Source organism: Streptomyces sp. NPDC001985, assembly GCF_040296845.1.
In the GTDB taxonomy this organism is placed as follows: domain Bacteria; phylum Actinomycetota; class Actinomycetes; order Streptomycetales; family Streptomycetaceae; genus Streptomyces.
The window spans coordinates 1-89,733 of sequence record NZ_JBEOYB010000030.1; the positions used below are offsets into that span (position 1 = coordinate 1).

General features: G+C 72.9%; 79 protein-coding genes and 1 tRNA gene. 30 read left to right on the forward strand and 50 right to left on the reverse strand.

The genetic code is table 11. The annotated features are described in order from the left end of the window. Positions 1 to 86: 86 nt before the first annotated feature. Both ABT122_RS15585 and ABT122_RS15590 read right to left on the reverse strand, forming a co-directional pair. A tRNA-Met gene (locus tag ABT122_RS15585) sits at positions 87 to 160 on the reverse strand. Between the two features lie 98 nt (positions 161 to 258). Beyond that, positions 259 to 3,204 carry a UPF0182 family membrane protein gene (locus ABT122_RS15590; RefSeq protein ID WP_351551370.1) on the reverse strand — a complete coding sequence of 982 codons (2,946 nt, stop codon included), beginning with the start codon at positions 3,202 to 3,204 and terminating at the stop codon, positions 259 to 261. 155 nt (positions 3,205 to 3,359) lie between these two features. On the opposite strand from ABT122_RS15590, the gene ABT122_RS15595 reads away from it, so the two are divergent. Next, positions 3,360 to 3,956 (forward strand): PPA1309 family protein, encoded by a 597-nt coding sequence (locus ABT122_RS15595; protein WP_351551167.1) that lies wholly within the window; start codon positions 3,360 to 3,362, stop codon positions 3,954 to 3,956. Between the two features lie 52 nt (positions 3,957 to 4,008). Here the strand turns inward: ABT122_RS15595 and ABT122_RS15600 are convergent, their stop codons facing one another. From ABT122_RS15600 to ABT122_RS15615, 4 genes are all read right to left on the reverse strand, one after another. After that, a complete protein-coding gene (locus tag ABT122_RS15600) occupies positions 4,009 to 5,097 on the reverse strand; it encodes a YlbL family protein (protein ID WP_351551170.1) in 1,089 nt (362 codons plus the stop codon). 118 nt (positions 5,098 to 5,215) lie between these two features. Then, entirely contained in the window at positions 5,216 to 5,389 is a 174-nt protein-coding gene (locus tag ABT122_RS15605) for a hypothetical protein (protein WP_351551172.1), read from the reverse strand. Between the two features lie 298 nt (positions 5,390 to 5,687). Beyond that, positions 5,688 to 6,146 (reverse strand): molybdenum cofactor biosynthesis protein MoaE, encoded by a 459-nt coding sequence (locus ABT122_RS15610; protein ID WP_351551175.1) that lies wholly within the window; start codon positions 6,144 to 6,146, stop codon positions 5,688 to 5,690. Between the two features lie 130 nt (positions 6,147 to 6,276). Beyond that, complete coding sequence (locus tag ABT122_RS15615; RefSeq protein ID WP_351551177.1) at positions 6,277 to 7,404, reverse strand: SDR family oxidoreductase; 1,128 nt, start codon at positions 7,402 to 7,404, stop codon at positions 6,277 to 6,279. A 191-nt stretch (positions 7,405 to 7,595) separates the two neighbouring features. Between ABT122_RS15615 and ABT122_RS15620 the strand changes: the two genes are divergently transcribed. Together ABT122_RS15620 and ABT122_RS15625 are read left to right on the forward strand one after the other, a co-directional pair. Further along, positions 7,596 to 9,089, forward strand: coding sequence for a zinc-dependent metalloprotease (locus ABT122_RS15620; RefSeq protein ID WP_351551180.1), 1,494 nt, complete (start codon positions 7,596 to 7,598; stop codon positions 9,087 to 9,089). Beyond that, the gene (locus ABT122_RS15625) at positions 9,086 to 9,607 is read left to right on the forward strand and encodes an NUDIX hydrolase (protein ID WP_351551183.1); all 522 of its coding nucleotides are present in this window, start codon (positions 9,086 to 9,088) and stop codon (positions 9,605 to 9,607) included. The genes ABT122_RS15620 and ABT122_RS15625 overlap by 4 nt, the downstream gene beginning before the upstream one ends. 85 nt (positions 9,608 to 9,692) lie before the next feature. Here ABT122_RS15625 and ABT122_RS15630 read toward each other — a convergent pair whose 3' ends face one another. From ABT122_RS15630 to ABT122_RS15645, 4 genes are all read right to left on the reverse strand, one after another. Beyond that, positions 9,693 to 10,433 (reverse strand): AIM24 family protein, encoded by a 741-nt coding sequence (locus ABT122_RS15630; protein ID WP_351551186.1) that lies wholly within the window; start codon positions 10,431 to 10,433, stop codon positions 9,693 to 9,695. 18 nt (positions 10,434 to 10,451) lie between these two features. Then, on the reverse strand, positions 10,452 to 11,132 hold the full coding sequence (locus ABT122_RS15635) for an AIM24 family protein (RefSeq protein ID WP_351551188.1): 681 nt from the start codon (positions 11,130 to 11,132) through the stop codon (positions 10,452 to 10,454). 14 nt (positions 11,133 to 11,146) lie between these two features. Beyond that, on the reverse strand, positions 11,147 to 12,682 hold the full coding sequence (locus ABT122_RS15640; RefSeq protein WP_351551191.1) for a TerD family protein: 1,536 nt from the start codon (positions 12,680 to 12,682) through the stop codon (positions 11,147 to 11,149). Positions 12,683 to 12,827: 145 nt separating this feature from the next. Beyond that, complete coding sequence (locus ABT122_RS15645) at positions 12,828 to 13,415, reverse strand: M48 metallopeptidase family protein (protein WP_351551194.1); 588 nt, start codon at positions 13,413 to 13,415, stop codon at positions 12,828 to 12,830. 213 nt (positions 13,416 to 13,628) lie between these two features. Here ABT122_RS15645 and ABT122_RS15650 point away from each other — a divergent pair, with 213 nt between their 5' ends. Both ABT122_RS15650 and ABT122_RS15655 read left to right on the forward strand, forming a co-directional pair. Continuing rightward, positions 13,629 to 14,780 carry a ThiF family adenylyltransferase gene (locus ABT122_RS15650; RefSeq protein ID WP_351551197.1) on the forward strand — a complete coding sequence of 384 codons (1,152 nt, stop codon included), beginning with the start codon at positions 13,629 to 13,631 and terminating at the stop codon, positions 14,778 to 14,780. A gap of 65 nt (positions 14,781 to 14,845) precedes the next feature. Next, the gene (locus ABT122_RS15655; RefSeq protein WP_351551200.1) at positions 14,846 to 16,291 is read left to right on the forward strand and encodes an ABC1 kinase family protein; all 1,446 of its coding nucleotides are present in this window, start codon (positions 14,846 to 14,848) and stop codon (positions 16,289 to 16,291) included. A 42-nt stretch (positions 16,292 to 16,333) separates the two neighbouring features. Here ABT122_RS15655 and ABT122_RS15660 read toward each other — a convergent pair whose 3' ends face one another. The 5 genes from ABT122_RS15660 to ABT122_RS15680 form a co-directional block, all read right to left on the reverse strand. Next, on the reverse strand, positions 16,334 to 16,534 hold the full coding sequence (locus ABT122_RS15660) for a hypothetical protein (protein WP_351551203.1): 201 nt from the start codon (positions 16,532 to 16,534) through the stop codon (positions 16,334 to 16,336). A gap of 97 nt (positions 16,535 to 16,631) precedes the next feature. Next, a complete protein-coding gene (locus ABT122_RS15665) occupies positions 16,632 to 16,955 on the reverse strand; it encodes a putative WhiB-interacting protein (protein ID WP_351551206.1) in 324 nt (107 codons plus the stop codon). Beyond that, positions 16,952 to 17,320, reverse strand: coding sequence for a WhiB family transcriptional regulator (locus tag ABT122_RS15670; protein WP_351551209.1), 369 nt, complete (start codon positions 17,318 to 17,320; stop codon positions 16,952 to 16,954). The genes ABT122_RS15665 and ABT122_RS15670 overlap by 4 nt, the downstream gene beginning before the upstream one ends. 190 nt (positions 17,321 to 17,510) lie before the next feature. After that, a complete protein-coding gene (locus tag ABT122_RS15675; protein WP_351551212.1) occupies positions 17,511 to 17,840 on the reverse strand; it encodes a hypothetical protein in 330 nt (109 codons plus the stop codon). A 164-nt stretch (positions 17,841 to 18,004) separates the two neighbouring features. Beyond that, positions 18,005 to 20,185, reverse strand: a complete 2,181-nt coding sequence (locus tag ABT122_RS15680; protein ID WP_351551215.1) for an ATP-dependent DNA helicase UvrD2 — start codon at positions 20,183 to 20,185, stop codon at positions 18,005 to 18,007. A gap of 243 nt (positions 20,186 to 20,428) precedes the next feature. On the opposite strand from ABT122_RS15680, the gene ABT122_RS15685 reads away from it, so the two are divergent. After that, positions 20,429 to 20,686: a mycoredoxin gene (locus ABT122_RS15685; protein ID WP_351551218.1), complete on the forward strand. Its 258-nt coding sequence runs from the start codon at positions 20,429 to 20,431 to the stop codon at positions 20,684 to 20,686. Between the two features lie 340 nt (positions 20,687 to 21,026). Here the strand turns inward: ABT122_RS15685 and nudC are convergent, their stop codons facing one another. The 5 genes from nudC to ABT122_RS15710 all read right to left on the reverse strand — a co-directional run bounded on the left by nudC (position 21,027) and on the right by ABT122_RS15710 (position 31,454). Then, entirely contained in the window at positions 21,027 to 21,995 is a 969-nt protein-coding gene (gene nudC / locus ABT122_RS15690; protein WP_351551220.1) for an NAD(+) diphosphatase, read from the reverse strand. 51 nt (positions 21,996 to 22,046) lie between these two features. Further along, positions 22,047 to 23,453 carry a dipeptidase gene (locus ABT122_RS15695; protein ID WP_351551222.1) on the reverse strand — a complete coding sequence of 469 codons (1,407 nt, stop codon included), beginning with the start codon at positions 23,451 to 23,453 and terminating at the stop codon, positions 22,047 to 22,049. A gap of 10 nt (positions 23,454 to 23,463) precedes the next feature. Next, complete coding sequence (locus ABT122_RS15700; RefSeq protein ID WP_351551225.1) at positions 23,464 to 27,288, reverse strand: UvrD-helicase domain-containing protein; 3,825 nt, start codon at positions 27,286 to 27,288, stop codon at positions 23,464 to 23,466. 192 nt (positions 27,289 to 27,480) lie between these two features. After that, positions 27,481 to 30,942, reverse strand: a complete 3,462-nt coding sequence (locus ABT122_RS15705; protein WP_351551227.1) for an ATP-dependent helicase — start codon at positions 30,940 to 30,942, stop codon at positions 27,481 to 27,483. Between the two features lie 167 nt (positions 30,943 to 31,109). Further along, a complete protein-coding gene (locus ABT122_RS15710; RefSeq protein WP_451067207.1) occupies positions 31,110 to 31,454 on the reverse strand; it encodes an MGMT family protein in 345 nt (114 codons plus the stop codon). 179 nt (positions 31,455 to 31,633) lie between these two features. On the opposite strand from ABT122_RS15710, the gene ABT122_RS15715 reads away from it, so the two are divergent. The 3 genes from ABT122_RS15715 to ABT122_RS15725 all read left to right on the forward strand — a co-directional run bounded on the left by ABT122_RS15715 (position 31,634) and on the right by ABT122_RS15725 (position 38,026). Next, positions 31,634 to 34,588: a lysylphosphatidylglycerol synthase transmembrane domain-containing protein gene (locus ABT122_RS15715; protein ID WP_502976148.1), complete on the forward strand. Its 2,955-nt coding sequence runs from the start codon at positions 31,634 to 31,636 to the stop codon at positions 34,586 to 34,588. Between the two features lie 109 nt (positions 34,589 to 34,697). Then, complete coding sequence (locus ABT122_RS15720; RefSeq protein WP_351551236.1) at positions 34,698 to 36,296, forward strand: alpha/beta hydrolase; 1,599 nt, start codon at positions 34,698 to 34,700, stop codon at positions 36,294 to 36,296. 137 nt (positions 36,297 to 36,433) lie between these two features. After that, the gene (locus tag ABT122_RS15725; RefSeq protein WP_351551238.1) at positions 36,434 to 38,026 is read left to right on the forward strand and encodes an alpha/beta hydrolase; all 1,593 of its coding nucleotides are present in this window, start codon (positions 36,434 to 36,436) and stop codon (positions 38,024 to 38,026) included. Positions 38,027 to 38,144: 118 nt separating this feature from the next. Here the strand turns inward: ABT122_RS15725 and moeZ are convergent, their stop codons facing one another. From moeZ to ABT122_RS15780, 11 genes are all read right to left on the reverse strand, one after another. After that, positions 38,145 to 39,323, reverse strand: a complete 1,179-nt coding sequence (gene moeZ, locus ABT122_RS15730) for an adenylyltransferase/sulfurtransferase MoeZ (RefSeq protein ID WP_351551241.1) — start codon at positions 39,321 to 39,323, stop codon at positions 38,145 to 38,147. A gap of 218 nt (positions 39,324 to 39,541) precedes the next feature. Beyond that, positions 39,542 to 40,510: an NAD-dependent epimerase/dehydratase family protein gene (locus ABT122_RS15735; RefSeq protein WP_351551244.1), complete on the reverse strand. Its 969-nt coding sequence runs from the start codon at positions 40,508 to 40,510 to the stop codon at positions 39,542 to 39,544. Between the two features lie 97 nt (positions 40,511 to 40,607). Next, positions 40,608 to 41,636 carry a hypothetical protein gene (locus ABT122_RS15740; RefSeq protein WP_351551247.1) on the reverse strand — a complete coding sequence of 343 codons (1,029 nt, stop codon included), beginning with the start codon at positions 41,634 to 41,636 and terminating at the stop codon, positions 40,608 to 40,610. A gap of 1,037 nt (positions 41,637 to 42,673) precedes the next feature. Further along, a complete protein-coding gene (locus ABT122_RS15745) occupies positions 42,674 to 44,299 on the reverse strand; it encodes a glycosyltransferase (protein WP_351551250.1) in 1,626 nt (541 codons plus the stop codon). 191 nt (positions 44,300 to 44,490) lie between these two features. Further along, positions 44,491 to 46,134: a dipeptide ABC transporter ATP-binding protein gene (locus ABT122_RS15750; protein WP_351551253.1), complete on the reverse strand. Its 1,644-nt coding sequence runs from the start codon at positions 46,132 to 46,134 to the stop codon at positions 44,491 to 44,493. Then, positions 46,131 to 47,120 (reverse strand): ABC transporter permease, encoded by a 990-nt coding sequence (locus tag ABT122_RS15755; protein WP_351551256.1) that lies wholly within the window; start codon positions 47,118 to 47,120, stop codon positions 46,131 to 46,133. Before ABT122_RS15755 ends, ABT122_RS15750 begins: the two co-directional genes overlap by 4 nt. Beyond that, complete coding sequence (locus tag ABT122_RS15760; protein ID WP_502976149.1) at positions 47,117 to 48,115, reverse strand: ABC transporter permease; 999 nt, start codon at positions 48,113 to 48,115, stop codon at positions 47,117 to 47,119. The genes ABT122_RS15755 and ABT122_RS15760 overlap by 4 nt, the downstream gene beginning before the upstream one ends. Next, a complete protein-coding gene (locus ABT122_RS15765; protein ID WP_351551259.1) occupies positions 48,112 to 49,833 on the reverse strand; it encodes an ABC transporter substrate-binding protein in 1,722 nt (573 codons plus the stop codon). The genes ABT122_RS15760 and ABT122_RS15765 overlap by 4 nt, the downstream gene beginning before the upstream one ends. Positions 49,834 to 50,100: 267 nt before the next feature. Next, positions 50,101 to 50,196 carry an Ms4533A family Cys-rich leader peptide gene (locus ABT122_RS15770; protein ID WP_351551261.1) on the reverse strand — a complete coding sequence of 32 codons (96 nt, stop codon included), beginning with the start codon at positions 50,194 to 50,196 and terminating at the stop codon, positions 50,101 to 50,103. A 126-nt stretch (positions 50,197 to 50,322) separates the two neighbouring features. Next, on the reverse strand, positions 50,323 to 51,795 hold the full coding sequence (locus tag ABT122_RS15775) for a DUF3152 domain-containing protein (protein ID WP_502976151.1): 1,473 nt from the start codon (positions 51,793 to 51,795) through the stop codon (positions 50,323 to 50,325). A gap of 9 nt (positions 51,796 to 51,804) precedes the next feature. Then, positions 51,805 to 52,773, reverse strand: a complete 969-nt coding sequence (locus ABT122_RS15780; protein WP_351551264.1) for an alpha/beta fold hydrolase — start codon at positions 52,771 to 52,773, stop codon at positions 51,805 to 51,807. 157 nt (positions 52,774 to 52,930) lie between these two features. Between ABT122_RS15780 and ABT122_RS15785 the strand changes: the two genes are divergently transcribed. The 4 genes from ABT122_RS15785 to ABT122_RS15800 all read left to right on the forward strand — a co-directional run bounded on the left by ABT122_RS15785 (position 52,931) and on the right by ABT122_RS15800 (position 54,879). Beyond that, entirely contained in the window at positions 52,931 to 53,254 is a 324-nt protein-coding gene (locus ABT122_RS15785; RefSeq protein ID WP_351551382.1) for an Rv3202a family protein, read from the forward strand. Between the two features lie 145 nt (positions 53,255 to 53,399). Then, the gene (locus ABT122_RS15790) at positions 53,400 to 54,053 is read left to right on the forward strand and encodes a TetR/AcrR family transcriptional regulator (RefSeq protein WP_351551267.1); all 654 of its coding nucleotides are present in this window, start codon (positions 53,400 to 53,402) and stop codon (positions 54,051 to 54,053) included. Between the two features lie 128 nt (positions 54,054 to 54,181). After that, a complete protein-coding gene (locus ABT122_RS15795; protein WP_351551270.1) occupies positions 54,182 to 54,409 on the forward strand; it encodes a DUF3107 domain-containing protein in 228 nt (75 codons plus the stop codon). Positions 54,410 to 54,609: 200 nt separating this feature from the next. Then, positions 54,610 to 54,879, forward strand: a complete 270-nt coding sequence (locus ABT122_RS15800) for a hypothetical protein (protein WP_351551273.1) — start codon at positions 54,610 to 54,612, stop codon at positions 54,877 to 54,879. An 87-nt stretch (positions 54,880 to 54,966) separates the two neighbouring features. Here the strand turns inward: ABT122_RS15800 and ABT122_RS15805 are convergent, their stop codons facing one another. After that, on the reverse strand, positions 54,967 to 55,710 hold the full coding sequence (locus ABT122_RS15805; protein WP_351551276.1) for a ferritin-like fold-containing protein: 744 nt from the start codon (positions 55,708 to 55,710) through the stop codon (positions 54,967 to 54,969). Between the two features lie 523 nt (positions 55,711 to 56,233). Here ABT122_RS15805 and ABT122_RS15810 point away from each other — a divergent pair. The 4 genes from ABT122_RS15810 to ABT122_RS15825 all read left to right on the forward strand — a co-directional run bounded on the left by ABT122_RS15810 (position 56,234) and on the right by ABT122_RS15825 (position 60,992). Continuing rightward, positions 56,234 to 57,922: a DEAD/DEAH box helicase gene (locus tag ABT122_RS15810; RefSeq protein WP_351551277.1), complete on the forward strand. Its 1,689-nt coding sequence runs from the start codon at positions 56,234 to 56,236 to the stop codon at positions 57,920 to 57,922. A 376-nt stretch (positions 57,923 to 58,298) separates the two neighbouring features. Continuing rightward, positions 58,299 to 59,144 (forward strand): alpha/beta fold hydrolase, encoded by an 846-nt coding sequence (locus tag ABT122_RS15815; RefSeq protein WP_351551280.1) that lies wholly within the window; start codon positions 58,299 to 58,301, stop codon positions 59,142 to 59,144. 31 nt (positions 59,145 to 59,175) lie between these two features. Beyond that, complete coding sequence (locus ABT122_RS15820) at positions 59,176 to 59,841, forward strand: CGNR zinc finger domain-containing protein (protein ID WP_351551283.1); 666 nt, start codon at positions 59,176 to 59,178, stop codon at positions 59,839 to 59,841. A 242-nt stretch (positions 59,842 to 60,083) separates the two neighbouring features. Continuing rightward, a complete protein-coding gene (locus tag ABT122_RS15825) occupies positions 60,084 to 60,992 on the forward strand; it encodes a LysR family transcriptional regulator (protein ID WP_351551286.1) in 909 nt (302 codons plus the stop codon). A gap of 59 nt (positions 60,993 to 61,051) precedes the next feature. Here the strand turns inward: ABT122_RS15825 and ABT122_RS15830 are convergent, their stop codons facing one another. Then, positions 61,052 to 61,987, reverse strand: a complete 936-nt coding sequence (locus ABT122_RS15830; protein WP_351551288.1) for an NYN domain-containing protein — start codon at positions 61,985 to 61,987, stop codon at positions 61,052 to 61,054. A 150-nt stretch (positions 61,988 to 62,137) separates the two neighbouring features. On the opposite strand from ABT122_RS15830, the gene ABT122_RS15835 reads away from it, so the two are divergent. Continuing rightward, positions 62,138 to 62,290 carry a DUF8834 family protein gene (locus tag ABT122_RS15835; protein ID WP_351551291.1) on the forward strand — a complete coding sequence of 51 codons (153 nt, stop codon included), beginning with the start codon at positions 62,138 to 62,140 and terminating at the stop codon, positions 62,288 to 62,290. 135 nt (positions 62,291 to 62,425) lie between these two features. Here the strand turns inward: ABT122_RS15835 and ABT122_RS15840 are convergent, their stop codons facing one another. From ABT122_RS15840 to ABT122_RS15855, 4 genes are all read right to left on the reverse strand, one after another. Continuing rightward, a complete protein-coding gene (locus tag ABT122_RS15840) occupies positions 62,426 to 63,031 on the reverse strand; it encodes a MarC family protein (protein WP_351551294.1) in 606 nt (201 codons plus the stop codon). A gap of 47 nt (positions 63,032 to 63,078) precedes the next feature. Beyond that, entirely contained in the window at positions 63,079 to 63,942 is an 864-nt protein-coding gene (locus ABT122_RS15845) for a PHP domain-containing protein (protein WP_351551297.1), read from the reverse strand. Positions 63,943 to 64,053: 111 nt separating this feature from the next. Continuing rightward, positions 64,054 to 64,692 (reverse strand): DUF6758 family protein, encoded by a 639-nt coding sequence (locus ABT122_RS15850; protein ID WP_351551300.1) that lies wholly within the window; start codon positions 64,690 to 64,692, stop codon positions 64,054 to 64,056. Positions 64,693 to 64,875: 183 nt separating this feature from the next. Next, entirely contained in the window at positions 64,876 to 65,466 is a 591-nt protein-coding gene (locus ABT122_RS15855; RefSeq protein ID WP_351551303.1) for a suppressor of fused domain protein, read from the reverse strand. Positions 65,467 to 65,963: 497 nt separating this feature from the next. Here ABT122_RS15855 and ABT122_RS15860 point away from each other — a divergent pair, with 497 nt between their 5' ends. After that, a complete protein-coding gene (locus ABT122_RS15860) occupies positions 65,964 to 67,079 on the forward strand; it encodes a magnesium and cobalt transport protein CorA (protein WP_351551306.1) in 1,116 nt (371 codons plus the stop codon). Positions 67,080 to 67,181: 102 nt separating this feature from the next. Continuing rightward, positions 67,182 to 67,727: a hypothetical protein gene (locus ABT122_RS15865; RefSeq protein WP_351551308.1), complete on the forward strand. Its 546-nt coding sequence runs from the start codon at positions 67,182 to 67,184 to the stop codon at positions 67,725 to 67,727. A gap of 83 nt (positions 67,728 to 67,810) precedes the next feature. Here the strand turns inward: ABT122_RS15865 and ABT122_RS15870 are convergent, their stop codons facing one another. Beyond that, the gene (locus ABT122_RS15870; RefSeq protein WP_351551311.1) at positions 67,811 to 68,662 is read right to left on the reverse strand and encodes a hypothetical protein; all 852 of its coding nucleotides are present in this window, start codon (positions 68,660 to 68,662) and stop codon (positions 67,811 to 67,813) included. A gap of 231 nt (positions 68,663 to 68,893) precedes the next feature. On the opposite strand from ABT122_RS15870, the gene ABT122_RS15875 reads away from it, so the two are divergent. The 3 genes from ABT122_RS15875 to ABT122_RS15885 all read left to right on the forward strand — a co-directional run bounded on the left by ABT122_RS15875 (position 68,894) and on the right by ABT122_RS15885 (position 72,126). Beyond that, positions 68,894 to 70,156: a magnesium transporter MgtE N-terminal domain-containing protein gene (locus tag ABT122_RS15875; RefSeq protein ID WP_351551314.1), complete on the forward strand. Its 1,263-nt coding sequence runs from the start codon at positions 68,894 to 68,896 to the stop codon at positions 70,154 to 70,156. A 206-nt stretch (positions 70,157 to 70,362) separates the two neighbouring features. Then, on the forward strand, positions 70,363 to 70,950 hold the full coding sequence (locus tag ABT122_RS15880) for a DUF1003 domain-containing protein (RefSeq protein ID WP_351551316.1): 588 nt from the start codon (positions 70,363 to 70,365) through the stop codon (positions 70,948 to 70,950). Positions 70,951 to 70,992: 42 nt separating this feature from the next. Continuing rightward, positions 70,993 to 72,126 (forward strand): Mrp/NBP35 family ATP-binding protein, encoded by a 1,134-nt coding sequence (locus ABT122_RS15885; RefSeq protein WP_351551318.1) that lies wholly within the window; start codon positions 70,993 to 70,995, stop codon positions 72,124 to 72,126. A gap of 134 nt (positions 72,127 to 72,260) precedes the next feature. Here ABT122_RS15885 and ABT122_RS15890 read toward each other — a convergent pair whose 3' ends face one another. From ABT122_RS15890 to sigE, 5 genes are all read right to left on the reverse strand, one after another. Next, positions 72,261 to 72,914, reverse strand: coding sequence for a hypothetical protein (locus ABT122_RS15890; protein WP_351551320.1), 654 nt, complete (start codon positions 72,912 to 72,914; stop codon positions 72,261 to 72,263). Between the two features lie 178 nt (positions 72,915 to 73,092). Next, on the reverse strand, positions 73,093 to 73,539 hold the full coding sequence (locus tag ABT122_RS15895) for a sec-independent translocase (RefSeq protein ID WP_351551323.1): 447 nt from the start codon (positions 73,537 to 73,539) through the stop codon (positions 73,093 to 73,095). Positions 73,540 to 73,723: 184 nt separating this feature from the next. Then, complete coding sequence (locus ABT122_RS15900; RefSeq protein ID WP_351551325.1) at positions 73,724 to 75,523, reverse strand: trypsin-like peptidase domain-containing protein; 1,800 nt, start codon at positions 75,521 to 75,523, stop codon at positions 73,724 to 73,726. A 106-nt stretch (positions 75,524 to 75,629) separates the two neighbouring features. Next, positions 75,630 to 76,583, reverse strand: a complete 954-nt coding sequence (locus ABT122_RS15905) for a zf-HC2 domain-containing protein (protein ID WP_351551327.1) — start codon at positions 76,581 to 76,583, stop codon at positions 75,630 to 75,632. Further along, positions 76,580 to 77,347 (reverse strand): RNA polymerase sigma factor SigE, encoded by a 768-nt coding sequence (gene sigE, locus ABT122_RS15910; protein ID WP_351551329.1) that lies wholly within the window; start codon positions 77,345 to 77,347, stop codon positions 76,580 to 76,582. Before sigE ends, ABT122_RS15905 begins: the two co-directional genes overlap by 4 nt. Positions 77,348 to 77,454: 107 nt before the next feature. Between sigE and ABT122_RS15915 the strand changes: the two genes are divergently transcribed. After that, complete coding sequence (locus ABT122_RS15915) at positions 77,455 to 78,156, forward strand: O-methyltransferase (protein WP_351551379.1); 702 nt, start codon at positions 77,455 to 77,457, stop codon at positions 78,154 to 78,156. A gap of 146 nt (positions 78,157 to 78,302) precedes the next feature. Here ABT122_RS15915 and ABT122_RS15920 read toward each other — a convergent pair whose 3' ends face one another. Further along, positions 78,303 to 78,470, reverse strand: a complete 168-nt coding sequence (locus tag ABT122_RS15920) for a DUF3117 domain-containing protein (RefSeq protein WP_351551332.1) — start codon at positions 78,468 to 78,470, stop codon at positions 78,303 to 78,305. Between the two features lie 320 nt (positions 78,471 to 78,790). Here ABT122_RS15920 and chcB point away from each other — a divergent pair, with 320 nt between their 5' ends. Beyond that, a complete protein-coding gene (gene chcB, locus ABT122_RS15925; protein ID WP_351551335.1) occupies positions 78,791 to 79,591 on the forward strand; it encodes a 2-cyclohexenylcarbonyl CoA isomerase in 801 nt (266 codons plus the stop codon). Positions 79,592 to 79,692: 101 nt separating this feature from the next. Here the strand turns inward: chcB and ABT122_RS15930 are convergent, their stop codons facing one another. After that, positions 79,693 to 80,289 carry a DNA-3-methyladenine glycosylase I gene (locus ABT122_RS15930; protein ID WP_351551338.1) on the reverse strand — a complete coding sequence of 199 codons (597 nt, stop codon included), beginning with the start codon at positions 80,287 to 80,289 and terminating at the stop codon, positions 79,693 to 79,695. Then, positions 80,286 to 80,639 carry a DivIVA domain-containing protein gene (locus ABT122_RS15935; protein ID WP_351551341.1) on the reverse strand — a complete coding sequence of 118 codons (354 nt, stop codon included), beginning with the start codon at positions 80,637 to 80,639 and terminating at the stop codon, positions 80,286 to 80,288. Before ABT122_RS15935 ends, ABT122_RS15930 begins: the two co-directional genes overlap by 4 nt. Before the next feature lie 118 nt (positions 80,640 to 80,757). Here ABT122_RS15935 and folP point away from each other — a divergent pair, with 118 nt between their 5' ends. Then, positions 80,758 to 81,618: a dihydropteroate synthase gene (gene folP / locus ABT122_RS15940; protein WP_351551344.1), complete on the forward strand. Its 861-nt coding sequence runs from the start codon at positions 80,758 to 80,760 to the stop codon at positions 81,616 to 81,618. Between the two features lie 98 nt (positions 81,619 to 81,716). Here the strand turns inward: folP and ABT122_RS15945 are convergent, their stop codons facing one another. Then, positions 81,717 to 82,466 (reverse strand): LOG family protein, encoded by a 750-nt coding sequence (locus ABT122_RS15945; RefSeq protein ID WP_351551347.1) that lies wholly within the window; start codon positions 82,464 to 82,466, stop codon positions 81,717 to 81,719. 80 nt (positions 82,467 to 82,546) lie between these two features. Beyond that, the gene (dapE, locus tag ABT122_RS15950) at positions 82,547 to 83,626 is read right to left on the reverse strand and encodes a succinyl-diaminopimelate desuccinylase (RefSeq protein ID WP_351551350.1); all 1,080 of its coding nucleotides are present in this window, start codon (positions 83,624 to 83,626) and stop codon (positions 82,547 to 82,549) included. A gap of 220 nt (positions 83,627 to 83,846) precedes the next feature. Here dapE and ABT122_RS15955 point away from each other — a divergent pair, with 220 nt between their 5' ends. Next, entirely contained in the window at positions 83,847 to 84,785 is a 939-nt protein-coding gene (locus ABT122_RS15955) for a hypothetical protein (RefSeq protein ID WP_351551353.1), read from the forward strand. A 729-nt stretch (positions 84,786 to 85,514) separates the two neighbouring features. Further along, on the forward strand, positions 85,515 to 85,949 hold the full coding sequence (locus ABT122_RS15960; protein ID WP_351551355.1) for an ATP-binding protein: 435 nt from the start codon (positions 85,515 to 85,517) through the stop codon (positions 85,947 to 85,949). 98 nt (positions 85,950 to 86,047) lie between these two features. Here the strand turns inward: ABT122_RS15960 and dapC are convergent, their stop codons facing one another. Both dapC and fdxA read right to left on the reverse strand, forming a co-directional pair. Beyond that, the gene (dapC, locus tag ABT122_RS15965; protein WP_351551358.1) at positions 86,048 to 87,145 is read right to left on the reverse strand and encodes a succinyldiaminopimelate transaminase; all 1,098 of its coding nucleotides are present in this window, start codon (positions 87,143 to 87,145) and stop codon (positions 86,048 to 86,050) included. A gap of 124 nt (positions 87,146 to 87,269) precedes the next feature. Continuing rightward, complete coding sequence (fdxA, locus tag ABT122_RS15970; protein ID WP_351551361.1) at positions 87,270 to 87,587, reverse strand: ferredoxin; 318 nt, start codon at positions 87,585 to 87,587, stop codon at positions 87,270 to 87,272. Positions 87,588 to 87,701: 114 nt separating this feature from the next. On the opposite strand from fdxA, the gene ABT122_RS15975 reads away from it, so the two are divergent. Both ABT122_RS15975 and ABT122_RS15980 read left to right on the forward strand, forming a co-directional pair. Continuing rightward, a complete protein-coding gene (locus ABT122_RS15975; protein ID WP_351551364.1) occupies positions 87,702 to 88,697 on the forward strand; it encodes a GNAT family N-acetyltransferase in 996 nt (331 codons plus the stop codon). A 4-nt stretch (positions 88,698 to 88,701) separates the two neighbouring features. Beyond that, complete coding sequence (locus ABT122_RS15980) at positions 88,702 to 89,571, forward strand: transglutaminase-like and tetratricopeptide repeat-containing protein (RefSeq protein WP_351551367.1); 870 nt, start codon at positions 88,702 to 88,704, stop codon at positions 89,569 to 89,571. Positions 89,572 to 89,733 lie beyond the last annotated feature (162 nt).

Sequence of the window (89,733 nt, forward strand, 5' to 3'; positions counted from 1 at the left end):
GGGTCCGTCGTGGTCGCGCGGACGAGCGCGTCGGCGGCGAACGTCGTGACGCTCCAGGACGTCCGCTGGGCCCTCTTCGATTTCAGTAGCGGGGACAGGATTTGAACCTGCGACCTCTGGGTTATGAGCCCAGCGAGCTACCGAGCTGCTCCACCCCGCGTCGTTGTGTTCACACACTATCACGACGCGGGATGTTGCCTGCTCAGAGGCGTTGCCACGAGGGCTTCGCCCGCTGCCCGCACCAGCCCCCGTACGGCGTTAGGACGACTTGGACGGGGAGGGCGAAGGGCTCTGTCTGCCCTCGGCCTCCGCGAGCCGCTTCAGCGCGGCGTCCAGGTCCTCCTGGGCCCTGCCGTAGGCGCCCCAGTCCTTCGGGTTCTCGGAGAGCGCCGCGTCGGCGTCCTCGTGAGCCTTCAGGACGTCGTTGATGGCGCCCTCCAGCGAGGTGTCACCCTCGGCCGGCGGCTTCGGCGGCGGATTGGTGGTGCCCTCGTCCTCGGACGGTGGCGGCGGCGATGTGCCCTCCTGCTCGAAGGCCGCGTCCAGCGCCTCCGACAGACTGTCCTTGAAGACCGGCTTCCCGCCGCCGTAGGCGACGGCCACCTTCTTCAGCAGCGGATAGTTGGCACTGCCACCCCGGGCGTAGACCGGTTCGACGTACAGGAACCCGCCGTCCAGGGGGATCGTCAGCAGATTTCCGTACTCGATGTCCGAGTCGGTGCCTCTGAGGTCGCGCACGAAGGTGGCGACTTCCGGGACACCGTTCAGCTCGGACTGCACCTGCGACGGGCCCTGGACCGTCTCCGTGACTCTCAGCAGCCTTATCGAGCCGTAGCTCTTGCTGTTGGCATCGGCGTCCACCGCCATGAAGGCGCCCAGATTGGGGCGTCCGGCGGGGGTGAAGGTGGTCGTCAGCGAGAACTTCTGCTCCTTCTCGCCGGGCATCTTCAGGCTCAGGTAGTACGGCGGGACCGCACTGGTGTCCTTCTTGTTCGTCGGGTCGTCCGGGACCTGCCAGGCGTCACTGCCGCTGTAGAACTGCTCGGGCTCGGTGACGTGGTACCGGGTGAGCAGCTCGCGCTGCACCTTGAACATGTCCTGCGGGTAGCGCAGGTGGGACCGGAGCTCGTCGGAGATCTCGCCCTTGGCCTTGACGGTGCCGGGGAAGGCCTTCATCCAGGTCTTCAGGACGGGGTCCTGGGTGTCCCACTGGTAGAGCTTCACCGAGCCGTCGTACGCGTCGACGGTCGCCTTCACCGAGTTGCGGATGTAGTTGACCTGGTTCTGCTGGGCGACGACCGCGCGCTGGTTGGTGGTCAGCGAGTCGGTCGTGGTGTCGCCGAGCGTGGTGCGCGAGGCGTAGGGGTATCCGTTGCTCGTGGTGTAGGCGTCCACGATCCACTGGATGCGTCCGTCGACCACGGCCGGGTAGGCGTCGCCGTCGATGGTCAGCCAGGGCGCGACGGCCTCCAGGCGCTCCTTGGGCGTGCGGTTGTAGAGAATCCGCGAGCCCTCGCCGACGGCGCCCGAGTACAGGATCTGCGGCTCGCCGAAGGCCACCGCGTAGGCGGCGCGGTTCAGCGTGTTGGAGATGCTGACGCCGCTCTTGCCCTGGTAGCTGGTGTACTTCGTGGGCCCGGTGCTGGCCTCGTAGTCCAGCTCCTTCTGCGGGCCGCCGACGATCGAGTACTGCTCGGTCTTCTCGCCGTAGTAGATCCGCTGCTCGTACTTCTTGTCCGGATTGTCCTCGCTGAGCTGCCCCTTGGTGGGCATGCCCGACTCGGTGAAGTCCGGCGAGCCCACGGTGCCCTCGGTCGGGTCGGTGACCGCGCTGGTGCCCTTGGCCGCGATGGCGCCGTAGCCATGGGTGTAGGTGAAGTGGTCGTTGATCCAGTTCCGCTTCGGGATACCCGTGATGTCCAGCTCACGCAGACCGATGACCGTGTCCTGCGGCTTTCCGTCGGGGCCGGTGTACCGGTCGACGTCCAGCGTCTTCGGGAACTGGTAGTACTTCCGCTCCTGCTGGAGCTGCTGGAAGGCCGGCGAGACGACATTCGAGTCGACCACGCGGTAGCTGGCCGCCGTGTTGGCGTCCTCGCGCTGCTTGGCCTTCTGCCCGGGATCGGCCTTGCCCGCGTAGTCCTCGGGCTTGGCGCCGTCGATGCCGTACGCCTTGCGGGTGGCATCGATGTTCTTCTGGATGTACGGGCTCTCCTTGGCCTGCTCGTTCGGCTGGACCTGGAACTTCTGGACGATGGCCGGGTAGAGGCCGCCGATCAGGATGGCCGAGAGCACCATCAGTCCGAAGCCGATCATCGGCAGCTGCCAGGTGCGGCGCCACAGGGTCGCGAAGAAGAGCACGGCGCAGATGACCGCGATGCAGAAGAGGATCGTCTTCGCCGGGAGATAGGCGTTGGCGTCCACATACCGCAGGCCGGTCCAGTTTCCGGTGGCCTTGAAGTCGCTGGACTTCACCGCCAGGCCGTACCGGTCCAGCCAGTACGCCACCGCCTTCAGCGACACGAAGAGGCCGAGCAGCACCGACAGGTGTCCGGTGGCCGCGCCGGTCGCCCGCGCGCCGGGGCTGGTGATCCGCAGCCCGCCGTACAGATAGTGGGTGAGCGCGGCGGCGATCAGCGAGAGGACGGCCGCGGCGAAACCGAAGCCGAGGAGGAAGCGGTACCAGGGCAGATCGAACGCGTAGAACGCCACGTCCATCTGGAACTGGGGGTCCTTCTGACCGAAGGGCACCCCGTTGACCCACATCAGCCAGGTACGCCACTGGCCGGTGGCGGAGGCTCCGGCGATCAGCCCGACGAGAGCGGTGATCGCGAGGAGCACCCACTTCTTGTACGGGGCGATGCCCATCCGGTAGCGGTCCAGGCTCTGCTGCTCCAGCGACATCGCGCTCAGCGGCGGGCGCAGCCGGTGCGCGAGCCAGATGTTCACCCCGACGGCAGCCGCCATCAGGAGACCGAAGACGGCGAAGAGGCCGATCTTGGTCCACAGGGTGGTGGTGAACACCGATGAGTAGTTGACGGAGCGGTACCAGAGCCAGTCGGTCCAGAACCCGGCAAACATGACAAATGCCATGGCCAGGACCGCCAGCACGCCCAGTGTCATCAGCAGGGTGCGGACACGCCGGGACGGCCGGCCCACTCTGATCCGTGGCCCGGTCGGGGGGCCTCCGCCGCGGTCCGGCATCTGGAAAGCCAACGTGCGCACCTCGAAGTTCGCGGTTGTGGAGATATTTCGCGGTCTGTCAGACGGGCCCCGCGATCCTAGAGCCCCACTGATGCAACTTACCGAGGCTTTACCTAGTTCCCATATCGGGGCCGGAAGGAGGCAGGATATTGGGCATGTCCAATGTTTCCCCTTCCACCCCCTCCTCCGGGGGCTCCGGCCAGACACCCTCCGGTCCGGGCCCCATCGCCGCCAGCCCGCTCACCCGTGCCGTACTGGAGATCGACGAGTACGCGTCGGGGCTCGGCTGGGACCAGCCCGCCCGGCTCTTCGCGCTGGTCGACACCGCCCGGCTGCGCACCCAGGAGCCCGGCCTCGCCACTCAGCTCGGCCTCGACAGCGATGAAGCGGGGTCGCCGCTGACCCCCATCGAGCAGGACGAGATCCCCGCGGGTGCCGCGCTCGACGAATTCCTCGCCACCATCGCCTGGCCGGACGCGGTGGTCGGCTGCGCGCTCACGGTGGAGCGCCAGATGCTGCCCGCCTCGGCGGAGGCGTCCGTGCCCAAGGGGCTCGACGACGCCTCGCTGACCGACTGGGTGGCGAGCCACCCGGACCGTCAGGAGGTCCGGATGACCGTGGCGGTGCTGCGCGACGGCGCCCGTGAGTCGGCGCTGCGACTGCGCGAGAAGGACTCCCCCAAGGAGGTCCTGACGGGCTCGGACCTGGTGCCGGGGCTGGCGGAGGCGCTCTCGGCGACCTTCGCGGGCTGACCACGGGCGGGGGCCCGGGGCCCCGGGTCCCCCGCGGGGCCCGGGCTCCGGCTCACCGGGCCGAGCAGCTCGGCAGCCCCGCCGTCTCGCCCGACCTGATTTTCTCCATCGAAGTGACCGCGTCGGCCATGGTGTCGACCTTCACCAGGGTCAGACCCCGGGGAATGTCCGACACCGCCGTCGCGCAGTTGTCGCTCGGCGTGAGAAAGAACTCGGCCCCGGCCTTCCGCGCGCCGACGAGCTTCATCTCGATGCCGCCGATCGGACCCACCTCACCCTGGTCGTCGATCGTGCCGGTGCCCGCCACGAACTCGCCGCCGGTGAGATTCCCCGGGGTCAGCTTGTCGACCAGACCCAGCGCGAACATCAGACCCGCGCTCGGACCGCCCACATCGGCGAGATTGATGTCGATGGTGAACGGGAACGTGTGATCGGTCCCGGCCTGGATACCCACGATCGCCCGGTCGCCGCTCTCCGACTTCGCGGTGGTGATCGTGACCTTCTCGGTCCCGGTGGGCCGCTTGCCCGCCTTCTCCGCGGCGGTGGCCTCCTTCGCCGGGACGACGGTGAACACCACGTCCTCACCGGGCTTGTGCCGGGTCACCAGCTTGGCCACGTCCTCCGGCTCCTCGACCGCGGTGCCGTCGACGGCCCGGATCACATCGCCCGCGTGCAGCCGGCCCTCGGCGGGGGTGTCCTTGACCACCGTCGACACCACCGTCTGCGTCCGCACCGGGATCTTCAGCTGCCTGAGCGCCGCCACCTTCGCGCTCTCCTGCGACTGGGTGAACTCCTCGGCGTTCTCCTGCGTCGACTGCTGCTCCGTCTTCCCGTCCGGGTAGAGCGTCTCGTGCGGGACGACGACATTGTCATGAGCCAGCCAACCGTAGACCGACTCGACGAGATTCATCCGGTACTCCGCACCGGTGACCCGGACCGTCGTCATATTGAGATGACCGGTCGTCGGGTAGGTCTTGCGCCCGGAGACCCGCAGAACCGGCTCGTCGTCGACATCGCCGAGCGTGTTGACCGTCGGCCCGGGAGACATTTCGGAGTACGGCACGGGGATGAGCACCCCGGCACAGAGCAACGCGATGAAGATCAGAGTGGAGGCGAGCATCGTCGCGGTGCGGCGTGGCATGGAACGACAGTACGGGACATGTCTGTCAATGCACTGTCGGGGCCGGTCCGTCCGGGGGGCTGGTCAACAGCGCCTCACAACGGGCGGCGGGAGGGCCGGAGCGGCGTGCGCGGCGAAGCTACTTCGCGGGGCTGTTGCCGGAGTCCGCCTTCTCCATCGCGTCGCGGAACCGCGCGTATCCGGCCAGCTCGGCCACGTCCCCGGTGGTCCGGTTCCGTGAGGCCCAGCCTCCCCATATCGCTGCACCGACAACAGCGAAAAGCGGAATCAACAACCAGGCGAGTGCTGCCATCGCGACCTCCCTACCCCACAAGCGGAACCCAACTGAGTGATCAGCAGATTAGCCATCTGCCAGTTCAACGCTCATGGCAGGGGGGCGGTTACGCAAATCGGGGCGCTTGGGTGCGCTTCGGGTTTCAACCGCGCCCCGTCCCCCGAACGACGGCGCCGAGCGACCAGGCAGGGGCTTCCTTGCACGGGGGTGCCGCGCGCCCGCCCGACCACACCGTCACCCGACCACCGCCCCTTTACGAGGCGCTACGCGCCCACCCGCCCACACCGTCACCCGACCACCACCCCTTTACGAGGCGCTACGCGCCCACCCACTCTTCTGTGCCGTCGCTGAATGTCTGGTGTTTCCAGATCGGGGCCTCGGTCTTGAGGTCGTCGATCAGTTGGCGGCAGGCCTCGAAGGCCTCCCCCCGATGGGCGCAGGCCACCGCCACGACGACGGCCAGATCCCCGACCCGCAGATCCCCCACCCGGTGGACGGCCGCCAGGGCCCGCACCGGGAACTTCGCCGCGACCCGCTCGGCTATTCGGCGGATCTCGGCCTCGGCGGTCGGATGGCTGGAGTACCCGAGGGTGTCGACGCCCGCACCGCCGTCGTGATCGCGGACGGTCCCGACGAAGAGCGCGGTGCCGCCCGCCGAGTCGTCGCCGACCGCCGCGAAGACCTCATCGAGCGAGAGAGGGGTGTCACGGACCGCGAGCAGCCGGATCGGGTCGGGCGCGGCCTGCTCACCCGGGTGGTCGTATCTGTTGCCCATGGGTCCATCGTGCCGCACGCCACTGACAGCGCGGAAAGCACGCAGGTCAGAGGCGTTCCCGATGGACGGCCCGCCCGGACCGGCGCCCGCCGGGGTGCGGCCCGGGGACGGCGGGCGCGGCCCGGGTCGGCTACAGCCGGCGCCGCGCCTTGCGGGCCCGGCGCACCAGGGCGGCCGTGCCGAGCAGCGCGACCGTGGCGCCCGCGGCTCCCGCCGCGGTGGCGTCCTTGCGGCCGAGGCGGCGGCCCGCGAGGGTGTGCCGGCCCTCCACCTCCTCCAGAAGGGCGGTGAGGACCTCCTCATTGGTCCACCGGGGACGCCAGCCCGCGTCATGGAGCCGGCTCACACTGACCACCCAGGGATGCATGGTGTAGGCCAGGTCGCCCGCGGGCGACGGGGTGAGCCCGATGCGGTGGAGCCGCGCGGCGGCGCCCAGGGCGACCGCCGAGGGCAGTTCCATGCGCCGGATACCGCTCAGCTCCTCGACCTCCCCCTGTTCGAGCCAGCCGTCGCAGCCGACGGCCAGCTCGCCCTCGACCTTCTCCAGGGCCGCGTACTCCAGCGCGCTCACCAGGTCGTCGACATGGCAGAACTGCCAGGCGGGACGGGAACCGGCGACCACCAGCAGGCGCGGTGACTCGAAGTAGCGGGTCAGGGCGGTGTCGGTGCCGCCGACCAGGACGGCGGGTCTCACCACCGTCACATTGAGCCCGGGGTGGGCGCGCGGGGCCCGGCGGCCGAGCCGCTCGATCTCCAGGAGGTCGCCGACTCCGGTGGCCTCGGCCGTGGCCCGCAGCTCGGCGTCCTCCGACAGCGGGAGGTCGTTGTCGGGCAGGGCTCCGTAGACCATGGCCGAGGTGCAGAGCACCACACGGTGCACCCCGGCCGCCGCGGCGGCGGTCAGCACCGTCTGCGTACCGCGTACGTTGTACGCGGTACGGGCGGCGGCGTCCGCCTCCAGATCGAGGTCGAGCGCCAGGTGCACCACCACATCCGCGCCGCGCAGCTTCTCGGCGATGGCCGGGTCGCGTACGTCGAGGATGTGCCACCGCGCCTCGGAGACCTCCCCTCGGCGCTCGTCGATGGCGATGACCTGCTTGACCTCGCCGGAATCGGCCAGCTGCCGGACGAGCAGCTCTCCGATGCCGGTGGCGGCGCCGGTGACCGCGATGACGGGGCCCCGGCCTGCGGGACCGTCGCCGGGGGGCGGGGTTGAGCGGTTTCGCGCTCCGCGAACCTGCGGATCTGGGGAACTCACCAGGCGTCTCCAGCGGTTGTCTTCAGTACGTGAGCGTATGACGCGTACGTACCAGGTGGCGTCCATCCTGCCCCAGGCCACGAGTCGGCGGAGCACCGAGCCCGGATGCGGGCCCGGGTGTCTACGCTGGGAGTGTTGTCGGGCATTCGCCGCCGGCCCGGAGCCGGCGGCCCTACGAGCCGAGGAAACCCGTGAGTGACACCCCATTCGGATTCGGCCTTCCGCCGGAGGAGCCGGAGAACGGCGACGAGGGCAAGAAGAAAGATCCCGCCGGCGGTGGCCACGGCGCCGGTGGCTCCTCCCCGCAGAATCCCTTCGGGTTCGGTGGCGGGGACAGCGGCGGGGACAATCCCTTCGCCGCCATGTTCGGCTCCCTGAACCCCAATGACCTGGGCGCCGCCTTCCAGCAGCTCGGCCAGATGCTGAGCTACGAGGGCGGCCCGGTGAACTGGGACATGGCCAAGCAGATCGCCCGCCAGACGGTCTCCCAGGGCACGGCGGACGGCAGCAAGGACGAGAGCGTGGGCCCGGCCGAGCGCACCGCGGTCGAGGAGGCCCTGCGCCTGGCCGACCTCTGGCTGGACGGCGCGACCTCGCTGCCCTCCGGCGCGAGCACCGCCGTCGCCTGGAGCCGGGCCGAGTGGGTCGAGCAGACCCTGCCCGCCTGGCAGCAGCTCGCCGATCCGGTCGCCGAGCGGGTCGGCATGGCGATGGGCGGTGTGCTGCCCGAGGAGATGCAGGCCATGGCGGGCCCGCTGATCGGCATGATGCGCTCCATGGGCGGCGCGATGTTCGGCCAGCAGATCGGACAGGCCGTGGGCGTGCTCGCGGGCGAGGTGGTGGGGTCGACCGATATCGGTCTGCCGCTCGGCCCGGCCGGCAAGGCAGCGCTCCTCCCGCTGAACGTGGAGCTGCTCGGCAAGGACCTCGGTGTGCCGAAGGAGGAGGTCCGGCTCTATCTGGCGCTGCGCGAGGCGGCCCATCAGCGGCTCTTCGCCCATGTCCCGTGGCTGCGGTCCCATCTCTTCGGCGCGGTCGAGGGGTATGCCCGGGGGATCGAGGTCGACACGACCAAGCTGGAGGATGTCGTCGGGCAGTTCGACCCGGCCCATCCCGAGCAGCTCCAGGAAGCTCTTCAGCAGGGCATGTTCCAGCCCGAGGACACGCCTCAGCAGAAGGCGGCGCTCGCCCGGCTCGAAACGGCCCTGGCGCTGGTCGAGGGCTGGGTGGACGCGGTGGTGCACGAGGCCGCCTCGACCCGGCTGACGGCCGCCGGGGCGCTGCGGGAGACCCTGCGCAGGCGCCGCGCCTCCGGTGGCCCCGCCGAGCAGACCTTCGCGACGCTGATCGGTCTCCAGTTGCGTCCGCGCCGGCTGCGGGACGCCTCCCGGCTGTGGGCCTCGCTCACCGACGCCCGCGGCGTCGACGGGCGGGACGCCCTGTGGGAGCACCCCGACATGCTGCCGACGGCCACGGACCTGGACGACCCCGACGGCTTCGTCCACCGCGAGCACCTCGACTTCTCCGAGCTGGACAAGATGCTCGGCGAGGCCGCGTCGAAGCGCTCCGGAGCCTCCGGGAAGACGGACGGCGGCAAGGACTCCGGCGCCCCGGAGGGCGACGAGGGCACGGGCGGGGACGACGGCCGCGATGACAAGGACGGCAAGGACGGCCCCGGCCGGTGAGCCTGCGCGACGACGCCGTACGGACCCTGAGGGGCTACGGCGCCCAGCCGGAGCTGCGGCAGCGGTATCTGGACCACCTGGCCGCCCACGCCGACGGGATGTGGAAGGCCTGCGGGGCCGGCCACCTCACCGCCAGCGCGCTGGTGATCGACCCGGAGCGCGGTCAGGTGCTGCTGACACTGCACCGGAAGCTCGGTATGTGGCTCCAGATGGGCGGCCACTGCGAGCCCGGCGACCCCACCGTGGCGGGCGCCGCGCTGCGCGAGGCCACGGAGGAGTCCGGTATCCCCGGGCTGACGCTGCTGGCGGGCGGCCCGGTGCGGCTGGACCGGCATCCGATCCCGGCCCCGTGCCACTGGCACCTGGATGTGCAGTACGCGGCGCTGGCCCCGGCCGGCTCGGTCGCGGCGATCAGTGACGAGTCGCTGGATCTGAAGTGGTACGGCTATGACGAGGTGGCCGAGGTGGCCGACGACTCGGTCGTCCAGTTGCTGAAGCGCACGCTCGCCCGGCTGTAGCGCACCGGCCGGAACGACCCGGCCCACCCAGCACGGGTAAGGGGCGGCCTCCAGGGAGGCCGCCCCTTACCCGTGCTGTCGCGGGTCAGTTCCAGGAGTTGTCCCGGTTCTGGCCGTCGTTGCCGAACTGGCCGCGCAGCCCCTCGCCGATCTGCGCGTTCTGCGGCGGCATGACCTCGCTGGGCTGCACCAGCGCGAAGCCCTGGCCGAGGAAGTTCAGCTCCCAGCCCTCTCCGGTGCTGCCGCGCCGCCGCACCACGCTGGAGGAGTGGGTCTGGGACTGCATCTGCACCCGCAGCGGGGTGGACCAGGCGACGATCGCGTCGGCGTCGACATTGACGTACTTGTCCGGTGTGATCTGCATCATCAACGGCTGGCCCGAGGTCATCAGCGCGACCTTGCCCTGTCCGCTGATGTTCAGCTGGTACTTCCCCGATCCGGAGATCCCGTACTGGCTGTCCACGGCGATGACCTCCGTGTGCAGCGCGGAGTCCAGCGCCAGGACGTAGTCGCTGTCGACGGTGATGCCCTCCCGGTCCACCTCCACGACATGGACGTACTGGGCGAGGTTGGCGAAGTAGACGGTGCCCTGCCCGGAGCAGCGCATCAGATCCAGGCCCTCGCCGGTCTTCGCACGGCTCCGGCGGCGGCCCGCCGACTCGTACTCACCGTCGAAGTCGATCAGCCCCTGGTAGGCGACCATCGCGCCCTTGCGGGCGAGGACGTCGTCGTGGCCGGTGAGCGAGACGCGCAGAAGCTGCGGGTTCTGGAGCACATAGCGCTCCTGGGACTGCTGTTCCCCGTGGTTGAAAAGTGGGCTCTGCATGGTGTTCTCCGCTCCCCCTCAGCCCCGGACGCGCAGACGGTCGGTGCTGTCCTCGCTCGGCTGTACGACGACGATGCCCTGGCCCGAGAAGGCCATCTGGAAGGCCTCGCCGCTGCCCCGCCCCATCAGGGAGGAGGCCTTGAAACTGCGCTTGCCCTTGACCTTCAGATTCGGCGACCAGGCGACCAGAGCGTCCGGGTCGACATAGGTCTCGTCGTCGCCCCGGCCGCAGTCGACGACGATGGGGGTGCCGCGCGAGGTCAGGGCGACCCAGCCGGTGCCCGCTATCTCCACGTTCCACAGCCCCTGGCCGGCGAGCTTGGCGAGGCCCTTGACCTTCTCGACGCCCCACTGGAGGTGGGCGTCGAAGGCGAGCAGATTGGTGCCGTTGACCGATATCGACTCGTTGTTGAGGCTGACGACGACCACATCGGCGCCGTAGTCGGCGAGATAGAGCAGTCCGTCTCCGGAGCACTTCATGACGGGCGAGCCCTCGCCGGTCACCCACTGGGCCGCGGCCTGGCGGGCGGCGGGCGGATTGGGCTCGTACTGGATGAAGCCCTCGTACGAGACGATCGATCCGGTGCGGGCGAACAGGTCCTGGCCGGTGGCCATGGCGACCTTGAGCATGGTGCGGCCGTGGCTCTCCATCCGGGCCACGACGGGGGTCGGGGCATAGCCCACGAGTTGCTGGTTCATTTCTTCGGGCTCCCTCAGACCTCGTAGGGCTGGACGACGATGAAGTTGCCGGGGGCTCCCCGGAACTGGAGGTTGACCGTCTCGCCGCTGTGCCCCGGGTAGGAGTGGCGGCGCAGTCTGACCTGGCTGGAGAGGATCACCTGGGAGGCGGACGACCAGGCGACGACCGCGTTGGCGTCGGCGAAGGTGGTCGGTGTGACCGGGAGCACCACGGGGGTGCCGTGGGTCTTGACGACCACGGTGCCGGTGCCGGTGAACTGCATGGTGAACAGCGCGCCGCCGGGGATGCCGTGGCCCTCGATGCGGCGGATCTCGTACTGGAGGTCCTCGTCGAAGGCGAGGACGTTCTCCGCGGAGACACAGATGCCGTCGCCCTGGAGTTCGATGGGGTGCAGATGCGCGGCGTCCTCCGCGAGGAAGACCTGCCCCCGGCCGGTGCAGCGCATCAGCTGCATCTCCTGGCCGGTGGCGTTGCCGATCCTGCGGCCGACGAACCCGGCACCCTTGTGGCTGAAGTCCACCTTGCCCTGGTACATCACCATGCTGCCGTGGCGGGCGAGGACGGCCGAGCCGCCCATGGCCATCTCCACGCGCATGAGGTGCTGGCTCTGGAGGGTCCAGCGCTGACCGGTGGGGCTCTCCCGGTACGGCTGGAGCGCCGCCTGGAGCCCGGGGCCGGCCGCCGGAAGGGCCTGGGCGGTTCCCTGCGGGGCGCCCGGGGGCTGCGCGTAGGGAGCGGGGGCCTGCCCGCCGAACGGCGCGGGCGGGCCCGGCGGTGCCACCGCCGGGCCGGGCACCTGGCCGAACGGCGGGGGCGGGGCCATGGCGCCGGGCGGGGCCGGTGGGACGACGACGGTGGGCGCGGGCGGGACCGGCGGCACGGGAGCGGGCACCACGGGCGGCGGGACGGGCGCGCCGAAGGAGGGCGCGGGCGGCGGGACGGGGGCGGCCGGAGCGGCCGGGGGCGGGGCGAAGGCGGGCGCGGCCCCCGGCGGGGGCGGGGGCTGGGCGGCCGGTTCCTCCTCGGCGACCTCGCCGCCGAAGTTCTTCAGCAGCGCCTCAAGGCCGCCGTCGAAGCCCTGACCGATGGCGGCGAAGCGCCAGACGTCCTTGAGGTAGAAGTCGCCCAGCATCACCGCGCGCTCGGTCGTGAACTCCGAGCCGTCGAAGGGGTAGCGGACGACCTCCTCGCCGCCGGCGACGATCCGGATGTATCCGGGGCCGATCCGCGACATCTGGCCGTCGCCGTCGAGGGTGGCGGTGAAGGAGAGCTTGTGGATGTGCGCCGGAATGGCGTCGAGCGTGACACGGAAGGACTCGGTGTCACCGGCCTGCGCGCCCAGGAGCTGAATGGACTCCTCGGGGGACTTCGGCTGGTTGAAGAAGATGAAGTAGCGGTCGTCCGACAACTGCTCATGGGCGTCGAGACCGAAACAGCTGATGTCGAAGGTCAGTCCCGGAGATGAGATCTGGACACCGACGTACAGATCCGTTCCCGCCGTGAGATCACTGATCCTGGCCTTGTGGCCGCGCTGGAATTCCCTGGCCATACGTAACGACCGTCCCCCATCCCTGAATGCGAATACGTCGCGACAGGCTAACCGTTGACCACTACATTGAGCCAAGCCCCGGAAGCCGATGGGACACATTCGGTACACGCGGCGGGAGAGCGCTGACGCCTCCGTTCCGTCGCGGTCACTCTCCGTCCGCGACGGGTGGGTGGCGCAGCCGGTCGGCGGCGATGATCCCTTCGAGATAGCCCCGGGCGCGCTCGGTGCGCGGATAGGCCTCCAGCAGGCGCCAGAAGCGCGGGCCGTGGCCGGGGACGAGCAGATGGGCCAGTTCGTGGACGAGCACATAGTCCACGACGTACTCGGGCATGCCCTGGAGGCGGTGCGAGAGGCGGATGCTGCCCTCCGCGGGGGTGCAGGAGCCCCAGCGGGTGTTCTGATTGGTCACCCAGCGCACGGACGCGGGTCTCGCCCGGCTGTCGAAGTACTGGGCGGAGAGCCGTTCCGCGCGCTCGGCCAGTTCGCTGTCGCCGAGAATCCGCTTGCTCTCCTGGGCGGCGAGCTTGTCGAGCATGACACCGACCCAGCGCTGCTCCTCCGCCTCGGACATCCTGGCGGGGATCAGCACGATGGTCCGGTCTCCTTCCCGATAGGCGGAGACCGTTCGGCGGCGGCGCGCACTTCTGCGGACCTCGACCGCGCTCGTCCGCGATCCGCGGGACGGGCGGGGCGGGGTCTCCCCAGCGACGCTGGGGGACGGGTCGACGGACACGCCCCGACGTTACCCGCTGACCACGGGGGAAGTCCCGCCTCCGGAACGGTTCAGACATGATCCACTTCATGACTGCACCATTTGAACGACTAATACCCAGGACCTGTGGACAACTTTTCACCCGCTTCGGCGCGGGCGTGCATTCTGACAGCGGATCGACGGGGAGATCCGGGAGCACTCTTCTGTACACGCACAAACGGGGGAAGTGGATATATGCATCCGATGCTGAAACCCGCCTTGCGGCGGGCCTGGCGTGAGCGGCAGACCGTCCAGTTCGGGGTGACGCCCGCGCACGCGGTGACCGTCGGGCCGGTGGACACGGCGACCGGCGCGCTGCTCGAACTGTTCGACGGGACACGCGGGCTGCCGCTGCTGCGCGAGGAGGCCCGGGCGATGGGCCTGCCCGACGGACATGTGGACGCGCTGGTGAGCCGGTTCTCGGCGGCGGGCCTGCTGGACGATCCGACGGCCGGCGGCCCGGCCGCCGAGGCGCTGCGCGGCCGGTCGGCCGCCGCCGACCGGCTGCGCCCCGATCTCGCGGCGCTCTCCGTGGTCCACCGGGAACCGGGCGGCGGGATACGGCGGCTGGCGGCCCGGCGCGCCATGGGCGTCCAGGTCCGGGGCGCGGGTCGGGTGGGCGCGGCGGTCGCGGCACTGCTGTCGGCCGCCGGGGTGGGGCGGGTCGAGGTGGTGGACGGAGGCCGCGCGGAGCCGTGGGACGTGGCGCCCGGCGGGCTGCCGCCCGATGCGGTCGGCGAGCGCCGCGATGCGGCGGCCGGACGGCTGGTGCGGGAGAGCGCGCCGCTGCCGCCGCCGAGGCGGCCCGCCGGAGGCGGTGCGGGGGACGGGCGGGGCGGGGCCGGTCTGTCCCTGGTGGTCGTCTGCCCGCGCGACGGGCTGGCGGCCCACGCACCCGATCCCGCGCTCGCCGCCGGGTGGATCGCCACCGGCACTCCCCATCTCTACGCGGGGGTCGTCGAGGGTACGGGGGTGGTGGGCCCGCTGGTGCTGCCCGGCGGCACGGGGTGCGCCGGGTGTCTGGAGCTGGCCCGGGCCGAGCGCGATCCGGGGTGGCCCCGGCTGCTGGCGCAGTGGCGCTCGGGAGGGCGCCGGGCCCCCGCCCCCTCGTGCGAGCTCTCCCTCGCGACGGCGGTCGCGGGCACGGCGGCGGCCCACGCGCTGTCGTTTCTCGACGGGGAGCTGCCCGCGAGCACCGGCGCCCGCTGGGAGACCTCGCTGCCGCTGCTGGACTGGCGGTCCGGGCCGGTTCCCCCGCACGCGGGCTGTGCGTGTGGTGCCTCGGGGAGAAGTGAGGGGCAGGGGACCTCGGGCTTCGGACCGTCGCACGACACAATGGCCGGGTAACCGCCGTCGTCGAGCCGCGGGTGCGGTAGGCCCTCGGCGCGGCTGGCTGGGAATTGGAGGGGCATATGTCTGATCTTCCCCGGAAAGCGGTCACCAGGACCGCCAAGCTGGCCGCCCTGCCACTGGGGTTCGCCGGCCGCGCCACCTGGGGGCTCGGCAAGCGGATCGGTGGCAAGTCCGCGGAGATCGTCGCCCGCGAGCTACAGCAGCGCACGGCCGACCAGCTCTTCAAGGTGCTGGGCGAGCTGAAGGGCGGCGCGATGAAGTTCGGGCAGGCCCTGTCCGTCTTCGAGTCGGCGCTCCCGGAGGAGGTCGCGGGCCCCTACCGGGCCGCGCTCACCAAACTCCAGGAAGCGGCTCCCCCGATGCCGACGCGCACCGTGCACGCGGTGATGGTGGAGCGGCTCGGCGAGGAGTGGCGGGAGCTGTTCCTGAATTTCGAGGACAAGCCGTCGGCAGCCGCTTCGATCGGCCAGGTGCACCGGGCGGTGTGGCACGACGGCCGCGAGGTCGCGGTGAAGGTGCAGTACCCGGGGGCCGGTGAGGCGCTGCTCTCCGATCTCACACAGCTCAGCCGGTTCGCCAAGCTGCTGGGACCGCTGATCCCGGGCATGGACATCAAGCCGCTGATCACCGAGTTGCGCGACCGGGTCTCGGAGGAGCTGGACTACGGGCTGGAGGCCCAGGCACAGCGTGAGCACGCCGCGGAGTTCGCGGAGGACCCCGATGTGCTGGTCCCGGATGTGGTCTTCCAGTCCGAGCAGGTGCTGGTGACGGAGTGGATCGACGGGATACCGCTGGCCGAGGTGATCTCCGACGGCACGGACGAGCAGCGCGACCGGGCCGGTCAGCTGCTGGCCCGCTTCCTCTTCTCCGGCCCGGCGCGCACCGGGCTGCTCCACGCCGACCCCCACCCGGGGAACTTCCGGCTGCTCCCCGAGGAGGACGGTCCGGGGTGGCGCCTCGGGGTGCTGGACTTCGGCACCGTGGACCGGCTGCCCGGCGGGCTGCCGGAGCCCATCGGTGACTGTCTGCGGATGACTCTGGAGGGCCAGGCCGACGCGGTGTACGAGGTGCTGCGCGAGGAGGGCTTCGTCAAGGAGGAGATAGAGCTCGATCCGGACGCGGTGCTGGAGTATCTGCTCCCGATCATCGAACCCATGGAGGTGGAGGAGTTCACCTTCACCCGGAGCTGGATGCGCGCCCAGGCCGCCCGGATCGCCGACATCCGCTCCCCCGCCCACCAGCTCGGCAAGCAGCTCAATCTGCCGCCGGCCTATCTGCTGATACACCGGGTGACGCTGAGCACCATCGGGGTGCTCTGCCAGCTCAACGCCACGGTGCGGCTGCGGGATGAGCTGGAGGACTGGCTGCCCGGGTTCCTGCTGGAGTACGAGGAGGAGGGCTTCGGCGAGGAGTCCGACAGCGCGGCTCCCGGGGTGGCGGAGGCCCAGGGCCCGGACGCGGTGGAGGGCGCGGCCGATGGCACGGCCGTGGAGGCCCCGGCCTAGCGGGCGGGGCCGGGCCGGTGGGGCCGGTGACCCGGCCCAGGGTCACCACCAGGCCGAGTCGAGGCGGCTCTCGATCGCGCGGAGATTGGCGCGTGCGCAGCCGTCGCAGAAGTAGTGACGGGTGTGGTTCTCCACGGAGCAGGTCCAGGTGGGCGGGGTGCCCTCCGCGACCTTGCCGCAGCGGGAACACACGGTGCTCTCGGCGCCCGGCTGCGCCGGGCGGGGAGTCTGCTGCTGGTCCACCCGGTGACGATATCCCTCCGGGCGGTCCCTGGCGGGTACAACGCACCGCGGGGGCCGGTCCGTTCGGACCGGCCCCCGCGGGGACATCGTGGCGGCGTCAGTTCATGACGGCCATGGCGAGGGCGCGGCGGGCGCGCAGCGAGACGATCTCGGCGCGGCGCTGCATCCTCCGGGCGGCGACCAGGCGCGTGGCCCGGCGTTCCGCGTCGGCTTCCCTCAGGCGTTCGCGCATATGCGCACGAGCGAGGGCTTCTGGGATGAGTTGCATCTCACGGGTCCTGTTCTGGCGCGAGGCGTTCGCGCCAATGGTGGTGACATCCGGGGTGGCAGAGCCCTGGGGCTCGCTCGTGGAAGTGGGCATGGGGGCCTGCTTCTTGGGATCGTGCGTAAAGGGGCGGTCGATGGTCCCGATGGCGTTCATGCCGAGACCGGGTTCTTGCGCGGACGGCCGCGGGGCCGCTTCCGGGCGACGACGACACCCTGGACGAAAAGCTCTCCGCCCCAGACACCCCACGGCTCGCGACGCTCCTTGGCGCCGGCGAGGCATGCCTCCATCAGCGGGCAGGTGCGGCAGAGGGACTTGGCGTACTCGACGTCCGCGGGCGACTCGGCGAAGAAGACCTCGGGGTCGTAGGAACGGCAGGGAACGGGTACGCCGAGGTTCTCGATGGCGTCATCGAGCGCGGTCAGCGCGGTGAGCGGGGTCACGGTGGAGTCCTCCGTGGGAACGGGCGGGGGAACGGTCTCGGAATGCGGTACGGACGGGGCGTGCGCTTCGAGTTGCACGGTGGTGTCGTTCCTCGTCTTGTCGGTCCGGCCTGTTGGCCGGTGGTGGGTCCCCCGGACGGACCGGGGGGCTGGTACCGGGTGCTGCTGTCCCGAGGCCCTTCGCTCTGGCTTCCCGGGTCGGGGAAAACAGAAGGGCCGCGGAACCCGAGTGGGGTTCCGCGGCCCTGAAGGCGCCGGCCTGATCAGGTCAGGCTGGATCACTCCAGGGTTCGAGCCCACGGAAGGCCCACTTCTTCGTCGTGTGGTGCTGGATCTGCTTCGCTTCTTCGGCACTGGCCGCCGCAAAGGCATAGGCCTTGGCCTCCGCCGCTGCTACTCCTGCTTCCAGTGCCTTGGTCGGTCGCTCATTGCCGGTCCGGGCGGACAGACCGCCCAGAGGGAGCTGCGGCATCGCTGCCGGGGCGCCGGACACACGGGTGCCGTGGAGCGACACGGTGAAGCCGAGCACGCAGGCGGAAGCGACGACCGAGCGATCGGTCACGTTGGTGGAGTTGAAGCTGATGGTGTTCCTGATCACTGGACTCGCCTCCTCTCGGCGTCTCGGGACCGGCCGGGGCCGGTCGCTGCTATTCGGATAAGTACAACACGAGCACAGGGCTTCGGAGAAGCCGCTGTTTCCGTGGTTAAGAACCTATGGGGAGTATCGGGGCGTGCGCAAACTATTTTTCCGACGAGTTTGCCTCAGTCGTCGACAGCGGCCTCCCCGGACCCTTCATCCGGCTCCTGACCTGCACAGATGGCCAGCACATCGGCCCCGAACCGCTCCAGCTTGCGCCCTCCGACCCCGGAGATACCGGAGAGCTCGCCCTCGTCGGCCGGGACCCGCTCGGCGATGGCCATCAGCGTCTTGTCGGTGAACACGCAGTAGGCCGGCTGACCCAGCTGCTTCGCCTGGTCGGAGCGCCACTCCCGGAGGCGTTCGAACAGCCCCTCGTCCATGTCGGACGGGCAGTCCTCGCAGCGGGTCAGCTTCATCTCGCCCGCGTCGGTGAGCGTCCTGCCGCAGACCCGGCAGAGCACCGGGCCGCGCCGCTTGCGCCGGCTGCCGCGCTCGGTCCCGCCGGCGCCGCCCGCGCCCCGCGCGCCGGGGGCGGCGGAGCCGGGGCGCATCCCGTTGAGGAAGCGCGTGGGGCGGCGGGAGGCACGGCCTCCGGGGGAGCGGGAGAGCGCCCAGGAGAGGAAGAGATGGAACCGTGCCCGGGTGACCCCGACATAGAGGAGCCGGCGCTCCTCCTCGACCTGCTCATCGGTTTTGGCATAGGTGATCGGCATCATGCCCTCGGTGAGGCCGACGAGGAAGACCGCGTCCCACTCCAGGCCCTTCGCGGCGTGCAGGGAGGCGAGGGTGACGCCCTGGACGGTGGGGGCGTGCTGGGCGGCGGCCCGCTCGTCCAGCTCGGTCACCAGATCGGCGAGCCCGGCGCCGGGCCTGGCCCGGACGAAGTCCTCGGCGAGGCGCACCAGGGCCGCGAGGGACTCCCAGCGGTCGCGCACCGCTCCGGAGCCGGCGGGCGGCTCGCTCGTCCAGCCCTTGGTCGAGAGCACCGCGCGGACCTGCGAGGGGAGGTCCTCCGCGTCGTCGAGAAGGGAGTCGTTGCCGCCGGCGCGGGCGGCTCCGCGCAGGGCGATCCCCGCCTCCCGCACCTCCTGGCGCTCGAAGAAGCGCTCGGCGCCGCGCAGCTGGTAGGGGACCCCGGCGTCCGCGAGGGCCTGCTCGTAGACCTCCGACTGGGCGTTGATGCGGTAGAGCACGGCGATCTCCCCGGCGGGGACACCGTCGTCGATCAGCTCCCGAATCCGGCGGGCGGTGCCCTCGGCCTCGGCGGGCTCGTCCGCGTACTCCACATAGGAGGGGTCGGCGCCGGGGTCGCGCTGCGAGATCAGTTCGAGCCGGTGCTCGGCGGCCCGGCCCCGGGCCTGGTTCAGCAGGCCGTTGGCGAGCTGGACGACCTGGGGGGTGGAGCGGTAGTCGCGGACCAGTTTGACGACGGTCGCGGAGGGGTGGCGGGTGCGGAAGTTCAGCAGGTGGTCGGGGGTGGCGCCGGTGAAGGAGTAGATCGTCTGGCTGGCGTCGCCCACCACGCAGAGGCTGTCCCGGTCGCCGAGCCAGAGATCGAGCAGCCGCTGCTGGAGCGGGCTGACGTCCTGGTACTCGTCCACCACGAAGTGCTGGTACTGGCGGCGGATCTGGTCGGCGATGTCGTGGCGGTCCTGGAGGATGCCGACGGTCAGCAGCAGGACATCCTCGAAGTCAATCACCGCGCGATCCCGCTTGAGCTGCTCGTACATCCCATAGATCTGGCTGATTTCAGCAGGGTCGCGCGGGGCGTCGCGGTGGGATTTGGCGACGGCGGCGGGGTAGTCGGCGGGCACCGTCTGGGTGACCTTGGCCCACTCGATCTCGCTGGTCACATCGCGCAGTTCATTGCGGTCGAGCCGGATTCGGCAGCGGGCCGCGGACTCGGCGACCAGCTGGATCTTGCGCTCCAGCAGCCGGGGCACATCGCCACCGACCACTTTCGGCCAGAAGTACTGGAGCTGACGCAGGGCGGCGGAGTGGAAGGTGCGGGCCTGGACGCCGCCGGCGCCGAGCTGGCGCAGCCGCCCCCGCATCTCGCCCGCCGCACGGTTGGTGAAGGTGACGGCCAGCACGCTGGCGGGCTGGAGTATCCCCGCGCGGACGCCGTAGGCGATGCGGTGGGTGATCGCCCGGGTCTTGCCCGTGCCGGCGCCCGCCAGCACACAGACGGGGCCGTGCAGGGCGGTGGCGACTTCGCGCTGCTCGGGGTCGAGCCCGTCGAGCACCGCGTCCGCCGACTCGGGGACCTGCGGGAAATGCGAGGAGTGCGTTGCTGCTGTCACCCCGCCATGCTGCCAGGTCCGCGGGGGCGGATGCGGCGGCTTGTCCACAGCGGGGCGGACGTGGTCGTACTAATGGCCGGGGCTGCCCCCGGGAACCCCGGGCGGGCCGGAAGGGGGCCGGTGGGGTGGGCCGCCCCCGGCGGACGGGAATGACCGCGGGTCGACGTATGTTCTCCCCATGCGTGGACACACCGCGTGAACGGCGATGACGCATCAGCGAGCCAGATTGAGGAGCCGGAGACGATGTCGGGGACTGTGACGATGTACAGCACCACCTGGTGCGGATACTGCCGTCGGCTGAAGAGCCAGATGGACCGCGAGGGCATCGCGTACACCGAGATCAACATCGAGCAGGACCCGGAGTCCGCGGCCTTCGTGGAGAAGGCCAATGGCGGGAACCAGACCGTGCCGACCGTTCTGGTGGTTCCGCCGAGCGGTGCTCAGGATGTCGTGATGACGAACCCGAGTCTCGCCCAGGTGAAGCAGGCTCTGGCGAGCTGAGGCCCGCCCGGCAGTACCGCGCATCGGCCGCGTTTCCGCCCCGTCGCCGGGGAGGGGGCGCGGCTGAGCGCTGTCCGCGGGCGGGGGGGGGCGGGGTCGGGGTCGGGTGGCCGGGCTCACGGTGGGCCCGGGGCCCTCGCACTGCCGCGCGGCTGTGCCTCGGGGTCCGTCCTCGGACTCCCCCGGAGCCGCCTCTGGGAGGTGCCCCGGACGGGCCGGGATGGCCCGGGGCCGGCAGGCGGGCCGGGATCGCCCGGGGCCAGTAGGCGGGCCGGAATCGCCCGGGCCGACGGACGAGGTGGGATCGCCCGGGCCGACGGACGGGCCGGGACGGTGTGGGTCAGGACCGGGGGCCGGGCTTGGGAAGCGGGTTGCCGTACCAGCGCTCGATCAGCCGGGCCGCGATCGAGATGCCGTACGGCGGCAGCACCTCCCCGGACGCGAAGGCGGCCCTCAGGTCGTCCCGGGAGAACCAGCGCGCCTCGTGCAGCTCCTCCCCGTCCACCGTGATCAGGGACGTGGTGGCGCGGGCGGTGAAGCCGAGCATCAGGCTGGACGGGAAGGGCCAGGGCTGGCTGGCGATGTACTCGACGTCGCCCACCGTCACCCCCGCCTCCTCCCAGACCTCGCGGCGCACCGTCTGCTCGATCGACTCGCCCGGCTCCACGAAGCCCGCGAGCGTGGAGAAGCGGCCCTCCGGCCAGTGCACCTGGCGGCCCAGCAGCGCCCGGTCCTCCTCATCGGTGACCAGCATGATCACCGCCGGGTCCGTTCGCGGGTAGTGCTCGGCCCCGCACGCCTGGCAGCGGCGGACATGGCCCGCCGCCGCGATCACGGTGCGCTCCCCGCACCGGGAGCAGAAGCGGTGCAGCCGCTGCCAGTTCTCCAGGGCGACCGCGTGGACCAGCAGCCCCGCGTCCCGGGGGGAGAGCAGCAGCCCGGCCTCGCGCAGCCCGGCCGCGCGGGCCGACTGGTCGATCCGGCCCGGCAGGCTGTCCTTCTGGAGCGCGAAGTAGCGCACCCCGTTCTCGTCGGTGCCCAGGAAGTAGCGGTGGGTCTCGGTGACCGGGGCCTCGAAGGCCGGCGTCATCACCAGTTCCGTACGGCCGTCCGGGGTGTCGTCGATCAGGGCCTGGCCGCCGCAGACCACGAAGACCCGGGTGGTGGGATGGCTCCACGCGGCCGCGAGCCACGCCTCGTCCAGCCGGTGGTGCGCCTCGCGGTCGATCCCACTGGGCGCGGTCAGGCTGACCGGCGGTTCGGTGAGGCCGGTGGCACGGTCCTCGGTGACATGGCCGTTGGTGCTCACGTACTTCCAACTCCCCCGTGGATCGGGTGTGACGTCGGGCGGATCAGCGGGTCAGCGGGTCGGGCCGAGGGCGGTGGCGAGGTCGTCCCAGAGGTGCGCGGCGGCCTCCACCCCCCGGAACAGCAGATCCACCTCGACCTTCTCGTTGGGGGCGTGCCAGCCGTCGGACGGCACGGAAATACCGAGGAAGAGCACCGGCGCGCTCAGCACGTCCTGGAGGTCGGCGGCCGGCCCCGAGCCGCCCTCCCGGGTGAACCGGATCTTCTCCCCGTCGAAGGCGCGGCCCATGGCCCGTACGACCGACTGGAGCGCCGGGTGGTCCAGCGGGGTCAGACAGGGGCGGGTGGAGGAGCCGAAGGCGAGGTTGTAGCGGATGCCCGCCGGGACGCGCTCGGCGACCCACCGGCTCACCGCGACCTCGATCGCGTCCGGGTCCTGCCCGGCGACCAGCCGGAACGACAGCTTCAGCATCGCCGACGCCGGGATGATCGTCTTGCCGCCGGGGCCCTGGTAGCCGCCGCCGATGCCGTTGACCTCGACCGTGGGGCGGGCCCAGATCCGCTCCAGCGTGGAGTACCCGCTCTCGCCGAGAGTGCCGTGCGACCTGGCCGTGCTCAGCCAGACGTCCTCGTCGAAGGGAAGCTCGGCGAAGAGCGCCCGCTCGGTGTCGGTGAGCGGCAGCACACCGTCGTAGAAACCGGGGATGGTGACCCGCTCGTCGGCGTCGTGCAGCCCGGCGACCAGCCGGGCGGCGACGGTCGCCGGATTGGGGACCGCGCCGCCGAAGGAACCGGAGTGGATGTCCTGGTCGGGGCCGTACAGCTCGATCTCGCAGTCCGCGAGGCCGCGCATGCCGGTGCAGACGGTGGGGGTGGTCTCCGACCACATCCCGGTGTCCGAGACGATCACGACATCGGCCGCCAGCCGCTCCGCGTTGGCCTCGGCCAGCGCGCGGAAGTGGGGCGAGCCCGACTCCTCCTCGCCCTCGATCAGCAGCTTCAGCCGGACGGCGGGGGCGGTGCGCCCGCCGGCGGCGAGATGCGCCCGCACGCCGAGGGTGTGGAGGAAGACCTGGCCCTTGTCGTCGGCCGCGCCCCGGGCGTAGAGCCGGCCGCCGACCGTCTCCGGCTCGAAGGGGTCGGTGTTCCAGCCGTCCTCACGGGCGGCGGGCTGCACATCGTGGTGGCCGTAGACCAGGACCGTGGGCGCGTCCGGATCGTCGGATGGCCACTCGGCGAACACGGCGGGCGCCCCGGCCGTCGGCCACACCTCGGCGACCGGGAACCCGGTCTCCCCGAGCTTGGCGGCGAGCCATTCGGCGCTGCGCCGCACATCCGCGGCGTGTTCCGGCTGGGCCGAGACCGAGGGGATGCGGAGCCAGTCCGTGAGATCTTCCAGGAAGGCGGCACGGTGCTGCCGGATGTACGTACGGACGGCGCTGTCCGGGGTGTCGCTCATGTGTCTGAGCCTAACGGGCGCCGGGGACCGGGTCGTCCGCCGTCTCGCCCAGCAGGATGTGCTCCAGGGCCGCGCGGCCGGGCAGCGACCGGGGGCGGACGACTTCCCCGCTGCGGATGAAGACGAACGCCGTGTCCACCTCCTCCGGGGCGAGGCCGTGCTGCTCGGCCCAGGCGAGGCGGTAGACGGCGAGCTGGACGGGGTCGGCGGCGAGGTTGCGGCCGGTCTTCCAGTCGACGATCTCGTAGGTGTGGGAGACGGTGCCGTCCGCGCCCGTGGCGGTGGTGCGGTAGACGGCGTCGATACGGCCCCGGATCACCCGGCCCGCCAGGGTGATCTGGAACGGGGTCTCGACGCGGTACGGGGTGCGGCGGGCGTACGGGGTGCGCTCGAAGGCCTCCTTGAGCGCGGCCAGGTCCTGCTCGTCGGTGATCTCCGCGGGGTCGCCGCCGGGGCCGGGGGAGCCGGGCAGTTCGTCCGGGCCGAGCAAGGGGAGCGGCAGCTCCTCGAACCGGGACTCCACCCAGGCGTGGAAGCGGGTGCCCCGGCGGGCCGCGGGCTGCGGGGGCCGGGGCATGGGCCGGGCCAGCTCCTGGGCGAAGCCGTCCGGGTCGGCGGCGAGGCGCATGAGCTGGGAGGCGGTGAGGGAGGGCGGGAGGGGGACCTCGCGGGTGGTGGCGCGGCTGTGGCGCAGCTCACGGGTGAGGGCGCGCAGATCGCGATCCCAGGAGGCGATGGCGCGCTCCTCCTCGGGAGTGGGGGGGGCGGCGTCCGCCGGGGTGTCCCCGAGGGACGGCTGGGTGTCCCCGAGGGACAGCGGGGTGTCCCCCAGGGACAGCGGGGCGCCGGGGCCCGCCTTCTGGTGCGGGAGCAGCCCGGCGGCGGACACGGGCGGGCCCCCGGCGGCGCGGGAGGCCGGAAGGCCGGGGGCGCCGGGCCCGCCGGGGGTGTCCGGGAGCGGAGAGGCGGGGGCGCCGTGCGCGCCGGGGGACGGAAGGCCGGGGCCGCCCCGCGCGGCGTCCGGGTTCGCGGAGCCCGCGCCGTCCGGCGCGTCCGGAGCGAAGAGGTCCCGGCCTTCCGGCGGGAGGTCCTCGGGCACGTCCGGAGCGTCCGGAGCGAAGAGATCCCGGCCGTGCGGCGGGAGGTCCCCGGGCACGTCCGGAGCGTCCGGAGCGAAGAGGTCCCGGCCGTCCGACCGGAAGTCCCCGGGCATGTCCGGCGGGAAGAGCTCCGGGTCGTCGGGATCGTCCTCGGGGTCGGCCGGGTCGCCCCAGAACAGCTCCCCCGTGTCCGGGGCGCCGGTCGCCGGGGGCGGGGGCGGGGGCTCCGCGCTTCCGTCCGCCGCCGCCGCCGCGTGCAGATGGGCCAGGACCGTGTCCCGTGCCGCGCGGCGGCGGCGGAGCGAGACCGGGTCCAGCGGGAGCGGCCAGGCCCGGTCCGGGAGGGACTCCAGGAGCTGTGGGTTCTCCGCGTCGGCGGCCGGCTCGTCCGCCCACGCCTCGATCTCGCCCAGGCCCGCCGCGCAGTGGTCGTACAGCGCCGTCAGGAAAGAGGACGGCCCCCGGCGGCGCTTCTGGGTGGGGCCCCACCAGTGGGCCGAGCCCAGCAGCAGGGAGCGCGGCCGGGTGAAGGTCACATAGCCGAGACGCAGCTCCTCGGTGTGCTGGTGGGCCTTCATGGCGTCCTTGAACGCCTTCAGGCCCTTCGCGTCCCACGAGGGGACGTCCGGGAGCGTCCCGGCGTCCCCGCGCAGGGTGTGCGGGAGGACCCTGGCGTGCGAGGTCCACGCCTCGCGCGGCTGCTCGCTCGGGAAGCTCCTGCCGATCAGGCCGGGGACCGCGACCACATCCCACTCCAGGCCCTTGGACTTGTGCGCGGTCAGCACCTTGACCGTGTTCTCCCCGCCGGGCAGGGCGTTGTCCAGGCCCTTCTCGTACTGCGCCGCCGTCCGCAGAAAGGCGAGGAAGGCGAGGAGCGACGCCTCGCCGTCCAGCGCCGCGAACCCGGCCGCCGTGTCCAGGAAGTTGCCCAGGGTCTCGCGGCGGCGGGCGGCCAGGGCGTGCGGGGACGCCGCCAGCTCGACATCGAGGCCGGTGGTGGCCAGGACCCGGTGCAGCACGTCCATCAGCGGATCGGACAGGGAGCGGCGCAGCTCGCGCAGCTCCCGGGCGAGGTGGGCGAAGCGGACCCGGGCCTCGGCGGAGAACGGGAGGCCGTCGTCGGCGCCGCCCGCCTCGATGAAGGTGTCCAGGGCGTCGGCGAGCGAGATGACCTCGGCCGGGTCGGTGCCCTCGACGGCCGCCGCGAGCCGCTCGTCGTCGTCGCCGTCCCCGGGGGACGCGCGGTGGACCAGCAGCCGGGCGCGGCGGCCCAGCAGCGCGAGATCCCTCGGTCCGATCCGCCAGCGGGGGCCGGTGAGCAGCCGGACGAGGGAGGCGTTGGCCCCCGGGTCCTGGAGCACTTCGCAGACCGCGACCAGGTCGGCGACCTCGGGGAGGTGGAGCAGCCCGGAGAGGCCGACGACCTCCACGGGAACGTCCCGTGCGACCAGCGCGCCCTGGATCTCGGGGAAGTCCCCGGCGGTGCGGCAGAGCACGGCGATCTCGCCGGGGGCCTTGCCGGTGCGCACCAGGTGCGCGATGGAGTCGGCGAGCCAGGCGATCTCCTCGGCATGGGTGGGCAGCAGGGCGACGCGGACCGAGCCGTCCCGCTCGGCCCCCGGGGCGGGGCGCAGTGCCTCGACGCCTTCGTGGAGGGCGCGGAGAGGGGCCGCGAGACCGTTGGCGAGCTGGAGCAGCCGGCCGCCGCTGCGGCGGTTCTCGCTGAGCGAGAAGCGGGTGGCGGGGGTGCCGTCGGCGTGGGCGAAGTGCTCGGGGAAGTCGTCGAGGTTGGCGACGGAGGCCCCGCGCCAGCCGTAGATGGCCTGGCAGGGGTCGCCGACGGCGGTGACGGCGTGGCCGGTGCGCTCGCCGAAGAGCCCGGAGAGCAGCAGCCGCTGGGCGACGGAGGTGTCCTGGTACTCGTCGAGGAGGACGACGCGGAACTCGTCGCGGAGGATCGTCCCGACCGCGGGGCGGGTGAGCGCCAGCTCCGCCGAGAGCGCGATCTGGTCGCCGAAGTCGAGCAGCTCGCGGGAGCGCTTGGCCTCGCGGTAGCGGAGGGTGAGGTCGAGCAGCTCACGGCGGGCGGCGGCGGCCTCGGGGGCCTTGCGCAGCTCCGCGTTGGAGAGGCGGACGTTCTCCAGGGCGGCGAGGAGCGCGGTGTCGTGGGCGCTGAGCCGCTCGGGCGGCACGAGGTGCTCGGACAGCTCGGCGTCGAGTGCCAGCAGATCGCTGACCAGGGTGGAGAAGGAGCGGGTCAGTGAGGGATACGGCCCGGGGGCCTCGCGCAGGACCCGGGCGGCGAGCTGGTAGCGGGTGGCGTCGGCGAGGAGCCGGGCGGTGGGTTCGAGCCCGATCCGCAGACCGTGGTCGGCGAGGAGCCGGCCGGCGAAGGCGTGGTACGTGGAGATGCGGGGCTCGCCCGGGGGGTGGTCCGGGTCGATGACATCCGGATCGGTGACACCTGCCCGCACCAGGGCCTTGCGGACCCGCTCGGCCAGCTCGCCGGCGGCCTTGTTGGTGAAGGTGAGCCCGAGGACCTGCTCGGGGGCGACCTGCCCGGTGCCCACGAGCCACACCACGCGGGCGGCCATGACCGTCGTCTTCCCCGAGCCGGCTCCGGCCACGATGACCTGCGGGGCGGGCGGCGCGGTGATGCAGGCCGTCTGCTCCGGGGTGAAGGGGATGCCGAGCAGCTCCTTGAGCTGCTCGGGATCGCTGATGCGCGCGGTCACATCGAAAAGGCTAACGGCGGCCACTGACAGTCCGGCCCGCCTCCCGCACGCGGGCAGCCGGGGCGGCACAGGCCCGGCGGGGTGAACAGGCACGGCGGGGCGGCACAGGCCCGGCGGGACGGATGGCACGGCCGGGACAGGTGGGCACGGCCAGGACCAGCGGGCACAGCCAGGACCCGCGGGCACAGCCGCTCACTCCACGATGTGCCGCCCCTCCGGCTGCGCGCTGCACGCGGCGCGGAAGGAGCAGGCCACGCAGTGCGTGCCCGTGGAGGGGGTGAAGCGCTCCTCCAGGACACGGCCCGCGGCGGTGGCGAGCAGCTCGCCGACCCACTCCCCCGCGAGGGGCTCCTGCGCCTGCACCCTGGGCAGCGCGTCGCCGCCCTCCTTCTTGAGGGCGCCCTGGCGCAGATGGACCAGCTCGGCGCCGCCGGGCCGGAGCCGGGGGCCGTCGCCGCCGGGACCGGGCTCCGGGTCGAGGGCGCCCTCGCGCACGGCGAGCTGATAGACCGCGAGCTGCGGATGGCGGGCGACCTCCTCGCCCGTGGGGGCCTGTTTCCCGGTCTTGAAGTCGACGACGTAGGCGCGGCCCTCGGCGTCCTGTTCGACCCGGTCCATGGAGCCCCGGATGCGCACCTCGTACTCCCCCGCCTCCAGGGTGACGTCGAATCCGTGCTCGGTCGCGGTGGGGGTACGGCCGCCTCGGTCCATCACATGCCAGCGCAGAAAGCGTTCGAGTGCGGCACGCGCGTGCTCTTTCTCCTGCTCGGACTTCCAGGGGGCGTCGAAGACGAGCGCGTCCCAGACGGAGTCCAGCCGCTCCATGAGGACGGCCAGATCGGCGGGGGTGCGGCCGGACGCCACCTCGTCGGCGAGTACGTGGATGACATTGCCGAAGCCCTGGGCACTGGTGGCGGGGGCGTCGGCCTTGACCTCGCGGCCGAGGAACCACTGGAGGGCGCAGGCGTTGGCGAGCTGGTCCAGGGCGCTGCCGGAGAGGACGACGGGCTCGTCGCGGTCGCGCAACGGGATCTCGCTGTGGGTGGGCTCGTGCAGACCCCACCAGCGGTCGGGGTGCGCGGACGGCACGAGGGGCAGATCCTCGTCGTCGGTGAGCGCGGCGAGGTGGGCCAGCCGGCGGGCGGCGGCGTCGCGCAGGGCCGGGGAGGCGTCCGGGTCGACGGTGGTGGCGCGCAGTTCGGCGACGAGCGCGGGGACGGCGAGGGGGCGGCGGGGGCGGCCGGTGATGTCCTTCGGCTCGGTGCCGAGTTCGGTGAGGAAGCGGGAGGGCTGGTCACCGTCGTCGGCGGGGGCCTTGACGGCGGTGACGACGAGCCGGTCCCGGGCGCGGGTGGCCGCGACGTAGAAGAGCCGGCGCTCCTCGGCGAGGAGGGCGCCGGTGCCGAGCGGCTCGGCGAGGCCGTCGCGGCCGATGCGGTCGGCCTCCAGGAGGGAGCCCCGGCGGCGGAGGTCGGGCCACAAGCCCTCCTGGACGCCCGCGACGACGACCAGGCCCCATTCGAGGCCCTTGGAGCGGTGGGCGGTCATCAGCCGGACGGCGTCGGGGCGGGACTCGCGGGTGAAGAGGGTGTCGGCGGCGATGTCCTGGGCCTCGATCTCCTCGATGAAGTTGAGGGCGCCCCGGCCGCCGGTGCGCTGCTCGGCCCGGGTGGCGGTGTCGAAGAGCGCGCACACGGCGTCCAGGTCCCGGTCGGCGTTGCGCCCGGCGGCGCCGCCCCGGAGCGCGGCCCGCTCCAGCCGGGCGGGCCAGCCGGTGCCGTTCCACAGCCCCCAGAGGGCCTCCTCGGCGGTGCCGTCGCGTTCGAGCAGTTCGCGCGCGTCGTGGAGCAGCCTGCCCAGGCGCTGGGCGCCGAAGGCGTACGAGGGGTCGTGGGCGACCAGCCGTCCCGGCTCGGCGAGGGCGCGGGCGATGAGGACGTCGGACGGCGGCGGCACCCTGTTCCCCGCGGCCCGCTCCTCGTCGCGGAGCGCCCGGCCGAGGCGGCGCAGATCGGCGGTGTCCATGCCGGCGAGCGGGGAGGCGAGCAGGGTGAGCGCGGTCTCCGTGTCGAGCCAGGGCCCGCTCTCCGGGGCCGGTGAGCCGTCACCGGTGGCCTCCCCGGACCCTGTGGCGGCGGACGCCCCGGGCCCCGTCGCGGCGGGCTCCTCGGGCCCTGTGGCGGCGGACGCCCCCGGCCCCGTCGCGGCGGTCCCCCGGGAGCCACCGGCCGTCGCGGCGGTCCCCCGGGAGGCGCGCGCCGCGGTGGCCGCGGTCGCCACCGCGCGCAGGGCGGTCAGGAGCGGGGCCACCGCCGGTTCGTGCCGCAGGGCCAGATCCGCGCCGTCGACCTCCAGCGGGACACCGGCCGAGGTCAGGGCGCGGCGGATCGAGGGGAGGGTGCGGGAGCCCGCGCGGGCGAGGATGGCCATGTCGTGCCAGGGGACGCCGTCCTCCAGATGGGCGCGGCGGACGATGTCGGCGATGTTCTCCAGCTCGGTGGAGGGGGTCGGGAAGGTGTACGTCTCGACCGCGCCGCCCGGGCGCACCGCGGCCAGTTCGCGGTGGGCCCGCGCCTTCTCCGACGGCAGCCTGGTCAGCGGCATCCGGCGGGTCAGCAGCCGGGTCGCCGCCAGGAGCCGCTCGCCGCTGCGGCGGGACGTGGTCAGGACGGCCACCTCGGCCGGGGTTCCGTCCGCCCGGGGGAAGGTGTCGGGGAAGTCGAGGATGCCGTTCACATCGGCGCCCCGGAAGGTGTAGATCGACTGGTCCGGGTCGCCGAAGGCGACCAGGGTCCGGCCGCCGCCCGCGAGCGCGCGCAGCAGCCGCACCTGGGACGGATCGGTGTCCTGGTACTCGTCGACGAAGACCGCGTCGTAGGAGAAGGCGCGGGGGGACGGTCCGCTCTCGGCCAGCAGCACCGCCCGGTGCACCAGCTCCGCGTAGTCCAGGACGCCCTGCATGTCCAGCACGTCCAGATACTCCGCCAGGAAGCCCGCCGCCGCCCGCCAGTCCGGCCGGCCGGTGCGCACCGCGAAACGGCGCAGGGCCTCCGGCCCGAGCCCCAGCTCCCGGCTGCGGGCCAGCACCGCCCGCACCTCGTCGGCGAAGCCCCGGGTGGTGAGGCAGGCCCGCAGCTCGTCGGGCCACGGGTCGCGCGCCGCGCCGCGCGCCTCCAGCTCGATCTGGCCGGTGAGCAGCTCCCGCACCGTGACGTCCTGCTCGGGCCCGGAGAGCAGCCGCAGCGGCTCGGCGAACAGCTCGGCGTCCTGGTGGGCGCGGACCAGGGCGTAGCAGTACGAGTGGAAGGTGGTCGCCTGCGGACCGCGCGCGCCGCCGAGCCGCAGCGCCATCCGGTCCCGCAGCTCGACGGCGGCCTTGCGGCTGAAGGTGAGGACGAGAATCCGCTCGGGGTCCGCGCCCGCGGCCACCCGGGAGGCCACCGCCTCGACCAGGGTGGTGGTCTTGCCCGTGCCCGGTCCCGCGAGGACGAGCAGCGGCCCGGTCCGGTGGTCAACCACCGCGCGCTGTGCCGCGTCCAGCACAGGGGGGGCCGTGGCGCCCGGTGGCGTACGCACCAGCCGGTACGCGCCCGGAGCCCGCCGCCGTACCTGTCGCCGGTACGGCGGATGCCCTGTGGTGGAGGAGGAGCTCACGTGGATCGCCGGTCCTGATGGGTCTGCTGGTGCCGAGGGAGCGGCGCGTGCCGCGTGCGGACGACGCTACGCCAGCGCGCGGGGTGAACGCGGCGCGGAGGGCGCGGACCGCGGGTACTCCGTACGGTCCTGTGGGTGCCCGCACGGCCGCCGCTTGGCCGAAGCTGTCATATGTGAGCGCCCTCACCGTCCCACCGGGCCCGCTTCATGTCGACGCGGGGCACATGCCCCTCGGCGCCGCGCGGTGCCGGGCGCAGCGGGGTGCCCTCCGCCCGGTACTCGGCGAGGGCGCTCGGCTCGTGGCCGGGCAGCAGGGTGCCGTCCGAGCGCACCACGCGCCACCACGGCACGCCCCCGCCGTAGAGCGCCATGACACGGCCGACCTGGCGCGGCCCGCCCTCGCCGAGCCACTCGGCGACGTCTCCGTAGGTCATCACACGGCCCGGCGGGATCAGCTCGGTGACTTCGAGCACCCGCTCCGCGTACTCCGGAAGCTCTTCCATCCGGCCCATACTGCCGCACCTCACCGACAGCACCCCGGCAGCCTGTGGACAGCCGCGCGGGGTGCAGAATGGACCCCACCGGGCGAGTCCCGGGGCGCGGGGGATGCGGCACCGGTCACACCCCGGCGGCACCCATCGATCCCCCCGCCCGTCGTACGGTCGTGCCACCATCGTGCGGGCGGTGACGGGTGATACGAGATCAAGAAGAGACCGAGACGGCGAAGGAGCGGGGCGTGCAGCCTGGCAGGGCGGCGAGCACCCCTGGGTCCGGCCCGGGCCCGGACGCGCCCGCCCCGGCGGCCGGCCGCTCCGGTGAGCCGGACGGCCCGGAGCGCGAGCGCCCCGGTGCCGGCGGGCCGGCCGCGGGCCGCGAGCCCCTCGGCGCGGACAAGAGACCATCCTTGACGAAACAGCCCGCGGCGCCGCCGCGCACCGGCACGGGGAGCGACGGCGGCGACACCGGCGCCGGAAGCGAGTCCGGCGCCGGGGACTGTCCCGCCGGCCCCGATGTGACCGGCGCCGACCGGGTCTCGGGCGACGAGCCGCTGCTCGCGGCCCGGGTGCACCGCCCGTCCGATCTGATGCGGCTGCTCAGCGGCATCCTCGCCATCGCCGTGGTGCTCGGCGTCGCCGCCTTCGCGCAGGGCACCGCCACCGGTCTCGCGTCCGACATCAGCAAGGGCACCGGCCAGGCGCCGGACCTGCTGGTCAAGATGGCCGGTCTGGTGTCCTCCATCGCCGTCCTGCTGGTCCCGGTCGCCTTCGCGATCGAACGGCTGGTCAAACGGGACGGGCTGCGGATCGCCGACGGGGTCCTCGCCGCGGTGCTCGCCCACGGCATCACCCTGGCGACCGATCTCTGGGTCGCCAAGGCCGCCCCCGGGAGCATCCAGGAGGCCCTCACCCGGCATCACAACGGGGAGCTGACCGACCCCGTCCACGGCTATCTGGCCCCCGTCATCGCCTATATGACGGCGGTCGGGATGGCTCGCAGACCCCGCTGGCGGGTGGTTCTGTGGGTGGTGCTGCTGCTCGACGCCTTCGCGATGCTGGTCGCCGGCTACACCACCCCGTTCTCGATCCTGCTCACCGTGCTCCTCGGCTGGACCGTCGCGTACGGAACGCTGTACGCGGTGGGCTCGCCGAATGTCCGTCCCACCGGGCAGACCCTGCTGGCGGGTCTGCGCCATGTGGGTTTCCACCCGGTCACCGCGATGCGCGCGGAGGATGTGCTCGCCGCCGCGAACGGAACCGAGGGCGAGCGGGCCGCGGACGGGCAGGGCGACCGGGGGCGCCGCTATCTGGTCACCCTGGAGGACGGCCCGCCGCTCGATGTCACCGTCGTGGACCGGGAACAGCAGGCCCAGGGCTTCTTCTACCGGGTGTGGCGGCGGCTCACCCTGCGCTCCATCACCACCCGGCGCTCCCTCCAGACCCTGCGCCAGGCCCTCGAACAGGAGGCCCTGCTCGCCTACGCGGCCATCGCCGCCGGCGCCAACGCCCCCAAACTGATCGCCACCTCCGAGCTGGGCCCCGACGCCGTGATGCTGGTGTACGAGCACCTGGGCGGGCGCTCCCTGGACGCCATGGGCGACGAGGAGATCACCGACGAGGTCATCCACGGGGCCTGGCGCCAGGTCAAGGCGCTCCAGTCGCGCCGTATCGCCCACCGCAGGCTCAACGGGGACGCGATCCTGGTGGACCGCTCCGGCGAGGTGATCCTCACCGATCTGCGCGGCGGCGAGATCGCGGCCGGCGATGTGGTGCTGCGGATGGACATCGCCCAGCTCCTCACCACCATCGGGCTGCGGGTGGGTGCCGAGCGGGCGGTGGCCACCGCCGTGGATGTGCTCGGACCGGACACCGTCGCCGACTGTCTGCCGCTGCTCCAGCCGCTCGCGCTGACCCGCTCCGCGCGCGGGACCCTGCGCAAGCTGGCCCGGGAGCGCGCGCAGCGCGAGCGGGAGGCGGTGCTGGAGCGGTCCGCCGAGGCGAAGCGGGCCCGCGCGGAGGCGGCCCGGGAGGCGACCGCGGACCCGGCCGGCGACGGGCGCAAGTCCGTGCGGAAGTCGGAGCGGGCCGAGAAGCAGGCCGACAAGCGCGCCCTGGACGAGGCCATGGACGAGGCGCGCGAGGAGGACCTGCTCTCCCAGATCCGCCATCAGGTGCTGCTGATCCGGCCGCAGGCGCCGGTGGAGCCGGTGCGGCTGGAGCGCATCAGACCGAAGACGCTCTTCAGTCTGATCGCGGGCGCCATCGCCGCGTACTTCCTGCTCACCCAGATCGCGGGCAATGACTTCGTCGCCGACTTCAGCCACGCCCACTGGGGCTGGGTGGCCGCCGCGGCCGCGTTCTCCGCGCTCAGCTATGTCGCCGCGGCGATGAGCCTGCTGGGCTTCGTGCCCGAGCGGGTGCCGTTCCCGAGGACCGTGGCCGCGCAGGTCGCGGGGTCCTTTGTGAAGATCGTCGCCCCGGCGGCGGTGGGCGGTGTGGCGCTGAACACCCGGTTCCTCCAGCGCGCGGGGGTGCGTCCGGGGCTCGCGGTGGCGAGTGTGGGCGCGTCGCAGCTCTTCGGCCTCGGCGCGCACATCCTGCTGCTGCTGACCTTCGGCTATCTCACCGGCACGGAGAAGACCCCGTCCCTCAACCCGTCCAGGACGGTGATCGCGGGGCTGCTCACGGTCGCCGTGCTGGTGCTGGTGGTGGCGGCGATCCCGTTCCTGCGCAAGTTCGTGGTCACCCGGCTGCGGTCGCTGTTCGCCGGGGTCGTGCCGCGCATGCTGGATGTGCTCCAGCGGCCGGTGAAGCTGCTCACCGGCATCGGCGGGATGCTGATGCTGACCGGGGTGTTCGTGATGTGTCTGGACGCCTCGGTCCGGGCCTTCGGGGACGGCACCCAGCCGCTGAGCTACGCCACCCTCGCCGTCGTCTTCCTCGCCGGCAACGCCCTGGGGTCGGCGGCGCCCACGCCCGGCGGTGTCGGCGCGGTCGAGGGCGCGCTCATCATCGGTCTGGTCGCCGCGGGGGTGCCCAAGGAGGTCGCCACCCCGGCGGTGCTGCTCTACCGGACGCTGACGCTGTGGCTGCCGGTGCTCCCGGGCTGGCTCGTCTTCAACCATCTGACCCGCAAGGGCGCGCTGTGACCGTGTGACCGGCCGCCGGCGTGCGGCCGGGGCGGTGGGGCGCGGGGCCGGACACCCGCATGGGCCCCTCGCACGGGCACCCGGTGCCGGCGCGGCGCAGGATGGTTCCATGCGGACCACTTCCACGGCCCTGCGGGCCGTAGCTCTCGCCGCCTCGCTCACCGTGCTGCTGGCCGGGGGCTGCTCCGGCGGCGGGGACGGGGAGGGGTCCGGAGCGGGACGCCCGAGCGAGGCGTCGGGGACGGCCCGCGGCGGGCTGGAGGGCCTCGCGGCGCAGGAGCTGAGCTGGCGGAAGTGTCCGGCCCCCTCGGAGGCGGAGGGCGGCGGGCCGACGCCCTCACCGCTGCCCGGCGGCACACCCTGGGAGTGCTCCTTCATGGATGTGCCGCTGGACTACGCGGAGCCCGACGGCGAGACCATCGAGCTGGCGCTGATCCGCGCCCGGTCGGTGGACCAGCAGAAACGCATCGGCTCACTGATCTTCAACTTCGGCGGCCCCGGCGGCTCCGGGGTGGCCTCACTGCCCGGCTTCGGCGAGGACTACGCCGATCTGCGCACCCGCTACGATCTCGTGAGCTTCGACCCCCGCGGGGTGGGCCGCAGCGTGGCCGTGGAGTGCGAGGGCGACAAACAGCTCGACGCCTACTACGCGAAGGACACGTCACCCGACGACGCGGCCGAGGAGAAGGCGTACCAGCGCGGCCAGAGGTCGTACACCGAGGCCTGCGAACGGAACTCCGGCCCCGAACTCCCCCATGTCGGCACCACCAACGCCGCCCGCGACCTGGACCTGATGCGCCGGGTCCTCGGCGACAGCAGGCTGCACTACTTCGGCATCTCGTACGGCACCGAACTCGGGGGCGTCTACGCCCACCTCTTCCCGAAGAACGTGGGCCGCGCGGTGCTCGACGCCTCCATCGACCCGACCAAGACGGCCGAGCAGGCGTCCCTGGGCCAGGCGAAGGGGTTCCAACTGGCCTTCGAGAACTTCGCGAAGGACTGTGTGCGGCGCGGCGACGAGTGCCTGCTGCCGGGCACCTCGGCCGAGGAGATCCAGGACTGGGTCGTCGCCCTGCTCGACCGGCTGGACGAGAAGCCGATCCCGGGCATCGGCGAACGGGATCTGACCCAGTCGCTGGCCACCACGGGCATCGCGCAGACGCTGTACTCCAAGGAGCTGTGGCAGTACCTGGAGCAGGGGCTCGACGAGGCCGACGGCGGCAACGGCGGGCTGCTGCTCACCTTCGCCGACCTGATGAACGGCCGGGGCGAGGGCGGCCACTACGACAACAGCATGGCCGCCAACACGGCCATCAGCTGCGCCGACTTCACGAGCCGCTACACCCTGGAGCAGACGAAGGAGAAGCTGCCGGGGTTCCGGGCGGCCTCGCCCGTCTTCGGCGACTTCCTCGGCTGGGGGCTGATGGGCTGCGACGGCTGGCCGGTGGCCGGGGCCTGGACCCACCCCGATGTCTCCGCGCCCGGTTCGGCCCCGATCGTCGTCATCGGCGCCACGGGCGACCCGGCGACCCCGTACGAGGGCGCGAGGGCGATGGCGAGGGCGCTCGGCGAGGGTGTCGGGATCGAACTCACCTACAAGGGCGAGGGCCACGGGGCGTACAACGGCGGCAACACCTGCGTCCGGGACGCCGTGAACGACTATCTGCTGGAGGGCCGGGCACCCGCGCCGGGAACCGTCTGCGCCTGAGGCGGGGGCCGGCGAGGACGCGGCGGGACGGGGCGGGACGAGGCGGCGCCGTGGTCGCCGGCCGGACGACGGCCGCCGGAGGGGCTGTCAGTGCCGGTGCTTAGGATGACGGGACATTGAACATCTCTGGGGGCGAAATGACCATGAGGGTACGGGCGGGCGCCCTGGCAGCCGCGGCGGTGCTGCTGGCGACGGCCGTGGGCTGCAGCTCCGAGGAGGGCGCGGACGGCAAGGGCGAGCCGGAGGCCGGGCGCACGAAGAGTTCCGTACCCGCCACCCCGGGCCAGGAGACCGGCGGGCCCGCCGGACAGGCGCTGCCCGCCGCGCTCACCGGCCAGAAGCCCGACTGGAAGGGCTGCGAGGCCCCCGCCAAGGCGTTCGGCAGCCATGCCAAGCGGCCCGGGAAGCAGTGGCAGTGCGCCACCGTCACGGCCCCGCTCGACTACGCCGAGCCCTCCGGGGAGACGATCGACATCGCCCTGGTCCGGGCCAGGGCCAAGGACCCGGACCGGCGCATCGGCTCCCTGCTCTTCAACTTCGGCGGTCCCGGCGGCTCGGGGGTCGCCATGCTGCCCAGCGGCGGCGACCAGTTCAAGACCCTCCAGAGCCGTTACGACCTGGTCAGCTTCGATCCGCGCGGGGTGGCCGAGAGCGCGGCGGTGGTCTGCCGGACCAGCGCGCAGACCGAGGCCGCCCACCGGCTGGACAGCACCCCGGACACGGCGGCCGAGGAGAAGGCGTTCCTCACCAGCTCCGCCGCCTTCGGCGCGGGGTGCGCCGAGAGGTCGGGCAAGGTGCTGCCGCATGTGGGCACCGAGAGCGCCGCCCGGGACATGGATCTGATCCGCCGCATCCTCGGTGACGACAAGCTCCACTACCTGGGCTTCTCCTACGGCACCGAGCTGGGCGCCGTCTACGCCCACCACTTCCCCTCCCGGGTCGGCCGTCTGGTCCTGGACGCGGTGGTCGACCCCACCGCGGACTTCGCCGGCGGAGCGCGCAATCAGGCCCTCGGCTTCCAGCGGGCCCTGGAGAACTACTTCAAGAGCCGGGGCATCGGCGCCGAGACCGGCACCGCACAGGTGAAGCGGCTCCTGGAGAAGGTGGACCGCGAGCCGCTGACCACCGAATCGGGCCGCGAGCTGACCGAGACCCTCGCGCTCACCGGCATCATCCTCCCGCTGTACGCGGAGAGCCAGTGGCCCTATCTGACCGACGCGCTGAAGGCCGCGGAGAGCGGCGACGGCACCCAGTTGCTGGCGCTCGCCGACTCCTACAACAGCCGTGACGAGAACGGCGAGTACGCCACCCAGGACCACTCGCAGCGCGCCATATCCTGCGCCGACAGCAAGGACCGGATAACGCCCGCCGAGGTCAAGTCCCGCCATCTGGCCGAGTTCACCGAGGTCTCGCCGGTCTTCGGCCCCTATCTGGCGTGGGACCTGGCCGGCTGGTGCGCCGACTGGCCGGTGGACGGCCAGTGGGAGAACCCGGACGTCTCCGCCAAGGGCGCGGCCCCGATCCTGGTCGTCGGCACCACCGGTGATTCGGCGACGCCGTACGAGGGCGCGAAGAAGATGGCGGACGAACTGGGCGAGGGCGTCGGGGTGCTGCTCACCAACAAGGGGGACACCCATGGCGCGTACGGCGACTCGCCGTGTGCGACCAGGACGATCGACGACTATCTGCTGAAGGGCCGGGTCCCGCCGAACGGCAAGACCTGCTCCTAGGACGGGATTCGCCGGACACGGCCCGGGGCAGAACGCCCGGTGCCCCGGACCTGTTCAGGTCCGGGGCACCGGGCGGCACGCGGATTCCGGCGGAGCCGGATGATCCGGCCGCGGTGGCTCAGTAGACGGGCTTGTCCGGCTCGATCTGGTGGACCCAGCCGATGACGCCGCCGCCGACATGCACCGCGTCGGCGAAGCCGGCCGACTTCAGCACCGCGAGGACCTCCGCACTGCGGACACCCGTCTTGCAGTGCAGGACGATCTTCTTGTCCTGCGGCAGGCCGCCCAGCGCGGTGCCCATCAGGAACTCGTTCTTCGGGATCAGCTTGGCGCCCGGGATCGAGACGATCTCGTACTCGTTGACCTCGCGGACATCGATGATCTCGATGTTCTCGCCCTCGTCGATCCACTCCTTGAGCTGCTTGGGAGTGATCGTGGAACCGGCCGCCGCCTCCTGTGCCTCCTCGGACACGACACCGCAGAAGGCCTCGTAGTCGATCAGCTCGGTGACGGTGGGGTTCTCGCCGCAGACCGCGCAGTCGGGGTCCTTGCGCACCTTGACCTGGCGGTACTGCATCTCCAGGGCGTCGTAGATCATCAGCCGGCCGACCAGCGGGTCGCCGACCCCGGTCAGGACCTTGATCGCCTCGGTGACCTGGATGGAGCCGATGGAGGCGCAGAGGACACCGAGCACACCGCCCTCGGCGCAGCTCGGGACCATGCCCGGCGGCGGGGGCTCCGGGTAGAGGCAGCGGTAGCAGGGGCCGTGCTCGGACCAGAAGACCGAGGCCTGGCCGTCGAAGCGGTAGATGGAGCCCCAGACGTACGGCTTGTTCAGCAGCACACAGGCGTCGTTGACCAGATAGCGGGTGGCGAAGTTGTCCGTGCCGTCGACGATCAGGTCGTACTGGCTGAAGATGTCCATCACGTTCTCGGCCTCGAGCCGCTCTTCGTGGAGGACGACCTTCACATACGGGTTGATCCCGAGGACCGAGTCCTTCGCGGACGCGGCCTTGGAGCGGCCGATGTCGGACTGACTGTGGATGATCTGGCGCTGCAGATTCGACTCGTCCACCTCGTCGAACTCCACGATGCCGAGCGTGCCGACACCCGCCGCGGCGAGGTACATCAGGGCCGGGGACCCGAGGCCCCCGGCGCCCACACACAGCACCTTGGCGTTCTTCAGCCGCTTCTGCCCGTCCATCCCGACATCCGGGATGATCAGGTGGCGGGAGTACCTGCGAACCTCGTCAACGGTGAGCTCATCAGCTGGCTCGACCAGGGGTGGCAGCGACACGGGGACTCCGTTGCGTCGATAAGTCAGTACGGTTGTTCTCCCGTAACACTGCCACGCGTCTCCTCATTCCGAGACACCCGGTCCGATCTGCGAGACGATTTCGTCCCAGTGGACGGGCAGTGCGCTGTATGGGCTGATTTCTCACTTCTGCCCGTACGGCGGCCCCATGGCCCGGCCCGGCCGATCGGCCCGGGCGCGGCGGAGGGTGGCGGCCGAGGTCAGATCCGGCACGCCGCCTCCATCCAGATGTCGGCGAGGGACTCCTCCAGATTGATCCGGGGGCGCCAGCCGAGCCGGTCGCGGGCGGTGCGGACATCCGCCTGCTGCCAGTTGCCGCAGCCGTCGGGGTACGGGACCGGGGTGGCGGCCAGATGCTCCAGCACGGTCTCGGAGCGCGGCGCCCCGATACCGGGGCCCACGGGCCGGCCGGGCAGGGTGTCCAGTTCGTGGAGGGCGCCCGCGTAACCGGCGACCCTGGCCAGGATGGCGGCGGTGTCCCGGAGCCGCACGGCCCGGCCCGTACCGATGTTGACCACCCCCTGCGCGGCCGAGAGCGAGGCGGCGTGCACCGCACGGGCGACATCGCGCACATCGACGAAGTCGCGCTGGACGCCGAGTCCGCTGAGCTTCAGCTCGCCGTCGCCCGACTGCATCGCGCGGCGCATGGCCTCGGCGAGCCGCCCGAGCGGGGAGCCGGCCGGTGTCCCGGGACCCACGGGCGAGAAGACCCGCAGGACCACGGCGTCCAGACCGGAGCCGAGAACCAGTTCGGTGGCGGCGAGCTTGCTGACGCCATAGGGCCCCCCGGGCCTCGGAACGGCGTCCTCCGCGGTGGAGGAGCCCTGGGGGGACGGCCCGTACTCGGAGGCGCAGCCGAGCTGGACGAGCCGGGCGCCGCAGCCGCTGCGGCGCAGGGCCTCGCAGACGGTGGCCACCGCGACGGTGTTGTGGCGCACCAGGTCACGGGCTCCGCCCCGGGTGGCCCCGGCGCAGTTGATGACGACACCGGGGTGGACGGCGCTCAGAAAGCGGGTGAGCGCCCCCGGGCTGCCGCCGGCGAGGTCGAACCGGACATCGGCGTCGTCGCCGCGCCCGAGCGCGGTGAGGTGGACGGCGGGGTCGGCGAGCAGCCGGTCGGCGACGAAGCGGCCGAGGAATCCATTGGCTCCGAGCAGCAGCACCCTCATCGTGCGGCCCCTCTGAACCGTCGGGCCGTGGCGGGGGGTTGGGGGGTCATGTCGGTTTCTCCTTAGGGATGCCCGCCGGCGCCGTTGCCGGGGCAGGTCATACGGAGTGGGCCGAGGCCCGGGACAGGGTGAGCGTCGCGTGGACGAGGAGGCCGGCACCCGCGCAGGCGCAGGCGACGGCGGATACGGCTCCGGTTCCCCAGGCGCCGAGCACCGACTGGGCCGGTCCGGCGAGAGGGCCGCAGCCGGGAAGCCGTGCGGCGAGCGGCAGTGCGAGGACGAGGGCTTCGGCGGCACAGGCGGCGGCGAGCCCGCGGGCCGCCGCGCGGGCGGAGCCGTGGACGGTGAGCAGCCGCGCCGGGAAGAGGAGGGCGCCGAGGGCGAGAGCGGCGGGGGTGAGGGAGGGGGAGGAGGTGAGGAGGGAGGTGAGGGCGAGCAGGGCGGTGAGGCCGCAGAGGAACATTCCGGTGGTGGTGAGCACCAGGGGGCGGACGGCGGCGGTGAAGTCCGCGAGGCCACGGCCGCGGTGCAGCTCGCGCCGGGCCCGCCGGGCGAAGAGGTGCGCGCACCAGGCGGCGGGGACGACCGCGAGGGCGAGCCCGGTGAGGGGGCCGGGCGCGGGGGTGGGCGGGCCGCCCGGCCCGCCGGGGGTGATCCGGGCGAGGAGGTCCGCGCCGTACACCAGGAAGGCGAGCAGCCAGAGGGTGCACAGGGAGAGGACGAGGGCGGGGGTGGCGGTGCGGCCCGGGGCGCGGAGGGGGCCGTGCCGCAGGGCGAGGAGCAGGGCGGCGGTGACGGCGAGGGCGCCCGCGGCGGTGAGGGCGGCCCGCGGGGGGCCGTCGGTGACGCCGCGCCCCGCGAGCGTCAGGGCGCACAGGACACCGGGGAGCGCGGCGACCAGGGCGCCCCGGAGGGAGCCCCTCGCCGGCTGGGGGGGGTGGTGGCCGGGGGCGGCGGCGGGGCGGTCCGCCGGGGGGACCCGTGCGTACAGCTCCTCGGCGAGCGAGAAGACATCCCGGTGCCGGAAGCGCGCGGCCGTGCGGTCAGTGATGCCGCGCGCCTCCAGCCCGGCGGCGATCTCCAGGGGGTCGGCGGCCCGCCCGCACAGCTCCCGGTGCTGACGCATCAGCTCCCTGACGGGGTCGGCCGGGGGTGGTGCCTCCGGCGGGGCGGGGGGGTGGGCTCGGCCCGGGTGCGGACCCGGGGCGCCGGGCGCGGCGGCCTCCGGCACCGGGGGGTCCCATCCGGGAGGCGCCTCCGGGAGGGCGCCGCCGAGGGGGTGGGCTCCGCCCACGGCCGCCCCCGGGTACGAGCCCGAGCAGCCTGCGGGCGCTCCCGGGGGCCGGCCCCCGAACCCCCGCGCCTCAAACGCCGGCGAGGCTGGGTTTGGGCTCCGCGAGCCCGGGTCCGGACTCGGCGAGGCTGGGTTCGTGCCCGGCGAGGCTGGGTTCGTGCTCCGCGAGACCAGGTTCGTGTCCGGCGAGTCGGGGTTGGTGTCCGGCCACACCGGATCGGGAACGACCCGCGCCGGCGAACTCTCCCACCCCGGTGAGCCCAGGCTCGTGCCCCGCGAACCCAGGCGCGTCTCCCACGAGCCCGGGGTCGAACCCGGCGAGCCCGGGCTCGGGCCCGTGCCCGGCAAGCCCAGGTCCGTGCCCGGCAAATCCGGGGCCGTATCCGGCCACACCGGATCAGACACACCCCGCGTCGGCGAACCCTCCCACCCCGGTGAGCCCAGGCTCGTGCCCCGCGAACCCAGGCGCGTCTCCCACGAGCCCGGGTCCGTGCCCAGCGAGCCTGGGCTCGGGCTCGGCAAGCCCAGGTCCGACCCCCGCGAACCCAGGTCCATGCCCCGTGAGCCCGGGCTCGTGCCCGGCATGTCCGGGTTCGTGTCCCGCCACACCGGGTGAGGAGTCACCCGCGCCCGCGAGCACTCACCCGTGGCCGGCGCCACCCCGTGGTCCGAGTCCGGCGGGCACTCCCGCCCCCGCCGTCCCGGGGGTGCCTCCGGCCACGCCACGCGCCGAGGCCGCCCCGCGTCAGGAAAGCCCGGCTCACCGGCAGGCGGCACAGGCCGGACCACGGGCGCGGGGGGCTCCGGCAGGGGGGCGGGGTCGGAGGGGGCCTCGGGCTCCGGCCAGGGCGCGGGGTCGGGAGGAGGGGTCATCGCAGGGGCTCCTTCTCGCGGGGGAGCGGGGCCGGAGGGGCCGGAGGGGCGGGAGGGGCGGGTGGGCGGCGGCCCAGGCGGAGGGGGACGTGCGCCTCCGGCGGGTGGCTGAACGGGAGGGGGGCACCCGCCTCGTCCACCGCCTCCCTCCGCACCGGGGAGTGCGAGATCAGCTCCAGATAGATGCCGCGAAATGCCATGAGATTCCGCTCGGCCGTGAACAGCTCCAGCGCCCGCGCACGCGCCGCCGCGCCCAGGCGGCGGGCCCGCCAGGGGTCGCGCAGCAGGGCGAGGCAGGCATCGGCGAGGGCACGCGGGTCGCCCGGGGGGACGACGAGACCGGTGGGGCCGACGACCTCGGCGACCGCGCCGACATCCGTGGAGACGGTCGCCCGCCCGCAGAGCATCGCCTCCACCAGGCCGGACGGAAAGCCCTCGTCCAGGCTCGACAGCACGGCGATCCCGCCCACCGCGTAGGCGTCGGCGCTCCCCCGGGGCCGCTCCTCGAAGTACACGGGCCCGTCCCCGGCGGGCCCGGCCGGGACGATCCGGGCGGCGAGCTGCTCGCAGTGGGCCAGCCGGGCGGCCGTGTCGCGGTCGCGCACCGGCGTGGCGAAGAGCCGGAGTCTGGCCCGGGGCTCCTCGGCGCGCAGGCGCGCGAAGGCCCGCAGCAGGGTGCCGAGGTCCTTGGCGGGTACGAGGTCACCGGTCCAGACGAGGGTGTACGGGTCACCGATGTGCCCGCCCTCCCCCACCGCGGCGAACTCCTCCTCCGGGGCCCCCGGGTGGACCGTGCGCAGAACACCGGGCGCCGCGCCGCCGCGCTGCTGCCAGCGCCGCCCGTGGCTGCCGCACGAGGTGATCAGCGCGGCCTGTGCGTACACCTCCGCGGCGAGCCGCCCCTGGAAGGCCGCCGACAGGGCGCGCAGGGGCGCGCCGGGCACGCCCGCCCCGGCCGCCGCTCCCCCGCCGCCGTCACCACCGCCGCCCCCGGAGGCGGAAGCGGCGGCCAGATGGTGCGCCCGCAGATGCACGCCGTACTCCGTGACCAGCAGCGGAACCCCGAAGAAGCGTTTGGCCAACAGGCCGGGCAGGGCCGTGCCCGCGCCGGAGACCGCATGGCACAGATCGACCGCGCCGAGGCCCTCCTCGTCGTACCAGGGAAGGGAGAGCGGACGCAGCGCGCGCTCCAGCCGCCCGGCGAAGGCGAGGATGTCGGGCACGGTGGCGCGGTGCAGACCACGGCGGGCGCCGGGGGCGCGGCAGGCGGACTCCAGCAGCCGCAGAACGGATTCGGAGCGCAGGGCTCCGCCGAGCGCGCCCCCGTGCTCCCTGGCGGTCTCGGCGAGTCCGTAGAGACCGGAGGCGAAGGCAGCGCCCTCCGCCGGGTCGCAGATCGCCGTGACGAGGTCGCGGGCGTGCCCGGTGAGACGTCCGCGCGCCCGGCGCCCGCCGGAGCCGCCCCGCGCCTGCCCCGGTACGGCTCCGGTGCGGTGCGCGCCGATGTCGTAGCGGTCGAACCGGTGCTGGGCGGCGAGCCCTTCCACGAGCCGGTCGCACCACCCCCCGGAACCGTCCGGCACGGCGGGGGAGCCACTGTCCGTGAGCAGTCCGATCCGCACCCGCGCACACCCCCGATCTCCCTGGCGAAGGGCCGCCGTTGCCCGGCGACTCACAGCGCAAAGACCGTATGCCGGTACCCCGGCGGTGCGATGGACGGTTGTCCGTCGCACCACCGGAAGGGGTGAAAACACGTAACTTTCCACCCCCGGTAGCGTTCTGTCGCGCTACGGGGACACTCCGTTACGGGAGATCAGGCCGCGGCCGGCTCCCCGCGCGCGGAGCGCCGGGCGCGGGCCAGATCCGGGTCGAGCACGGGCACGGCGGCGAGGAGCCGCCGGGTGTACGGGTCCCGGGGCGCGCCGTACAGCCGCTCCACGGGCCCCTGTTCGACGATGCGGCCGTGGCGCATCACGGCGACCCGGTCGCTGATCTGCCGGACGACGGCGAGGTCGTGCGCGATGAAGACCAGCGCGAGGCCGAGTTCCCGCTGGAGTTCCCGCAGCAACCCGGTCACCTGGGCCTGGGTGGTGACGTCGAGCGCGGAGACGGGCTCGTCGCAGACGATGAGCCTCGGCTCGGCGATCAGGGCACGGGCGATCCCGACCCGCTGGCGCTGCCCGCCGCTGAACTCGTGTGGATAGCCCCGGTATCTGTCGGGGTCGAGACCGACCCGTTCCAGGGCCTCCGCCACCCGGCGCCGGATCTCCCGTTCGTCGCGCAGCCCCGAGGCGCGCAACGGGTCGGCGATGGACTCCCCGATGGAGCGGCGGGGGTTGAGGGAGGCGACGAGGTCCTGGAACACCATCTGGAGTTCCCGCCGGTGGGGCCGCAGGGCCCTCTCGGAGAGCGCCCCGATCTCCGTACCGGCGTAGTGGATGCGGCCGGCGGTGGGGTCGAGCAGCCGGACCAGGAGACGGCCGAGGGTGGTCTTCCCGCTGCCGGACTCCCCGACGACACCGAGGGTCTCCCCGGCGTGGACGGTGAGGTCGACGCCGTCGACGGCGACGACCCGGTCCCTGCCGCGCCCGAAGGAGCGCCCCAGCCCGCTGGCGTCGAGCAGCGGCTCACCGGTCGGCGGGGTCCGCGCGAGGGCCCCCGGAACCTCGCCCGGGAGCCGGGGCACCGCGGCGAGCAGTGCCGTGGTGTACGGCTCCCGGGGGGCCTTCAGCACCGTGCCCACCGGCCCCCGCTCCACCTCCCGCCCCTCCTTCATCACCAGCACCTCGTCCACGCTCTCCGCCGCCACCCCCACGTCATGGGTGACGAGCAGCAGCCCCATCCCCGTCTCCTCGCGCAGCCCGTGCAGCAGATCCAGGATCTGCGCCTGCACGGTCACATCGAGCGCGGTCGTCGGCTCGTCGGCGATCAGCAGCCGGGGTTCGCAGGCCAGCGCCATCGCGATCAGGGCCCGCTGGCGCATCCCGCCGCTGAACTCGTGCGGGCGGGAGCGGGCCCGCCGGGCCGCGTCGGGAATGCCGACCCGGTCGAGGACCTCGGCGGCCCTGGCCCGCGCCGCGCGCCGGGAGACGCGGGTGTGCACCCGGTACACCTCGGCGATCTGGTCGCCGACGGAGTAGTACGGATCGAGGGAGGAGAGCGGGTCCTGGAAGACCATCGCCGCCACCGAGCCGCGCAGGGCGCGCAGCTCGGACGGGCTCGCCGTGCCCACATCCGTACCGCCGACGCGCACGCTCCCCGAGGTCAGCGCGCCGGTCCCCCGGTGCAGGCCCAGGAGTGCGCCGGCGACCGTGCTCTTGCCGCTGCCCGACTCGCCGACCAGGCCGAGGGCGCGGCCGGGGGCCAGGGCGAACGAGAGGCCGTCGACCGCCCGCGCCCCACCGGAGCCGGGGAACTCCACCACGAGGTCCGTGACCCCCACCAGTGCCGCCGTCATGACAGGACCACCCTTCGGTCGGCGGCGGCGTACAGCAGATCCGCGACCACGTTCGCCAGCACCACAGCGGTGCCGATCACCAGCACCACCCCCACCACCACGGGCAGGTCGATCACCCGCACCCCGTCGATCAGCGTCTTGCCGAGGCCGGGGAGGCCGAACAGCGACTCGGTGAGCACCGCGCCGCCGAACATCGTGCCGACGTCGAGTGCGCTCAGCGCGATCACCGGCGGTACGGCTCCCCGGAGCGCGTGGCGCCCGACGATGGCCCGCTCCCCCACGCCGTACGCCCGGAAGGTACGGATATGGTCCTCGGCCAGCGTCTCCAGGGTGGCGCCGCGGGTGAGCCGGGCGTACTTCGCCGACTCGAAGAGACCGAGGGTCAGCCAGGGAAGCAGCATGTTCCACGCCCACTGCTCGGGGTCGTCGCCCAGGGGCACATAGGCCGGATAGGGCAGCCACTGGAGGTAGGCGCAGACCACCATGAGCAGCAGCAGCCCCAGGATGAAAACGGGGGTGCCGGTGGCGGCGAGGGTGAGCACGGTCAGGGCCCGCTCGGTGGCGCCGCCGCGCCGGAGCGCCGAGAGCAGCCCGGTGCCGACGCCGACGACCAGCCAGACGGCCATCGCGCCGAGGGCGAGCGAGGCGGTGGCGGGCAGCCGGTCCAGGAGGAGCGCGGTCACCTGCTGGTCGCTCTGGTACGAGAGGCCGAGGCAGGGCGCGTCGCAGCGCAGCACCGAGGTGCCGGTGCTGTAGTCGCGCCCGGCGACGACGCCCCGGAGGAAGTCGGTGTACTGCGTGAGAACCGGCTCGTGGAGCCCGAGCTGCTCGCGGACCTGGGCGATCTGCGCGGGTGAGCAGCGCTCCCCGCACGCGAGGCGGGCGGGGTCGCCGGGGGCCAGATAGAACAGGCCGTGGACCAGTGCCGAGAGCACCAGCAGCACGAACACCGCGCCGCCGAGCCGTTTGAGGACGAAGCGCGTCATGCGGCGCCCCTCTCCTTCCGGGACACCCGGCGCTCCGCGCGGGTGCCGACCCGCAGCCGGCTCGCCTCCCTGGGGTCCAGCGCGGCGCGCACCGCGTCGCCGAGGACGGTGAACGCGAGGACCGTCACGAAGAGCAGGCCGGAGGGGAGCAGGACGTACATGGGGTCGGCGCGGAACCAGGTCTGCGCGCTGGAGAGCATCTGCCCCCAGGACGGTGTGGGCGGCTTCACGCCGACACCGAGGAAGGACAGGGACGCCTCGACCACGATGTTCACCGGCAGCAGGATCGCCGCGTAGGTGATCACGGGTGCGGCCAGCGACGGCAGCAGCTCGCGCCGGGCCACCCGCCAGGGGCCGTTGCCGCCGAGCCGGGCGGCGGCGACGAAGTCCAGCCGCTTCAGGGAGAGGGTCTGCGCCCGCACGATTCTGGCCGTACCGCCCCACCCCAGGGCGCCGATGAGCAGGATCAGCAGCAGCGGGCGGGGGAAGTCGGGGGGTACGACGGCGGTGAGCGCGATCCCGAGCACCAGCATCGGCAGCGCCACCATCACATCGGTGACCCGGCTGAGCACCGCGTCCACCCAGCGGTTGCCGAGCGCCGCCGCGAGGCCGACGACGATGCCGATCGCCACCTGCACCAGGGTCGCGCCGACGGCGACCAGCAGCGAGACCCGGGCCCCGTACAGCAGCCGCGCGAAGAGATCGCGCCCGGTGCCGGGCTCGACGCCGAGCCAGTGGTCGGCGCTCACCCCGCCGAACGAGCCGATGGGCACGCCGCCGCGCGCCGAGTCGACGAGCGAGTCGTGGTACGTGTGGGGGTCCTGGCCCTCCAGGGCGGTCAGCAGCGGGGCGGCGAGCGCGAGCAGCACCAGCAGGGCGAGGACGCCCGCGGAGATCAGCGCGGAGGGCCGGGCGGCGAGGCGTGTGATGGCGCTCCCGGCCGCGGGCGCCCGGTGGGCGGCGTCCGCGGCCGGGAGATCGAGTGCGGTGCTCACTTGACGGCGACCTGCGAGATGTCGAGGACCCCGGTCCAGTCGCTGATCACGATGTTCTTGACGTTCTTGCCGTAAAGCCGCTTGTAGACGGGGTGGAACAGCGGGACGTCCAGCGCCCGCTCACCGATCCTCCGGTCGAGCGCGCCCCAGCGCTCGGCGGCGGCGTCCAGGTCGGTCAGCTTGTTGATCTCGTCGATCTCCTTGTTGACGGCGGGGTCGTTCAGCTGGGCGTGGTTGTAGTTGGAGCCGTCCTTGACGATCTGCCGGCCGTCGAAGATCGGGGCGAGGAAGGGGGCTCCGGAGGGCCAGTCGGCGCCCCAGCGGGAGAGGAAGAACCCGGGGGCCTTCGCGGCGCTCCAGCGGGCCTCGTTGAAGGCGTTGTTCTCCAGGCCCTGGAGTTCGACCGTGATCCCGGCCTTCTTCAGCGCCTCCTGGACGGCGGTGGCGACCTCGGGGCTGGTCTGGCGGTTCTGCTCGGTGGAGTGGGTCAGGGTGATGCGGAGGTTCTCGTGCCCGGCCTCCTTCAGCAGCCGCCCGGCCTTGCCGGGGTCGCCCGTCTTCCCGGCGGGGAAGTGGTCGTAGGGAGTGTGGCCGAACGCCTTGGTCTCGGGCAGGAAGGTCGTCGCGGGCTCGGCGAGCGCGGAGCCGCCCGCCGCGTTGATGACGCTGGTGCGGTTGATGGCGTACGAGATCGCCTGGCGGACCCTGATGTCGTCGAAGGGCTTCACCTTCGGATTGAACGCGAGGTAGTTCACATAGCCGAAGCGGCCGGTGCCGACCCGGCCGGCGAGTTCCTTGTCGTCGGCGACCCGGGCGAGTTCGGCGGGGCCGAGATTGGTGTCGGTGGTGACGGCGGAGGCGTCCGCTCCGGAGCCGGTGGAGAGCCGCTGGTTGATGACGGCCGAGTCGAGCCCGGAGACCACGTCGACGGTGTCGGGGTACGCCTTGCGCTCGGGGTCGGTCTTCTGCGACCAGTGCGGATTGCGCTCCAGTACCAGCCGCTCGCCGTCGCCCTCGTTCCTCACCACCCGGTACGGGCCGGAGGAGAGGGGCCGCTCCTCGTACTTGGTGCCGGTGTCCTTGGCCCGGGGGACGGGGGTGAACTGGGTCTGGGTCGCGAGATAGGGGAACTCGCCCTCGGGCTTGCGGAGCTTGAAGACGATCGTCCGCTCGTCCGGGGTGACGATCGAGGCCAGGCCCTTCTTGTCCTTGTAGGGGCCCTGGTAGGTGTCACCGCCGATGAGCCAGTCCCGCAGATAGGGCGCGCCGCCGGAGAGCTCGGCGGCGAAGGAGCGCTCGATGCCGTACTTGATGTCGGCGGTGGTGATCGGGGAGCCGTCCTCGTATCTGAGCCCCTCCTTGAGGGTGTACGTCCACTCCGTGGCGTCCTTGTTGGGCCGGCCGAGGTCGGTGGCGAGGTCGGGCACGACCTCGGTGCCGGCCTGGCCGTCCTCGCGGTTGCGGGTGGTCAGCGTGCGGAAGACCAGCGAGGGGACATTGCCGCCGCCGGACGTGTAGAGCCGGGCGGGGTCGAAATCGGTCTGCGGCTCGGAGTTGAGCACGGTGAGGATGCCGCCCCGCCGGGGCTTGTCGCCGCCCGCGGCGCTGTCCTCGGCGCCGTCGTCCTGCGGTCCGGCGCAGGCGGCGGCGCCCGACACCACGGCGAGACCGAGGGCAGCCGCTGCCACGCGGCGGGATATGACGGACAGTTGACGCATGGGAAGGAGACCTCTCGTTGAGCCCGGCAGGGAAGGGGATGTCCGTGCAGGCGCCGACGAGTGGCCGTGCGAGCGAGACGGCGCACGGGAGGAGGGGATGCCGCGCCTGCGGACGTGGGGCACGCCCAGGCGCGGCCTTCAGGGGAATCCGGCTTCACCGGACGCGGAGAGACCTCGCGGGATTCCGCGGGGGCGCCGTCACGGGAAGGGGGAGGCCGACTGAGGGAACCGGACCGGCACATCGGCCGGTACGCGCTCGGGCAGGCGTCAGCGACAGTGGATGTCGGCCACGCTGTGCCCGGTCACGCCGATGAGCGCCAGCTCAATGGCGGCGCGTTCGGAGGCGGCGTGACGGTGCGACATGCCGAGAAATATGGAGGACCCGGCCGCCGATGTCAAAGCCCTCACGGCCGGGCGTGAGACACTCGTCTCACATCCCGGACATGATCCCCGCCGGGGAACAGGGTCCGGCGGAGCGGGGCCCGGGGCTCAACTCCCGGGGTTGGGCCAGGGGTTGGGGCGGCATTTCACCCCGCCGATGTTCAGGGACTTCGTCTGCTGCTGCATCACGGGCGCGAGCGCTCCCGGAGTGCCACAGTTCACATGCCCGTGACCGAGCCGGTGCCCCACCTCGTGGTTGATGAGCATCTGGCGGTAGGCGTGCATCGCCTCGGGGCCATAGGTGTCCGACCCCTGGCCCCAGCGGAAGGCATTGATCATCACTCGGTCGGTGGAGGCGGAATCACAGCTCACCTTGTCGATGGAGGTGTTCAGCCCCGATTTGGCGCACCACTTGTCCGTGGTTCCCGGACTGGCGAGTGTGACGACGAATTCCGGTTCGCCGGAGGAAATGCGCTCGAATGTTCTGACACCGTTGTGGGCCCAGCTCCGGCTGTCGTTCAGGGTGCGCTGGATGGCCTGGGCGAAGAGCCTGCCGTCCATTTCGAGCCCCTTCTCGATATCGACGCGGTAGCGGATCTTCCGGCCGTTGCCCGGCGCCCGGTCGAAACCGGGAACCGCTTCGAAGTCGCCCTTCGCGGTCGATTCCGGCTCGATGGAGAACTGCCGGGCCATCTGCTCCGCGTAGGTGGGGGGCTGCGCCGTCGGCGCTCCGCCCGAGAGGGCCGGGCGCTTCTCCGAGGGGGCTGAGCGGTTCTCCGAGCGGGAGGAGGAGTCCTCGTCGGTGCGGTCGGGTCCGGTGGTGGACGTCCCCGGGCCGCCGGTGTTCTCCTCGGCGACCTGGCCGGCCACCACGACGGCGAGCACGGTGGTCACGGCGGCGGCGGCGATCCCGGTGAAGGTGCGGCCCTTGCCGCCCCCGCCGGACCGGCCGGCCCGGCCGCCCCGGCCACCGCCACCGCCGTCGCCGTCCCCGGACGCTCCCGCGCCGCCACCCGCTCCCGTGCCGCCGCCGGGGCGGGGGGCGGGCACCGCGGGCGCGCCCCGGGCCGGTGCGGCGGTGCCGCCGGAGGGCTCGTCGGGCCAGGTGGTGACAGAGGCGTAGAGGTCGGCCGCGACCGGTGTCCGGGAGCCGTCGAAGGCGTCGACGAACTCCCGCCGCGGGCCCGGTATGCGGGCGCCCTGCGGCCGGCGCGGGCCGGGGCCGGAAGGCCGGCCCGGGTCTCCCCAGGCGCCGCCGGCCTCATGCTGCTCGGGGTGCCCGCCCCGTGTCACCGGCGCGCCGTGACCGGCGGCCGGGTGTCCGGCGGCGGAGGAACCGGGTGCCGGGTGGACGGGGTCCGGACGGCCCTGGCCCGGGTGTGCTCCGGCGGCAGCGGAACGCCTGCGCCGCCCGATGCCCGGGTCGGGTGCGGCCGGTGCCGCGGGTGCGACGGCCTCCCGCTCGGCGGCGCCGTACCGCTCGCCGCCGCCCCGGGGAGGGGTCGCGCCGTCGCGGGGGGCGGACGGGGGGTCCGTCCGGTCGCCCTTGGGTGCGGGGCCTTTGCGGCTGTGTCGTCCCACGGGCTCCGATCAGCTCCTACCGGTGTCGTCGAGCAGTTCCCGGACGGCCCGCGCGACCGTCTCGGGATACTCCATCATCGCCACATGCCCGGCGTCCGGCAGGGTCAGCAGCCGCGAGTCACGGAAGGCCACCGCCGCCCTGCGCGCCATACGGTACGCGACCAGCCGGTCCCGTCCTCCGTACACCAGCAGCGTCGGCGCGAGGACCCGCTCCGCCTGCCGCCACAGACCGTGCTGGCCCCCGAGCGTGTAGGCGTTGACGATACCGCGCGCCGAGCGGCCCATCGCATCCCAGAAATAGGGGAGTTGGGAGCGGCGCTCCATCTCCTCCACAGCATGGCCCACGGCCTCGTCGCTGACCCGGGAGGGGTCCCCGTGACAGAGCGCCATCACCCCCCGGACCCGCTGCTCGGCCGGCCAGTCCCGGGAGACACGGGCGAAGAGCCGGGGGACGCCGGGGAGCGCGAGCAGCGCGGTGGGCACCGCCGAGCGCTGGACCCGCAGCTCGGGCAGGGCCGGCGACACCAGGGTGAGCGTCCGTACGAGATCGGGGCGGACGGCCGCGAGCCGGGTCGCGACGGCGCCGCCCAGGGAGTTGCCGAAGAGGTGGACGGGGCCGCGGTCCGCGGCGTCGAGATAGCGGATCACCGCGCGGGTGTGGGCGGTGACCGAGTAGTTGCCGTCGTCCGGTGGCGGGGAGTCGCCGAAGCCGGGGAGATCGACGGCCTCGCCGTCCACCACGTCCGCGAGCAGCGGCATCAGCGCCGACCAGTTCTGCGAGGACCCGCCGAGCCCGTGGACGTACAGGGCGGGCGGCAGCCCGGTGCGGGCGGGCGGGCGCGACCGTACGGTGAGGGAGAGACCCGGGAGGGCGACGGAGCGCAGCTCCTCCCCCTCGGCGACCCGGACGGCGGCGACCCGGGGGACCGCCGCGGCGGTGACGGCGGCCTGGACACCGGGCAGCTCGGTCGAAGACATGCGGCAATGTTACGAGACGATCACACCGGCCATCGTGTGTTCGGCGTCACACGCCGCCCGCCACCGCGTAGCGCCCCGCCCCCGCAGCTTCTAGGCTCGAAGGAGGCCCCAGGCCACGGAAGGGATGAGTCCCCCGTTTCAGGGAAAGCGGTGCCGCATGGCTGTCGATCCCACTCACCCGGACACCTTCGACTCCGACGACTCGAACGACTCCAACCACCCCGACAGCAGGGACGAACGCGAGACAGCAGCGGGCGGCGCGCGCGGCGGGAACGCCGGGCACGGCCCCGGGCAGGAGGCGGCGGACGGGAACGGAGCGCTCGGCGCCGAGGTCCCCGAGGCCGACGCCGTGGAGCAGCGGAGGGAGGTGAATCCCCAGGGCGACGAACCCCTGACGGACATCGACCGGGACGCGGCGAACGAGGCGGACGCCTTGGAGCAGGCGCGCGTCGTGGGCCAGGACGAGGACGACTACCGATGACCTGACCCTCTTTGCCCCCGAATAGGAAGCTACCGCGACTGTCCGGTCCGTGAAATTCTGCGTCCGCGACGCGCAAGCCCGGGTTACCCAAAAGTACGATGGCGGCGCGGCGCACAGCGCGCACGGAACAAATTTGGGAGGCGGCGTGACAGCCATCGAGCAGACAGAGGCGGCGCGCCCGCGGGGCACACGTCTGCCACGCCGAGCCCGCAGAAACCAGCTTCTGGGCGCCGCCCAGGAAGTTTTTGTGGCACAGGGTTACCACTCGGCCGCCATGGATGACATCGCCGAGCGGGCGGGTGTCAGCAAGCCCGTGCTCTATCAGCACTTCCCCGGGAAGCTGGACCTCTATCTGGCCCTGCTCGACCAGCACTGCGAGGCGCTGCTCCAGGGCGTCCGCACGGCGCTGGCGTCCACCACCGACAACAAGCAGCGGGTCGCGGCCACCATGGACGCCTACTTCGCCTATGTGGAGGACGAGGGCGGGGCCTTCCGGCTGGTCTTCGAGTCGGATCTCACCAATGAGCCCGCGGTGCGGGAGCGGGTGGACCGGGTCTCCCTCCAGTGCGCGGAGGCGATCTCGGATGTGATCGCCGGCGACACGGGTCTCTCCAAGGAGGAGTCGATGCTCCTCGCCGTGGGACTGGGCGGGGTGTCCCAGGTGGTGGCCAGGTACTGGCTCTCCAGTGAGTCCGCCATCCCCCGGGACCGGGCGGTGGAACTGCTCACCTCGCTCGCCTGGCGCGGGATCGCCGGCTTCCCGCTGTACGGCACCGATCCGGCGGGCGAGCAGCACTGACGCTCCGGCGGCGGTGTTCGCTCTTGGCGTTCCCCGGGGCGGCCGGGCGCCGCTCCGGCCCGGCTAGTGTGTGCGGGGTACGGCGCGGCTGACCGCGCAACGCACTGACCGTTCGGAGGGACATAGCCGTGGAGGTCAAGATCGGCGTGCAGCACGCGCCCCGGGAGATCGTTCTGGAGAGCGGGCAGTCCGCCGAGGAGGTCGAGCGCGCGGTGGGAGAGGCGCTGGCCGGCAAGGCGCAGCTGCTCAGCCTCGCGGACGACAAGGGCCGCAGGGTTCTGGTCCCCTCGGACCGGATCGCCTATGTGGAGATCGGTGAGCCCGCGGCACGGCGCGTGGGCTTCGGCGCGCTGTAGGGCGCGGCACCGGAACAGGCAGGGCCGAGGGGCCCGTACGGGACTTCCCGTACGGGCCCCTCGGCATGTCCGGCCGCGCCGGTCGGGGTGTCCCTGAAATGGATCTGCCGCGGGCGCGGCGGAGGGTTGCTTTCCGAGGTCAGCGGGTAGTACGGGCTGTGACCGCCCCATCCCGACTCGTGTCCGCGAGGTGATCAGCAGTGCTGCTGGAAGCGCTCGGTTCGGTTCTGCTCGGACTCGCCCTCGCGTGGGCGGCCGACCGCCATCTCTCGGGCCGGCTCCCGGCCCGCCGCGTGGTGTATCTCACGGGTGGGCTCGGTGCCGCCTTCGGTGCCTGGGTGACGTACTCGGCGCTCGGCCCCGGCCACCGGGCCGGGACCGTGCTGGGCGCGGTGCTGATCGGGGCGGTGCTGCTGTCGCTGCTGGTACGGCCCTCCGGGCGGCGGCTGCGCAGGGCCCTGCCCTTCTGAGCGGTCCCGTCTCCCCCGCCGTCCCCGATGCCGCTTCCCGCCGCCGGACCTGCCGCCGCCACCGCGAGCCGCTCTCCCCGAGTGGGCTCAGGCGGCGAGGCCCAGGGCCGCCATCCGCCGGGTGTGGGCCTTGGTGATCCGGGCGAACATCTCGCCGACCGCCGCCAGGTCGAAGCCGTCGGCCACCCCGCCGACCAGCATGGTGGAGAGCGCGTCGCGCTCCGCCACGACCCGCTGGGCCTGGGAGAGGGCCTCGCCCATCAGCCGGCGCGCCCACAGGGCGAGCCGGCCGCCGAGGCGGGGGTCGGCCTCGATCGCGGCGCGCACCTTCTCGACGGCGAAGTTCCCGTGGCCGGTGTCGTCGAGCACGGCGAGCACCAGGGCCCGGGTGTCCGAGTCGAGGCGGGCGGCGACCTCGCGATAGAAGTCGCTGGCGATCGAGTCGCCGACATATGCCTTGACGAGTCCCTCCAGCCAGTCGGACGGCGCGGTCTGGCGGTGGAAGTCGTCCAGCGCCTGGGCGAAGGGCTCCATCGCGCCGGTGGGCTCGGTGTCAATGGCGGTGAGCCGGTCGCGGAGCCGCTCGAAGTGATGGAATTCGGCGGAGGCCATCTTTGCCAGCTCCGCCTTGTCACCGAGGGTGGGCGCGAGTTTGGCGTCCTCGGCGAGTCGCTCGAAAGCGGCCAGTTCCCCATAGGCCAGTGCGCCGAGAAGATCCACGACGGCGGCCCGGTACTGGGGCTCGGCGGAGGCCTCGGCCCAGTTCTGGGCGGCGATACCGGTGTGTTCAGTGGGTTCGGTGGGTTCAGCGGCGTTGTCAGGCGTCTCCATGAAGCGCACAATAGCCCGCCGGCACCGGCGCGTAAGGGGCTGGTCAGCCGGGCCAGGGGCTCTCCCGTACCCCTTCGCCACCACGGTTCCTACGAAATCGCCCAACACACATGCGCGAATCCGGGGTACAGTGGTATTGCGCCCGCTGAGCGTTTTTCTGATTCTCGGTGGGCGATCACAGTGTTTGACCAGAAGGATTCATTTCTTCTGATCACCATGAGGATGCCCGGTCGGTGGCACGATCGGCTCCGACCCGACCGCCCTCCACGCGGGCCGTGCGCCTTCGCGCACGACCGTGGATGAGGGGCCCCCTCAGCGGCGAGAGCGCTCGAGCGACGGCAGTGGTCCCGCACCATCCGGCCAACCCACGGCCGGCCCGCTCACCCGGGTGCGGTACGACCCCCATCGTTCGCCTCGCGCCGCGTCTCACAGAAGAGGCAACACCCTGACTACGCAGGCAACCACGTTCCGGGATCTCGGAATCCTGGCCGAGACCGCCGAGGCCCTCGAGGCCGTCGGCATCGTGAACCCTTTCCCCATCCAGGAGATGACGCTCCCCGTCGCGCTCTCCGGCTCCGACGTGATCGGCCAGGCCAAGACCGGCACCGGCAAGACGCTCGGTTTCGGTCTGCCGCTGCTGGAGCGCGTCACCGTCCCCGCGGACGTCGAGGCGGGCCGGGCAAGGCCCGAGCAGCTCACCGACGCCCCTCAGGCGCTCGTGGTCGTCCCCACCCGCGAGCTGTGCACCCAGGTCACCAATGATCTGCTGACCGCCGGCAAGGTCCGCAATGTGCGGGTGCTGGCGATCTACGGCGGCCGGGCGTACGAGCCCCAGGTCGAGGCGCTGCGGAAGGGTGTCGATGTGATCGTCGGCACTCCGGGGCGGCTGCTCGACCTGGCGGGCCAGAAGAAGCTCGACCTCTCCAAGGTCAGGGCGCTGGTGCTCGACGAGGCCGACGAGATGCTCGACCTGGGCTTCCTCCCGGACGTCGAGAAGATCATCCAGTTCCTGCCGCCCAAGCGGCAGACGATGCTCTTCTCGGCGACCATGCCCGGTGCGGTCATCGGACTGGCCCGTCGCTACATGTCGCAGCCCACGCACATCCGCGCCGCGGCGCCGGACGACCAGGGCGCGACCGTCGCGAACATCACGCAGCGGGTCTACCGCGCGCACTCCATGGACAAGCCCGAGCTGGTCTCGCGGATTCTCCAGGCGAACGGGCGCGGGCTCGCGATGATCTTCTGCCGTACGAAGCGCACGGCGGCGGACATCGCCGACCAGCTCGCCCAGCGCGGGTTCGCCTCCGGGGCCGTCCACGGCGACCTCGGACAGGGCGCGCGCGAGCAGGCGCTGCGGGCGTTCCGCAACGGCAAGGTGGATGTGCTGGTGTGCACCGATGTCGCCGCGCGCGGGATCGATGTGGAGGGCGTGACGCACGTCATCAACTACCAGTCGCCCGAGGACGAGAAGACCTATCTCCACCGGGTCGGCCGCACCGGCCGGGCCGGGGCGTCCGGGATCGCGGTCACGCTGGTGGACTGGGACGACATCCCGCGCTGGCAGCTGATCAACAAGGCGCTGGACCTGGGGTTCAGCGACCCCGTCGAGACGTACTCGACCTCCGCGCACCTCTTCGAGGAGCTGGACATCCCGGCGGGCACCAAGGGTGTGCTGCCGCGTGCCGGGCGCACTCGGGCCGGGCTCGCGGCGGAGGCGGTGGAGGATCTGGGCGAGACCGGGTCCCGTGGCCGGAGCAAGTCGTCGGCTTCCGCGCCGGTGCAGGAGGAGCGGCCCGCGCGCACCAGGACGCCGCGGCAGCGCCGCCGCACCCGGGCGGGCACGCCGACGGCCGAGGTCGCGGTGGAGGCCGCAGCGCCGGAGCAGGTCGCGGCGGAGGCCGTGGAGGCTGTCGAGGCCGTGGAGCCCCGCGCCCCGAGGCGGCGCCGCCGCACCCGGGTGGGGGCCGCGGAGCCGGTGGTGGCTGCTGCTGCCGCCGCCGAGGCGGAGGTCGCGCCGCGCCGGCGCACGGTGAAGGCTGAGGTTGCGGCTGTGGCCGCGGCCCCGGTCGCGGAGGGCGAGGCCGAGGTCAAGCCGCGCCGGCGGACGCGGAAGGCGGCGGTGCCGGTGGAGGGTGCGGTGGTGGAGGCTGAGGCGAAGCCGAGGCGCCGCACGCGCACGGTGAAGGCCGCGGCCACCCAGCCCGACGCCTGACCCTCCCCTTCCCCCTCAATGGCCCGGCCCCTCTCCGAGGAGCCGGGCCATCACCATCCCCCGCACCAGCCCGCCCCGCCCGGCGCTCAAGGACGGACCCCGGGCCACAGGCCCCCGCACCCTGCGGGCCACCGTCGGGGACCAGCCCCCGAACCCCCGCGCCTCAAACGCCGGCGAGGCTGGATGTACCCAGCCCGCCCGCGAGGCTGAGCTTGACCAACCCGCCCGCACGGCTGGACTTGCCGGCCCGCCCGCACGGCTGGATGTACCCAGCCCGTCTGGGGGGACCTCCCGGAGGCAGCTCTGGGGGAGAGGGAGGACGGGCCCCGGACCGTGGGGAGCGGTGTCCCGGGAGGGGCGGGGGTAGTGTCGGGGGATGAGCCGGCCGCCCACCTTTCAGCCTCCCGCGTGCGCGCGCGCGAGCGCGCTCCCCACTGCCCGGGGAGACTTCGCCGTGCTCGACGCCCACCCCACCCCCGGCCCCCCGAAAGCCACCGCCCTCCTCGTCCCCGGCTTCACCGGGAGCAAGGAGGACTTCATCGCGATGCTGGAGCCGCTCACCGAGGCGGGCTACCGCGCCGTCGCCGTCGACGGGCGCGGCCAGTACGAGACCCCCGGCCCCGACGATCCGGGCGCCTTCACCCAGCGCGAGCTGGCCCTCGATGTGCTCGCCCAGGCCGAGGCCCTCGGCGGCGGCCCCGTCCATCTGCTCGGGCACTCCCTCGGCGGGCAGATCTCCCGCGCCGCCGTCCTCCTCGACCCCGCCCCCTTCCGCACCCTCACCGTCATGTCCTCCGGCCCCGCCCGGGTCACCCCCGCCCAGCGGGAGCGGCTCGCACTGCTGGGCCAGGCGCTCACCGTCATGGACATGGCCGAGGTCTGGGAGGCCATGAAGGCGTTCGAACCGCCGGAGGACGCGGACACCGACGGCAGCGGCCTGCGCGACCGCTGGCTGCGCCACAACCCCGTACAGCTGACCGTCACCGGCCGACAGCTCACCGTCGAACCCGACCGGGTCGACGAGCTCGCCGCCGTGCGGCCCCTCCCCAAGCATGTGATCAGCGGTGAGCGCGACGACACCTGGCCCGTGGAGCAGCTCGACGCGATGGCCGAGCGGCTCGGCGCCCTCCGCACCGTGATCACCGGAGCCGAGCACTCCCCCAACACCGACCGCCCCCGGGAAACCGCCGGCGCCGTCGCCGGGTTCTGGGACCGGCACTGACACGCGCCCACCGGCGCGGCAAGATGGGCTCATGAGCGGCACACCACCCCGGCACCCGGACGATCCAGGGACGCGGCAGCTCCCCCTGGCCGGGGAGCCGCTGCCGCTGGAGCTGATCAACACCACCTACATCAAGGGCGGTGTGCGCGGCCGTCTCATCGACGCCCTGGACACCCCCGTCGGACCGGACAGCGGGCTGGCACGGTGGCTCGCGGACCACCGCGAGGAGTTCAGCGCCGTGCTGCGCCCCGCGCTCGACGGCGCCGTCCCCTCCCCGGCGCACACCTCCCGTTTCCTGGAGCTGCGCGGCGCCCTGCGCGACCTCGCCGCCGCCCGTGCCTCCGGCGGCACCCCCGGGCCCGGGGACATCGCCGTGGTCAACGCGGCGGCCCGGCTGGCCTCGCCCTGGCAGGAGCTGGCCCCGGGGCCCGGCTTCACCGCCGTGCCGCGCTGGCCCGGGACCGACCCGCTGCTGACCGCCCTCGGCGAGATCGCCCTGGCCGCCGTGGGGCTCTTCACCGGTGACCGCGCGGACCTGGTCCGGGCCTGCCCCGCACCGGGGTGTGTCCTGTACTTCGTGAAGGCCCACCCCCGCCGTGAGTGGTGCACGCCGGGCTGCGGGAACCGGGTGCGGGTCGCCCGGCACAGCCGCCGCGAGAAGGCCGCGCGCCCGCAGCTCCCCGTACCGCACCCCTGAGCCAACCCTCCCCGCCGCACCGCGCCGCGCTCCCCGCGCCATCGGAGAACCCGATACCCCGTCCAGCATTCCGCTCCGGTTTCACAGACATGAACCAAAGCGTCGCGGACGTACGTGGACCGTGATTGGGCCGGTGGCATTCCCACGGAAGGAGGAGCGAGAATGAACACACACCCCTGGACTGCACGGACGCTGCGTTGGTTCTTCTGCGACTGGGGCGATTTGTGAACTATGACCTGTCGATGTATCAGCTCAGAACCTTCAGGGAGGTAGCGCGTCTGGGGAGCTTCACCAAAGCGGCACGGAGTCTCGGGTACGCCCAGTCGAGCATCAGCGCGCACATCCGCGCGCTGGAGTCCCGCATCGGCTTCCAGCTGATACAGCGCCTGCCGCACGGGGTGCGGCTCACCGCCGCGGGGGAGATCTTCAACGACCACGCGGTACGGATCTTCCAGGTGATGGAGGAGATGGCCAGCGCCCTGAATCCGTCCGGAGGGACCGCAGGACGGGTGTCGGTGGGTGCCTCGGCGCTGCTGCTGGAGTCCCGGGTCAGCTCGCTGGTCCGGGAGTGCCGCTACCGCTACCCCAATGTCCGGCTCTCCCCGCGCCAGCTCGCGATCGGCTGCACGGCGGAGGCGGTACGGGCCGGCCAGGTGGACATGGCACTCGTCCACGGCGACTACGGGGAACGGACACCGCTGCCCGGCGGGGTGACGGTACGGGAGCTGCCGCCGCTGGACGTGGTGCCCGTGGGTCCCGCCACGTTCGCCACGGAGGCGCGGGAGAAGGGCGCGGGCCGTGCCCTCGCCACCGCGCGCGTCCTGGTGGTGGACCCGGACTGCGCCTCCCACCGGGTGCTGGTGTCGGCGGTGCGGGAGCTGTACGGCGTCGATCCGCCGACGGTCGAGGCCGGCTCGGTGGGCGGTGCGCGGGAGCTGGCCCGCAGCGGCTACGGCATCGCGATGCTGCCCGCCGAGACCATGTGCCGGGGCGATGAGTGCTACGGGCTCACGGTGCTCGCGGGACTGCCGCGCGTCCGGCTCGGCGTCCGCGCGCTCTGGGCGGGCCAGGATCTGGCGCTCTCGGCGGTGGGCGCGGTGTGCAAGATCGCCGAGCGGATCGGCCGGGAGCAGGAGGCCGAGTTCGTGTAGGGGGCGGGCCGGGGCAGCGCCTCCGGTTCCAGGACCGGGGGCGCTGCCCCGGCCCGCCGTCAGAACTGCGCCTGGAGGTGCTGCCAGAACCCGTCCCGCAGCGCCCTTCGGAGCACCGCGTGGCCCCGCAGCGACCGCTGGAGCACCCGCTCCGCCTCGATCAGCAGATCCTGGTCCACCGGCCCCGGCAAGTAGGGGTGTCCGGGCAGCAGCTCCACCAGCGACTCGCGTCCCCGCTCGGCCAGCCAGGTCGCCGCGATCTGCGCGCCCACGAAACGCACCTCGTCGCGGGAGGGCGGGGGCGCGCCCTCGTTCTCGTACACCGTCACGGCCCGCCGGGTGATGTACGGGCGGCAGAAGTCCAGGTCGAAGGTGCGCTGGCTGTCGACCTCCCAGAGCAGCGGCTCGGCCTGGTTGCGGCCGTCGCCCGCCTCGATGCCCCACAGATGGACCCGGGCCCCGTACCCCTGGGCGGCCTCCACCGCCGAGACCAGGTCCTCGTCGCCGCCGACGAGCGCCGCGTCGCTGATCGCGCGGTGGCGGGCGAGCGACTCCAGATCCGTGCGGATGAGGGAGTCGACGCCCTTCTGCTGGTTGTTGGCGTTGAGGTTGCCGAGCCGGACCTTCACATCCGGGAGTTCGGCGATGGCCTGCTGTTCGGGGGTGTGGATGCGCCGGCGGGCTCCGTCGTACCAGTACACCCGGAGCAGTCTGCTGTCCGCGAAGATCGTGCGGGCCTTGTCGATGAAGGCCTCGATCATTCCCTCGGCGTCGAGGTCGAAGGACCGGCGGTCCTCCGTCCCGGCGACCAGCAGTCCGGCCGCGGCGTACACATATCCGGCGTCCACGAAGATGGCGTGGGTGGAGGGGGTCTTGGCGACCTCCGCGAGCATGCGCTGGAGCAGCTCGTTGGCGTGGTCCATCCGGACGGCGAGGGCGCTCACGGCCGCGTCGATGTCCGTGCTGATCTCTGGGCTGATCTCTGGGTCGTTCATACGCGACCCATTTTCCGGCCGCGCGGGGGTACCCGCCAGTAGTTAGACAAGGAAAGATTTTCTTTAGTGTAGGGAATGTTTGCAGGCTACATCGCTGTTCTACCCACAGACACCAGTTCTCTCAGGAGGATCAGACGAAGGGAGAAGCCCTTGCGCTTCGAGATCATGCGCCTGGACGATGTGGACGGCACCGCCGTCGACAGCACCGTCGTGGACGCCGCCTCTGTCAACCGGATCGTGCAGCAGGCCGCCGCAACCGGCCAGCGCGTCTATATCCGTCCGGTCGACCCCTCGGCCTTGTAACACCTGCTCGACACACCTGGTAACGCTTGCACGACGCGCGGCGCCCCCGTACGGACGAATCCGTACGGGGGCGCTGTCGTGCCCGGCGGCGCGCGTCCGGGACGGGGAGGCGGGCGTCGGGGACGGGCGGGGCGCTCAGCCGCCCCGGACGACCTGGGTCACTCCGTTGATGATCTGCTGCACGGCGATCGCGGAGAGCATCATCCCGGCGAGCCTGGTCACCAGCACCACACCGCCGTCCTTGATGACCCGGATGATCAGCAGCGAGTAGCGCATGGCCACCCAGAGCACCGCGTGCATCGCCACGATCGCGAGCCAGACCGCGGTCTGCTGCGCGCCGCTGTCCGCGTTCTGCACCGCGAGGATCACCGAGACGATCGCACCGGGCCCGGCCAGCAGCGGCATGCCGAGCGGCACGAGCGCGACATTCACGTCCTTGGTCTGTTTGGGCTCATCGGTCTTGCCGGTGAGCAGATCGAGGGCGATCAGCAGCAGCAGGAGCCCGCCCGCGATCATCAGCGCGGGCACCGAGACATGGAGATAGTCCAGGATCTGCTGGCCGACCAGGCCGAAGACGGTGATCACCCCGAAGGCGACGGCCACCGCCTGCCAGGCCATCCGGCGCTGCACCTTGGCGGGGCGGCCTGAGGTCAGGGCCAGGAAGATCGGGGTGACCCCGGGAGGGTCCATGATCACAAAAAGGGTCAGGAAGAGGGAGCCGAAAACGGCAGCGTCGAACACGTGAGGGCCTTGCGGGAAGAGGAGAGAGGAGAGGGTGGGGCGAGGAGCTAGACGCGCGGTCCGCCGGCGCCGGGGACCGGGAACGCGCCGGTCGCCCGCCGGGTGATCTCGCCGTAGATCTCCGGGTCGGTGGTGAACGCGCCGAGCGCGATGTCCTTGCGGCTGCCGTGGTAGTCGCTGGACCCGGTGGTCAGCAGCCCGAGACCGCCGGCGAGGGAGCGCAGCCGCTCCCGGGCCGCCGCGTCATGGTCCATGTGGTCGACCTCGATCCCGTCGAGACCGGCCTCGGCCAGCGCGGCGATCGCCTCGCCGGGCACCGTGCGACCGCGCTTGGCGGCGGCGGGGTGGGCGAAGACGGCGACTCCGCCGGCCGCCTTGACGAGGCGGACGGCGGTGAAGGGGTCGAGTTCGTGCTTGCCGACGTGCGCCCGGCCGCCGTCGGCGATCCACCGCGGCGTGAAGGCGTCGGAGACCGTCGGTACGACGCCCAGCTCCACCAGGGCCGTCGCGATGTGCGGGCGGCCGACCGAGCCGTCACCGGCGATACGGGCGACCTGGTCCCACTCCACGGGTACGCCCAGCTCCCGGAGCTTCGCGACCATCGCGCGGGCGCGCGGCACCCGGTCGTCCCGCACCAGCTCCCGCTCGCGGAGCAGCTCGGGCTCGTCGGGGTCGAAGAGATACGCCAGCAGATGCAGGCTCACCCCGTCGAGCGCGCAGGAGATCTCGGCGCCGGTGACCAGGGTCAGCCCCTCGGGGAGGGCGGCGAGGGCCGCCGCGTGGCCGCGGGTGGTGTCGTGGTCGGTGAGGGCGACGACGTCCAGTCCGGCGGCAGCGGCCCGGCGGACCAGCTCGGCGGGGGTGTCCGTGCCGTCCGACGCCGTGGAGTGGGTGTGCAGATCGATGCGCACGACGCTGACTCCAGGGGCGGAACGGACAGGGACGCTCCAGTGTATCGGGCACCGAAAGGGGCCCCGCCCTCCCGGGGAGGACTCGGGGCGGGCGCCCGGGGCGGGCGGGGGCTACGAGAGCAGCCTCGGCGAGAGCGCCCCGCAGGGCACCAGCTCCACCTCCGCGCCCGCGTCCCGCAGGTCGGTGAGGACCAGTTCGTCGTACATCAGCAGACCGGACTGCTCCGGCCAGACGATCGCCCACAGCCAGAGCCCCCGGGCCTCGCCCGCGAAGACGGCCCGGTCGTCGGGGGCGGTGGGGACATGCCAGAGCGGGGTGGGCCGGCCGGCGGCCAGCACCTTGGTGTGGGGCGGTCCGGAGACATTCATATGGGGTCCGGGGTCGGGGCCCTCGATGCCCGCGTACCGCGCGCCCAGGCCGACTCCCAACTCCTCGGCCACCAGCAGCAGTTCACCGATGCCGCCGAGCGGACCGGGCCCCGAGCAGGCCACGGCGGTGGCACGGCCGCCGCTGCGGTCGTCGCCCGCGTAGGCGACACCGGTGAAGAGCCAGCCCACCGGCAGCGGCCAGGGCATCCAGACCGGGACTCCGGCCCGGTGCACCACGACACCGAGAGCCTCGACACTGGGCGGGATCACTGGCTGGAGCGGATGCACCGCGCCGTCCGCGTCGCACTGCCAGGAATCGGCAAAGAGACCGGGCGCCCTGACCCGGCCACCGCACTTCGGGCAACTGGGTTCGCCCCTCATAGCGCTCAACGGTCCTACCCGGCCGCCGCCGCGTCAAGGACGATCACCCGTCCGGCGTGTGCGTGTACGCTCCGCCGCTCCCCCGGACGGCCCTGCGCGCGGCCGGCCCGGGGGCCTCGCCGAGCCGTCCGGCGGCCGCGCCGGCGGCGGAAACAGCAGGACGGAAGGGAGACACGCGGTGATTCAGTCCAGGGTCACGGAGGCGCGCAGGGGGTCCCGCAGATCCGCCCCCCGGGCCAGCCAGCGCTCCTGGAGCGCCTGTGCGCCGTGCACCCGCTTCCACGCGGCCTCGTTCGGCGTCATCGGCAGCAGCGGCAGAAAACGCACCGGATCGAGCGGAGGCCCCGGCTCCAGATCCGCCACGAGACCGCCGGGCTCCGCGACCAGCACCGAGGTGAAGGGCGCGGCCGGCCAGAGCGGCTCACCGGTGTCGAGGGAGGCCCCGGGCGCCACCACGACCCCCTCCACCTGAGGGGAGGCGGCGAGCACGGCGAGCGGGCGCAGCACCTTGTCGGTGTCGGCGAGCCCCGCCCGCACCGAGAGGATCAACTCGGCGCGCGGCCCCGCGACCGGGTCGGCGAGCACCGCCGACGGATCGGTCATCGGGTGGGCGGACATCCCGAGGGTGGCGTACCGCACCACCCCGGCCTCCGGATCGGTGAAGCGGAGCACCTCGATACGGTCCGTCCCGAGGAACGTCACGGCCGCGCGGGCGTCCGGTTCACCGAGCGCCGTCAGCAGCCTGGACTCGACCAGAGCAAGAACTTCTCCCATCCGGCGAGCATAAATCCCGTAAGGAATGGGCATTCCCAGGGATTGGCCTCAGTTGGCTGATAGTCTTGGCCGCTGGCCGGGGTGGCGTGCCTGGAGCACGCAGGGGACGGACGCGAGAGCGATGCTCCCCGTCCCGGCGACACGTCTATCCCCCACGGGGGACCGGCCGGAGGAGGTGGGGTCTGCGGTGGATCGAAGTCGACCGTGCAGTACCGACCGCTCTTCCGTACGGCATCACTTCCCGGTGATCTGAGGCCTTCCCGCACAGGGCCCACGGCATTCCGTACCGCGGCGCTCCGTATCCGGGCATCCCGTACGACAGCGCCCCGTCCAGCGGAATCTCGCACGACGGAAGAGCACTTCGTTTTTGCCTGTCTGTAGCGAACGCCGTCACCGCGATCCCGCGGTGCCGCCCGCTTTGCGGACGTAATGTCACGTCCCCATTCCGGGCTGTGCCACGCCACTCGCCCGACGGCCTCTCCGTGAAGGAGCCAGCCATGTCGATGATCCGTGACCTGCGCGCAGCGGTCCGCCCCTCCCTGCGCAAGAGCAGCGCCCCCTACAACTCGTACGACACCACGCGTGACCCCTCCGCCTCCAGCGCCGTCGTCGACTGCGCCGTCTACCGCGACGGCCGCCGGCTGGAGAGCGGGGCCTGCCCCTCGCCGCGCGAGGCGATGCTGAAGGTGCGCGACGGCGGAGGCTTCGCCTGGATAGGGCTGCACGAGCCCACGGAGGAGGAGTTCGCCGGGATCGCGGCGGAGTTCGGGCTCCACCCGCTCGCCGTCGAGGACGCCGTCCACGCCCACCAGCGGCCCAAGCTGGAGCGGTACGACGACACCCTCTTCACCGTCTTCAAGACCATCCACTATGTGGAGCACACCGAACTGACGGCGACCAGCGAGGTCGTGGAGACCGGTGAGCTGATGTGCTTCACCGGCCGGGACTTCGTCATCACCGTCCGGCACGGCGGCAAGGGCTCCCTGCGCGCGCTCCGGCACGGCCTCCAGAAGGACACGGAGCTGCTGGCGAAGGGCCCGTCCGCGGTGCTGCACGCCATCGCCGACCATGTCGTGGACGGCTATATCGGGGTCGCCGCCGCGGTGCAGGACGACATCGACGAGGTGGAGATCGATGTCTTCTCCGCCCCCTCCAAGGGCCGTCAGCGCAGCAGTGACGCCGGGCGGATCTACCAGCTCAAGCGGGAGGTACTGGAGTTCAAGCGCGCGGTCTCCCCGCTGCTGCGCCCGATGCAGCTGCTGAGCGAGCGGCCGATGCGGCTGATCGACCCGGACATCCAGAAGTACTTCCGCGATGTCGCCGACCACCTCGCCCGGGTGCAGGAGGAGGTCATCGGCTTCGACGAGCTGCTGAACTCGATCCTCCAGGCGAATCTGGCGCAGGCGACGGTGGCGCAGAACGAGGACATGCGCAAGATCACATCCTGGGCGGCGATCATCGCGGTGCCGACCGCGGTGTGCGGGGTGTACGGCATGAACTTCGATCACATGCCGGAGCTGAAGTGGGAGTACGGCTATCCGATGGTGCTGACCTCCATCGCGGTGATCTGCTTCACCATCCACCGCACGCTCAAGCGGAACGGCTGGCTCTAGGGCGTTTCTTGTGGATCAGGCCGGATCGGGGAGGAGCTCCCCGGCCCCGGGACGCGCACCGTGCGGGGCGCCCGCCGCCGGCCGGGTGGATAGGCTGCGCGCATGACAGATCTCGCCCCCCGCCCCGAAGAGGACTCCGCGCTGCTCGGCCAGGCCCTGGTCGAGGAGGCCACCAAGAAGTCCGGTCTCCTCTGGGTGCGGGGCGAGGGCCCCGAGCGCGCCCTGTGGCATGTGTGGCACGAGGGCGCCGCCCATCTCGTCGGCGACGGCGCGGGCGAGCAGCCCCTGACGGGCCTGCGGGACGGCGGCAGCGCCGAGGTCACCGTCCGCAGCAAGGACAAGGGCGGCCGGCTGATCGCCTGGACGGCGGAGGTGAGGGAGCTGGCGCCGCACTCGCAGGAGTGGGAGACGGTGGTCCCGGAGCTGAAGGGCAAGCGTCTGAACTCGGTGGACGCGGAGCGGGTGGCGGAGCGGTGGGCGCGGGAGTGCCGGGTGCTCCGGCTCACCCCGGTCTCCTCGACCACCACCCATCCGGCGGGTTCGCTGGCCGCGGCCCCGGCCGGTTCACCGGCGACCACCCGCGACCCGGCACCGCCCGCCCTCCCCCGGCTGCTGCTCTCGCGGCGCGGGAAGCGGAAGACGGGCTGAGCCCCGCGCTCCACCGGGCGCGGGCCGCGCTCCGCCGGAAGCGGCCCCCGCTCACCGATCCGGCCCGATCCGGAAGAAACTCCCTAGTCGCTGCTCTTGGGCAGTTGGCGGCCGTAGTCGACGATCTGCGACGTGTCCGGCGGCTTCAGCTCGAAGTCCGCGTCCCACTCGGCGAGCGTCAGCACGCCCTTGCCGCCGGCCCGGGCGAACCGGAGCGGATAGGGCTCGCCCTCCAGCGAGACGTCCAGCACCCCGCCCGCGCCGTCCGCAGCCTGCACCTTGATCGTCTGGACGCCGCCCACCCGGGTGCGCTCGCCCTTGCTCAGCTCCCCGCCCATGCCGAGCAGGCCGTCGAGCAGCACATCCATCTCGGTGAAGCCGCGGAACTCCTTGTACGCCGGGTCCCCCTGGGGCACCTTCACATACTTGTCGCCGAGCTTCCCCGCGGCCTCCGCGTCCGCCCGGCTCGGCGAGGGCGCGGCGGTGCCGCCCGGCGCCCCCTTGCCGTCCTCATGGGTCCAGAAGCCCGCATCGGCCTTGAGGAACAGCTCATCGCCGACCCGGAGCAGCTCGAAGGTGTTCTCCGTGGAGGTCACCGAGCCCGTGCCGCCGTCCTCCTTGAGCCGCATATTGAGCTTGAAGGTGCCGCCCTTGCCGACCAGGGTCCCCGAGAGACGCACCGCGTCGGAGGCCTCGGCCGCCGCGCGGGCCCGGTTCTCGATCTCCTCGGCCGGGAGTTTCCCGACCCCGTTGGTCCCCTTGTCGGGATCGGGCTTCTTCTCCTCGGCACAGGCCGTGGCGGTCAGGGCCAGCCCGGCGGCGAGCACCACCGAGAGCACGGTTCTGCGGGCCCGGGAGACCCGGAACCCTCCGGCGAGAACCGCGGGAACCGGGCGGACCGAGGGGAGGGGAGACACCAGCACACTGCCTCTCATCTGCTTGTCATCTGCTGGATACGGGAGCGCAGACCGCAGCGTACCGGTGCGTGAGAGGCTCCTCCGCAGGTAGGCGTACCGACGCCGGACGGACCAGGGCCGACGGCGGTACGGAACGGTACGAGCTAGCCTGAAGCCCCTGAACAACGGCATTCCCTGGCAGAGAGCCCGGTGAGCCGGCGGAACGCGCCGGTCCCGCCGGCAACGGAACGAGAGCGGAGGCGCGGAAGCATGGCCGCGAGCGCGCACCGGGTCTTCGTCTCCCATCTCGCCGGGGTCCCCGTCTTCGACCCCAGCGGCGATCAGGTCGGCCGGGTCCGCGATCTGGTGGCGATGCTCCGTGTCGGCCGCCGCCCGCCCCGGCTGCTCGGTCTGGTGGTGGAGGTGCTCAGCCGCCGGCGGATCTTCCTCCCGATGACCCGGGTCAGCGGTATCGAGTCCGGCCAGGTCATCACGACGGGGGTGCTGAACGTCCGCCGCTTCGAGCAGCGCCCCACCGAGCGGCTGGTCCTCGGCGAGCTGCTCGACCGGCGGGTGCGGCTGGTGGACAGCGACGAGGAGGCCACCGTCCTCGATGTGTCGATCCAGCGGCTGCCCGCCCGCCGCGACTGGGAGATCGACAAGGTCTTCGTCCGCCGGGGACGGGGCGGGGCGCTGCGCCGCAAGGGGGAGACCCTGACCGTGGAGTGGTCGGCCGTCACCGGCTTCTCGCTGGAGGAGGACGCCCAGAGCGCGGAGAGCCTGGTCGCCACCTTCGAACGGCTGCGCCCGGCGGACCTGGCCAACGCATTGCACCACCTCAGCCCCAAGCGGCGCGCCGAGGTCGCCGCCGCCCTCGACGACGACCGGCTCGCCGATGTGCTGGAGGAGCTGCCGGAGGACGACCAGGTGGAGATCATCGGCAAGCTCCAGGAGGAGCGCGCGGCCGATGTGCTGGAGGCGATGGACCCGGACGACGCGGCCGACCTCCTCTCCGAGCTGCCCGAGGACGACAAGGAGCGGCTGCTCGCCCTGATGCGCCCGGACGACGCCGCCGATGTGCGCCGGCTGCTGTCGTACGAGGAGCGCACGGCGGGCGGTCTGATGACCACCGAGCCGATCGTGCTGCGGCCGGACGCGACGGTCGCGGACGCGCTGGCGCGGGTGCGCCAGCAGGACCTCTCCCCCGCGCTCGCCGCCCAGGTGTATGTGTGCCGGCCGCCGGACGAGACGCCCACGGGGAAGTACCTGGGCACGGTCCACTTCCAGCGGCTGCTGCGCGATCCGCCGTTCACGCTGGTCGGCTCGGTGGTCGACAGCGATCTGCCGCCGCTGGCCCCGGACACCCCGCTGCGCGCGGTGACCAGCTATCTCGCCACGTACAACATGGTCGCGGCGCCGGTGGTGGACGAGAGCGGGGCGCTGCTGGGCGCGGTCACGGTGGATGACGTGCTGGACCATCTGCTGCCCGACGACTGGCGTGAGACGGAGTTCGAGGAGTCGGCGCATGGCTAGGCCGTCTCTTCCGGATCTTGCCGGGCTCGCGAGCCCTGGCACCGCGCCCCGCCGCGTCGGGCGCGCACCCGGCCGGCGCGCGCCCGGAGGGCGCAGGACCGGAGGGCGGCGCAGGACCGGAGGGCGCAGGACCGGAGGGCGGCGCAGGACCGGAGGGCGCAGGACCGGGGCACGAGGGCCGGGCGGCCCGGGGAAGGGGTACGGCCATGGGTAGCGGGGACGGCGGGCCCGGCGAGGGGCAGCGGGAGCGGATGCCGTCGGGGGCGACGGCGGCGCCGCGTGCCCGCGTACGTCTCGATCTGCCGCGCGCTCCGCGCCGTACGCTGCTGCCGGAGTACGACCCGGAGGAGTTCGGCCGCCTCTCCGAGCGGATCGCCCGCTTCCTGGGCACCGGACGGTTCATCGTCTGGATGACCCTGATCATCATCCTGTGGGTGGTGTGGAATGTCTCGGCGCCGGAGAATCTCCGCTTCGACCAGTACCCGTTCATCTTTCTGACCCTGATGCTCTCCCTCCAGGCCTCGTACGCGGCCCCGCTGATCCTGCTGGCGCAGAACCGGCAGGACGACCGGGACCGGGTCACCCATGAGCAGGACCGCAAGCAGAACGAGCGGTCGATCGCGGACACCGAGTATCTGACCCGGGAGATCGCGGCCCTGCGGATGGGCCTCGGCGAGGTCGCGACCCGGGACTGGATTCGCTCGGAACTGGAGGACCTGGTCCGCGAGATGGAGGAGCGCCGCGCGCCCCTCCCGCCCGAGCGCGGCCAGGGGAGTGACGAAGCCGACCGCTGACGGGCTTTCCGGCGGCGGGAGTCGGCGCCGTACCATCGTCGTATGGTTACGGAAGACGCGGTGCTCGCGGCACTGGCGACGGTGAACGACCCCGAGATCAACCGACCGATCACCGACCTCGGCATGGTCAAATCGGTGGACATCGCAGCGGACGGCGCGGTCGCGGTCACGGTGTACCTCACCGTCTCCGGCTGCCCCATGCGGGAGACGATCACCAGCAATGTGACGGACGCGGTGGCCCGTGTCGAGGGCGTCACCCGCGTCGGTGTCACCCTCGATGTGATGAGCGACGAGCAGCGCAAGGACCTCGCGGCCTCGCTGCGCGGCACCACCGCCGAACGGGAGGTCCCCTTCGCCCAGCCCTCCTCGCTGACCAGGGTGTACGCCGTGGCCTCCGGCAAGGGCGGGGTCGGCAAGTCGTCCGTCACCGTGAACCTGGCGGCGGCGATGGCGGCCGACGGCCTGAAGGTCGGCGTGGTGGACGCGGACATCTACGGCCACTCCGTACCCCGGATGCTGGGCGCCGACGGGCGCCCCACCCAGGTCGAGAACATGATCATGCCGCCCTCGGCGCACGGCGTGAAGGTCATCTCGATCGGGATGTTCACGCCGGGCAACGCCCCGGTGGTGTGGCGCGGCCCGATGCTGCACCGCGCGCTCCAGCAGTTCCTGGCCGATGTGTACTGGGGCGATCTGGATGTGCTGCTGCTCGACCTGCCGCCCGGCACCGGCGATATCGCGATCTCGGTGGCGCAGCTGGTGCCCAACGCCGAGATCCTCGTGGTGACCACCCCGCAGCAGGCGGCGGCCGAGGTCGCCGAGCGCGCGGGCTCGATCGCCGTGCAGACCCACCAGAAGATCGTCGGTGTGGTCGAGAACATGTCGGGGCTGCCCTGTCCGCACTGCGACGAGATGATCGATGTCTTCGGCACCGGCGGCGGCCAGCGGGTCGCCGAGGGGCTGACGAAGACGACCGGGGCGCATGTGCCGGTGCTGGGCTCGATCCCGATCGACGTCCGGCTGCGGGAGGGCGGGGACGACGGCAGGCCCGTGGTGCTCAGCGACCCGGAGTCGCCGGCGGGCTCGGCGCTGCGGTCGATCGCGGGGAAGCTGGGCGGGCGGCAGCGGGGGCTTTCGGGGATGAGCCTCGGGATCACCCCGCGGAACAAGTTCTAGGCCGTGTGACCCGGGCCCCGGGGCCGCCGGGACACGGCCGGGAGCCGCGGCCGGGCCCCGGGGCGGGACATGACCGGGCCCCGGGGCCATGGCCCCGGGGCCGCCCGGCCGCGCGGGTCTTGGCCGGCTCCGTCTCAGCGGAGGTACGGAGTGAGGTCCTCCAGCGCCGAGAAGCCCAGCCCGTAGGCGCTCATGCCCCGCCCGTACGCCCCGATGTGCACCCCGCCGGCGGACGACCCGGCCAGCACCCAGCCGAACTCGGACTCGCGGTAGTGGAAGGGCGTGGGCTCCCCGTCGACCGGCAGCGACAGCGTGGACCACTCCGAGCCGCCGAGGTCGTGTGCCAGTTCGAAGGCGGTCTCGGTCTGCTGCTCCAGCCAGTCGTCCCGCAGGGAGTGGTCCATCTGCGGGGGCCAGGTGTGGGCGAGCAGGCCCGAGCCGGCCAGCCAGGCGGCCGATGAGGCGGTGGTGGCGTCCAGCACCCCCGTACCGTCACCGCTGTGGCGGTCCGGGCTGGCGGCGACGGTGATCACCACCGCGAACCGCTCCTTCTCGGCGGCCGTGGCCTCGGACCGTATCGACGGCTCCTCGCCGTGACCGATCGAGCCGTGCTGGACGACCCCGTCGGCGGCGGAGCCGACCTGCATCAGCCAGCGGGGCCCGGTGAAGGCCCCGTCCAGGCCGTACCAGGGGAAGGAGGCGCGGGCGTACGCGTCGGCCGTGCGGCGCCGGGCGGCGGCCTCCGCCTGTGCGCGCTGGTCCGCCGTTGTCCGACTGGTCGTCTCCATCTGGCCGGCCGCCTCCTTCGTGTCCGGGTCCGGAGCGGACCCGCCCCCCTCGGGCGTCCTCGCGTCCAGACAGATGGAGAGAATAGCCACCTGTCCCCCGCTCACATGGATTGACCGGCGCGCGATGGCGTGTGCGCCCGGCTCGGGCGGCGGCCATTGGGGTGCGCCGGGCGGTGGCTCAGGTGGCGTCCGCGTCGAACGGCGGGCGCTCGTCCGGCTGCGGCCGGTCGCGCTTCTTGAGCAGGTCGGGGGTGTCGGCGGAGCCGTTGACCGCGGCGGGGACGGCGTCCGGGGCGTGCCGGGAGTTCACCGCGTCGGCGACCTCGTTCATCTCCTTGCGGAGGTCGAAGGAGCCGCCCAGCTCCTTCAGCTCCCGCAGCTCGTCGTTCTCGTTGAGCTGCTTGCGGAGGAAGGTCTTCGGGTTGAGGTCCTCGAAGTCGAAGTCCTTGAACTCCGGACCCAGCTCGCTGCGGATGTCCTGCTTCGCGTTGTCGGAGAAGTCCCGGACCTTGCGGATGAAGCCGGTGACGTCCTGGATGACCTTCGGCAGTTTGTCGGGCCCGAAGACCAGCACGGCGAGCACCACCAGAGTCACCAGCTCCAGTGCGCCTATGTCATTGAACACCCTGTCGCTCCTCGTGTTCTCGGCTGCTCGCACGGTCGAATGGGCTCAGCGCCCGATCCACGGTACCCGGCCGGTCTTCGGTCAGTCACGTGCCGGACGGTGTCGGCGCCGGTGGGGGCTCCCGGTCCGGGCGCGGACGGCCCGCCCACCGGGCGCCCGCCGGCCCGGGTCCGGGGCGGCCCGCTCAGTCCCCACCGCCCGCGGAGCCCAGCGTCAGGGTGATCGTCCGCTCGTCGCCGCCGCGCAGCAGGGTCAGCTTCAGCCGGTCGCCCGGGCGGTGGGCGCGGATCTTCACGATCAGCTCCTCACCGCTGTGCACCCGCTGCCCGTCGACCTCGGTGATGACGTCGCCGGGCCGCACCCCGGCCTTGGCGCTGGGGCCGCCGGGGGTGACGGACGGGGTGCCGTCCTTGCCCTTCTCGCCGACGCGCGCGCCGTCGCCGCTGTACTTCATGTCGAGGCTGACGCCGATGACGGGGTGGGTGGCACGGCCCGTGTTGATCAGCTCCTCGGCGACGCGCTTGCCCTGGTTGATGGGGATGGCGAAGCCCAGGCCGATGGAGCCGGACTGGCCCGCCTCGGCGCCGCCGCCGGTGTCGGCGGCCCGGATCGCGCTGTTGATGCCGATGACCCGGGCCCTGGTGTCCACCAGGGGGCCGCCGGAGTTGCCGGGGTTTATCGGGGCGTCGGTCTGGAGCGCGTCGACATAGCTGATGTCGCTGCCGTCGCCCTTCTCGCCGCCCGCGGTGATGGGCCGCTCCTTGGCGCTGATGATGCCGGAGGTCACGGTGTTCTGGAGGTCGAAGGGGGCGCCGATGGCGACGACGGGGTCCCCGACGCGCACATTGTCGGAGTTCCCGAGCGGGAGCGGGGTGAGGCCGGAGACGGCGCGGACCTTGACGACGGCGAGGTCGTAGCCGCTGTCCTTGCCGACGAGGGTGGCGGCGGCGGTCTCGCCGCCGCTGAAGGTGACGGAGATGTCGCCGCCAGCGCCGGCCGGGTCGACGACATGGTTGTTGGTGAGGATGTGGCCCTTCCGGTCGAGGACGAAGCCGGTGCCGGTGCCCTGCTCGCCGCCGCCGCTGACATGGAGGGTGACCACGCTCGGCAGGGCGCTGGCGGCGATCCCGGCGACGCTGTCGGGGGCGCGGTCACGGCTCTCCCGGGGGGCCTGGTCGAGTTCGACCTCGGTGATCCCGCCGTTGCGCTCGATGTACCCGCCGATGCCGCCGCCGATGCCGCCCGCGACGAGCGCCAGCAGCACCCCGCCGACCAGCAGCAGGCCCCGTCTGCTCCGGCGGCGGGGAGGCTCCCCGTGGTCCGTGAGCGGCGCTCCGGCCCCCGGGGCACCCCACGGGTCGTACTGGAGCCACTGGGACTCCTGGGGCCGGGTGTGGGCGTCCTGGGGGTGTCCGTGGGCCGCTCCGGGCGCCGGGTGCGGGCCGTGCGCGGGCGGGAGGGGGTGCTGCCGAGGGGCGGGGGTGCCCGGGAGGTGTGCTCGCGCGTCCCCGTACCCCGGGGGCGCGGGCGGGGCCGGGATGCCCGGCGCGGGGGTGGGCACGGGGCGCTGCACGGGAGGGGCGGGCGCCCAGGGCCCGGGGCCGCCGTAGGGCGGGGTGCCGTAGGGGTCGGGCTCGTGCAGCGGCGGGGGCGGGGCGGGGGCCGGGGTGTGCCCGGACTCCCCGGCGGGCACGGTGGCGGGGGTCTGCTCCGGTACGGACAGGGGTTCGGGCGCGGTGGAGCCGGGCGCCTCCGTGGCGGACCCGGACCGGTGCTCGTGCCCGGACCGGTGCTCGTGCCCGGGCTCGGCCCCGGACCGGTGCCCGGCGCCGTGCTCGGAGGACCCGTGCTCGGGCTCGGACCTGCCGCCGGGCGGTGTCCCGGGCGCGGGCCGGTGGTCCTCGGGCGCCGCGGGCGCGGAGTGTTCCGCGCCGGGCCGGCTCCACCACTTCGCCTTCGCTCCGGTGGGCTTCCCGTCGTCCATGCTCTCCCCGCAACCTGCCGTCCGCCGGGGCACCCCCGCGGGCACCCCTCCGAGGATTCAACCAGGTTTGCGAATCCCCGCGCAGGGGGCCGGGCGGCGGCGGTGGCTAGCGGGTGGACGCCAGGGGCGGCGAGGGCGGCACCGGGGCAACGAGGTGGGTGGGGGCGGGTGTTGCCTGCGGGGTGCCGGAGGGGGTGGTGATCAGCTGGATGGCCTGGCCCGTCGGGCGTATCAGCGGTGACGGGGCGAAGAGGTCACCGAACGACGCCTGGAGGAACAGCGGGCGGTCCAGCGGGTTCCCCGGGGTGAGCGGACCGGTCACGGAACGGCCGATGACACGCTCGTCGGACCGGGCGGGTGCCTGGCCCGCGCCGCGGCGGCGTTCGTGGTCGGTGCCGCGGGCGCCGGAGGTGGTGGTGGGGAGAGGGCTGCCGGTGCCGGTCGCCCCGCCGCTGCTCTGGGCCTGCATGGGAGTGACCGCGTTCCCCGGGGCGGTGCCCCGGGCGGTGGGCGCCGGGGCGTCCAGCGGCAGCGAGCCGCCGAGCGCGATGGCGGCCAGGGAGACCGCGCTCGCGGCGGCGAAGGCGAATCGGCGGCCCCGCCAGGGCGAGCGCTCGGCCTCCTGGCGCCCCACCTCATGAATGCGGAAGCCACCGGAGCGGCTGGGCAGCGCCGGGGCGCGGGTGTGCCCCCCGGGGACGTAGCCGAAGGTCTCCGGGTGGGGGTCGCCGGGTCTTTCCGACGGGGGCCTCACCCCGCCGAAAACCGAATCGATGACACGGCCCCCGTCGAAGGGGCCGCCCCGGCCGCTGTCGCCGCCGGGGCCCGCGGGCAGCCCCTGGAGCCGCGCGAGCAGCCCCTCGGACGGCGACGGGGGCGCCGAACGGGCGAAGACGTCCTTCAGCCTGCGCTGGGCGTCGGCCTCGGCCTTGCACTTGGAGCAGGTCGCCAGATGGGCCAGCACCCGGTCCCTGGCATCGTGTTTCAGCTCGCCGTCGACCAGGGCGGCGAGTCGGTCCCCCAGGTGCTGTTCGGCGGGGGTGGGGCTGAAGCCACTCACGCGGGTCCGCCCTCCCCTGCCAATCCCACCACTCCTGCCAGGGTGCGCTGCTCGGCGCGAGCCTCGGGGGAACGGTGCTTGAGGGCCTTGCGCAGATGCGACCGGCCGCGGTGAATCCTGCTGCGGACCGTGCCGAGCTTGACGCCCAGGGTCGCGGCGATCTCCTCGTACGACAGGCCCTCGATGTCACAGAGGACGACGGCGGCCCGGAACTCGGGCGCGAGGGTGTCCAGCGCGTGCTGGACATCGGCGTCGAAGTGGGTGTCGTTGAAGACCTGCTGGGGGGAGGGCTCACGGCTGGGCAGCCGCTCGGCCGCGTCGTCACCGAGCGCGTCGAAACGGATGCGCTGCTTCCGGCGGACCATGTCCAGGAAGAGGTTGGTGGTGATGCGGTGCAGCCAGCCCTCGAAGGTGCCGGGGGTGTAGGTCGACAGCGAGCGGAAGACCCGGACGAAGACTTCCTGCGTCAGATCCTCGGCGTCGTGCTGGTTTCCCGTGAGGCGGTAGGCGAGACGGTAGACCCGGGTGCTGTGCGTGCTGACGATCTCCTCCCAGGTGGGAGGGGTCCACGCCGGCGATTCCGCATCCGATGCGAAGGTCGCGGTTGCCGCGGAGTCGGTGGTGCGAGAACGGTCAGCAATGTTGGTCACGGATTTCGGCTCACCCGGTGACCTGAGGAAGCGCCTCAGCACTCCCTTACGATCCGCAGGTGCAGCCGCACCTCCCCTATCGGCTCTGGTGGTGTCCAGCGGAGCCCCTACCATAGCCACCTCGCCCGTTAGCTCCGGATAAGAATCTTTACGCGAATTTGGGTGCTGCTTCCCGCTCTGCTTCATCGCTCCCCCCTGTGCCGTACAACGCACGGTCCCATCTGCGGGTTCCCGGGGGCAGCGGATACAGTCAACGTCGCGTTCAACTACGGGGACAGGAGAGGCCCATTACCGCAAACCGGCAGACAAGCTGGGCGTTCGCCGACGCCTTTGTCGCCGAGGACGACGCGCTGCACTGGGCCCGTGAGCGGGCCCGGGAGTCAGGGCTCCCCTCGGTGTCGCCAGGCACCGGCGCCGCGCTGCGACTGCTGGCGGCCACCGCCGACGCGAAGGCGGTGGCGGAGATCGGAACGGGTACCGGCGTCTCCGGCATCTATCTGCTCCAGGGCATGCGGCCGGACGGGGTGCTCACCACGGTGGACCCGGAGCCGGAGCGCCAGCAGTTCGCCAAGCAGGCGTTCCGCGCGGCGGGCTTCGCGGGGAACCGGGCGCGTTTCATCCCCGGGCGCGCCCTCGACGTACTGCCGCGCCTCGCGGACGGCGGATACGACCTCGTCTTCTGCGACGGCGACCGGACGGAGTCGCTGGAGTGCCTCGCGGAATCGTTGCGGCTGCTCCGGCCCGGCGGTCTCGTCTGCTTCGAGGGAGTCTTCGCCCGGGGCCGCACGGTCGACTCCGCGGCCCAGCCGGTGGAGGTGCTCAAGCTGCGGGAGCTGCTGCGCGCCGTGCGGGAGAGCCAGGAGCTGCTGCCCTCGCTGCTGCCGGTGGGTGACGGGCTGCTCTGCGCGGTCCGCCTCGGCTGACCGGCCGGTCCGTCCCTGTCGGCCCCGGCCTGCCGCGCTTCCGCGCCTTTGCCCCTCTCCGGGGCCGACAGGGACAGATCCCGGGAAACAGGCCGCCCCGGCACCTCAGAGGTGCCGGGGCGGAGGACTGTGGCGCTGCGCGCGCGTCAGCCGACGACCTTCTTCAGGGCATCGCCCAGCATTTCCGCTTCGTCCGGAGTCAGCTCGACGACAAGCCGACCGCCGCCTTCGAGCGGAACGCGCATGACGATGCCCCGCCCCTCCTTGGTCACCTCGAGCGGGCCATCGCCCGTCCGCGGCTTCATGGCCGCCATGCTCGTTCCCCTTCCTGAAACCAGCTCATCGTCAGCCGACGGCCTTGAATAGGCACGCGTCCCGGCATCGAACACATTGCTTCCAGGTCATTATCCCGCATCGCGGGACCCGATGACCAACATCAGTCGGCATCGCTTAGGACACGCGCTCTCGCAAAACCACTCAATTCGGCGATCCGGCTGCGATACTTCGCCGCCCGCCACGGTCCCCTGGGCCCTTCCGCGACCCTCCCGGTTAGACGCAGGTCACATGCCCGGGGCCGGCGATCTCCGCCATGCTGGGCCCGGAGACCACCGCTGAGCCGCGAAGGAGAGCTGAGATGGCCGACTCCGTGCTGTACGAGGTGCGTGACGGACTCGCGACGATCACGATCAACCGGCCCGACGCGATGAACGCGCTGAACATCGAGACCAAGGCCGCCCTCAGGGACGCCGCGCGGTCGGCGGGCGAGGATTCCGCCGTACGCGCCGTACTGCTCACCGCCACCGGGCGCGCCTTCTGCGTGGGGCAGGACCTCAAGGAGCACATCGCGCTGCTGGCGCGGGACCGGGAGACCGGCACCCGGACCACCATGGACACGGTGCGTGAGCACTACAACCCGATCGTGCGGGCGCTGGCGGAGATGCCGAAGCCGGTGGTCGCCGGGGTCAACGGGGTGGCGGCCGGCGCGGGCCTCGGCTTCGCCCTGGCCGCCGACTACCGGGTGGTCGCCGACACCGCGAGCTTCACCACCGCCTTCGCGGGGGTCGCGCTGACCGCCGACTCCGGGGTGTCCTGGACCCTGCCCCGGCTGGTCGGGCGGAGCCGGGCCGCGGATCTGCTGCTCTTCCCGCGCTCCTTCTCCGCCGAAGAGGCGTACGCCTGGGGGATCGCGAACAGGGTGGTGCCGGCCGCCGAGCTGGCCGGGGAGGCCGCCGCCGTGGCCCGTGCCCTCGCCGGGGGACCGACCGTGGCGTACGCGGCGATCAAGGAGTCCCTCGCCTTCGGCGCCGAGCACTCGCTCGGCGAGAGCCTGGCGAAGGAGGAGGAGCTCCAGGCGCGGGCCGGCGGGTCCGAGGACCACGCCCGCGCGGTGCGGGCGTTCGTCGCGAAGGAGAAGCCGGTCTACCAGGGCCGGTGAGCCGCTGACGCTCCGGCGCGGCGGGCGGGCCGGCACGGGAAGCCCGGCACGGGAGGCGGGCCGGCTGCCCGGCCCGGCGGGAGCGGGGCCCGGGCGGGTCGTCAGCGGGCCGCTGCCGCGCCCCGCGCCGTACAGCCCTCCAGGTGGTCGTCGACCAGGCCGCACGCCTGCATCAGGGCATAGGCGGTCGTGGGGCCGACGAAGCGCAGGCCCTTCTTCTTGAGCTCCTTCGCCAAGGCCGTCGACTCGTCGGTGACCGCGGGCACGTCGGAGACGGTCCGCGGCACCGGCCGCCCGGCCGGGTCGGGTGCGTACGACCAGATGAGGGAGTCCAGCTCGCCGGGGGCCCAGTCGAGGAGCACCCGGGCGTTGGCGATGGTGGCGTCGACCTTGGCGCGGTTGCGGATGATGCCCTCGTCGGCGAGGAGCCGCTCCCGGTCGGCCTCGCCGAACTCCGCCACCGAGGCGATCCTGAACCCGTCGAAGGCGCGGCGGAAGCCCTCCCGCCGCCGGAGGATCGTGATCCAGGAGAGACCGGACTGGAACGCCTCCAGACAGAGCCGCTCGAAGAGCGCCTCGTCGCCGTGGACCGGGCGGCCCCACTCCTTGTCGTGGTAGGCGATGTACTCCTCCGTGGACAGACCCCAGGGGCAACGCCGCTTCCCGTCCGGACCCGCGACGGTGCCGCCCCCGCTCATCGGCCGGGCTCCTCGCCCGGCTCGGTGAACAGCTCCGGCCCGCCCACGGCGGTGGCCTGGGCACCGGCGAGCGCGGACTCCAGCTCCGCGATCCTGGCGTCCCGCTCGGCCAGTTCGGCGCCGAGGCGGCCGAGCACATCGTCCACCTCCGCCATGCGGTAGCCGCGCACGGTCACCGGCAGCCGCACCGCCTCGACATCGGCCCGGCCCACCGGCCGGTTCACCGGCAGCGGGTCGATCACCCGGTCGGGACCGGCCTCGGGCAGGGCGGCGCCGTCGCCGCCGCCGACCACGGCGAGCGTGACCGCTCCGACGACCACGACCATCGTGATCAGCAAGAACAAGAACACCGAACGACCCTCTCCCCGGCTTCCGGCGAGCGCCGGACGGATACTCTCCCGCCTGATCGTGCCACGCCGGTGTGACAGTTAGGGTCTCAGCCGGACGACCTGAGGAGGAAAACCGCTGATGCTGCGGCTGGGACAGCGTGAATTCGATCCGCGCGAGCCGGTGATCATGGCCATCGTGAACCGGACGCCCGACTCGTTCTACGACCAGGGCGCGACCTTCCACGACGAGCCGGCGCTGGCGCGGGTCGAGCGGGCGGTGGCGGAGGGCGCCGCCATCATCGACATCGGCGGGGTCAAGGCCGGTCCCGGGGAGGAGGTCACGGCGGCGGAGGAGGCGCGGCGCACGGTCGGCTTCGTGGCCGAGGTGCGCAGACGCTTCCCGGATGTGGTGATCAGTGTGGACACCTGGCGCCATGACGTGGGCGAGGCGGTCTGCGAGGCGGGCGCCGATCTGCTCAACGACGCGTGGGGCGGGGTGGACCCCCGGCTCGCCGAGGTCGCAGCGCGGTACGGCGCGGGTCTGGTGTGCACCCACGCGGGCGGGGCCGAGCCGCGGACCCGTCCGCACCGGGTGGCGTACGAGGACGTGGTGGCGGACATCCTGCGGGTGACGCTGGGGCTGGCCGAGCGGGCGGTGGAGCTGGGGGTGCGCCGGGACGGGATCATGATCGACCCCGGTCATGACTTCGGCAAGAACACCCGGCACTCGCTGGAGGCCACCCGGCGCCTCGGGGAGATGGTGGAGACGGGGTGGCCGGTGCTGGTCTCACTGTCGAACAAGGACTTCGTCGGGGAGACGCTGGACCGGCCGGTGAAGGAGCGGGTGATCGGGACACTGGCGACGACGGCGGTGTCGGCGTGGCTGGGGGCCCGGGTCTACCGGGTGCACGAGGTGGCGGAGACCCGTCAGGTGCTGGACATGGTGGCCGCCATCGCCGGCCACCGCGAGCCGTCGGTGGCCCGCCGGGGCCTGGCCTGACCCGGCCGCGCGGCGCGCCCCGGCCCGGCCGTGCGGCTCCCGCCCCCGGTCGCCCGGGGCGGGAGCGGCCGGGGCACGAGCGGGCCGGGAGAGACGGCCTAGAGGCCCGTCTCCTTGGTCACCAGGGAGACCGCCTCGTCCACGTCGTCCGTGACGTGGAAGAGCAGCAGATCCCGCTCCGACGCCTTCCCCTGGGCCACCACCGTGTCCCGCAGCCAGTCGACCAGGCCGCTCCAGTACTCCGTACCGAAGAGCACGATCGGGAATCTGGTCACCTTGCCGGTCTGGACCAGGGTCAGCGCCTCGAACAGCTCGTCCAGGGTCCCCAGGCCACCGGGGAGGACCACGAACCCGGAGGCGTACTTCACGAACATCGTCTTGCGGACGAAGAAGTAGCGGAAGTTCACCCCGATGTCGACATGCTGGTTCAGGCCCTGCTCGAACGGCAGCTCGATGCCCAGGCCCACCGAGATGCCCTTGGCCTCCCGGGCGCCCCGGTTCGCCGCCTCCATCGCGCCCGGGCCGCCGCCCGTGATCACCGCGAAGCCCGCGTCCACCAGCGCCTTGCCGATCCTGATGCCCGCCTCGTACTCGGGAGTGCCGGCCGGGGTGCGGGCGGAGCCGAAGACGCTGATGGCGCTGGGCAGTTCGGCGAGCGCGCCGAAGCCCTCCACGAACTCCGACTGGATGCGCATGACCCGCCAGGGATCGGTGTGCACCCACTCGGAGTCGCCCTCGGTGTCGAGCAGCCGCTGATCGGTGGTCCCGGGCTGGACCTGCTCCCTGCGGCGCAACACCGGACCCTGCCTCCGCTCCTCGAACGACCGCGCACCCTCGGGGTTGCCCATGACCTGCTCCCTCCGCCGAACATCTTTGCTGGTCCCAGGGTAGATCCGCGAGGGTCCGCGAAGGCGACAAGAAGGAAAACTCAGGACGTCAGCCACTCCCGCAGTCGATTCTCACAGTGCGTGACCTTCTCCACGGCGACATGCTCGTCCCGCTTGTGCGCGTACAGCGCGTCACCGGGGCCGTAGTTCACGGCGGGTACGCCCAGCGCGCTGAAGCGGGAGACATCCGTCCAGCCGAACTTGGGCCGGGCACTGCCGCCGACGGCCTTCATGAAGGCCGCGGCGGCCGGGTGCGAGAGACCGGGCAGCGCGCCGGGCGAGTGGTCGTCCACCACGAACTCGGCGACCCCGCAGCCGTCGAAGACCTCCCGGACATGGGCGATCGCCTCGGCCTCGCTCCGGTCCGGCGCGTAGCGGTAGTTGACGACGACCGCGCAGGCGTCGGGGATGACGTTGTTGGCCACGCCTCCCTCGATCCGTACGGCGTTGAGGCCCTCGTGGTACTCCAGGCCGTCGATCAGCGGACGCCTCGGCTCGTACGCGGCGAGCCGGGCCAGGACCGGGGCGGCGGCGTGGATCGCGTTGGACCCCATCCAGCTCCTGGCGGAGTGCGCGCGTTCCCCCGTCAGCCGCAGATGGACTCGCAGGGTGCCCTGGCAGCCGCCCTCGACCTCGGCGTCGGAGGGTTCGAGGAGGACCGCGAAATCACCCTCCAGCCACTCGGGGTGGGCCTCGGCGACATGGCCGAGGCCGTTGAGGTGGGCGGCGACCTCCTCGTTGTCGTAGAAGACGAAGGTGAGATCGCGGTTGGGCTCGGGGACCGTGGCCGCGATGCGCAACTGGACGGCGACGCCGGACTTCATGTCGCTGGTGCCGCAGCCCCAGAGCACCCCGTTCGCGTCGAGCCGGGAGGGGACGTTGCCGGCGATCGGGACGGTGTCGATGTGGCCGGCGAGGACGACCCGCTCGGACCGGCCGAGCCGGGTGCGGGCGACCACGTTGTTGCCGTACCGGTCGACCGTGAGGTGGGGCAGGGCGCGCAGGGCCGCTTCGATCGCGTCCGCGAGCGGCTTCTCCTGGCCGCTGACGGAGGGGAAGTCGACCAGGGCCGCGGTGAGCGAGGGGCCGTCGGCGGTGAGATCAAGGGCGGTGTCGGGCATGGCAACGACCCTAGCGCGGGCGCCGGGGCCGGGCGCCGGGCCCCGGGGCCGCTCCCGGGGGCCGCGGGGCACCGGCCCCGGACACCGGCCGGACCTGCGGAACGGCGGTCCGGACCTGCGGAACGGCGGCCCCGGGCCGTGGCGGGGGGCCGCGGCACGGCGGGCGCACCGAGCCGGCGCCCCGAAGCGGAACCCCTAGTACCGCTAGTACCGTGGGTCTGTGTCCAAGCACGTCTCTCCCGTCCGGCGCGGTCGCCTCACCCGTTTCACGGCCGGGTTCGCCGTGCTGCTGGCCCTGGTCGGCTATGTCGTGGCGCAGCATCTGACGGATCGCGGCGCTCCCCGGTGCGTGGTCCGCGCGGCGTCGGGCGGGCCCTCCTACGGGCTGAGCACCGAGATGGCCGCGAACGCCGCGACCGTCTCCGCCGTCGGCACCACCCGCGGCATGCCGGAGCGCGCGGTGACCATCGCGCTGGCGACCGCCCTCCAGGAGTCGGGGCTGCGGAACATCCGGCACGGGGACCGGGACTCGCTGGGCCTGTTCCAGCAGCGGCCCTCCAAGGGCTGGGGCAGCCCGGAGCGGATTCTCGACCCGGTGTACTCCGCCGGGAAGTTCTACGACCAGCTCGCCGAGGTCCCCGGCTGGTCCCGGCTCCCGCTGACGGTCGCCGCGCAACGGGTGCAGCGCAGCGGCTTCCCGCAGGCGTACGCGAAGCACGAGCCGGACGCGACGCTGCTGGCCGCCGCGCTCACCGGGCGCGCGGGCGCCGCACTGACCTGCGACGGGGACGGCGGAGGCGGCGGTGGGGACGAGGCCGGTGACCCGGCGCGGGTGCGGGCGGAGCTGGAGCGGGCGTTCGGCGCGCACGTGCTGCTGCCGAAGGTCTCCGGCGGGCCGGGGCGCGCGGGGGCGCAGCAGGCGCGGGAGATCGCGGTCCCGGTGGGGCCGGCGGGCGGCGAGCGGGGTTCCGGCGGCGCGTCCCGGCGGGGCTGGGAGCTGGCGCACTGGGCGGTGGCCCGGGCGGAGGGGCTCGGGATCGGCGAAGTCCGCCTCGGGGACCGGGTGTGGAGCGCGGAACGGGCGGGCGACGGCTGGCGCACCACCGCTCCGGGGCGCGGCGCGGGCGACGGCACCGTACGCATCCTCGTCGCGCACTGAACGGAGGCGGCATCCCTCGCCCCGGCCACGCGCCGCCCACGGGGCTGACGGGCCCCGCCCGCACGCCACCCCACGGGGCTGACGGGCCCCGACCGCACGCCACCCCACCGGACTGACCGGCCCCGACCGCACGCCACCCCACCGGACTGACCGGCCCCGACCGCACGCCACCCCACCGGGCCGGCCGCCGAGCGCCCCGACCCGAAGGGCGACGGCCCGCGCGCCTTGGTCCCGACCTGAAGGGCGACGGCCCGCGCGCCTTGGTCCCGCGCCGAACGGCGACGCCCCGCGCACCCCGGTCCCACAGCGCACGGCAGCGGCCCGCGCACCCCCGTTTCGCGCCGAGCGACGGCGGCCCACGCGCCTCATCCCGTTCGCACGCCGTTCCGGGCGTTCCCCCGCCAGGGGAGTCCGGGCACCGTCACTCCAATGCCGCGCCGGGCCTTTCCCGATGACCATATGACCTTTGTCCGCACCCCTTGGCGGCCCAGGGAAGTGACGATTCAGCAGGCCCCATCCCACCTGCCCCGTCAGACACGGTATGCACCTTTTCGCCAGTGACTGATAATGCGACACATTGCCAACTCTTTACCCCACCGCACCGCAACTTCCCCCTCCCTCCCAGCGGTTGTCACTGCGTCCGGCCACCCGGACCGGTGCCTTCCGGGACCGGGTCCGGCGCCGGACGACAGAGATCACCCACCTGTCCTTCTCGCCTCAAGGAGCATCATGTCCCTCCCCCTGACCCGTCGGATCGCCCGCGCCGCGCTGCTCATCGCGGCGGGCGCAGCCCCCGTGGTCGGTGCGGCCGGCTCCGCAAGCGCCGTGGAACTCCAGCAGGCCAACCCGCTCGGCGCGGTGTCGTCGGTCGACACCGCCGGACTCGCGGGCACCGCGGGCACCGCCACGTCGACCACCTCCGAGCTGGCCGGCAACACCGGCGGCAACGCCGTCAAGCAGGCCGTGCCCGCCGCGGGCAAGGCCGTCGGCAAGGCGGGCGGCACGGTCGCGCCCGCCGCCCAGAAGGCCGCCGGCGAGACCATGGGCTCGGCCGCCGGTGTCCTCGGCGAGACCGCGAGCAGTGCCGCCCCGGCGGCCGGCGGCGGCGTCCCCGGTGACCTGCCCGGCGACCTCCCCGGCGAGCTGCCGCTGCCGCTGGGCTGAACCGCCCCGCCGCACGGCGAAGGGCCCGGGAGCGCGTGCTCCCGGGCCCTTTCATCTGTCCGCCGGCACCGGCCGGGCGGACCCGCGCCGAGCCGCTCTCAGCCGCCGAGGCGCTTGACCGCGGCCTCGACACGCTCGTCGGTGGCGGTGAACGCCACCCGGACGAACCGCTCCCCCGCCCGGCCGTAGAAGTCCCCCGGCGCGACCAGGATGCCCAGCTCGGCCAGGTGCGCCACGGTCTCCCAGCAGGGCTCGTCGCGCGTGGCCCACAGATACAGGCTGGCCTCGCTGTGCTCGATCCGGAAGCCGTGCTCCTCCAGCGCGGAGCGGAGCGCGGCACGGCGGGCCGCGTACCGGGCGCGCTGCACGGTGACATGGGCGTCGTCGCCGAGGGCGGCGGCCATGGCCGCCTGGACGGGCGCCGGGCTCATCATGCCGCCGTGCTTGCGGATCTGGAGCAGCTCGCCCAGGACCGCCGCGTCACCGGCGAGGAACGCGGCGCGGTAACCCGCCAGGTTGGAGCGCTTGGAGAGCGAGTGGACGGCGACCACACCCTCGTACGTCCCACCGCAGACATCCGGGTGGAGCACGGAGACCGGCTCGGCCTCCCAGCCCAGTTCGAGATAGCACTCGTCGCTGAAGATCAGTACACCGTGCTCGCGCGCCCAGGCGACGGTCCGGGCCAGCTCGTCCCCGGAGAGCACCCGTCCGGTGGGGTTGGACGGCGAATTGAGCCAGAGCAGCCTCAGTCCCGCCGGGTCCAGCTCGGTGGGGTCGTCGTAGACCACCGGAGTGGCGCCGCAGAGCCGGGCGCCGACCTCATAGGTGGGGTACGCGAGCCGGGGGTGGGCGACCCGGTCACCGGCGCCCAGACCCAGCTGGGTCGGCAGCCAGGCCACCAGCTCCTTGGAGCCGACCACCGGCAGTACGTTGGTGTGCGCGGCGCCCACGGCGCCGAGGCGGCGCTCCACCCAGCCGGTGAGCGCGTCCCGCAGGGCGACCGTGCCCCACACCGTGGGATAGCCCGGCGAGTCGGCGGCCTCGGTCAGGGCCCGCTGGATCAGCTCGGGGACGGGGTCCACCGGAGTGCCGACGGAGAGATCCACGATGCCGTCGGCGTGCGCCGCGGCCGTCGCCTTGTAGGGCTCCAGTCTGTCCCAGGGGAAGACGGGCAGGCGCGAAGAGACTGCGGACACAGACTTTCTCTTTCTCGTACGCGTGGGAGGGCGCCCCTCCCTCCGCCGGGACGGGGGGACGCCACGGCCCCGCACGGACGACGACGACCGTACGGGGACCGGAGACCGGCCGGCTCGCCGGCCGTCAGGCCTGCGGCGGCAGGGAGGAGATGAAGGGGTGGTCCCGCTCGATCAGCCCGAGCTTGGAGGCCCCACCGGGAGAACCCAGCTCGTCGAAGAACTCCACATTCGCCTTGTAGTAGTCCTTCCACTCCTCGGGGGTGTCGTCCTCGTAGAAGATCGCCTCGACGGGGCAGACCGGCTCACAGGCCCCGCAGTCGACGCATTCGTCCGGGTGGATGTACAAGGACCGGGAGCCCTCGTAGATGCAGTCGACGGGGCACTCCTCGATGCACGCCTTGTCCTTGACGTCGACACAAGGCTGCGCGATGACGTAGGTCACGCTGTCGTTCCTCCTCGGTAGGGCTGGCATTGCGCGGGAGCGCGGCGTCGTCGATGCCCGCACCTAGTATCTCCGTTCCTGAGGACGATCCGAACAGGAGGGGCCAGCAGACCCGTGGAATTCATCGGCGCCGGACGGCTGGAAGTCCGTATTACACCCCTTGACGTAGGCAAACGGGTATCAATCCGACGTCTTGTCGATCCCACCGGTGAGGGTGGCCGGTTCACCGACACCATCGGGGTTCTCACATCCTGGGACAATGGTGTGCTGCTGATCACACAGCGCGGCGGCGAGAGCGTGGGGGTCCCCGAGGAGACGGTCGTCGCGGGCAAGGTGGTGCCCGCGGCGCCCGCGCGCCGGAGGGGTCCGGCGACCGACTTCACCGAGCTGAGCCGGGTGACGGCGCGGGCGTGGCAGCCGGTGGAGAGCGAACGGCTCGGGGAGTGGGAGCTGCGGGCCGCCGGCGGATTCACCCGTCGGGCGAACTCGGTGCTGCCCGCCGGCGACCCCGGGCTGCCGCTCGACGAGGCGCTCGCCCGGGTGGGCGCCTGGTACGCGGCCCGGGAGCTGCCCCCGTACGTCCAGGCGGCGACGGGCGCCGCGGGCACCCAGGAGACCCTCTGCGCCGGCCTTGAGGCGCGGGGCTGGCGGCGCGAGGTCTCGGCGGACGTACGGATCGGAGGGCTCGCCCCCGTCGCCGATCTGGACGCGGAGGTGGAGCGGGTGGCCCTGGCGCGCTCCTTCGACGAGGCGTGGCTGCGGCGCTACCAGCGCTCCGGCGTGGCGGGCGCGCATGTGCTGAAGGTGCTGGGCAGTGGGCCGTCCGTGTGGTTCGCCTCGGTGGCGGGGCCCGGGGAGGTGCCGGCGGCGATCGGGCGGTGCGTGGTCGACGGCCGGTGGGCGGGGTTCATGGCGGTGGAGGTCGATCCGGCCCACCGTCGGCAGGGGCTCGCCCGGGCCGTGATGACGACGCTCGCCCGGCGGGCGCTGGCGGAGGGCGCGTCGGCCGCCTGGCTCCAGGTGGAGTCGGACAATGAGGCGGCGCGCGCGCTGTACCAGGGGATGGGTTTCGAGACCCACCACAGCTACCACCACTTCCGGCCGGTGTAGGCGTATGCGCGACGATTCAGCCGATGTACCCGATTCCGGCGGACACGGGTACGGGTACCGGGACCGGTTCGCCGAGGAGGCGCGCTCGGAGCACCCCGATCTCGCCCTGCTCTGCCTTCTGCTGGGCGCGGTGGGCGATCGCACCCTGGACGAGGCGGGGATGGACGCCGCCCAGATCGAACTCGACCGGCTGGCCGGTCTGCTGCCGTACGGGGCGAAGAGCCCGGGCGCCTGGGCGCGGGCGCTGGCGGGGCTGCTGGGTGAGCGGTGCGGGTTCCGGGGCGTCCCCGGGGACTACCAGCGGCTGGAGTCCTCGCTGCTGCACGAGGTGCTGAGGCGGCGGCGCGGGCTGCCCATCCTGCTCTCGGTGCTCTGGATCGAGGTGGCGCGACGGGCGGGCGCACCGGTGTACGGGGTGGCGCTGCCCGGGCACTTCGTGGTCGGTTTCGGCGACCCGGACACGCCCGCCGAGCGGGTTCTGGCAGATCCCTTCGCCGGGGGCGCGCCGCTGACCGGGGAGGAGACGGAGCTGCTGGTGGTGGGGGCGACGGGGGTGCCGCTCGATCCGTCGATGCTGGCGCCCGCGTCGACGCTGGACGTGGTGGTGCGCATCCTGAACAACATCCGCGCCTGGGCGGCGGCCCGCCCCGAGCAGTCGGCGGTGGCGCTGTGGGCGGTGGAGCTGTCGCTGCTGCTGCCCTCGCACCCGGCGCGGCTGCGCTTCGAGCGGGCGCAGCTGCTGGTCCAGCGCGGGGAGTTCCTGGCGGGGGCGGCGGAGCTGGAGGCGTACGCGGAGGTGGTGAGCGCGGTGGAGCCGCTGGCCGCGGAGGCGATCAGGGGGAGGGCGCGGGCGGCGCGGGCGATGCTGAACTGAACGAGTGGGGGGCGCGCTCCGCGCCGGGCCGCACCACCCAGCCCCTCCGGCGAGCTGAGCCGCACCACCCAGCCCCTCCGGCGATTGAGGAGCGGGGGCTCGGGGGCCATGACGCCACCCATTACACACTGAGCCTCGCGATACTTCCCGGCACGGAATTGG

What these genes read in the sequence shown, in the direction of transcription:
- ABT122_RS15590 (WP_351551370.1), bottom strand. Translation starts at nt 3,204, where the DNA reads ATGCCGGACCGCGGCGGAGGCCCCCCGACCGGGCCACGGATCAGAGTG.
- ABT122_RS15595 (WP_351551167.1), top strand. Translation starts at nt 3,360, where the DNA reads ATGTCCAATGTTTCCCCTTCCACCCCCTCCTCCGGGGGCTCCGGCCAG.
- ABT122_RS15600 (WP_351551170.1), bottom strand. Translation starts at nt 5,097, where the DNA reads ATGCCACGCCGCACCGCGACGATGCTCGCCTCCACTCTGATCTTCATC.
- ABT122_RS15605 (WP_351551172.1), bottom strand. Translation starts at nt 5,389, where the DNA reads ATGGCAGCACTCGCCTGGTTGTTGATTCCGCTTTTCGCTGTTGTCGGT.
- ABT122_RS15610 (WP_351551175.1), bottom strand. Translation starts at nt 6,146, where the DNA reads ATGGGCAACAGATACGACCACCCGGGTGAGCAGGCCGCGCCCGACCCG.
- ABT122_RS15630 (WP_351551186.1), bottom strand. Translation starts at nt 10,433, where the DNA reads ATGCAGAGCCCACTTTTCAACCACGGGGAACAGCAGTCCCAGGAGCGC.
- ABT122_RS15635 (WP_351551188.1), bottom strand. Translation starts at nt 11,132, where the DNA reads ATGAACCAGCAACTCGTGGGCTATGCCCCGACCCCCGTCGTGGCCCGG.
- ABT122_RS15640 (WP_351551191.1), bottom strand. Translation starts at nt 12,682, where the DNA reads ATGGCCAGGGAATTCCAGCGCGGCCACAAGGCCAGGATCAGTGATCTC.
- ABT122_RS15650 (WP_351551197.1), top strand. Translation starts at nt 13,629, where the DNA reads ATGCATCCGATGCTGAAACCCGCCTTGCGGCGGGCCTGGCGTGAGCGG.
- ABT122_RS15655 (WP_351551200.1), top strand. Translation starts at nt 14,846, where the DNA reads ATGTCTGATCTTCCCCGGAAAGCGGTCACCAGGACCGCCAAGCTGGCC.
- ABT122_RS15665 (WP_351551206.1), bottom strand. Translation starts at nt 16,955, where the DNA reads ATGAACGCCATCGGGACCATCGACCGCCCCTTTACGCACGATCCCAAG.
- ABT122_RS15685 (WP_351551218.1), top strand. Translation starts at nt 20,429, where the DNA reads ATGTCGGGGACTGTGACGATGTACAGCACCACCTGGTGCGGATACTGC.
- ABT122_RS15695 (WP_351551222.1), bottom strand. Translation starts at nt 23,453, where the DNA reads ATGAGCGACACCCCGGACAGCGCCGTCCGTACGTACATCCGGCAGCAC.
- ABT122_RS15710 (WP_451067207.1), bottom strand. Translation starts at nt 31,454, where the DNA reads ATGGGCCGGATGGAAGAGCTTCCGGAGTACGCGGAGCGGGTGCTCGAA.
- ABT122_RS15720 (WP_351551236.1), top strand. Translation starts at nt 34,698, where the DNA reads ATGCGGACCACTTCCACGGCCCTGCGGGCCGTAGCTCTCGCCGCCTCG.
- ABT122_RS15725 (WP_351551238.1), top strand. Translation starts at nt 36,434, where the DNA reads ATGACCATGAGGGTACGGGCGGGCGCCCTGGCAGCCGCGGCGGTGCTG.
- ABT122_RS15735 (WP_351551244.1), bottom strand. Translation starts at nt 40,510, where the DNA reads ATGAGGGTGCTGCTGCTCGGAGCCAATGGATTCCTCGGCCGCTTCGTC.
- ABT122_RS15740 (WP_351551247.1), bottom strand. Translation starts at nt 41,636, where the DNA reads ATGCGTCAGCACCGGGAGCTGTGCGGGCGGGCCGCCGACCCCCTGGAG.
- ABT122_RS15750 (WP_351551253.1), bottom strand. Translation starts at nt 46,134, where the DNA reads ATGACGGCGGCACTGGTGGGGGTCACGGACCTCGTGGTGGAGTTCCCC.
- ABT122_RS15755 (WP_351551256.1), bottom strand. Translation starts at nt 47,120, where the DNA reads ATGACGCGCTTCGTCCTCAAACGGCTCGGCGGCGCGGTGTTCGTGCTG.
- ABT122_RS15765 (WP_351551259.1), bottom strand. Translation starts at nt 49,833, where the DNA reads ATGCGTCAACTGTCCGTCATATCCCGCCGCGTGGCAGCGGCTGCCCTC.
- ABT122_RS15770 (WP_351551261.1), bottom strand. Translation starts at nt 50,196, where the DNA reads ATGTCGCACCGTCACGCCGCCTCCGAACGCGCCGCCATTGAGCTGGCG.
- ABT122_RS15780 (WP_351551264.1), bottom strand. Translation starts at nt 52,773, where the DNA reads ATGTCTTCGACCGAGCTGCCCGGTGTCCAGGCCGCCGTCACCGCCGCG.
- ABT122_RS15785 (WP_351551382.1), top strand. Translation starts at nt 52,931, where the DNA reads ATGGCTGTCGATCCCACTCACCCGGACACCTTCGACTCCGACGACTCG.
- ABT122_RS15805 (WP_351551276.1), bottom strand. Translation starts at nt 55,710, where the DNA reads ATGGAGACGCCTGACAACGCCGCTGAACCCACCGAACCCACTGAACAC.
- ABT122_RS15815 (WP_351551280.1), top strand. Translation starts at nt 58,299, where the DNA reads ATGAGCCGGCCGCCCACCTTTCAGCCTCCCGCGTGCGCGCGCGCGAGC.
- ABT122_RS15820 (WP_351551283.1), top strand. Translation starts at nt 59,176, where the DNA reads ATGAGCGGCACACCACCCCGGCACCCGGACGATCCAGGGACGCGGCAG.
- ABT122_RS15825 (WP_351551286.1), top strand. Translation starts at nt 60,084, where the DNA reads ATGTATCAGCTCAGAACCTTCAGGGAGGTAGCGCGTCTGGGGAGCTTC.
- ABT122_RS15830 (WP_351551288.1), bottom strand. Translation starts at nt 61,987, where the DNA reads ATGAACGACCCAGAGATCAGCCCAGAGATCAGCACGGACATCGACGCG.
- ABT122_RS15850 (WP_351551300.1), bottom strand. Translation starts at nt 64,692, where the DNA reads ATGAGGGGCGAACCCAGTTGCCCGAAGTGCGGTGGCCGGGTCAGGGCG.
- ABT122_RS15855 (WP_351551303.1), bottom strand. Translation starts at nt 65,466, where the DNA reads ATGGGAGAAGTTCTTGCTCTGGTCGAGTCCAGGCTGCTGACGGCGCTC.
- ABT122_RS15860 (WP_351551306.1), top strand. Translation starts at nt 65,964, where the DNA reads ATGTCGATGATCCGTGACCTGCGCGCAGCGGTCCGCCCCTCCCTGCGC.
- ABT122_RS15865 (WP_351551308.1), top strand. Translation starts at nt 67,182, where the DNA reads ATGACAGATCTCGCCCCCCGCCCCGAAGAGGACTCCGCGCTGCTCGGC.
- ABT122_RS15870 (WP_351551311.1), bottom strand. Translation starts at nt 68,662, where the DNA reads ATGAGAGGCAGTGTGCTGGTGTCTCCCCTCCCCTCGGTCCGCCCGGTT.
- ABT122_RS15875 (WP_351551314.1), top strand. Translation starts at nt 68,894, where the DNA reads ATGGCCGCGAGCGCGCACCGGGTCTTCGTCTCCCATCTCGCCGGGGTC.
- ABT122_RS15880 (WP_351551316.1), top strand. Translation starts at nt 70,363, where the DNA reads ATGGGTAGCGGGGACGGCGGGCCCGGCGAGGGGCAGCGGGAGCGGATG.
- ABT122_RS15885 (WP_351551318.1), top strand. Translation starts at nt 70,993, where the DNA reads ATGGTTACGGAAGACGCGGTGCTCGCGGCACTGGCGACGGTGAACGAC.
- ABT122_RS15890 (WP_351551320.1), bottom strand. Translation starts at nt 72,914, where the DNA reads ATGGAGACGACCAGTCGGACAACGGCGGACCAGCGCGCACAGGCGGAG.
- ABT122_RS15900 (WP_351551325.1), bottom strand. Translation starts at nt 75,523, where the DNA reads ATGGACGACGGGAAGCCCACCGGAGCGAAGGCGAAGTGGTGGAGCCGG.
- sigE (WP_351551329.1), bottom strand. Translation starts at nt 77,347, where the DNA reads ATGGTAGGGGCTCCGCTGGACACCACCAGAGCCGATAGGGGAGGTGCG.
- ABT122_RS15920 (WP_351551332.1), bottom strand. Translation starts at nt 78,470, where the DNA reads ATGGCGGCCATGAAGCCGCGGACGGGCGATGGCCCGCTCGAGGTGACC.
- chcB (WP_351551335.1), top strand. Translation starts at nt 78,791, where the DNA reads ATGGCCGACTCCGTGCTGTACGAGGTGCGTGACGGACTCGCGACGATC.
- ABT122_RS15930 (WP_351551338.1), bottom strand. Translation starts at nt 80,289, where the DNA reads ATGAGCGGGGGCGGCACCGTCGCGGGTCCGGACGGGAAGCGGCGTTGC.
- folP (WP_351551344.1), top strand. Translation starts at nt 80,758, where the DNA reads ATGCTGCGGCTGGGACAGCGTGAATTCGATCCGCGCGAGCCGGTGATC.
- ABT122_RS15945 (WP_351551347.1), bottom strand. Translation starts at nt 82,466, where the DNA reads ATGGGCAACCCCGAGGGTGCGCGGTCGTTCGAGGAGCGGAGGCAGGGT.
- dapE (WP_351551350.1), bottom strand. Translation starts at nt 83,626, where the DNA reads ATGCCCGACACCGCCCTTGATCTCACCGCCGACGGCCCCTCGCTCACC.
- ABT122_RS15960 (WP_351551355.1), top strand. Translation starts at nt 85,515, where the DNA reads ATGTCCCTCCCCCTGACCCGTCGGATCGCCCGCGCCGCGCTGCTCATC.
- ABT122_RS15980 (WP_351551367.1), top strand. Translation starts at nt 88,702, where the DNA reads ATGCGCGACGATTCAGCCGATGTACCCGATTCCGGCGGACACGGGTAC.